At 62.0% G+C, this 115343-nt stretch carries 101 protein-coding genes, 1 tRNA gene and 11 pseudogenes (2 of these 113 running past the window's edge); 59 read left to right on the top strand and 54 right to left on the bottom strand.

What is annotated here, in order from left to right; all coding sequences use genetic code 11:
• On the bottom strand, window positions 1-1015 hold the 5' portion of the coding sequence (locus tag H8F24_RS09780) for an IS66 family transposase (RefSeq protein WP_197169595.1). 500 nt of this gene lie to the left of the window's left edge; the window shows 1015 of its 1515 coding nt (coding positions 1-1015); it begins with the start codon at window positions 1013-1015; its stop codon lies beyond the left edge, outside the window.
• Window positions 1016-1176: 161 nt separating this feature from the next.
• Between H8F24_RS09780 and H8F24_RS09775 the strand changes: the two genes are divergently transcribed.
• The 3 genes from H8F24_RS09775 to H8F24_RS09765 are packed head-to-tail and all read left to right on the top strand — an operon-like array spanning window position 1177 to window position 3221.
• Window positions 1177-1995, top strand: a complete 819-nt coding sequence (locus tag H8F24_RS09775; RefSeq protein ID WP_197169594.1) for a hypothetical protein — start codon at window positions 1177-1179, stop codon at window positions 1993-1995.
• Between the two features lie 3 nt (window positions 1996-1998).
• Window positions 1999-2328 (top strand): transposase, encoded by a 330-nt coding sequence (locus H8F24_RS09770; RefSeq protein WP_197169593.1) that lies wholly within the window; start codon window positions 1999-2001, stop codon window positions 2326-2328.
• Entirely contained in the window at window positions 2325-3221 is an 897-nt protein-coding gene (locus tag H8F24_RS09765) for an IS3 family transposase (protein ID WP_197169592.1), read from the top strand. The genes H8F24_RS09770 and H8F24_RS09765 overlap by 4 nt, the downstream gene beginning before the upstream one ends.
• On the opposite strand, the gene H8F24_RS09760 is transcribed toward H8F24_RS09765, so the two are convergent.
• Window positions 3184-3699 (bottom strand): hypothetical protein, encoded by a 516-nt coding sequence (locus H8F24_RS09760; RefSeq protein ID WP_197169591.1) that lies wholly within the window; start codon window positions 3697-3699, stop codon window positions 3184-3186. The two genes, H8F24_RS09765 and H8F24_RS09760, sit on opposite strands and share 38 nt — an antisense overlap.
• Before the next feature lie 102 nt (window positions 3700-3801).
• Between H8F24_RS09760 and H8F24_RS20190 the strand changes: the two genes are divergently transcribed.
• From H8F24_RS20190 to H8F24_RS09730, 7 genes are all read left to right on the top strand, one after another.
• Window positions 3802-4704 (top strand): DNA-directed RNA polymerase subunit alpha C-terminal domain-containing protein, encoded by a 903-nt coding sequence (locus H8F24_RS20190; RefSeq protein ID WP_197169590.1) that lies wholly within the window; start codon window positions 3802-3804, stop codon window positions 4702-4704.
• 15 nt (window positions 4705-4719) lie between these two features.
• A complete protein-coding gene (locus H8F24_RS19450; RefSeq protein WP_231597691.1) occupies window positions 4720-5007 on the top strand; it encodes a transposase in 288 nt (95 codons plus the stop codon).
• A gap of 10 nt (window positions 5008-5017) precedes the next feature.
• Window positions 5018-5890: an IS3 family transposase gene (locus H8F24_RS09750; RefSeq protein ID WP_231598222.1), complete on the top strand. Its 873-nt coding sequence runs from the start codon at window positions 5018-5020 to the stop codon at window positions 5888-5890.
• Complete coding sequence (locus H8F24_RS09745) at window positions 5839-9030, top strand: DEAD/DEAH box helicase (protein ID WP_197169589.1); 3192 nt, start codon at window positions 5839-5841, stop codon at window positions 9028-9030. The genes H8F24_RS09750 and H8F24_RS09745 overlap by 52 nt, the downstream gene beginning before the upstream one ends.
• A gap of 137 nt (window positions 9031-9167) precedes the next feature.
• Window positions 9168-12788 carry a DISARM system helicase DrmA gene (gene drmA, locus H8F24_RS09740; RefSeq protein WP_231597689.1) on the top strand — a complete coding sequence of 1207 codons (3621 nt, stop codon included), beginning with the start codon at window positions 9168-9170 and terminating at the stop codon, window positions 12786-12788.
• A 5-nt stretch (window positions 12789-12793) separates the two neighbouring features.
• Window positions 12794-14746, top strand: coding sequence for a DUF1998 domain-containing protein (drmB, locus tag H8F24_RS09735; protein ID WP_197153715.1), 1953 nt, complete (start codon window positions 12794-12796; stop codon window positions 14744-14746).
• On the top strand, window positions 14743-15588 hold the full coding sequence (locus tag H8F24_RS09730) for a hypothetical protein (RefSeq protein WP_197153714.1): 846 nt from the start codon (window positions 14743-14745) through the stop codon (window positions 15586-15588). The genes drmB and H8F24_RS09730 overlap by 4 nt, the downstream gene beginning before the upstream one ends.
• A 15-nt stretch (window positions 15589-15603) precedes the next feature.
• Here the strand turns inward: H8F24_RS09730 and H8F24_RS09725 are convergent, their stop codons facing one another.
• The gene (locus H8F24_RS09725; protein WP_197153713.1) at window positions 15604-16944 is read right to left on the bottom strand and encodes a hypothetical protein; all 1341 of its coding nucleotides are present in this window, start codon (window positions 16942-16944) and stop codon (window positions 15604-15606) included.
• 227 nt (window positions 16945-17171) lie between these two features.
• Here H8F24_RS09725 and H8F24_RS09720 point away from each other — a divergent pair, with 227 nt between their 5' ends.
• The 4 genes from H8F24_RS09720 to H8F24_RS09700 all read left to right on the top strand — a co-directional run bounded on the left by H8F24_RS09720 (window position 17172) and on the right by H8F24_RS09700 (window position 19909).
• Window positions 17172-17384, top strand: a complete 213-nt coding sequence (locus H8F24_RS09720) for a hypothetical protein (RefSeq protein ID WP_197153712.1) — start codon at window positions 17172-17174, stop codon at window positions 17382-17384.
• Between the two features lie 199 nt (window positions 17385-17583).
• Complete coding sequence (locus H8F24_RS09715) at window positions 17584-18240, top strand: sigma-70 family RNA polymerase sigma factor (protein WP_197153711.1); 657 nt, start codon at window positions 17584-17586, stop codon at window positions 18238-18240.
• A gap of 414 nt (window positions 18241-18654) precedes the next feature.
• On the top strand, window positions 18655-19428 hold the full coding sequence (locus H8F24_RS09705) for a hypothetical protein (RefSeq protein WP_197153710.1): 774 nt from the start codon (window positions 18655-18657) through the stop codon (window positions 19426-19428).
• 130 nt (window positions 19429-19558) lie between these two features.
• Window positions 19559-19909, top strand: coding sequence for a hypothetical protein (locus H8F24_RS09700; protein ID WP_197153709.1), 351 nt, complete (start codon window positions 19559-19561; stop codon window positions 19907-19909).
• A gap of 450 nt (window positions 19910-20359) precedes the next feature.
• On the opposite strand, the gene H8F24_RS09695 is transcribed toward H8F24_RS09700, so the two are convergent.
• The 4 genes from H8F24_RS09695 to H8F24_RS09680 form a co-directional block, all read right to left on the bottom strand.
• Entirely contained in the window at window positions 20360-20587 is a 228-nt protein-coding gene (locus H8F24_RS09695) for a Nif11-like leader peptide family natural product precursor (RefSeq protein ID WP_197153708.1), read from the bottom strand.
• A gap of 220 nt (window positions 20588-20807) precedes the next feature.
• Complete coding sequence (locus tag H8F24_RS09690; RefSeq protein WP_197153707.1) at window positions 20808-21350, bottom strand: hypothetical protein; 543 nt, start codon at window positions 21348-21350, stop codon at window positions 20808-20810.
• A gap of 5 nt (window positions 21351-21355) precedes the next feature.
• Window positions 21356-21805 carry a hypothetical protein gene (locus tag H8F24_RS09685; protein WP_197153706.1) on the bottom strand — a complete coding sequence of 150 codons (450 nt, stop codon included), beginning with the start codon at window positions 21803-21805 and terminating at the stop codon, window positions 21356-21358.
• Window positions 21806-21895: 90 nt separating this feature from the next.
• The gene (locus H8F24_RS09680) at window positions 21896-22819 is read right to left on the bottom strand and encodes a major capsid protein (protein ID WP_197147777.1); all 924 of its coding nucleotides are present in this window, start codon (window positions 22817-22819) and stop codon (window positions 21896-21898) included.
• A gap of 81 nt (window positions 22820-22900) precedes the next feature.
• Between H8F24_RS09680 and H8F24_RS09675 the strand changes: the two genes are divergently transcribed.
• Window positions 22901-23077: a hypothetical protein gene (locus H8F24_RS09675; RefSeq protein WP_197153704.1), complete on the top strand. Its 177-nt coding sequence runs from the start codon at window positions 22901-22903 to the stop codon at window positions 23075-23077.
• 211 nt (window positions 23078-23288) lie between these two features.
• Here H8F24_RS09675 and ltrA (H8F24_RS09670) read toward each other — a convergent pair whose 3' ends face one another.
• Complete coding sequence (ltrA, locus tag H8F24_RS09670) at window positions 23289-24539, bottom strand: group II intron reverse transcriptase/maturase (protein WP_231597684.1); 1251 nt, start codon at window positions 24537-24539, stop codon at window positions 23289-23291.
• A 562-nt stretch (window positions 24540-25101) separates the two neighbouring features.
• Between ltrA (H8F24_RS09670) and H8F24_RS09665 the strand changes: the two genes are divergently transcribed.
• The 3 genes and pseudogenes from H8F24_RS09665 (at window position 25102) to H8F24_RS09655 (ending at window position 29293) form a co-directional block, all read left to right on the top strand.
• Window positions 25102-26331, top strand: a complete 1230-nt coding sequence (locus tag H8F24_RS09665; protein WP_197172194.1) for an IS256 family transposase — start codon at window positions 25102-25104, stop codon at window positions 26329-26331.
• Window positions 26332-26600: 269 nt separating this feature from the next.
• A pseudogene (bchG, locus tag H8F24_RS09660) lies at window positions 26601-27251 on the top strand ((bacterio)chlorophyll synthase); the annotation flags it as partial.
• Complete coding sequence (locus H8F24_RS09655) at window positions 27248-29293, top strand: transglycosylase domain-containing protein (protein WP_197153703.1); 2046 nt, start codon at window positions 27248-27250, stop codon at window positions 29291-29293. The pseudogene bchG and the gene H8F24_RS09655, both read left to right, overlap by 4 nt.
• On the opposite strand, the gene H8F24_RS09650 is transcribed toward H8F24_RS09655, so the two are convergent.
• Window positions 29271-30659 (bottom strand): 16S rRNA (cytosine(967)-C(5))-methyltransferase, encoded by a 1389-nt coding sequence (locus H8F24_RS09650; RefSeq protein ID WP_197169587.1) that lies wholly within the window; start codon window positions 30657-30659, stop codon window positions 29271-29273. The two genes, H8F24_RS09655 and H8F24_RS09650, sit on opposite strands and share 23 nt — an antisense overlap.
• Window positions 30652-31041, bottom strand: a complete 390-nt coding sequence (locus H8F24_RS09645) for an MGMT family protein (RefSeq protein ID WP_197153701.1) — start codon at window positions 31039-31041, stop codon at window positions 30652-30654. Before H8F24_RS09645 ends, H8F24_RS09650 begins: the two co-directional genes overlap by 8 nt.
• Before the next feature lie 87 nt (window positions 31042-31128).
• Between H8F24_RS09645 and H8F24_RS09640 the strand changes: the two genes are divergently transcribed.
• The 4 genes from H8F24_RS09640 to H8F24_RS09625 all read left to right on the top strand — a co-directional run bounded on the left by H8F24_RS09640 (window position 31129) and on the right by H8F24_RS09625 (window position 35270).
• Window positions 31129-32190, top strand: a complete 1062-nt coding sequence (locus H8F24_RS09640; RefSeq protein ID WP_197153700.1) for a hypothetical protein — start codon at window positions 31129-31131, stop codon at window positions 32188-32190.
• A 99-nt stretch (window positions 32191-32289) separates the two neighbouring features.
• Window positions 32290-33564 carry a TrmH family RNA methyltransferase gene (locus tag H8F24_RS20185; protein ID WP_370594737.1) on the top strand — a complete coding sequence of 425 codons (1275 nt, stop codon included), beginning with the start codon at window positions 32290-32292 and terminating at the stop codon, window positions 33562-33564.
• 93 nt (window positions 33565-33657) lie between these two features.
• Window positions 33658-33927 (top strand): helix-turn-helix domain-containing protein, encoded by a 270-nt coding sequence (locus H8F24_RS09630; RefSeq protein WP_197158857.1) that lies wholly within the window; start codon window positions 33658-33660, stop codon window positions 33925-33927.
• The gene (locus H8F24_RS09625; protein ID WP_231597680.1) at window positions 33927-35270 is read left to right on the top strand and encodes a type II toxin-antitoxin system HipA family toxin; all 1344 of its coding nucleotides are present in this window, start codon (window positions 33927-33929) and stop codon (window positions 35268-35270) included. Before H8F24_RS09630 ends, H8F24_RS09625 begins: the two co-directional genes overlap by 1 nt.
• Window positions 35271-35306: 36 nt before the next feature.
• Here H8F24_RS09625 and H8F24_RS09620 read toward each other — a convergent pair whose 3' ends face one another.
• Window positions 35307-35888 (bottom strand): hypothetical protein, encoded by a 582-nt coding sequence (locus H8F24_RS09620; RefSeq protein ID WP_197169586.1) that lies wholly within the window; start codon window positions 35886-35888, stop codon window positions 35307-35309.
• 387 nt (window positions 35889-36275) lie between these two features.
• Between H8F24_RS09620 and H8F24_RS09615 the strand changes: the two genes are divergently transcribed.
• The gene (locus H8F24_RS09615; RefSeq protein ID WP_197154224.1) at window positions 36276-37790 is read left to right on the top strand and encodes an IS66 family transposase; all 1515 of its coding nucleotides are present in this window, start codon (window positions 36276-36278) and stop codon (window positions 37788-37790) included.
• A gap of 117 nt (window positions 37791-37907) precedes the next feature.
• Here the strand turns inward: H8F24_RS09615 and H8F24_RS09610 are convergent.
• The 5 genes and pseudogenes from H8F24_RS09610 to H8F24_RS09590 form a co-directional block, all read right to left on the bottom strand.
• Window positions 37908-38297: pseudogene (locus H8F24_RS09610) on the bottom strand (transposase); the annotation flags it as partial.
• A 52-nt stretch (window positions 38298-38349) separates the two neighbouring features.
• Entirely contained in the window at window positions 38350-38847 is a 498-nt protein-coding gene (locus H8F24_RS09605) for a transposase (RefSeq protein WP_231598265.1), read from the bottom strand.
• 27 nt (window positions 38848-38874) lie between these two features.
• Window positions 38875-39075, bottom strand: a complete 201-nt coding sequence (locus tag H8F24_RS09600; protein ID WP_197169583.1) for a hypothetical protein — start codon at window positions 39073-39075, stop codon at window positions 38875-38877.
• Between the two features lie 763 nt (window positions 39076-39838).
• Window positions 39839-40231, bottom strand: a complete 393-nt coding sequence (locus H8F24_RS09595; RefSeq protein WP_197169582.1) for a DDE-type integrase/transposase/recombinase — start codon at window positions 40229-40231, stop codon at window positions 39839-39841.
• A 36-nt stretch (window positions 40232-40267) separates the two neighbouring features.
• A complete protein-coding gene (locus H8F24_RS09590) occupies window positions 40268-40450 on the bottom strand; it encodes a helix-turn-helix domain-containing protein (RefSeq protein ID WP_197169581.1) in 183 nt (60 codons plus the stop codon).
• Between the two features lie 715 nt (window positions 40451-41165).
• Here H8F24_RS09590 and H8F24_RS09580 point away from each other — a divergent pair.
• A complete protein-coding gene (locus tag H8F24_RS09580) occupies window positions 41166-42389 on the top strand; it encodes a class I SAM-dependent RNA methyltransferase (protein ID WP_370594822.1) in 1224 nt (407 codons plus the stop codon).
• An 11-nt stretch (window positions 42390-42400) separates the two neighbouring features.
• Here the strand turns inward: H8F24_RS09580 and H8F24_RS09575 are convergent, their stop codons facing one another.
• Together H8F24_RS09575 and H8F24_RS09570 are read right to left on the bottom strand one after the other, a co-directional pair.
• The gene (locus H8F24_RS09575) at window positions 42401-42799 is read right to left on the bottom strand and encodes a phage holin family protein (RefSeq protein WP_197158738.1); all 399 of its coding nucleotides are present in this window, start codon (window positions 42797-42799) and stop codon (window positions 42401-42403) included.
• Window positions 42796-43188, bottom strand: a complete 393-nt coding sequence (locus tag H8F24_RS09570) for a YqjD family protein (protein WP_197159076.1) — start codon at window positions 43186-43188, stop codon at window positions 42796-42798. The genes H8F24_RS09575 and H8F24_RS09570 overlap by 4 nt, the downstream gene beginning before the upstream one ends.
• Window positions 43189-43429: 241 nt before the next feature.
• On the opposite strand from H8F24_RS09570, the gene smc reads away from it, so the two are divergent.
• Both smc and H8F24_RS09560 read left to right on the top strand, forming a co-directional pair.
• The gene (smc, locus tag H8F24_RS09565) at window positions 43430-47053 is read left to right on the top strand and encodes a chromosome segregation protein SMC (RefSeq protein WP_197158737.1); all 3624 of its coding nucleotides are present in this window, start codon (window positions 43430-43432) and stop codon (window positions 47051-47053) included.
• A 77-nt stretch (window positions 47054-47130) separates the two neighbouring features.
• Entirely contained in the window at window positions 47131-48213 is a 1083-nt protein-coding gene (locus H8F24_RS09560; RefSeq protein WP_197169580.1) for a PRC-barrel domain-containing protein, read from the top strand.
• A gap of 9 nt (window positions 48214-48222) precedes the next feature.
• On the opposite strand, the gene msrB is transcribed toward H8F24_RS09560, so the two are convergent.
• The 3 genes from msrB to H8F24_RS09545 all read right to left on the bottom strand — a co-directional run bounded on the left by msrB (window position 48223) and on the right by H8F24_RS09545 (window position 50128).
• Complete coding sequence (msrB, locus tag H8F24_RS09555) at window positions 48223-48672, bottom strand: peptide-methionine (R)-S-oxide reductase MsrB (RefSeq protein WP_197158735.1); 450 nt, start codon at window positions 48670-48672, stop codon at window positions 48223-48225.
• Between the two features lie 28 nt (window positions 48673-48700).
• The gene (locus tag H8F24_RS09550; RefSeq protein ID WP_231597679.1) at window positions 48701-50005 is read right to left on the bottom strand and encodes a glycosyl transferase; all 1305 of its coding nucleotides are present in this window, start codon (window positions 50003-50005) and stop codon (window positions 48701-48703) included.
• A gap of 41 nt (window positions 50006-50046) precedes the next feature.
• Window positions 50047-50128 (bottom strand) — tRNA-Leu (locus H8F24_RS09545).
• Window positions 50129-50339: 211 nt separating this feature from the next.
• Here H8F24_RS09545 and accC point away from each other — a divergent pair.
• A complete protein-coding gene (accC, locus tag H8F24_RS09540; protein WP_197158733.1) occupies window positions 50340-51689 on the top strand; it encodes an acetyl-CoA carboxylase biotin carboxylase subunit in 1350 nt (449 codons plus the stop codon).
• Window positions 51690-51765: 76 nt separating this feature from the next.
• Here the strand turns inward: accC and H8F24_RS09535 are convergent.
• Window positions 51766-52076 (bottom strand): annotated as a pseudogene (locus H8F24_RS09535) (YggT family protein).
• A gap of 125 nt (window positions 52077-52201) precedes the next feature.
• Between H8F24_RS09535 and psbX the strand changes: the two are divergent.
• The 4 genes from psbX to H8F24_RS09515 are packed head-to-tail and all read left to right on the top strand — an operon-like array spanning window position 52202 to window position 54492.
• The gene (psbX, locus tag H8F24_RS09530) at window positions 52202-52324 is read left to right on the top strand and encodes a photosystem II reaction center X protein (protein WP_197158731.1); all 123 of its coding nucleotides are present in this window, start codon (window positions 52202-52204) and stop codon (window positions 52322-52324) included.
• Window positions 52325-52382: 58 nt separating this feature from the next.
• A complete protein-coding gene (locus tag H8F24_RS09525; RefSeq protein WP_197169578.1) occupies window positions 52383-53453 on the top strand; it encodes a Ycf66 family protein in 1071 nt (356 codons plus the stop codon).
• A 38-nt stretch (window positions 53454-53491) separates the two neighbouring features.
• Window positions 53492-53998 carry a Tol biopolymer transporter periplasmic protein gene (locus H8F24_RS09520; protein WP_197158729.1) on the top strand — a complete coding sequence of 169 codons (507 nt, stop codon included), beginning with the start codon at window positions 53492-53494 and terminating at the stop codon, window positions 53996-53998.
• Window positions 53995-54492 (top strand): hypothetical protein, encoded by a 498-nt coding sequence (locus H8F24_RS09515; RefSeq protein ID WP_197158728.1) that lies wholly within the window; start codon window positions 53995-53997, stop codon window positions 54490-54492. Before H8F24_RS09520 ends, H8F24_RS09515 begins: the two co-directional genes overlap by 4 nt.
• A gap of 4 nt (window positions 54493-54496) precedes the next feature.
• Here the strand turns inward: H8F24_RS09515 and H8F24_RS09510 are convergent, their stop codons facing one another.
• From H8F24_RS09510 to H8F24_RS09500, 3 genes are read right to left on the bottom strand one after another with little or no spacing between them, the layout of a single operon-like run.
• Entirely contained in the window at window positions 54497-54694 is a 198-nt protein-coding gene (locus H8F24_RS09510) for a chlorophyll a/b-binding protein (protein ID WP_197169577.1), read from the bottom strand.
• Between the two features lie 4 nt (window positions 54695-54698).
• Entirely contained in the window at window positions 54699-56738 is a 2040-nt protein-coding gene (locus tag H8F24_RS09505; RefSeq protein ID WP_197158726.1) for an ABC transporter ATP-binding protein/permease, read from the bottom strand.
• Window positions 56739-56796: 58 nt separating this feature from the next.
• A complete protein-coding gene (locus tag H8F24_RS09500; protein WP_197158725.1) occupies window positions 56797-57141 on the bottom strand; it encodes a histidine triad nucleotide-binding protein in 345 nt (114 codons plus the stop codon).
• A 57-nt stretch (window positions 57142-57198) separates the two neighbouring features.
• Here H8F24_RS09500 and H8F24_RS09495 point away from each other — a divergent pair, with 57 nt between their 5' ends.
• On the top strand, window positions 57199-58968 hold the full coding sequence (locus tag H8F24_RS09495; RefSeq protein ID WP_197169576.1) for a YifB family Mg chelatase-like AAA ATPase: 1770 nt from the start codon (window positions 57199-57201) through the stop codon (window positions 58966-58968).
• Window positions 58969-59026: 58 nt separating this feature from the next.
• On the opposite strand, the gene H8F24_RS09490 is transcribed toward H8F24_RS09495, so the two are convergent.
• From H8F24_RS09490 to def, 5 genes are all read right to left on the bottom strand, one after another.
• Complete coding sequence (locus tag H8F24_RS09490) at window positions 59027-59224, bottom strand: hypothetical protein (RefSeq protein WP_197159389.1); 198 nt, start codon at window positions 59222-59224, stop codon at window positions 59027-59029.
• Between the two features lie 243 nt (window positions 59225-59467).
• On the bottom strand, window positions 59468-59638 hold the full coding sequence (gene rpsU, locus H8F24_RS09485; protein WP_006172073.1) for a 30S ribosomal protein S21: 171 nt from the start codon (window positions 59636-59638) through the stop codon (window positions 59468-59470).
• A gap of 52 nt (window positions 59639-59690) precedes the next feature.
• Window positions 59691-60305 (bottom strand): DUF3747 domain-containing protein, encoded by a 615-nt coding sequence (locus H8F24_RS09480; RefSeq protein WP_370594681.1) that lies wholly within the window; start codon window positions 60303-60305, stop codon window positions 59691-59693.
• A gap of 116 nt (window positions 60306-60421) precedes the next feature.
• The gene (locus tag H8F24_RS09475) at window positions 60422-60619 is read right to left on the bottom strand and encodes a hypothetical protein (protein ID WP_197158722.1); all 198 of its coding nucleotides are present in this window, start codon (window positions 60617-60619) and stop codon (window positions 60422-60424) included.
• A 72-nt stretch (window positions 60620-60691) separates the two neighbouring features.
• Window positions 60692-61297 carry a peptide deformylase gene (def, locus tag H8F24_RS09470; protein ID WP_197158721.1) on the bottom strand — a complete coding sequence of 202 codons (606 nt, stop codon included), beginning with the start codon at window positions 61295-61297 and terminating at the stop codon, window positions 60692-60694.
• 54 nt (window positions 61298-61351) lie between these two features.
• Here def and H8F24_RS09465 point away from each other — a divergent pair, with 54 nt between their 5' ends.
• Both H8F24_RS09465 and H8F24_RS09460 read left to right on the top strand, forming a co-directional pair.
• Window positions 61352-63499 (top strand): prolyl oligopeptidase family serine peptidase, encoded by a 2148-nt coding sequence (locus H8F24_RS09465; protein WP_197158720.1) that lies wholly within the window; start codon window positions 61352-61354, stop codon window positions 63497-63499.
• Window positions 63500-63618: 119 nt separating this feature from the next.
• Complete coding sequence (locus H8F24_RS09460) at window positions 63619-64995, top strand: sodium/glutamate symporter (protein ID WP_197159075.1); 1377 nt, start codon at window positions 63619-63621, stop codon at window positions 64993-64995.
• 356 nt (window positions 64996-65351) lie between these two features.
• Here the strand turns inward: H8F24_RS09460 and H8F24_RS09455 are convergent, their stop codons facing one another.
• The 4 genes from H8F24_RS09455 to H8F24_RS19440 form a co-directional block, all read right to left on the bottom strand.
• The gene (locus H8F24_RS09455) at window positions 65352-66845 is read right to left on the bottom strand and encodes an IS66 family transposase (RefSeq protein ID WP_197154297.1); all 1494 of its coding nucleotides are present in this window, start codon (window positions 66843-66845) and stop codon (window positions 65352-65354) included.
• Window positions 66846-67184: 339 nt separating this feature from the next.
• Window positions 67185-67331, bottom strand: coding sequence for a Nif11-like leader peptide family RiPP precursor (locus H8F24_RS09450; protein WP_370594736.1), 147 nt, complete (start codon window positions 67329-67331; stop codon window positions 67185-67187).
• A gap of 251 nt (window positions 67332-67582) precedes the next feature.
• Window positions 67583-68296, bottom strand: coding sequence for a reverse transcriptase domain-containing protein (locus H8F24_RS19930; protein WP_255518202.1), 714 nt, complete (start codon window positions 68294-68296; stop codon window positions 67583-67585).
• The gene (locus H8F24_RS19440; protein WP_255518201.1) at window positions 68205-68834 is read right to left on the bottom strand and encodes a reverse transcriptase domain-containing protein; all 630 of its coding nucleotides are present in this window, start codon (window positions 68832-68834) and stop codon (window positions 68205-68207) included. Before H8F24_RS19440 ends, H8F24_RS19930 begins: the two co-directional genes overlap by 92 nt.
• A 568-nt stretch (window positions 68835-69402) precedes the next feature.
• Between H8F24_RS19440 and H8F24_RS09440 the strand changes: the two genes are divergently transcribed.
• A complete protein-coding gene (locus H8F24_RS09440; RefSeq protein WP_197172187.1) occupies window positions 69403-70599 on the top strand; it encodes an IS256 family transposase in 1197 nt (398 codons plus the stop codon).
• A 342-nt stretch (window positions 70600-70941) separates the two neighbouring features.
• Here H8F24_RS09440 and H8F24_RS09435 read toward each other — a convergent pair whose 3' ends face one another.
• Together H8F24_RS09435 and H8F24_RS09430 are read right to left on the bottom strand one after the other, a co-directional pair.
• On the bottom strand, window positions 70942-71592 hold the full coding sequence (locus tag H8F24_RS09435; protein WP_197157247.1) for a hypothetical protein: 651 nt from the start codon (window positions 71590-71592) through the stop codon (window positions 70942-70944).
• Window positions 71586-71792: a hypothetical protein gene (locus H8F24_RS09430; protein ID WP_197169574.1), complete on the bottom strand. Its 207-nt coding sequence runs from the start codon at window positions 71790-71792 to the stop codon at window positions 71586-71588. Before H8F24_RS09430 ends, H8F24_RS09435 begins: the two co-directional genes overlap by 7 nt.
• A 225-nt stretch (window positions 71793-72017) precedes the next feature.
• Between H8F24_RS09430 and H8F24_RS09425 the strand changes: the two genes are divergently transcribed.
• On the top strand, window positions 72018-73343 hold the full coding sequence (locus H8F24_RS09425; protein ID WP_197169573.1) for a hypothetical protein: 1326 nt from the start codon (window positions 72018-72020) through the stop codon (window positions 73341-73343).
• Window positions 73344-73367: 24 nt separating this feature from the next.
• Window positions 73368-73664 carry a 2Fe-2S iron-sulfur cluster-binding protein gene (locus tag H8F24_RS20180; RefSeq protein WP_197169572.1) on the top strand — a complete coding sequence of 99 codons (297 nt, stop codon included), beginning with the start codon at window positions 73368-73370 and terminating at the stop codon, window positions 73662-73664.
• A gap of 140 nt (window positions 73665-73804) precedes the next feature.
• On the opposite strand, the gene H8F24_RS09415 is transcribed toward H8F24_RS20180, so the two are convergent.
• The 3 genes and pseudogenes from H8F24_RS09415 to H8F24_RS09405 form a co-directional block, all read right to left on the bottom strand.
• Complete coding sequence (locus tag H8F24_RS09415; RefSeq protein WP_231597677.1) at window positions 73805-74209, bottom strand: mobile mystery protein B; 405 nt, start codon at window positions 74207-74209, stop codon at window positions 73805-73807.
• 31 nt (window positions 74210-74240) lie between these two features.
• Window positions 74241-75206 (bottom strand): annotated as a pseudogene (ltrA, locus tag H8F24_RS09410) (group II intron reverse transcriptase/maturase); the annotation flags it as partial.
• A gap of 151 nt (window positions 75207-75357) precedes the next feature.
• Window positions 75358-76973 (bottom strand): annotated as a pseudogene (locus tag H8F24_RS09405) (IS3 family transposase).
• Between the two features lie 554 nt (window positions 76974-77527).
• Between H8F24_RS09405 and H8F24_RS09400 the strand changes: the two are divergent.
• Window positions 77528-78739 carry an IS256 family transposase gene (locus H8F24_RS09400; RefSeq protein WP_197158927.1) on the top strand — a complete coding sequence of 404 codons (1212 nt, stop codon included), beginning with the start codon at window positions 77528-77530 and terminating at the stop codon, window positions 78737-78739.
• Between the two features lie 187 nt (window positions 78740-78926).
• Entirely contained in the window at window positions 78927-79943 is a 1017-nt protein-coding gene (locus H8F24_RS09395) for an IS3 family transposase (protein WP_231597676.1), read from the top strand.
• A gap of 323 nt (window positions 79944-80266) precedes the next feature.
• On the opposite strand, the pseudogene H8F24_RS19435 reads toward H8F24_RS09395, so the two are convergent.
• Window positions 80267-81033 (bottom strand): annotated as a pseudogene (locus H8F24_RS19435) (transposase); the annotation flags it as partial.
• Here H8F24_RS19435 and H8F24_RS20175 point away from each other — a divergent pair.
• The 3 genes from H8F24_RS20175 (at window position 81005) to H8F24_RS09375 (ending at window position 82705) form a co-directional block, all read left to right on the top strand.
• Entirely contained in the window at window positions 81005-81316 is a 312-nt protein-coding gene (locus H8F24_RS20175) for an IS3 family transposase (RefSeq protein ID WP_370594696.1), read from the top strand. The pseudogene H8F24_RS19435 and the gene H8F24_RS20175 overlap by 29 nt on opposite strands.
• Entirely contained in the window at window positions 81259-81441 is a 183-nt protein-coding gene (locus H8F24_RS09380; protein ID WP_197172563.1) for a hypothetical protein, read from the top strand. The genes H8F24_RS20175 and H8F24_RS09380 overlap by 58 nt, the downstream gene beginning before the upstream one ends.
• A 199-nt stretch (window positions 81442-81640) precedes the next feature.
• Window positions 81641-82705, top strand: coding sequence for a hypothetical protein (locus H8F24_RS09375; protein WP_197158716.1), 1065 nt, complete (start codon window positions 81641-81643; stop codon window positions 82703-82705).
• Between the two features lie 576 nt (window positions 82706-83281).
• Here H8F24_RS09375 and H8F24_RS09370 read toward each other — a convergent pair.
• The 5 genes from H8F24_RS09370 to H8F24_RS09350 form a co-directional block, all read right to left on the bottom strand.
• On the bottom strand, window positions 83282-84535 hold the full coding sequence (locus H8F24_RS09370; protein ID WP_197169569.1) for an IS256 family transposase: 1254 nt from the start codon (window positions 84533-84535) through the stop codon (window positions 83282-83284).
• A 442-nt stretch (window positions 84536-84977) separates the two neighbouring features.
• Complete coding sequence (locus H8F24_RS09365; protein WP_231597673.1) at window positions 84978-85136, bottom strand: hypothetical protein; 159 nt, start codon at window positions 85134-85136, stop codon at window positions 84978-84980.
• A 98-nt stretch (window positions 85137-85234) separates the two neighbouring features.
• Window positions 85235-86695 carry an IS1182 family transposase gene (locus H8F24_RS09360; RefSeq protein ID WP_370594735.1) on the bottom strand — a complete coding sequence of 487 codons (1461 nt, stop codon included), beginning with the start codon at window positions 86693-86695 and terminating at the stop codon, window positions 85235-85237.
• Between the two features lie 134 nt (window positions 86696-86829).
• Window positions 86830-87159, bottom strand: coding sequence for a hypothetical protein (locus H8F24_RS09355; RefSeq protein WP_197169567.1), 330 nt, complete (start codon window positions 87157-87159; stop codon window positions 86830-86832).
• A gap of 285 nt (window positions 87160-87444) precedes the next feature.
• Entirely contained in the window at window positions 87445-87780 is a 336-nt protein-coding gene (locus tag H8F24_RS09350) for a Nif11-like leader peptide family RiPP precursor (protein WP_197172185.1), read from the bottom strand.
• Between the two features lie 198 nt (window positions 87781-87978).
• On the opposite strand from H8F24_RS09350, the gene H8F24_RS09345 reads away from it, so the two are divergent.
• The 4 genes from H8F24_RS09345 (at window position 87979) to H8F24_RS09330 (ending at window position 90890) form a co-directional block, all read left to right on the top strand.
• Complete coding sequence (locus H8F24_RS09345; RefSeq protein ID WP_197169566.1) at window positions 87979-88845, top strand: DUF6444 domain-containing protein; 867 nt, start codon at window positions 87979-87981, stop codon at window positions 88843-88845.
• A gap of 46 nt (window positions 88846-88891) precedes the next feature.
• Window positions 88892-90028, top strand: a complete 1137-nt coding sequence (locus H8F24_RS09340) for an IS5 family transposase (RefSeq protein ID WP_197153730.1) — start codon at window positions 88892-88894, stop codon at window positions 90026-90028.
• Window positions 90029-90159: 131 nt separating this feature from the next.
• The gene (locus tag H8F24_RS09335; RefSeq protein WP_197169565.1) at window positions 90160-90360 is read left to right on the top strand and encodes a hypothetical protein; all 201 of its coding nucleotides are present in this window, start codon (window positions 90160-90162) and stop codon (window positions 90358-90360) included.
• Window positions 90357-90890, top strand: a complete 534-nt coding sequence (locus tag H8F24_RS09330) for a transposase (RefSeq protein WP_197169564.1) — start codon at window positions 90357-90359, stop codon at window positions 90888-90890. The genes H8F24_RS09335 and H8F24_RS09330 overlap by 4 nt, the downstream gene beginning before the upstream one ends.
• A gap of 809 nt (window positions 90891-91699) precedes the next feature.
• Here the strand turns inward: H8F24_RS09330 and H8F24_RS09325 are convergent.
• Window positions 91700-92935: an IS256 family transposase gene (locus tag H8F24_RS09325; protein WP_197154771.1), complete on the bottom strand. Its 1236-nt coding sequence runs from the start codon at window positions 92933-92935 to the stop codon at window positions 91700-91702.
• Window positions 92936-93229: 294 nt separating this feature from the next.
• Between H8F24_RS09325 and H8F24_RS09320 the strand changes: the two genes are divergently transcribed.
• Window positions 93230-94297, top strand: coding sequence for a hypothetical protein (locus tag H8F24_RS09320; RefSeq protein WP_197158710.1), 1068 nt, complete (start codon window positions 93230-93232; stop codon window positions 94295-94297).
• Window positions 94298-94334: 37 nt separating this feature from the next.
• On the opposite strand, the gene H8F24_RS09315 is transcribed toward H8F24_RS09320, so the two are convergent.
• From H8F24_RS09315 to H8F24_RS09305, 3 genes are all read right to left on the bottom strand, one after another.
• Complete coding sequence (locus tag H8F24_RS09315) at window positions 94335-95039, bottom strand: hypothetical protein (protein ID WP_197158709.1); 705 nt, start codon at window positions 95037-95039, stop codon at window positions 94335-94337.
• A gap of 140 nt (window positions 95040-95179) precedes the next feature.
• Window positions 95180-96109 (bottom strand): hypothetical protein, encoded by a 930-nt coding sequence (locus tag H8F24_RS09310; RefSeq protein WP_197158708.1) that lies wholly within the window; start codon window positions 96107-96109, stop codon window positions 95180-95182.
• Window positions 96110-96135: 26 nt separating this feature from the next.
• Window positions 96136-97305 (bottom strand): YcaO-like family protein, encoded by a 1170-nt coding sequence (locus tag H8F24_RS09305; protein WP_197169563.1) that lies wholly within the window; start codon window positions 97303-97305, stop codon window positions 96136-96138.
• Between the two features lie 571 nt (window positions 97306-97876).
• On the opposite strand from H8F24_RS09305, the pseudogene H8F24_RS20170 reads away from it, so the two are divergent.
• Window positions 97877-98050, top strand: a pseudogene (locus tag H8F24_RS20170) (hypothetical protein); the annotation flags it as partial.
• 186 nt (window positions 98051-98236) lie between these two features.
• Here H8F24_RS20170 and H8F24_RS09295 read toward each other — a convergent pair.
• Window positions 98237-99697, bottom strand: coding sequence for an IS1182 family transposase (locus tag H8F24_RS09295; RefSeq protein ID WP_370594735.1), 1461 nt, complete (start codon window positions 99695-99697; stop codon window positions 98237-98239).
• Window positions 99698-99833: 136 nt separating this feature from the next.
• On the opposite strand from H8F24_RS09295, the gene H8F24_RS09290 reads away from it, so the two are divergent.
• Together H8F24_RS09290 and H8F24_RS09285 are read left to right on the top strand one after the other, a co-directional pair.
• Window positions 99834-100262, top strand: coding sequence for a hypothetical protein (locus H8F24_RS09290; protein ID WP_197171874.1), 429 nt, complete (start codon window positions 99834-99836; stop codon window positions 100260-100262).
• A complete protein-coding gene (locus tag H8F24_RS09285; RefSeq protein ID WP_197158713.1) occupies window positions 100253-100795 on the top strand; it encodes an ISAs1 family transposase in 543 nt (180 codons plus the stop codon). The genes H8F24_RS09290 and H8F24_RS09285 overlap by 10 nt, the downstream gene beginning before the upstream one ends.
• Before the next feature lie 195 nt (window positions 100796-100990).
• On the opposite strand, the gene H8F24_RS09280 is transcribed toward H8F24_RS09285, so the two are convergent.
• From H8F24_RS09280 to H8F24_RS09265, 4 genes are all read right to left on the bottom strand, one after another.
• Window positions 100991-101728, bottom strand: coding sequence for a hypothetical protein (locus H8F24_RS09280; protein ID WP_197158704.1), 738 nt, complete (start codon window positions 101726-101728; stop codon window positions 100991-100993).
• Window positions 101729-101967: 239 nt separating this feature from the next.
• Complete coding sequence (locus tag H8F24_RS09275; RefSeq protein ID WP_197158703.1) at window positions 101968-103209, bottom strand: FAD-dependent oxidoreductase; 1242 nt, start codon at window positions 103207-103209, stop codon at window positions 101968-101970.
• Window positions 103210-103215: 6 nt separating this feature from the next.
• The gene (phnD, locus tag H8F24_RS09270) at window positions 103216-104028 is read right to left on the bottom strand and encodes a phosphate/phosphite/phosphonate ABC transporter substrate-binding protein (RefSeq protein WP_231598262.1); all 813 of its coding nucleotides are present in this window, start codon (window positions 104026-104028) and stop codon (window positions 103216-103218) included.
• Entirely contained in the window at window positions 103937-104554 is a 618-nt protein-coding gene (locus H8F24_RS09265) for a transposase (protein WP_197158702.1), read from the bottom strand. Before H8F24_RS09265 ends, phnD begins: the two co-directional genes overlap by 92 nt.
• Window positions 104555-105157: 603 nt before the next feature.
• Between H8F24_RS09265 and H8F24_RS09260 the strand changes: the two genes are divergently transcribed.
• From H8F24_RS09260 to H8F24_RS09230, 9 genes and pseudogenes are all read left to right on the top strand, one after another.
• Complete coding sequence (locus H8F24_RS09260) at window positions 105158-106432, top strand: hypothetical protein (RefSeq protein WP_197158701.1); 1275 nt, start codon at window positions 105158-105160, stop codon at window positions 106430-106432.
• Window positions 106433-107653 (top strand): annotated as a pseudogene (locus H8F24_RS20165) (cysteine peptidase family C39 domain-containing protein); the annotation flags it as partial.
• 312 nt (window positions 107654-107965) lie between these two features.
• A pseudogene (locus H8F24_RS20160) lies at window positions 107966-108589 on the top strand (ATP-binding cassette domain-containing protein); the annotation flags it as partial.
• A gap of 11 nt (window positions 108590-108600) precedes the next feature.
• Entirely contained in the window at window positions 108601-110790 is a 2190-nt protein-coding gene (locus H8F24_RS09250; protein ID WP_197171872.1) for an ATP-binding cassette domain-containing protein, read from the top strand.
• 234 nt (window positions 110791-111024) lie between these two features.
• Window positions 111025-112575, top strand: a complete 1551-nt coding sequence (locus H8F24_RS09245; protein ID WP_197158698.1) for an IS5 family transposase — start codon at window positions 111025-111027, stop codon at window positions 112573-112575.
• A gap of 185 nt (window positions 112576-112760) precedes the next feature.
• Window positions 112761-113483: pseudogene (locus H8F24_RS09240) on the top strand (IS1595 family transposase); the annotation flags it as partial.
• A 58-nt stretch (window positions 113484-113541) separates the two neighbouring features.
• Complete coding sequence (locus tag H8F24_RS19430; protein ID WP_197170293.1) at window positions 113542-114051, top strand: transposase; 510 nt, start codon at window positions 113542-113544, stop codon at window positions 114049-114051.
• Window positions 114027-115106 carry an IS3 family transposase gene (locus H8F24_RS09235; RefSeq protein WP_231598145.1) on the top strand — a complete coding sequence of 360 codons (1080 nt, stop codon included), beginning with the start codon at window positions 114027-114029 and terminating at the stop codon, window positions 115104-115106. The genes H8F24_RS19430 and H8F24_RS09235 overlap by 25 nt, the downstream gene beginning before the upstream one ends.
• Before the next feature lie 213 nt (window positions 115107-115319).
• Window positions 115320-115343: pseudogene (locus H8F24_RS09230) on the top strand (transposase) (its annotated part continues 225 nt past the right edge of the window); the annotation flags it as partial.

The following is a 115343-nucleotide window of genomic DNA, read 5'->3' as shown; positions in this document are numbered from 1 at the left end:
GACGGTCAGCGATGGCGGTGAGATCGCGGATCACGTGCGCCCAGCACAGCTGGCGCTGCTCCAGCGGGAGATGGTTGTAGGCGGAGAAGCGATCGCTCACCACAATTCCGCCAAAGGCATTCCCGAGCAGGTCGATCGCGGCGGCAGCCGAGCGGCTCAGGCTCTGCAAGAACACTGTCACCCCCATGGCGGTCACCATGACCCACTCCCAGCCGCGCCGGCCATCGGGGTTGCCCCCATCGGCATTACCGGTGGGGGCACCGGTTTCATCGACATAGACCACCGACTGCTGACGGGCAAACGCAAGGGCCTCCTGCATGGGCTGCTCCAGTGCTGCACTCAAGCGCTGGCGGATAGTGGCCATCGCTCCCCGGCTGATCTGTACCCCCAGCAGCTGATCCAGCAGCGCCTGGGTCTTGCTGAAACTCAACGGGAAGGCACTACCCAGCAGACCCACCAGAGCACTGAGCCGGGGACCGTAATGGCTTACTTCCACCTCCGCCGGTAACGAGGCACAGGTGCTGGTGGTACAGCAGGGGCAGACCAGGCGGTGCAGCCGGTGCTCGATCACCAGAGGCGTGATCGGTGGAATCTCGATCACCTGGTGCCTCAAGGGCTCGGGATCCTGACCCTGTAGCAACGTGCCGCAGCGGCGGCAGGCCTGGGGGTGGTGCTCGACCACCTCATCCACCCGCTCGATCGGCAGCAGCTCCGGCCCAGATCCGGGATGGCCCGGCTGGCCGCCGCGCTTGCGGCCACTGCCCTTGCGTCGTTCGGGCGGCTTAAACCCCTGGCCATCACTGGAGGGAGGCTTGGAAGAATTGCGGGAGCTGCGGCCGATCCGCTCGCGCAGATGGGCCAGTTCGGTCGCCAGGGCGGTGAGCTGGATGCGGAGCTGCTCGATCTCCTGTTGCTGCCTCTGGCACTGACTGACCAGCTCAAGAAATCCAGCCTTCACTCCCACCGGGGTGGCGGCCCAATCGGCTTCTGAAATCCCGGCCGGTGGGGTGGTCATGGCAAGGAGTCTCTTACTGAGATGCAACCAGGAATCAAGCCACCGTCAAGGGTTCAGCAAGCCCGATGTTCGTTGCGAGCTGTCCCGACTCCTGAACGGGTACATTTGGTTTGAGCATCAGGATGGAGGTTTTGGGTAGTGAGCCGGAGCAGCGTTAGTCCATGGGCCTGAGATCCTTCCTGAAGAACACAGCTCGTGCCCTTGGGCTGCTCAGGTCCTCGTCGAAGTCAGGGGCTTCACACGAGACGGATTACGCTATTGCCCTGGATCGCATCGAGCAGCAGATTGTTGAGGCAGTCACCTGCCGTGACAGCATCAAGTTGCTGGATATCTGGTATGAGCTGTCACTCTGGAAGGCACCTCCTCCGAAGACTGACGTACTGAAACAGCGCTTGGCTCAACTCTTCGAGGAGTATGAAGGCCAAGCCTTAAATCCCAATGCGTCCTCCAGCACTCTTCTAGTGCTGAAATCGCAGATCAGCACCAAGCAAAGAAGCGAGCGGCAGCAGGCGGATAAGGAGCGCCAGGCCAAGGCAGAAGCTGAACGCCTGGCCCGAGAAGCAGAAGCCCGGCGGGCGGCCGAAGCAGCCGAACGCCTCAGGCAGGAGCAAGAGCGCCAGGCCAGAGCAGAAGCTGAACGCCTGGCTCGAGAAGCAGAAGCCCAGCGGGCGGCCGAGGCAGCCGAACGCCTCAGGCAGGAGCAAGAGCACCAGGCCAGGGCAGAAGCTGAACGCCTGGCTCGAGAAGCAGAAGCCCAGCGGGCGGCCGAGGACGCCGAACGCCTCAGGCAGGAGCAGGAGCGACAGGCCAAGGCAGAAGCTGAACGCCTGGCCCGAGAAGCAGAAGCCCAGCGGGCGGCCGAGGCAGCCGAACGCCTCAGGCAGGAGCAAGAGCACCAGGCCAGGGCAGAAGCTGAATGGGGTTCCCCCGGTTTGGTGGACAGGTCGATAAGAGAAACGCCATCACCACCAGACTGTTGATTAATGACCAACCCCAACCGTGCCCGCCGGCGGTTCACACCGCAGCAAAAGGAGGAAGCTGTTGCCCTTTGCCTGGCTGAGGGTCTGACCTGCACTGCTGTGGCCCAGCGCCTCGGCATTCCAGTGAGCAGCCTGGCCAAGTGGGTCCGTCAGGCCCGTATCGATCGCGGTGAGCTCAGTGATTCCGGCCAGGGCCCATTGACCAGCGAGGAACGCGCTGAACTGGTGCAGCTCCGCCGTGAAAACCGCGAGCTCAGGAGGGAAAAGGATTTTTTCAGGCTGGCGGCAGCGCACTTTGCCAAAGAGCAGCTGCCGCCGAGAGGTTTCGCTTGATCGATCAACTGGCTGATCAGCACCCCATCGCCTGGCTTTGCCGCAGGCTTGGGGTAGCCCGCAGCGGTTACTACGCCTGGAAGCGCAGGCAGCAGGCGCCGCCGGGACAGCGGCAGGCAGAGAATGCCGCGATCACCGCTGAAATCCAGGCGGTGTTCCAGGAACACCGTGGCTTCTACGGCTCGCCGCGGATCCACCAGGAACTGCGTGCGACTGGCCGGCCCATCGGGCGTCATCGTGTTGCCCGCTTGATGCAGCGTGCCGGCCTGCGAGCCAAAACCCGCCGGGCCTTCCGGCCCTGCAGCAAAGCCAGCGGTGCAACGGGTGTGGCTGAGAACCTGCTTGAGCAGGATTTCACCCCACCAGCGCCCAACCGTTGCTGGGCCGGCGACATCACTTACATCCGCACCACCTCAGGCTGGCGCTACCTGGCGGTGTGGATGGATCTGTTCAGTCGTCGCGTCGTCGGCTGGAGCCTGGGCACCTCCATGGAGGCGTCGCTGGTGCTGGAGGCCCTCAACCGGGCCCTGGGTCAGCGCCAGGTGGAACCTGACCAGCTGCTGATCCACACCGATCAAGGCAGCCAGTACAGAGCCACCGCTTACCGGGAGCTTCTGGAGGCCCATGGCATCACCTGCAGCATGTCTGCCAAGGGCTGCTGTTGGGATAACGCGGTGGTGGAGAGCCTGTTCTCCACCCTCAAGCACGAACTGGGGCTCGACGATGACGCCGAGATCCGCATCTCACCCCAGCGGCTACAGCGTGATCTGGCTTTCTGGATCGATGGCTATTACAACCGCGAACGTCGCCACTCAACGCTGAGCTACCTCAGCCCGATTGATTACGAGCAGCAGTTCATTGCTGCTCGTACACTAACCCACGCGGATCCCTGATCGGTGTCCACCAAACCGGGGGAACCCCACAGAAGCTGAACGCCTGGCCCGAGAAGCAGAAGCCCAGCGGGCGGCCGAGGCAGCCGAACGCCTCAGGCAGGAGCAAGAGCACCAGGCCAGAGCAGAAGCTGAACGCCTGGCTCGAGAAGCAGAAGCCCAGCGGGCGGCCGAGGCAGCCGAACGCCTCAGGCAGGAGCAAGAGCACCAGGCCAGGGCAGAGGCTGAACGCCTGGCTCGAGAAGCAGAAGCCCAGCGGGCGGCCGAGGCAGCCGAACGCCTCAGGCAGGAGCAAGAGCACCAGGCCAGGGCAGAGGCTGAACGCCTGGCTCGAGAAGCAGAAGCCCAGCGGGCGGCCGAGGACGCCGAACGCCTCAGGCAGGAGCAGGAGCGACAGGCCAGGGCAGAAGCTGAACGCCTGGCCCGAGAAGCAGAAGCCCAGCGGGCGGCCGAGGACGCCGAACAGATACGGGAGGAGCAAGAACAACAGGCCTCAGCAGTCGACAGCGATCAGGACATCCTTCCGATAGACCCAGATGAACTAGCGACAGAACGGCAGGAACTTCGGCGACGCATCGATGCGGTGCGGCAAACGCTGCAGGAGCGACAGACCCGGAGCGCAGCCGATGATGCGTGGGTTGAGGATTTTCCTCCTCAAGACCTTGCTGTCGGCGGAGTAAACCCACTCTCTGGTCCAGGTCTTGATCTAGAACCTTTGGCCGAGGACGTTGTTCCTCTACAGAGTGAACAAACAGGCCAGGCACCTTCCTCTGATCAGAGCCAGGAGAAACCAAGCTGGCCCAAGATAACCATCGGAGAGCTATCGCTCTCGATACGAGCCACCAATGCCTTGCATTACGGTGGCTTTCGCACGGTTGCCGACCTCGCCGAAAAACAACAAGACGATCTGCTTAACGTAAGAAACTTTGGGCAGAAGAGCCTTGATGAGTTAATCACAGGACTCGAGAAGAAGGGAATTCCATTCCCCGTTCCAGTCATAGCACAGCCTGATTGCCAACAAAAACAAGCAGCCACAAACAACCAGGACAGCACGACTAGCCTGTCATCAGTCACAACGGCGCTCCAAGATCTGGGAATCCCACAACCCGTCCTAGGACCGCTATTGCGTAGCGGGATGAAGACGCTTGAGGATTTAGCCGGCAAGACCGAATCTGATCTTTCTGCAATCCGAAACCTTGGTCCAATCGGGATTCAGAGGCTCCGTCGAGCCCTCGCCACCATTGGCCTCGGGCTTCCATTCCAGTTAACTGACTTGGATCTGCCTACGTCCCAACACAGCGAATCCCATCAAGATTTTCGGCCTGCTGGAGACAGTCGAAAGCAATGCAGGGAAACCGTCATAGCGTTAATCGGCAATACAGCCGCGAAGTGCTTAGCGGGAGACCCTGATAACCCAGAAGTGAGGTGGTCTGGCTTTTCTGGACAGGCCCCATCGTTAACCTCTGAGGCGGGGTACCGCCCCTGAAAGGGGCTCCCACCGATGAGCAAGCGCCGCACCCACAGCCCCGAGTTCAAGGCCAGGGTCGCCATGGAGGCGATCAGTGGCCGCAAGACGATCCAGGAGATCGCCGCCGACCACGCCATCCACCCGATCCAGGTGAGCCAGTGGAAGCGGCAGCTCCTGGACGGTGCCAGCGAGCTCTTCACCCGAGGCAAGAAGACCAAGGACAAGGAGGAGGGGCAGGCCAAGGAGGCGGAGCTGTTCCAGCAGATCGGACGGCTGCAGATGGAGCTGGAGTGGCTCAAAAAAAAGTCTCAACTGCTCTGATGCCCGTGAACTGCGCAAGCTGGTCGATCACGACCACCCCGAGCTCAGCATCAGCAGGCAGTGTGCGCTGCTGGGGCTGCCTCGATCCACGCTGTACTACCGGCCGACACCGGTCCGTGTATCGACGCTGCGGATCATGGCCAGGATCGATGCTCTCTACCTGGAGGATCCCTGCAGCGGCAGCCGCCGGATGGTGGACTATCTGGCCCAAGATGGTATCCCGATCAGCCGAGATCGAGTGCGAAACCTCATGCGGCGCATGGGATTACGGGCGATCTACCAGAAGCCCCGGACGACGGTTCCAGGTGATCCGTCCGTGCGGTTCCCCTGCCTGGTGGACCTCACGCAGGTCACGTCGGTGGATCAGGTCTGGGCGACCGACATCACCTACATCCCTCTGCAGAAAGGGTTCCTCTATCTGGTGGCGATCATGGATCTCCATTCCAGGCATGTGCTCAGCTGGAGGCTCTCCAACAGCCTTGACACGAAGTTCTGTCTGGAGGCCCTGGAGATGGCCTTGGGAGGCGGCCGTAGGCCAGAGATCTTCCACTCCGATCAAGGCTGTCAGTTCACGTCCGCTGACTTTGTGGCCAGACTCAAAGGGGAGCGGATCCAGATCAGCTGGTCCGGCAGAAAGCGGTGCTACGACAACATCCTTGTTGAACGGCTGTGGAGGACTGTCAAGTACGAGGAGGTCTACCTACGGGCATACAGCGATGGCTGGGACGCTGAAATCAGCCTGGCCCGCTTCCTGTGGCGGTATTGCCATGTAAGACCTCACAGTTCCCTTGGAGGCAAAACTCCCCACGCGGTCTACACTGAGGCCGAACCATGTTCCACCCGTCCTGGGTTAACGATGTCAGGGGCCGGAACTGTCCAATAAAAGGCACCCACCTCAAAGAGGCCATTGAGGAATTGCTCCAGAACAGCGATATCATTCATGGCCAGGCCTCACTGGATACAGAGCTGAGAATACTGAGGGAGTGCCTTGGAATTATCGAATCACTAATCGGCCCATCACTCCTCAACGATCATCTTCACAATCTTGCCTGGGAGGAATCAAAACGGCACTTGCTTGCGCGCTACGCGCAAGAACTTGGCGATGGCACGTCGAAGTCCTGGATCAATAGCCTTCAGAGAAGTATCAAGAGAGATGCGGATCGGGGCTGGTCTTCTTACATCAGAAGAGCTTGCGGCGCAACCTATCAAGCCATTGGCGACCAGCTTGCACCCCCAGTCACCCGAGAGCGTGTCAGGCAGCTGCTTAACAGGGTGGCCCTCGTCATTGGTGTTGCGCCAGATACTCTCTCCGCACGAATCCAAGGCAACGTTAGCGAGCATGCAAGAGCCAGGCAGCTTGCGAGTATTCGGTCCTGGCTCGACCGTTTCGGGCGTCTTGCATTCAAAGGCGATCAGCCACAGGGCGACGAGGATCTGGAATGCTGGGACGCGACCCTGGCAATGAACCCGAAACAGCGGCTGGACATCTATCAGAAACATGCCATCCCTGTTCCAGATAACGAGTGGGATCTGCATTACGAATGGATCTGCAACAGCAGCTTTTCCATGGGGAATTGCTACTGGAAAGATTTTGAGTGCTTAAGGCAGTTTCTCTTGCGGCATGCAGCGGCACTGGGGCATCCCACAGCGATGCCCAAACAGACATCGCTACCCCGTCGCGTGGGCCGAATTGTTCAGGACTTTGGTGGCCAGAGCAAAGTTGCGCGCACTCTAGGTCTCCGGTATCAGGGCCAACTCGTGGGTGAAAATGGTGGTCGAACTTATTGGACCGAGGACAAGCTTTCCAAGCTGTTGGATGACGTCAATCAGTTCCACAATCAAGACCTGTCACTGATGCCGTCCTATGCCCAGATCTACGAGTTCTTCAAAGAGCAGATCGACGAACCGTATGCTGGCAAGAATCCTGGCTCACCTATCGCCGGAATGACACGGCAGGGTCAGCTGCACTGGAGCGAAGTGGCCAGCCGTTTTGGCAAACAGTTCGTCGCAGGATCATCGACAGCCAACATTACACTGGCCTACATCAAGGCCTTTGTTCGTGATCTAGGGGAACATCTAGAAGCCCTCACCTCCTCTGAGCTCTATGTACTATTCCAGGCGCAGGGCATCAACCGGGGAGACAAAGAGAAGTTCAGCCGCACATTTGATTTGCTTGTCGATGCGGTCCAATCCGGCATGGTCAAACGCGAAGACCTTCAGGCCTGGGCTGACAATAATGACGTCGACTCCATCAATGGGCTCCTGGAATTCGGGTCCAGCTTGAAGGCCGAAACAAATCAGGCGGACAAAGAGGCTCTACTTCTGCAAAAGCGCTCGAAGCAGCTGCAGCGTGAATTCGCTGAGGAGAAGCACATTGCCCTGATCTCCAGCGATGATCTACCGCACGTCGATCCCGTTAAAACCCTTCTAGCGTTAGACAAAGCCGCGAGTGTGGTAGAAAGCACTGCTACAGATGCCGATCGCATCGAGTTCTTAAAAGCAAAAGCCACCGCAAAGCTCTGGGACGCCTGCTTCGCGGATGCAGACGCTTTGATTGACCGGCTTCAAGCCATGAATGTCGAGGCGGATACTTACAGTAGTGAAGTGCGGTCTTCCTTCCTTGAGGAGTACGAAGGGGCTCGCTCTCTAGAGATCCCACCCAGCTACAGATTCTGCGATCTGAAGGGTCGTCCACGGCAACCAAAGCTCATGCAGCGCCTCGTGGCATTTCGTCTGAAGCGAGATTACAGGCTGCTCAACCTCAGCGGGACAGGGACCGGCAAAACCCTCTCAGCTGTATTTGCGGCTCAAGTCTGTGGTTGTAGGCGGATTCTGATTTCTTGCCCAAATGGAGTGGTCTCTAACTGGCAACGCACATTCAGCTCTGCATACCCCGATGCAGTCATCCATATTAAGCCTGATGATTGGCAGCTGCCAGAGCTTGATGATAGAGCTCATGTGGTCATTGTGAATCATGAGAGATTCCAAAATCACTTCATGCAATCCCTGCTTGAATTCTGCCTTGGCTTTCGGGCTGACCTGATTGTTATCGATGAGATCCATCAGGCCAAGCAGCGAGATAGGGACAAAACCAGCCAGCGACGGCACTTAATGGATCAGTTCATATTTACGTCCGGCAATCTCAACAGTGAGCTGCGTGTCCTTGGTCTGTCGGCCACACCAGTTATCAACAACTTGCTTGAAGGGCGTTCTCTGATTGAGCTGGTGAGCCAAGAGGCTCTTGATGGCGTAGACGAGGAGATGGACCTCAATGCCTGCATGAATCTTTATCAGCATTTTATTGTGCACGGCATTCGCATGAACCCAGGGCAGCTGCCGCGCACGGAGCTTGTTCTTATGGATGTGGATGCCACACAGGTCCTGCCGCAGATCATTGGCGCCACCAGACGCGGGAGCTTCCACGATGTGGAGCAGTTGTTGGTGCAGCCAAAGCTCGCCGCCTTGGATGCTTGTCTTAAGCACGGCGAGAAGACAGTAATCTTCATCACATACATCAAGAACACGCTGGATCCGCTGTGCCAATGGCTGAAGCAACATGGCTTCAGCCATAGTGTCTACACCGGTGGTGATAAAGAAGCCCGTGAGTCGGGGTTTGATGATTCCTTAGATGAGTTCATCCGGGGATCAGCTGACGTCCTGGTGGCTTCCATTCAATGCGCTGGCACCGGTGTCGACGGCCTTCAGTCAGTTTGTAACCAGGCAATTTTTCTGCAGCTCCCGTGGACTTCAACGGATTTCGAACAGGCCATCGGACGATTGGATCGAGATGGCACAGAGTTTGATTCAGTGAAGATTTATCTTCCCATCACGGATATCTATCTTCCCAATGGCGACCGTTGGAGCTGGTGCCGATCGAAGTTGGATCGAATTCGCTCCAAGCGTGATATCGCCAAGGCAGCCGTGGATGGAGAAGTGCCTGATGAAGTCTCAATGATCAGCCCCAGCAAGGCCAGCGAGTATTGGCTTGGCTGGTTGACGCGTCTGGAGAGCGAGTGTCTGTGATGACAGGCTTTCAGCTGACTGGTGAGGCCGTCATTCCTCTGGGGGTCTTCTCGATTACGGCGTGGTCTTTCGCACGACGGCTGTAGTCATTTCGTCCCCGGTGTTGCAAGACTGCCCCCATGACCCGTACCTCTGTATTGCGCCCCCAATCCGAGCCTCCTCAAGGCTCTGCTGAGGTCAGAGATCAGCTCGTGACGGCCCTGGAGCTGGAGCTGATCGGCCCCACCCAGCGGGTGCTGCAGGCCCTCGGGCCGGAAGGTGAGGGATTGGACTCGGAAGCCCTCGATCGGCTGCCCAGCAGCTGGTACCCCACCGGCTTCCTGGTGCCCACCGAAACCGATCTGTCGCTGAAGTGCGACGACACAGCCGATGACGACTTCGCCGGGGTGGACGGGGTCGATCAGCGCAAACCCAAGAAGCCCAACACCGAGTACAAACCGGGATCGGGCGACGACGGCGGCAATAGCGAATCCGGGCCGGCCAGGCCCCAGCTGTTCGCCTCCTCGATCGGCGTGAGTGTGCTGCTGCCTCCCGGCGGGGAGCTGCAACTCATCGCCCGCTGGGGCGACTACGTCCGGCTCGCCGAGGCAGCCAATCCCGATGCCGCCGCCAGCATCGCCCGTGAGGAGCCTGGATCGCGCGAGGCATCTCGCGAGCAGCAGATCTGGCAGCGCACCTCCCACGAGGAGGCGTTGGCCCTCAACCACAGCGAGATCACCGCCACCAGAGGCCTCACCGGCCGGCCCTGGCCCAACAGCAACGGCCTGCACCTGCGCTGGCATTGCCGCCCGGCACCCGCCAGCCAGGGCTATGCCGCCGGCACCGTGGCCGTCACGCTCTTTCTCACCAATGAGCGCAAGAAGGCCATCACCCTCGTGGAGCGCGATCAGCAGTCGGCCTTCCAGGCCGAGCTGGAGCTGCGCTGTCCCCAGGGCTTCGTGGCACGGCTTGATCCACACGCGGGCCGTGCCAGCGGCGACTGGGATGAGGCCGTCAATGCCCTGCAGTTCCGCGATGCCCGCGAGTACGGCGTGGGCCACAACGTGGGCGTGGAGGTGGAGACCGCCCCGGATGGCGGCTGCACACGCCTGCGCACCACCTGGATCCCCCAGGCCACTGTGGAGAAGGTGGTGCCCCGCGCCGATGTGGGCTGCGAGCTGGCCATGGAGGAGCTCGACCGCCTGGCCAGTCAGGGCTTCGAGGCCATACGCGCGGCCCTGATGCCCCTGGTGGATCGCTACCAGGAGTGGATCGAGCAGCAGGCCGCCGTGGCCGGGCTCAATGCCCAGCAGCAGGCCACCGCCGAGCAACTGCTCGCCAATGCCCGCAGCCAATCCCAGCGCATCGCCCGCGGCATCGAGGCCCTCGCCGAGCCCGACATCCGCGACGCCTTCGCCATCGCCAATCGCACCATGGCGGCAGCCGCCCGCCAGCGCTATGGCGTGATGCAGGGCCTCAAGGCCGACGACCCATCACTCCGGCCACCGGCCTGGCGGCCCTTTCAGCTGGCTTTCCTGCTGATGAATCTGGTGGGCATTGCCCGGCCCAATGATCCGCAGGTCGATCCCCAGCGCGAGCGTGAGAACGTCGACCTGCTGTTCTTCCCCACCGGCGGCGGCAAGACGGAGGCCTACCTGGGGCTGGCCGCCTTCACGCTGGTGATGAGGCGCCTGCGCCATGGCGGATCCCTGCAGGCCGGTGGGCTGAGCGTGCTGATGCGCTACACCCTGCGCCTGCTCACCCTCGACCAGCTGGGCCGCGCCTCCACCCTGATCTGCGCCCTCGAACTCGAGCGCCAGAAGCAACCGGAAAAGCTCGGCAGCTGGCCATTTGAGATCGGTCTCTGGGTGGGCCAGGCCGGCACCCCCAACCGCATGGGCGGCAAGGGCAACAACAACGAATCCACCGCCCGCCTGCGGGTGCGCGCCTACAACGACGGCAAGACCCCGATCAAGCCGATCCCGATCGACACCTGCCCCTGGTGCGGCGTGGAGTTCGGCAAGCGCTCCCTGCTCGATCCCAGACCCTGCGGCACCGCCGGGGTGTTCAACCTCTTGCGCCAGGGCCGCCCCGATGGCGACAACCCCGAAGAGCTGCGTGTCGCCTGCCTGAACCGCGACTGCGCCTTCAAGGGCACCACCGGCCGCAACTATCTGCCGCTGGTGGCCGTCGACGACATGATCTATCGCCGCCTGCCGTCGTTTCTGATCGCCACCGTCGACAAATTCGCCTCACTCCCCTGGGAGGGCCGCAGCGGCAAGTTGTTCGGCAAGGCCACCCATGTGCTCGATGGCCAGGGCTTCTACGGCCCCGCCGATGGCGACGACGCCAGCAAGGGCGTGCGCCTCGCCGATCGGCTCGATCCGCCTGATCTGGTGATTCAGGACGAGCTGCACCTGATTTCCGGCCCACTCGGCTCCATGGCAGGGTTGTACGAGGCCGTGATCGATGAGCTCTGTAGCCGCGATGGTCTGCGGCCCAAGATCGTGGCCTCCACCGCCACCGTGCGCCGCGCCAGTGAGCAGATGCGGGCGCTGTTCGGCCGCAACGACTCCTCGATCTTTCCCGCCCCCGGCCCCGATCGCCGCGATTCCTTCTTCGCCGTCACGGTGCCGGCCGATCAGGTGCCTGGGCGGCTCTATGTGGGCCTGAGCGCCCCGGGCCGCAATGTGAAGGCTCTCTTGCTGCGCGCCTCACTGGCCCTGATGAGCGGCGCCCAGCTGGCCTGGAAGGCTGCCGAAAAGCAGCGCACCGCTCAGCGCAAACGCGGTGAGACACCCGGCCCGAACCCGGCCGATCCCTACATGACCCTGCTGGGCTACTTCAACACGATCAAGGAGCTGGGCATCAGTCGCCGCCTGATCGAAGAGGAACTCACCTCCCAGCTCGCCACCCATGGCGAGCGGGTTCGCCTGGGCGACAAGGCAGAGCGGAGTGCCAACCGCAAGATCGCCAACATTCCGCTGGAGCTCACCTCCCGCGTCTCCACCACTGAGGTGAGCACCACCAAGGATCGCCTGGCCCGCAGCTTCGACGACAAGGAGCGCGTGGATGTGGCCCTGGCCACCAACATGATCTCGGTGGGTCTCGACATCACCCGCCTCGGCCTGATGCTGATGCTCGGCCAACCCAAGACCACCGCCGAATACATCCAGGCCAGCAGCCGTGTGGGCCGGGATTCCGAGAAACCTGGTCTGGTGGTGGTGCTGCTCAACCCCAACCGGCCGCGCGATCGCTCCCACTACGAGCACTTCGCTTACAGCCACGACGTCTTCTACCGCGATGTGGAGGCCACCAGCGTCACCCCCTTCTCGGAGCGTGCTCTGGAGCGGGGCTTGCCCGCCATCACCGTGGCTCTGGCGCGGCACCTCAGTGATCAGCTCACCCCGTCCAGCCGTGCCGGTGATGTGGCGGCCCTGGCCGAGGTTCGTGAAGCCGTGGCGGAGGCGCTCAGGCGGCGGGTGGCCATCGGCCTGGTCCATGTCCCTGCGGATGCCGATGCCCAGGCCTCCTCCGTGGCGGAGCAGGTGCGTCACATCGTCGACGACTGGTGTGCGATTGCCCAGAAGCACGGACGGATGGAATACGGCCGGGAAGACGGTGTGTTGCCACCGTTGCTGCGCACCCCGCTCGATCCCCAGTTGCTGGAGCTCGACGACGAGCGAGAAAAGCAGTTCAAGGCCAATCGCAGCCTGCGCGATGTGGAACCGTCTGCGCTGCTGCTTAAGGACCGCCTGCAGACCACCACCCGAGGCTGACCGTCATGCCCGCACCCCAAGGCACCAGCAATCACCCGGTGGGCGAAGTGCGCCATGGCCAGCTGATCACCACCTATGGCCCCGGCGCCATGGTGGACCTGCCCGATCGTTCCGTGGTGATCGGTGGGCTCAATCTCTGGCATTACAGCCGCGACGACGACAGCTGTTACATCGATGAGCCCAGGCTGATCGCCAAGCTGCGCGGCCTATTGGGTGTGGGCACCCTGCTGCTCAAGCGCCCCCCCAGTGAAGACGACGACTTTGCGCAGAAATTCAAGAGCAGCAGCGGCATCCGCTCACCGCAATTTCCGCTCTGGTTCGTGGCGCAACCCAAGAAGGAGCCTTTCCCTCCATTCATTGACGAATCCGGCAAGCGTTACCGCACCCGGCCGCTGATCCACAAGGAGCGCCTGGTGAAAGACAAGCTGCCCTGGCGGGAACCCGGTGGAACGAAGCAAGATCTCGACGTGGTGCCCGTGCGCTTCGTGCAGTGCTGCGCCAACGGTCACCTCAGCGACATCGACTGGGATCGTTTCGCCCATGGCGGCGCCCGGAGCAACTGCCAGGAGGATCTCTGGCTCGATGAGGCGGGCGCCGGCAACGACTTCAATGAGATCTACGTGCGCTGCCCCAAATGCAAAAAACGTCAGGCCCTGGCCAGCACCAAGGGAGACAACGGCGCCTCGCTCCTGGGTCAGTGCCGTGGCCATCGCCCCTGGCTTGGCAACTTCAGCACCGATGCCGTGCCCTGCACCGATGAGAAGGGCAAACCCCGCTACAACCGGCTGCTGGTGCGATCGGCCAGCAATGCCTACTTCCCGGAGATGGTCGGAGCCATCTCAATTCCAGAAGCTGAGGATCCGCTGCGGCAGTTGATCATCAGTCACCTCAGCGATTTCGAGAAGATCACAACCGCCGAGAAACTCAGCCTGGCACTGGAAATGGACCTCATCAAGGAGCGGCTGGCAGCCCCCTTGCGCGAGCGTGATGCGCATGAGGTGATGGCGATCCTGGACGCCGTGCGCGGCAGCAGCACCGACACCCGCACCGAGAAGCAACCGGCGCTGAAGCTGCAGGAAATCAAGGCGCTCTATGCCCCGTCTGCATCGCTCGGATCTTCAGATCCAGCCAGCACCTTCCACGCCGAGATCCTGCCACTCACTGGCAAACCGACCTGGTTCACCGATCGCTTTGATCGGGTGCTCAAGGTGCATCGTCTGCGCGAGGTCATGGCGCTGATCGGTTTCACCCGGCTGGAGCCGATCGTCAAAGGCGTGGATGGCGATCCGATCGATCAGCACGACATCGGCGCCAAGCGCGCTGACATCAATAACAAGGAGCTCGATTGGGTACCCGCGATCGAGAACTTCGGCGAAGGTCTGTTTCTTGGCGTGAGCGAAGCAGCGCTGCAGGCCTGGCGCCAGGGCGATGGCGTGGTGCAGCACAGCTCCAAGCACCGTGAGGCTTGCAAGCTCTGGAACCGCGACCACGGCCTCAAGGCCAATGAATTCGACTGGCCTGGCGAGGCCTACCTGATGCTGCACAGCCTGGCCCACCTGCTGATCACCACAGCGGCGCTGGAATGCGGCTACGGCGCCTCGGCGATCAAGGAGCGGATCTACAGCTTCCCGGGCCAGGGATACGGGATCCTGCTGTACACCAGCGGCAGCGGATCAGAAGGCACCCTCGGCGGGCTGGTGTCGCTGGCTGATCGCTGTGACCAGCTGGTAGCCGCCGCCCTCGAGCGGGGCCGGCTGTGCTCCAACGATCCGTTCTGCTCCATGCACCAGCCCGAGAGCGATCTGGAGAAGCGCTACAGCCACGGCGCCGCTTGCCACGGCTGCCTGCTGATCGCTGAAACCAGCTGCGAGCAGCGCAACCAGTTCCTCGATCGCGCCTTCGTGGTGCCCACGCTCGATGTGGCTGACGCCGCCTTCTTGCCCGAGCAGCTGCCATGAGCCAGCCCCTGCTGGCCCTCTCCAGCGGCGAACTGCAGCGCCTGGCGGCCTGCCTCAGGTCACAGCCCGCCACCCCTGGCGAGGCAGCGCTCAGCCAGCACCAGATCGCCTCCGATCGACCTGAGCTGCGGCATGCCTTGCTCGCCTGGCTGGATCAATGGAGTCAGCGGGGGGGCAACAACTCGAGCCTGGAGCTCACCGTTGCGCTGCTGCTGGAGCAACGCCGGGGCCAGGGCAGTGGCCAGGCGGAGCTGGTGTGGTCAGGGCCTCAGGGGGGAGCGGGCGACATCACCCGCGATCAGGCAGTGCTGATCCGCGAGATGGTGGAGCGCTGCCAGCAGCGGCTGCTGATTACCACCTTCAATCTCTGGCGGGGCGGCTTCATCGCCGAGCTGCTCGATCGGGTGCAACAGCGGCTGGTTTCCAACCCGGAGCTGGAGGCCCGCATGGTGGTCAACATCCCTCGCCCGAGAGGCAGCACCGTGCTGGCCGATCAGCTGCGTCAGGCCTTCGTGCACGACACATGGCGACACCTCTGGGATCCCGACCGCCCCCGGCCGCGCGGCTATTTCGATCCGCGCGCTCTGGATCTGGCCCGCGAGCGTCCCAGCGTGTTTCACGTGAAGTGCTGCGTGGCCGACGACGAGCTGCTGGTCACCAGCGCCAACCTGAGCGACAGCGCCCAGCTCGACAACTGCGAGCTCGGCATCCACTTCCCCCCTGGCCAGAGCCTGCCTGGCAACAGCCGTGCCGACGCCGTGTGGCAGCACTTTGATCGCCTGATCCAGCGGCAGCCGCCTGCGCTCGTGCCGATCGAGCAGCCCCTGCCAGAGATCGGTTGACCAGAACTCAAGCGATCAGTGAGCCGCTGACTCCTCTCTGCCCACAAGATCAGCCACAGACACTGCCTCCATGGGATAGGTGATCCGATCCAGAATCACCTGGATGCGCTCCCCAAAGCGCTGCGCCTGCTCATCCACCAGCTGCGCCGCCAGATCGGTGTCACCGCCGCTGCGCAGGGTTTTCTGCAGGATCGTCTGCCGCGACAGCTCCACCAGCTGCTCCACCCGCACCACCTGCTGCCGCAGGGCCTGCACGATCAGCTCCCGGTAGATGATGCAGTGGTAGAAGCGAAAGTCTGGTTCCAGCTGGCCCATCTCCTGGGCAATGGCGAATCGCAGATCCTGGAGCTCCCGGTAGGCGGCCTGCACACTCGCCAGCGCTGTGGCCTCATCCACCGGAGTGTCCCCGCCGGTTTGACGCACAGCTTTGTTGGCCTGGGCCTGAAGTACCAGCAGCTCCCGCAGCTGGGCGCCGATGCCTTCGATGTCGTCGCCCAGCCGGTTGAGCACCGGCCCGATCGAGCCGCTCAGCTCTGCGAAGCGGTCCTGCAGGATCGCCAGCTCCTCCCGCATCTGCGAGAGCTCCTCAGCCTGCAGGGCAGCACCTGCTTCGGGGGCCGGGGGATGGATTTCAAGCCAACGCTCACCCAGGCCCGTGCGGTCGCCGGCCAGTTGCACGAAGGCCCGCTCCACATGGCCCAGCAGCGGTTGCGTTTCGATGCCACCCAGCACCTTGAGGGCCTGCTCCAGGCCGGCCTGCACTGGAGGTGGGATCGTGGCGGCCGACACCAGGATCATCTGCGCGCTGGCCTGCAGTTCCATCGGCATTTCTCCCAGGCGCAACACCGCCGCATGCCAGGAGAGGGAGTGAAAGGCCGTGTCGGCCTTGGAGTGGGAGGCGTGGTGACGGTCCTGCTGGAGCTTGATGCACAGCCCTCGGGTTTCCTGCAGCAATCCGGTGAAGCGGCGCAGCTCACCGGCACCCTCTGGCTTCAGCCGCACCTGCTCGGGCAGATGACGCCAGAGATCGTGAATCAGGCTGCCCGTGCGCCGCGTGCCGCGGTCGCTGCTCAGCAGCACCTCCCAGCGCTCGTAGAACTTGTAGGGCTCCGGCTGGATCTGGCTCAGCAGTGCCTCCAGCTCCTGGCGGGCCTGGTGCAGATCATCGGGTTCCTCCCGTTGATACGCCCTGATGTTGCGGCCTTCGCTCCTGAGGTCTTGCAACACCTGCACCTTCACCGGCACCGCCAGCTCGAGCAGCGCCAGCAGAAGCCTCCCGGCCAGAAGGGCAAGGCCGCGCTCCTTGTCCAGGGACACAGCTGCTTGAAGACTGCCGTAGTCCGTGGGCTCGGGCACCTGGCGGCCGCTGCCAATCGAGTCATTCTCTCCCAGCCGGATGCATTACAGATCGGATCCTCCAAGGGAGGAACCCAACGAGGAGGCGCCCATGGGCACTGGCGATCACGCCACCCGGCCTGCCCCGGCTTGCGCACCGCGCAAGGGCTGACGCGAGTCGCTACGCGCCCCTTGCGCGGTGCAGGCGGCGCCGGGGCTGAACGGCTGTGTCGTTCGCCAGCCCAGCCATGGCCGCCACTTCCCTCAGCCACTCCTGCCCGATCCGCATCATCTCGGTGCATCTCCTTGATGCCGCTGGCCGGCTACTGCGGGTGCTGTTCCTCGATCGCGAGGGGCACATCTGCGCCCAGCCGCACTACGTGCCCCGGGAAGATGCCCTGATCCTGGCCTCCAATCAGCAGAGGGTGCTCGGCTCTCAGGCCGAGGTGCGGGTGCTCTGAGCATCCCTGGCCGGAGGCGTTTGCCTCCGGCTTTCAGGCGCGGTCGCGGGGGGTCTGGCTGCTCCAGGACTCGACCTCTCCTGCAGCGGCAGGGGAGAGGTGGGATGGCCAGCAATCCGGCGCACACCCACCGGATCCCTCGGCCAGTCCTCCCGCCGCGTCAAGGATCAGGCCATGCGCCCTCCGGTGTCGGGCGTCCTTGTCTCGGCGCTGCGGCCAGCCGGTGGGGGTGGGGTTCTTCGCCGTCCTGCCGATGGCTTCCCCCGCTTCCTCCCTCAGCCGCTCGGCCCTCAAGGCCTGTGATGCCCTGGTGCTGGAGCACCTGCCTCTCGCTGATTCCATTGCCGCTGCCGCCGCCCGGCGCCTGTTCCCGCTGGTGGAGCGGGAGGATCTGATCCAGGTGGCCCGCGAGGCCCTGGTTCGCTCCGCTCCTCGTTGCAGAGCCGATGAGCCCGCTGCGCCCTATCTGCGCCGCTGCATCACCGGGGCCCTGCAGCATCACCTGCGCGATCGCGTGCGGCTGGTGCGTGTGCCGCGCCGCCTGCACGAGCAGGGTGAATGCCCGCTGCGGCACCTCAGCCTTGATGCCAGCGTTGATGGCGAGCCCTGCCTGCTCGATCAGCTGGCCGCTCCACAGCCCGAGCCGGCCATCAGCGAGGCCATCCATGGCCTGGCGCTGGAGCAGCTGGTCGATCAGCTGCCCGCCGCCCAGGCCACAGCCCTGAGGCTCACAGTCCTTGAGGGCCTGTCGCTGCGGGCTGCGGCGGAGCGGCTGGAGATCAGCGCCATGTCGGTGATGCGGGGCCAGAAGAAGGCCATCGCTGCCCTGCGGCAGCAGCTGGTCGGCGGGGGCTGAGGCCCTTCCTCTATTTCTGCCAGAGCCGTTCAGGCAGCGGCCGAGGCCGGCAGCGGATTGGCCGCACCAGCGGCTTGAGCATGAGCGGGATCTGCAGTTGCTGGTCGGCCGAGTGGGCAGCGAGGGCTGCCAGGAGGCTGTCGCGGTCGCCTTGAATACGGAGCATGGCGGTGGCTGAAAGTGCTGCCCAACAGCCTGATCTGGCCGGCCCACTTCGCCAGCGCAGAAGGTGACAGGGCCGGGCAACCAATCGCACAACCGCGGCCATCGATCGCAGCAGCGCTGATGTGCCGCGGACGATCGGCTGCGCTTTGAGGTCGGTGCCGCAGGCCCTTCCATGCTCCGCGCCTTGGCAAGGGTTTCACCAGCCAGCAGGGCTGGACGTCGGGCTCCGCTGCGCTCCGCCATTCGCTGGTGGCTGGCCCTTGCCTATCGGCGCGGCTGCAGGGCGGGTCCTGCGTCACCCCTCCTGTGGCTGCTGCCGAGTCCCACCGTGCCTCCCTGTCCTTCCCATCGGACAACGGCAAAACCGGCCCGATCGCCGTCTCCAGCACCAGCCGTCACACTTGCCCCTCCAGCTGCCCCCTGGCTGGCGATCAGGGCTGCTACGCCGAGGCGGGCTTCCACACCCGGCTGCACTGGGATCGGCTCAGCCGCGGCGAGAGCGGCCTCCCGGCAGCAGCTTTCATCCTCCAGGTGATGGCACTGCCGGCCGGCATTCTCTTCCGCCACTGCGTCGCCGGTGATCAGTGGCCCGATCCGGCCGATCCGCTACGCATCGATCAGGCCCTGCTGCTCCAGCTCGCTCGCGCGACCAGGCATCTGCGGGCCGCCTGGTCGTTCACCCACTTCCCGGTGGGCCCAGCCAATCAGGCCACCATCCGGCTGGCAGCGGCCAAGGGGCTGGTGGTCAATGCCTCCACCGAGTCCCGCTCCAGGGCGGCGGCGTTGGTGCGGCAGGGCATCCCGGCGGTCTGCGTGGTGCCATCCGATGCGCCGGCGGTGTTCCGCCATGAGGGCGTGCGGTTCGTGGCCTGCCCCGCCAGTCGCAGCGGCCGCAAGGTGCAGTGCATCAGCTGCGGCGGTCGCTTTGGCCTGCCCCTCTGCGCCCAGGCCGAGCGGGGGTTCGTGATCACCTTCCCCGCCCATGGCGCCCGCGCTGCGGCGGCGGCGGCCCACTGCAGCTGAGCGGGCTTGCCCACCCCTATGGGCTGGCCCCCATGGGGTCTTGCGCCGGCCCTCTCCAGTCTGGGGCCTTCCTGCGTCAGGCCCCTGCTGGGATCGGTCCCGTCGCTGCGCCGCTCTCGGCGCCGATTCCATGGCCACGCTCACTGCTGCCGCCTCGCCGTTCTGCCGGATCGCACCGGAAGGTGCGTTCTGCAGCCCAGAAGAGGATCTGTTCCTGCTGCTCGAATCCAGCCTCAAGGCGATCGAGCGGATCCTGCAGCTGCGGCGGGGGCTGCCGCTGCGCCGCACCTGGATCGAGCAGCCCTATGGCGAGGAGGAGATCACGATCCTGGAAGAGGAGGTGATCCCCGCGATCCAGCAATGTCTGGCGCGGGTGGATGAGCTCGATGAGCGGCTGCTTGCCCAGCAGGAGCTGCTGCAGCGCTGCCAGCAGGAGGCCGATCGTGAGGCGCTTGGTGAGATGCGGCTGCAGATGGCCTGATGCCCAGGGCCTGCCAGGAGCCCTGATCCCGGCTTCTTCCCCTGCTGTGCCTCTCAGGCAGTGGTAAGGCGGTCCTTGGGTGGCGGTGGTCCACGGCGCAGGAGAGCACGTCCCCGATGGTCCGCCCCGCAGCCAGCAGCCACCAGCGGCGGCGGGCTGGCAGCGCCCCAGCGTCAAGGCCAAGACGAGCACCTGAGCGGTGGCCTTGACTCCGTGGCTTGGGGGCGTGGAGGGGGGCGTTTCTTCTCCAGCTCGCCATGGAAGCCACCACCACTTCCTGCCGGTCCCGCCAGCGCAAGCCACAGTGCCGTCATCCCGTGCAGATCGCCCGGCAGCTGGTGCTGTTCTCCCTGCCGGCTCCACAGCCGATCGGCTGCTGCTGGGATCTGATCTGCCCAGAGGCCGGCTGGGAGGAGCCGCTGCGCTGGAGCGTACGAAGCCAGCCCGCTCTCAGCGCCGTGCGCCAGTGGCGGGCTCGAGCTGGCTGAGCTCCTGGGCCTCAGCGTCCTGCAGGTGCTGCACCCAGGCCTGGCGCAGATCGTTTTGGGTCACCCGATAGCCCAGCCGGCGTGCGGTCTGCAGCAGCTCATTGCGGGAGCTGCAACGGCGCAGGACGCCCTGGAGTTGGGCATTGGCTTCTGCATCAACCACCAACCGCTCCAGATCCGACCAGCTCATCTCTCTGCGCTCTGGGGGCATTGGCACCATCGCTCAGGAGGCGAGGTTGGCCAGGTTCGGCAAGGCACGCTGGGCGAGATCCGTTGCGTTCAGCTGGGACGACCTCCTTGGGGGCTTGAACGCCGCAGGCTCAGATCCCCTTGCCCCACCGCCACCATCAACCTTGTGGGGCCAATGAGCAGCTGCAGGTGGCCCACTGCAGCTGAGGGGATCCAGCAGCTCAGCGCATCAGGTCATCCACCAGCGCATCCGGAAGGGGGGCGGCAGCGGCCAGGGCCTCGGCCTCTGTCACCAGGGCGGCCTTGGTCAGGCTGCTGTCCAGCAGCACCCCGTAGTCACGGGAGCAGTGCTCGATGATCTCGGCCTTGTTCATCGCCCCGAAGTCCGGCACGGCGGCAACGGGATCAGCGATGGCGTCTGGCCCTGGCTCCACCTCAGCGTTGTGCTCGGCGTCCGGCTCGCGGTCGAAGGCGGAATTGGAGTCGGAGTCGGAGTCGGGGTCGGTTTCAGCGGCATCAGCCGGCTGGTCCTCAAGCGGCAGCTCCGGGCTGGGAGCAAGCGGTTGCTCCGGCTCAGGCGCGATCGGCAGCTCCGGCTCCGGTTCAGGCGCCTGCACCGGCGCTGATCCCATGCTCCAGCCCAGCGCCTGCCAGCCGGCGGCATGCACCGCCCACACGTAGATCTCCTCCTCGCCCTTGTGCAGCAGCACCCAGCCCGTGCGCGGATCGATCGGGGTGGCGCTGCTGATGGTCGTGCTGGTCATGGCGATCAGGCAGGGATGGTTGCGGTCAGGCCCACGTGCAGATCCGCCGGCGTCGAGGGCGTCACCACAGCCTTGGCGAAACAGATGCACGGCCACTGCACCCGCGTCTGATCGGCGGCGGCGATGCTGATGTCACGCCCATTCAGATACGCCTCCACCCGGCCGCCTTCTGCCGGCAGCGACACCTTCACGGCGCTCACGAACGTGCCGGTGCCACCGTCGATGAGCAGCGGTGCCAGCTGCAGATCCACCGTCACCGCCGCGGTATGGCTGGAATGGCTGGCCACCAGCGTGAAGCGTGCCGCCGCATCGAGCTTGGTGCTCAACCGCACCACCTCACCGCTCACGAACTTTTTGGGGGCGGGGCGCAGGGCGCCGTGGGCGATCACACCCACCAGGGTGGTTTCAGCATCAATCAACGGGTTGCCGCGATGGGCCTGGGGAATCGAGGGCATGGAGAAGCTCCGGAACGTGCAATCAGGGGGCTGAGGGTCGGGATCGGGTCAGCGCAAAGCGATCAGGGTGTGGCGATCAAGGCGTTGCGATCAGGGCGTTGCGATCAGCGGTGGCGTGATCCCATGCAGCCGCCCCGCCGCGCGCGGATGCAGCACCGCAAAGCCCACGTACCAATCCACCCGCGTGCGGAACACCGGGGCATCCGGCACCTCCCCCAGATCCCGCACCGAGATCCCATAGCGCCCCTGGAACGGTCCCTGCAGGCCGGTCACCCCCTGATCGCCCAGCGCCAGGCAGTAGATCGAGCTGCTGCCGCCCGCCTCGCCATAGCCCAGCACCTCACGGCCCTGGGCGTCGCGATCGACCGTCAGGATCTCGCAGTCCTGGTAGCGATGCACCGTCATCCCCAGGGCGTTGGTTTCCGCCACGTAGGAGCAGCAGTTGCTGCTGCGCGCCAGGGCATTGAGCTGGCGACGCATCGCGCGGCCCATCAGCAGCACCTTGGGCCGGCCCATGCCGTCCACCGCATCGATCAGTTCATCGAGCAGGTCAAAGCCCAGCGGCTGGTTGCCGTTGTCGATCGCCATCCCATCGCCCGCCGGCAGCCGCCGGGCCAGGCCATCAAACGCCCGCGCATCGGCACTGGCATCGCCGTTCACGATCGTCGCCTCCAGGGTGAGGCGCATCGAGCGGATCTTCATTTCGATCTGGCTGGCCCGGGCCTCCGGACCCATCAGATCCACGATCGAGCGGTCCACATCCACATCCCCACCAAAGAGGTGCACCGCCTCAGCCCGCTGGTCGATCACGCCGTAGCTCTGGCTGTAGCCCTCGTTCACCGCCCGGAACCCCACCGAGGGCAGCTCCTGCTCGGCGGCATAAAAAAGACCGCTGCCGTTGATGTTCAGAAAAGGCAGCCGTGCCAGCAGTTCACCCTCCGCAAAGGTCTTGAGCACAGCGAGGTGCTCCAGGCGGGTTTCGTACTTGGCCGCCTCGATCAGGGTGAGGCCCATGACAGGGAGAGGTGGGGCCCGGCCCCATGCAGGTCACCTGCTATTGCCGAGGCGGCAACAGCAGAGGACTGCCCAGCTGCCATGACCGCCACCGCCGCCTCTGCATCCCCGCCATCGCCTGCAGCCCAGGCGCCATTCAGCGCGGAGCGCTGGCGCCAGTTCTGGGACCACTGGCAGGCTCAGCCCCAGCAGCTGGACGGCATCGAGCAGCTGCGCCAGGCCGTCATTGCGGCGCTGGCGTCCCAAGGCTTGGTGTAAATCCCCCGGCACTCCCACCCCGGCGTAGCCGGGGTGGGCCGCGCACCTCAGGTGGCTGGCCCAGCGGCTGGCGTTGCAAGGGGTGGGCAGGCCCGTTTCCCTGGTTCGAGAACCACCTCAACCAGACGAACCATGTCGAGTCACCCCGGGGAACTTCCCCCCGAGGTGCTCACAGAACCGTACGTGACACTCTCGCGTCATACGGCTCCCATCATCCACATGCCACTTCACTGACTCGACGCCAGTGCGCGAACAGATCACGATGTCCAGACCTGATCCTGGCAAGTACTCGCCAGCTTTGGAGCCGACGACCCCGCAGCCTTTTGTACTTCTGCCGTAACCAGGCTGCAATTCTGTCATCCAGGTAGCGATACAACTTCCTGATCAGTTCTGTCCTATAGAAACGACCGTAGTACTGAATCCAGCCACGAATCACTGGATTCAGCACTTTAGCGATCTCCTCAAGCGACAGATACACGAGCGATGGAAGCCCTATCGACCTAATCCTCTCCCGCATACGCTGGAGAGCCTGCGGACTCACTGCCGGCAAAAAGCCTGTGTAGATGACTCCGCGAGAATTGCGAGACACACGTGGCCGAAACGCGAAACCAAGAAACGTGAACGTGACATCAGCAAGCGGTGCCCGGCGGTTGCTATCCCTGCAGTAGACCACCTGGGTCTTCTGGGGATGAAGCTGGAGGCCACAGGACGCAAAGCGATCCTGCAATGCCTCCAGCAACCGCCGAGCTTCCTTCTCGCTGTGGCAATGACAGATCACATCATCTGCATAGCGCTCAAAGGCAATGGCCGGGTGGCTCCGGCGCATCCACACATCAAACGCATAGTGCAGGAACAGATTGGCCAGCAGTGGACTGATGACACCACCTTGCGGTGTGCCCCGGTCCCTGGGATGGAGCGTGCCATCCGGCAACAGAACCGGTGCCTGCAGCCATCGTTGCAGGTAGAGCACCACCCAGCGCTCGGAGGTATGGGCCTTGATCGCGCGCATCAACAGGTCGTGATCGATAGCATCGAAAAACCCCTTGATGTCGAGATCGAGAACCCAGTTGGACCTCCAGCAGCGCTGACGGCAGACCTCTACTGCCTGATGCGCTGACTTGCCCGGTCTGTAGCCGTAGGAATCCTGATCAAAGATCAGCTCCAGCTCTGGCTCCAGCACCTGCTTGACCACCATCTGTGCGATGCGATCAGCAACCGTCGGGATACCCAGCGGCCTGACGCCTCCACCGGATTTGGGAATCTCCACACGCCGAACTGGTGGCGGAAGATAACTTCCTGATGCCATCCGATTCCAGAGTTTGTAGAGATTATTCTCCAGATCCTTGTTGAAGTCGTCCAGGCTTTGGCCATCCACACCGGCCGCCTGTCCGTTCCGTTTCACCTGTTGATAGGCCTTCCAGACCATCACCTTGGTAATCGGTAGCGGCTTGTCTGTTGTCATCCCATTCCTCCTGCCGTAGGCAGTTGATGGGAGACTCCAAACGGGATGATGCAACCCCTTGGCTCCGAGTCCGTTACAGACCCATCATCGCTACTACGGGTTGCTCCGCCCCTGCCACAGACATCGGTATTGACCCTCATGGTGGTGACCACTTGGGATGTTCCCTTGGCATTCCATGGCAGGTTCTCACGTTCCGCATCAGGGCCTGCGATGAGCTCGTGCCGTCTATACGCCGGCTGCCGTGTGGTCCATAGACAGGCTCTGTCCACACTGATCCAGGAGATTTGGGCCGCCTCCCGTTTTGGCAGCGTCTGAAATAGATATCGGCGCGTCATCAACGGTTCGCTTGCGCTCACCTTCTCGTCGCACACCTGACGGATCCAGTCCGCCGTTTCCCCGTCGCTCACCACCACGTCTTTTGAACGCAGCAGCACGGGGTGGTTTGGTACCAGCCCCTGCAGGCCGATCCCGGGAGGCCACACTCCCATCCCCGATGCAGTTTCATCAGCCTTGGCTTTCACCTGCTGACTCGTGACACACGCCCACGTCCAATCGTGCCGCAATTGAGCTGGCGCCGCTACTGGATGGCAGCAGCGCCGGTGAGCTGATCCCCGAGCTGGTGCGCCACGGCCTGCAGCAGCTGATCGAGCTGGAGGTCGCTGCCGTGCTCGGCGCAGAGCGCCATGAGCGCAGCGAGGAGCGGCTCGGCTACCGCAACGGCTACCGGCCGCGCAGTCTGACCACCCAGGTAGGCGACATCGACCTGCTGATCCCCAAACTGCGGGCTGGCAGCTTCCTGCCCTCGATCCTCGAGCCCCGTCGCCGGGTGGAGCAGGCCCTCTACGGCGTGATCATGGAGGCCTACATCTGTGGGGTCTCCACCCGCAAGGTGGATGCCCTGGTCGCCGCCCTGGGATCCCAGAGCGGTATCTCCAAATCCCAGGTCAGTCGCATCTGCCAGGACATCGACGAGCAGGTTCAGGCGTTTCTGAACCGGCCCCTGCAGGAGTCCGGCTACGCCTACGTCTACCTGGATGCCACCTACCTCCACGGCCGGCTGGGCAAGGCCCTGCAGGTCTGCTCAAGGGCCGTCGTCGTCGCCATGGGGGTCAACGCCGATGGTCGCCGTGAGCTGCTGGGCCTCAAGGTGGGCGACAGCGAGAGCGAGGGCTTCTGGAGTGAGTTCCTCGCCTCGCTCAAAGAGCGCGGCCTGACTGGCGTCAAGCTGGTGATCTCCGACGCCCACGTGGGCCTCACCAAGGCCATCAGGCGCCAGCTGCAGGGCTGTGTGTGGCAGCGCTGCCGCGTCCACTTCGCCCGCAACCTTCTCCAGCGCGTCCCCAAAGCCCACCAGGGCATGGTCACCGCCGCCCTGCGCTCGGTGTTCGCTCAGGAGGATGCCGGAGAGATCCTCAGCCGCTGGGATGACCTGGCCGCCTCGCTGGCGGAGCGCTTCCCCAAGGCCACCGAGCTCATGAACGAGGCCAGAGAGGACGTGCTGGCCTTCCGTCACTTCCCGCAGCCTCACTGGAAGAAGGTCTGGAGCACCAACCTGCTGGAGCGGGTCAACGAGGAGATCAAGCGCCGCACCCGCGTCGTCGGCATCTTCCCCAACGACGCGTCGATCACCCGCCTGGTGGGCGCGGTGCTGCTGGAGCAGCACGAGCATTGGCAGCTGGAAGGCCGCCGCATGTTCTCCGCCGAAAGCATGGCTGCCATCCCGGAGCTGGAGGATCTGCCGGCCCTGCTCAGCGCCGCCGCCGCAGAGGTGCAAGACGCAGGCCCCAGGTGATTGAGGTGGCAGCGCCCCCACAGGGCGCAGCGGCCTCGATCGCCGCCCGGGGGCCGGCGCTGTAACCCCTGGGCTGCATAGAAGACTCCTGCCGCTCACAACACAGCCGCGATCAGACGAGAGACTTGACAAGTCAATCGTCTCGTTTCATCGTGGAAAAACGAGGTGCATCTGCACCTCAGGAATGACAGCCCGTCATTCCACCCTGTTCACCCTCTGAGTCAGGGCATTCGGGCCTCGGGTTTTACACCACGCAAAGGGACGCGGCCCTCGACCAGGTGAAGCTGCAGATCTGGGTGCTGCTGCTGGCGGGTCTGGCCGTGGCCTGGGGTCTCGATCTCTGGGCCGGCCACAGCACTCCGGTGGTGCTGCTGCTCGCCCTCGGCGGCTCCTTCGTGAGCTACATCTATTCGGCTCCTCCCTTGAAGCTGAAACAGAATGGCTGGCTCGGCAATTACGCCCTCGGAGCCAGTTACATCGCTTTGCCGTGGTGGGCCGGCCAGGCCCTGTTCGGCCAGCTCACCTGGGCCACCGCCATGCTCACCCTGGCCTACAGCCTGGCGGGGCTGGGCATCGCCGTGGTGAACGATTTCAAGAGTGTGGAGGGTGACAGGGCTCTGGGCCTGCAGTCGCTGCCGGTGGTGTTCGGCACGGAGCGCGCCAGCTGGATCAGCGCCGGGATGATCGATGGGTTCCAGTTGCTGATGGTTGCTGTTCTGATCGCAATCGGACAGCATTTTGCTGCCGTGCTGCTGGTGTTGTTGATCGTGCCTCAGATCACCTTTCAGGACATTTGGCTGCTGCGCGACCCCGTTGCTTTTGACGTGAAATATCAGGCCAGTGCCCAACCCTTTCTCGTGCTCGGCATGCTGGTGACCGCCCTGGCCGTGGGCCACAGCCCCCTGACGCAGGCGATGTGAAACGCCGTCGCCGTCACTGGGTGTTGGTCGGCGCGACTGCCGGCTTCATCGGCATCGGCGTGGCCCTGAGCCAGGCTGTGATCACCCAGGCCCTCGATGCCACCCTGCCCGATGCCCGCGGCATCGCCCGCTTCAATCGCCCCGGAACCCTCACCCTGCTCTCCAGTGATGGCCAGGTGATCCAGAAGCTGGGCCCTGCGACGCGGGAGAAGATCGCTCCGGGGCAGATGCCTGAGCTGGTGAAGCAGGCTTTCGTGGCTGCGGAAGATCGACGTTTCTTCGAGCACAAGGGCGTGGATCTCTGGGGCATCGGCCGGGCCGTGGTGACGAACCTGCGCCAGGGCTCCGTGCGTGAAGGCGCCAGCACGATCACCCAGCAGCTGGCCCGCATGGTGTTCCTGAGCCAGGACCGCACGATCACCCGGAAGCTGAAGGAAGCGACCCTGGCCTACAAACTCGAGCGCCAGCTCAGCAAGGAGCAGATCCTCGAGCAATACCTCAATTTCGTGTATCTGGGCTCGAGTGCCTATGGCGTCGCCGATGCCGCCTGGGTGTATTTCTCCAAGCAACCGGATCAGCTCACCCTGCCGGAGGCGGCCCTGATCGCCGGTTTACCGCCGGCGCCATCGGTGTATTCACCGCTGGTGAACCCCGATCTGGCCCTGGAGCGGCGCTCGATCGTGCTCGATCGCATGCAGCAGGCCGGCTTCATCACGGCCGGTGAAGCGGCGGCGGCGCGCCTGGCGCCACTCGATCTCAAACCGGCGACGCCGAAATACTTCAACAGCGCCGCCCCCTATTTCAGCAGCTGGGTGGCGCAGCAGCTGCCCACGCTCCTCACCCCCGAGCAGCTCGAGGTGGGCGGTCTGCAGATCCGCACCAGCCTCAACCTCGCCTGGCAGAACGAGGGCCGCCAGGTGGTGAAACAGTTCGCTCCCAATGGCACGGAGGGGGCGCTCGTGTCGATCGAACCGGGCACCGGTCTGGTGCGGGTGATGGTGGGAGGCAAGGATTTCAACACCAGCCAGTTCAACCGAGCCACCCAGGCGCTGCGCTCTCCAGGCTCCACCTTCAAGCTCTTCCCCTATGCCGCGGCGATCGAGGCCGGTGTCAAGCCGGAAGACATCTTCAACGATTCCCCCCGCTGCTGGGGTGGCTACTGCCCGAAGAACTTCGGCAGCAAATATTTCGGCCGGATCTCCCTGGCCGATGCCCTGAAGAACTCGCTCAACACCGTGGCGGTGCAGCTGCAGGAGAAGCTGGGCTTCGATCCGATCATCACGATGGCCAACAAGCTCGGGATCGGCACCACCCGGCCCTTAGGCAAGTTTTATCCGATGGCCATCGGCGCCTACGAACAGACGATTCTCGACATGGCGGCGGCCTACGCGGCGGTCGCCAACCGCGGGGTGTATGTGAAACCGGTGGCCTTCGAGGAGATCCGCGGCCCGGGGGGTGAGGTGATCTGGAGCCGCCGTGTGGATGGGGATCGCGGCCGCCGAGCGGTCGACAGCGATGTGGCTGATGCCATGAACTGGATGCTGCAACGGGTGGTGCAAGGCGGCACCGGCGCCGCCGCCAGGCTCGATGATCGCCCCGTGGCCGGCAAGACCGGCACCTCGGAAGGCGCCCGTGATCTGTGGTTCATCGGTTCGATTCCCCAGCTCACCACGGCCGTCTGGTTCGGCCATGACAACAACCGTGACACCAAGAGCAACAGCGGTGAAGCCGCCTGGGCCTGGGGCCGGTTCATGACCAAGATCAAGGGTCAGTTTCCGGTGCAGAACTTCCCACCCAAACCCGTTCTCAAACGCAGCTTCAAAAAGCCGGGTAGCAAGGCGCAACCACCGAAGCAGGCCCAGCAACCCCGGGAGGTGCCGTATCGGGGCTATGAGGTCGACCCGGACCCGAGTATCTGGGACCCGAAACCCGAAACGACCGCCCCCGAACCGGCGCCCCGGCAGGCACCGCCACCGCGCGACGTGGCCCCAGCAGGAGGCCCCCCGGTGGACGAGTACTTCAGGCCCCTGCCGGTGCAGTGATTCCCGGTGCGGTGATCACCGCCGCATAGAAGCCATCGCCACCATCGGGATCGGGCCAGCGCTGCTGCTCCGACACCAACGTCAGCTCGGGATGGGCGGCGAGCAAACCAGCGATCTGGTGCTGGTTCTCCGCCGGGTGGATCGTGCAGGTGGCATACACCAGCCGGCCACCGGGAGCGAGCAACGCCAGCATCGCCTCCAGCAAGCGCGCCTGCAGCGGCAGCAGTGCGGCGATCGAGTCGGGCGTGACACGCCAGCGGGCATCGGCATGGCGGGCCAGGGTGCCGAGACCGGAACAGGGCGCATCGAGCAGGATGCGTTGAAACGCACTGCGCCACTGGGGGCGCTGCCGCAGCAGCTCGCAGGCATCGGCCGCCAGCGCGTTCACAGACGCGCAACCGAGCCGGGCCGCATTCGCGGCCACTCGCTGCAGGCGACCGGCGGAACGATCCACCGCCCACACCTCGCCGCGATCACCGATCAACTCGACCAGATGGGTGGCTTTGCCGCCGGGTGCGGCACAGGCATCGAGCAGCCGCTCGCCGGGCCGGGGCTCCAGCAGGGGCGCCACCCACTGGGCGGCCCGGTCCTGCACACACCAATGCCCCTCGGCATAGCCGGGCCACTGGCGCAGATCACCAGCGGATCCGAGCACCTGCAATCCATCGGGGCACCCCGCAATCGGCCGGATCTCGAGCCCGGCAGCGTCCAGGGCTGCCGACACAAGAGCCGGCGTGCTGCGCAGGCGGTTGACGCGCAGATCCAGGGGCGGCACCTGATTAGAGGCGGCAGCGATGCGCTCCACCGCGGGCATGGCGAGCGCCTGGCTCCACTCGCCGTCGGCCCAGGCCAGCAACTCCTGGCAGAACCACAGCGGCAGCGACTGCTGTAGCGACAGGCGCTCCGCCGCATCGGCGGGCAGCGCCAGGGTGTCGCCCGCCGCCTGGGCCCGCAGGGCAGCCCGCAGCAGACCATTCACCACCGGCGCCAGCCGCGCCAGACGATGCTGCTTGGCCAGCTCCACCGTGGTGTGCACCGCAGCGGCGGCCGGGATCCGCTCCATCCAGAAGAGCTGATAGAGGCCCACGTGCAGGAGCCAGCGCAGCCGGGGCGGCTGCTTGCGGGCGGGCACCTTGCCAAGCCGATCCAGCCAGGCGTCGAGCCAGAGGCGACGCCGGATCGCCCCATAGGCCAGCTCCGTGGCCAGACCACGATCCGTAGCAGAGAGACCGGCACCGCGCAGGGCCCGCTCCAGCGCCACATCGGCATAGGCGCCGGCCGCCACCGCTTCCAGCACCTCCCAGGCGACCCGGCGCGGCCCCAGCCCGGTGGCGGTGTCCACAGTGTCGGCAGCGGCGTCAGCCATGCGATTCAGCCATGCGATCGGGTGGACGGGGGAGCTCCAGAGCTAGCGCTCCGCGGATCGCCTGCGGCTCCGGCGTCCAGAGGAAGCGCTTCAGGGGCAGACGCCCCTCGTCGTCGACGGGAATGCCCTCGGCGATCAGCATCTGACGCTGCATCCAGTCGGATCCCTCACGGCTGAGGCTCATCGCCACCCGGCCCCGGGCATTCACCACCCGGTGCCAGGGGATCGGCGATGGAAGGGTGAGCCGCCGCAAGGCCCAGCCCACCTGGCGGGCGCAGCCATAGGCACCGATCCAGTCGGCCACCTGGCCGTAGGTCGCCAACCGTGCAGAAGGGATTGTGGCCACAACCGCATGAACACGGGAGTCAAACGCTGCCGTCATCACACTCCTCTTGCTTCCGAAGCGGTTTCGGAATCCAAGCATTCACAGATCATTCCTTGAAAAGAATCATAATCAGAGCGTGAGTTCATGAATGGAATGCTGAACACATTATTGGCCGGACTTGGTTCAAGCCTCACCTTACTGCCCCCTGCCATTCCATCTGAGACCAACAAAATCTTTGAACCATCGAAATCATCACCATCCCCAGCATTAATCAGCGGTCTAGGGCAAGGTTTTTGCTGGGCTCATATTCCTGCACCGAATGGACCGGTGACCAAACTCACCAACTTTTGCGGGGGCGGTGGAGAAGGCGCGAGTGATACCAGCTGTTCTCCATTCTTTTATCGACCATTCCAGTTCAATCTCGATCAAAATCCAGTCCTGAAACCAGTGTGCGGAGGCAGTCCCTATGAAGATATCGTGGCTGGAGCCCAATGGAACATGGGTGCTCGAACGTGGGCTAGCTTTCCGAAAAGCAATCGAAAAGACTATTGGGTCTTCCACAACTGCGACGGCGCGGGAATTCAACCCGATTGCTTTGGAGATATCAAATATATTGAGCGATTTGACGGGGGCAATACTCAACCAGGCTGCCTAAAAGGTCCCCATGGACGCAATCACTGCACCTTCACCCACCCCAACTCCAAGACAACCTTTGGACAGATGCGTTACTGGGCTGGCTGGTATGGATTGGGTGACGACGTACGCAGTGGGGCTATTTGCGGCGCTGGCCCAGGCAATGCTCGGCCCTGGTACCAACCTGTCTGCGACAAGATCATGGCCATTCACAAATCCGGCAATCCATATGACAACGTCAAAGGCAAGATCCATACCTTCAGCTTTGCCCTCTACCCATGGGTCTGCGAACAGGACTCCAGCATGCCGAACGCAAATTTCACATCGCCAAGCATGGATTCCTATGGGGTGAAATACGGCTGGAAATGCTATGCTGATAACGAGCCTGGGGTCAGCGGAAAAGGCTGGCCTCCTTTTGTTGAAATCTACTTCGCCGGACTCTTTCTAGAAAGCCCTAACAAATATGTTTTGCGACTCGACAAATGGATGATTGACAACAGCGACACTCCAAAGCTTATTGGAGAGGGCTACAAAATCTATCCCTGCAACTCCGGCGATGAATGCGAATGGTGAAATCACAAATTTAGACACTCAGAAACCTGCCAGCAAGATCCATTTCACGATGTGATCGGTAGGAATCCCCCCCTTCTTGAGGCCGCTGATCAGCCCATCATGCCATTGCTTCCCCGTCGATTCGAGCGCCTGAAGACGGTTTTGAACCAACGCATGTCTGATCTGACCGTGCTGGTGGAGCATGTGGAGAAGCCCCATAACCTGTCGGCCATTCTGCGCAGCTGCGATGCCGTGGGGGTGCTGGAGGCCCATGCGGTGAGCCTGAGTGGCCGGCCGCGCACGTTCAACAGCACCGCCAACAGCACCGCCCAGGGCAGCCAGCGCTGGGTGCCGCTGCATGACCACGCCGACATCGGCACCGCCGTGGAGCACCTGAAGGCGGGGGGCTTCAGGCTGTATGGCACCAACCTGGGTGTGGAGGCGCGCGACTACCGCGACTGCGATTTCACCGGCCCCTGCGCCTTCGTGCTCGGGGCGGAGAAATGGGGTCTGAGCGCTGCCGCCACCGCCCTGATGGATCAGGCGGTGTTCATCCCGATGCGGGGCATGGTGCAGTCGCTGAATGTGTCGGTGGCGACGGCCACGCTGCTGTTTGAGGCGCTGCTGGAGCGGGGTGGCGTCGATCGCTACACCATGGAGCAGCTTGCCCAGGGCCGTGGCGACCTGGATGGCTATCTGGAGCTGTTCGAGCCCTCCCAGCTCACCTGGCCCGACACCGCCGCCGAGGTGGCCGGCCATCTGCTCCGAGGCGGTCGGGCCGAGCAGGCCCTGACGGTGCTGGACCATGCCGCCAAGGCGAGCCAGATCATGGAGGCCGAGTCGTGGCACGCCACCCGCATTGCTGTGCTCGAGGCCTTGGGTCGCTGCGAGGAGGCGCAGCAGCACCGCTGGCAGGTCTTCTCCAAAACCCTCTCGATTCCAGTGCTGCGCGAGTACCTGCAGCGGCTGGATGACTTCGCCGATGTGGAGGCCGAGGAGCAGGCCCTGGCGGCGGCAGAGCAGCATCCCTTGCCGCTGGCGGCGCTGCAGTTCCTTGTCTTCTGGCCCAGCCTGCCCCGCGCGGCTCGCTACGTGATCGAGCACTGCCACGACTGGGATGGCGATGCCTATGAGATCGTCGAACCTGCAGCTGAGCGCCTCAGCGCCGACCATCCTGTGGCCGCCAGCCTGCTGCTGCGCTCCATGGTGGTGTTCGCCCTGTCGATGGGCCGCTCCAAGCGCTACCGCTACGCCGCCGAGAACCTGCGGCAGTGCGAGCGGCTGGAGGCCCGCATCGACGACTGGCAGGGTTTTGAGAGCCACAACAGCTTTGTGGGGCGATTGCGGGAGGCCTTCGCGCAGAAGTGGAGCTTCTGGCAGCTGCTGGAACGCTGAGCCCTCGCAGAAGCACCCTGTTCACTTGTTTTCCGACTGGATTGCGGTTACGCGGATTGCAAGTAGCCTGGGAATACTCAGAATCCAAGTGCTGTGTCCTCTGTCCAGGCCGCTGAGGAGGAGGTGGTCATCCGTGCCCCATCCCAGCTGGCGCAGCTGCTGATCGCCCTGCGCCGTCAGTGCGGTCTCAGTCAGTCGGTCCTGGCGCAGAAGGCCGGTGGCATCAGCCAGGCACGACTTTCGGCCCTGGAGCTCAATCCCGGCCGTTTCACCCTGGAGCGGTTGCTGCTCATCCTCGCCGCCCTGGATCTGGAGCTGGTGGTGCGGCCCCGCCGGCGCCGCACGGAACCGGCGGAGTGGTGATGGGCCGCCCCAGCCACACGCGGCAGCTGGCCGTCTGGATGAACGGCGAGCGGGTGGGGGAATGGCGCGTACCGGGACGGGGCCCGCAGGAGTTCCACTACGACGCCGCCTGGCTGGTCTCACCTCAGTTCCGGCCCCTCTCGCTCTCGCTGCCGGTTGGCCTCGGCACGCCTCCGCTGCGAGGGGAAATGGTGGAGCAATGGTTCGCCAACCTGCTCCCCGACAACGAGACCATCCTTCGGCGGCTGCAGCGGCGGTTCTCGCTGCGGGGCACCAGCGCCTTTGAGCTGCTGGAGGCTGTGGGGCGCGACTGCGCCGGAGCGGTGCAGCTCCTGCCCCCTGAGGAAGAACCCGCCGGCCTGGATCGCATCGAGGCCACCCCGCTCTCGGATGAAGCCATCGGCCGCCTGCTGCGGGGAGTGGTGGCAGAACCGCTGCCGGGAGACACGGCCGGCGCCGAAGGGGAACTGCGCCTCTCGATCGCCGGAGCCCAGGAGAAAACAGCCCTGCTCTGGCATCAAAACCGGTGGTGCCGTCCCCAGGGCAGCACCCCCACCACCCATCTGTTCAAGTTGCCGATGGGCCGGGTGGGCAGCGGCCAGATCGACTTCTCCTCTTCGGTGGAGAACGAGTGGCTCTGTGGCCGGATCCTGGCGGCCTACGGCCTGCCGATGGCTGCCAGCACGCTGGCCAGCTTTGACGGCCAGCGCTGTCTGATCGTGGAGCGCTTTGATCGGCGGCTGCATCCAGGCGGCAACCACTGGCTGCGTCTGCCGGTCGAGGACTTCTGCCAGGCCACCGGCACGCCGCCGGAGCAGAAATACGAAAACCAGGGCGGTCCGGGCATGGTGGCCATCGCCGAGCTGCTCGCCCAGTCCGCCCAGGCAGCAGAGGATCTGCGCTGCTTCTTTCAGGCCCAGGTGCTGTTCTGGATGCTGCGAGCGATCGACGGCCACGCCAAGAACTTCAGCCTCTTCCTGCTGCCGGGCGGCAGCTACCGACTCACCCCGCTGTACGACGTGCTCTCGGCCTGGCCGGTGATCGGCAAGGCAGCCGGCCAATGGCCCGAGCAGGAGCTGCGCCTGGCGATGGCCTGGCATGGGACCAAGAGCCGCACCAGCAAGCCCATGCAGGTGCAACTCCGTCATCTGATCAGCACCGCCAGCCGGATGGGGCTGGGCGCCGAGGCCGAGGCTTTGGTGGCCGACCTGGTGGCCCGAACCCCCGAGGTGGTCGCCACGGTGCAGCAGGAGCTTCCCAGCGGCTTTCCGGAGCCATTGGCCGGCGCGATCCTTGATGGACTGCAGGGCTCTGCCGAGCGTCTGGAGAAGCAGCTCAGTTAACCCTGAGCAGCTCAATCGCGAGCACCGCGAGGCACGTCATCCTGCGCGGAGGTCCTGCTCCATCCGCTGCGATGCCCGCTCGAATGCGGCATCCACCTCGTCATCTCCGATCCAGCGGCTGTAGGCGGCAAGGTGCGTCTCCAGGCTGTGCCCCATGGCCGCCGCGACGAATTTGGTGGGCAGCATCGGGCAGAGGGTATGGGCCCGATGTGCATAGGCATGGCGGCAGGAGTAGAGCACTAACTTCTCGCCCTGTTCTTCGTAGCGACGCCGCAGCTCGCGCCAGAGTGCACGGCGGCGCATGTAGAGGCCCATTGAATCGGCACCCAGGCCCGGTTTCATTGGGGGGAGGCGATCCGAGCGGAAGGTGGCCTCCAGATTCCAGGCAGCAGCCCACGGATCGCAGGGCAACAACCGCAGCGGCCGTGGCTCTGTCTTGCCCCGACTGGACACCTTGGAGTAGTTGCACCAAAGACGCCCGTTGCGGACTTCAAGGTGCTGCAGTTCCTCCGGGCGCAATCCATAGGCGGAGAGCAGCTGAAACGCGTAGCGCCACTTGGGATCAGGAATCGCCTCCACCAACGATTGAATTTCGTCCACCGTCAGTGGCGTTGTCACGGAGGTCGTCTCTCGCCGTCTGCCCACATAGGGAGTCAGATCAAGAGGGGGTGCCCAGGTTGCAGGGAGACGGCCCGTATCAACACCCCAGCGCAGGAGTGCAGCGGTCTGCTGCACCTGAAGCTGCCGTCCCCTGCACCCAGGCTGATTCGCCCAGGGAGCGGTGATGGCCTCGAGGAGCTGCACCGGTGTCTGGCAACGATCGACCGCAGCCAGGATCAATCGCATGCGGCGGACATACGTGTTGGTCCAGGTCGTTGGCTTGATCTCGCCACTGCCGATCTGTACCCGTTCAGGAGTCGGGACAGCTCGCAACGAACATCGGGCTTGCTGAACCCTTGACGGTGGCTTGATTCCTGGTTGCATCTCAGTAAGAGACTCCTTGCGATGACCACCCCACCGGCCGGGATTTCAGAAGCCGATTGGGCCGCCACCCCGGTGGGAGTGAAGGCTGGATTTCTTGAGCTGGTCAGTCAGTGCCAGAGGCAGCAACAGGAGATCGAGCAGCTCCGCATCCAGCTCACCGCCCTGGCGACCGAACTGGCCCATCTGCGCGAGCGGATCGGCCGCAGCTCCCGAAATTCTTCCAAGCCTCCCTCCAGTGATGGCCAGGGGTTTAAGCCGCCCGAACGACGCAAGGGCAGTGGCCGCAAGCGCGGCGGCCAGCCGGGCCATCCCGGATCTGGGCCGGAGCTGCTGCCGATCGAGCGGGTGGATGAGGTGGTCGAGCACCACCCCCAGGCCTGCCGCCGCTGCGGCACGTTGCTACAGGGTCAGGATCCCGAGCCCTTGAGGCACCAGGTGATCGAGATTCCACCGATCACGCCTCTGGTGATCGAGCACCGGCTGCACCGCCTGGTCTGCCCCTGCTGTTCCACCAGCACCTGTGCCTCGTTACCGGCGGAGGTGGAAGTAAGCCATTACGGTCCCCGGCTCAGTGCTCTGGTGGGTCTGCTGGGTAGTGCCTTCCCGTTGAGTTTCAGCAAGACCCAGGCGCTGCTGGATCAGCTGCTGGGGGTACAGATCAGCCGGGGAGCGATGGCCACTATCCGCCAGCGCTTGAGTGCAGCACTGGAGCAGCCCATGCAGGAGGCCCTTGCGTTTGCCCGTCAGCAGTCGGTGGTCTATGTCGATGAAACCGGTGCCCCCACCGGTAATGCCGATGGGGGCAACCCCGATGGCCGGCGCGGCTGGGAGTGGGTCATGGTGACCGCCATGGGGGTGACAGTGTTCTTGCAGAGCCTGAGCCGCTCGGCTGCCGCCGCGATCGACCTGCTCGGGAATGCCTTTGGCGGAATTGTGGTGAGCGATCGCTTCTCCGCCTACAACCATCTCCCGCTGGAGCAGCGCCAGCTGTGCTGGGCGCACGTGATCCGCGATCTCACTGCCATCGCTGACCGTCAGGGCGCCAGCGGTGAGATTGGAGCGGAGCTGCTGGGCCTGCAGCAGCAGCTGTTTGCCCAGTGGCACCGCTACAAAGACGGAACGATCGACTGGTCCACGTTGCAGCAGGGCTGTCGGCCGATCCGCCAGGCGTTTGTGGGCACGCTGCAGCGGGTTGTGGAGCTGGGCTGCCAGCGCGGCGAGCGAACGCCGTGGGCCAAGACGGTGCGTACCTGCCATCAGTTGCTGCAAGTGAGCGATGGCCTCTGGACCTTCCTGGAGATTGAAGGGATCGAGCCCACCAACAACGCAGCCGAGCGTGCCCTGCGCCATTCGGTGATTCAGCGCAAGATCAGCCATGGCGTCCAATCCCGCCAGGGTGCAATCTGCCGCAGCAGGTTGCTCACGGTCACCACCAGCCTGCGGCAACAGGGCCGTGATATCTGGCAGTTCCTGGAGCAGGCCTTGATCGCCCATCATCGCGGCGGTGAGATGCCATCGCTGTTGCCGAATCCCTGAGCCGGCCGTCATCGATCGTGGTGTCTGTGGTCGCTTGGTGATCAGCGATCAAGGGCGGTGAATGCTGCGCGGCTGCGTCACGGCCCCTGAACGGATACGGATCTCTTTGCCGCGCTGCACCACCAGCTCGTTGATACGGCGCAGATCCTCGTCAGAAAAACGCTTGCGAAAGTGCACCATCATCGAGGCATCAAACGGTGCCTTAGCTGTGTAGCCCGCAAAGCCGAGAAAGAACTGAATATAGGCGTTCTCTCTGATCTGATGGACTGTCTCTTCGTCGGTGAGCCCTAACTTCTGTTTGATGTAGAGAGCACCAAAGGCCATTCTCACTGATTTGGCTGGAGCGCCAATTGTGGCGCTGAATTGAGGGGCATAGGTTTCTTCCAGCTCATCCCATGGGATCAGCCCCTCCAGTTGAACCCAGCGATTCTCGGGATCAAGTGTGCCGCCAAATGGCAGGTGGAACTCCTTGATTGAGATCTGACCGTTATTGTGCCTCCGGTACATATGGAACGATCAGGAGTAAAGGCAATCACGGATTGCCTGATTCACGGCCACTTTAGCGGTTTCTCATGCTTGAGACCAGCTGCGGCGCAATGGATCTGGATTGTTCAGGAGTCCCTACGGACCTGGTCGATGGCCTCCCACAGCAGCAGCTCGCTGGAGGTGGTGACGGGTTCCACGGCGTGGCCAGCGCTGGTTCACGGCCATCGTGGCTGAGCTGGTCAGCACTGCCACCTCGATGGCGCTCAGCCGGAGCGTCCGGGGGCTTGACAGTCCATAGGAGTGTCTTGTGTTTGGAGGCACTGGCCTGCACCTTGGTGCCATCGAGGGCTACATGGCCCAGGCTCACCATGCCGGCCTTCTGGCACAGCCGCAGGATCTGAATGAACAGACCTTTGAGGGCATCAAGGTTGCGGCGCCGGAATTCACTGATACGGCTGTGGTCAGGTTGCTGATTACCGGTCAGCACGCGGAACGCCAGATCCTCGTAGCAGGCACGCTCGATCTTGCGGGAGGAGACGGTGCCCACGCAGTAGGCGTAGAGCAAAAGCATCGTCAACCGCTGCGCGGAAGCCTGCGGCTACATCCGCGGATCAAAGCCCTTCTCCCCGCGGGGATCTTTGGCTTGAGCAGGGATGAGGATGGCCGATAGATCCAGCTCATCGACCAGATCCAGCAGGAAGTACACCTGATGGTCATCCGACAGCCACTCCCTGGGCGACGGCGGCAGCAGGGTGCTCTGGTCAGGCTGCCAGGGGCGGAAGGTTTTGGACTTGGCCATGCCCCATTTTATCGAGCAGATCCATTGCAGTCACTGGGATCTGGGCAGATTTAGGGGCGTCTGTGGAGAGCGCGCTGTAGATCTATGCGCGACAGGCTCCTAGCCACCCGGCGTCGGTGGCTGAGGATGTCACACGGCGCCAGGGCTGCGCGAGTCGGCGAGGCCGCTGCGCGGTCGCCGACCCTGGCGCTCGCGTGATCTTGTTGTCCTTGCCGCCGCCGGGAATGCTGGCGGGAGTTCCAGTTGCCCAGTGCTCGTCCCGCGGCTGCGGGGGCGCTGTCACTGGAGGCCTGCTGTGGGGGATGGAAGGTGCAGCTTTGGCGTCGAACCCGAGTTGCTGTGTTGCCATGAGCGAGGCGGAGTCAGCCATTCGTGTTGCCTGCTGGAAGCATCAATTCTGATCCGTGATGATCCCTGAAGCCGGCCCCAGAATCCCTGCCGCCACTGGCTTCAGCACCTTTGTACTGCTAAGATAAGGGCGTGCTCTGGGGGAGCGCAGCGCCGTGGCCCCACCCCCTGGAGCGCTGTTTGCATTCCGGTCTTTCTTTGCCATGGTTCTGCTCTCCCATACCGCCGCTTGGGCGCCGCCTGCTTTACCCCGCATCACTCAGCTGGTGATCATCGCCGCCGGTGGTCGTGCGCTGCGTTGGCCACCGCCGCGGATCGCGGTCCATCTGCTGCGGCTCAGCCAGGGCCGCCTGGTGCGCTGCCTGCTCCATGGCGCCGCACCCGGTGCCGATCAGGCCATTGCCGCCGCCGCCGATCAGCTCGGCTGGCGGGCAAAGGCGGCGAACACCGGGTTGATCACCAGCTCACCCGTCCTGGGGTTGTGGTGCGTGATCAGCGCTTTGGCGTTGTCCACCAGCACCTGCTCAGGCACCCCGTCCCAGAAGCGGAACGCCTCCTCCAGGGCCTGCAGCCAGTGGCGCTGCCGCTGGTGGCGGAACACCCGGATCAGCTGACGCCTGGAGTACCCCAGGGTCAGGACGCAGAGGTGCACCTTGGTGCGCACCCCGCCGATCGGCACCCACAGCCCTCCGAAATCCGCCTGCAGCTGCTTGCCTGGTCGAGTCTCGTAGCGCACCGTCGCCTGGCGGCTCTGCCGCAGCACCTCCCGCCAGGCCTGCACCGCGCGCTCCACCGTCCGCAGGCTCACCCGGATGCCCTTCTGTTTCAGCAGTTCCTGCCGCAGTCACTCCCGGTGCCCATCCAGTTGTCCGGGGCGATTGGCCGTGCTGTATGGCTGCCACTCACCCAACCGCAGGTAACGATCCAGCGTGTTGCGTGAGATGCCCAGCTCCGCGGCGATCCGCCGACGGCTCCAGCCCCGCTCCAGCAGCTGACGCATCACCAGCACCTCCTCCGGCGTCTGCATCGCGCCCTCCAGCCCGGACTGCCCCCGTGGTGCACGGGGCGGCCTGGTCGGCGCCATGCCAAAGCCGACACCGGCTGTTGAGGACATCGCCGTGTCCGTCTCGGTCGGGACCAGTGGCCCCTGGTCTGCGGTCACTGGCGTCGATCGCTCGGCCTCCAGGTGGCTCAGTTTTCGTGTCGCCTCTGGCTCAGTTTTCGATATCGCCTGACAAACGGAGCACCCATGCGCTCCTACACCTTGGCCGCCAAGCCGCTCCAAGCGCTAACCGCCACCCACCCTTGGTCACGCCTTTGGTCACGGATGGAAATCATGGGGGCATCAACCACCCAAAAACCCAGTCCCCACCTACTGAAAAGGCCCCTTCCAGGGCCCATGGGTCATTTGGGTGATAAGGCTGACCTCACCCCATCTCCCTTAGAGATGTCAGGCAGCCACAGGGGCAGCTTGACGGGAGAAACGAACGATGTTGTTCGCTGTTACGGGTTTGCTCTTACCGAGCAGGCTTCAGTCACCCTCCTCATACCCCGTCGAAACCATTGCAGCCCCGGGACGTGCCCGGATCCCGGCAAGCAGCCAGGACGAAAAAGGCGAATGGAGCTGAGCGGAATCGAACCGCTGTCCGAAGCACTGGTGTGGATCACCTAGTCCGGCCGAAACCGGACTCATTCATTGTGGCAGCACAGCGACGTCCGCAGGGGGCACCAACGCCGTGGGCATCACCGAACCCATCCAGGGGACAACCGCCCCTGGCGGAACCCAGCCCGGCGGCAGCTTCGCCGCCACAGCGGTGGTGCCCCCTGGGCTTGAGCAGCCCGCCGCTGCTGAGCTGAGCGCCCTCGGGGCCACGGACGTTCAGCCCCTGCAGCGGGCGGTGGCGCTGCGCTGCGACCTGGCGACCTTGTACCGCCTACACCTGCAGGCCCGGCTGCCCTTCCGGATCCTGCGGGAGCTGGCCCGGTTTCCCTGCCGCAGCCGCGAGGATCTTTACCGCGGGGTGCAGCAAGCCGCCGACTGGGCCCTCTGGTTGCCGCCCGATTGCCGCTTTCGGGTTGATGCCAGTGGCCGCGCCCCGGGGCTGAGCCACAGCCACTACAGCGCTTTGGAGGTGAAGAACGCCCTGGTGGACTGGCAGCGCCAGCACTGGGGCGAGCGCTCAACCGTGGACCTGGAAACGCCCGACCTCAGCTTTCACCTCCATCTCGCTCGGGGCCGCGGCGGGCCCGAGGCGGTGCTGAGCCTGGAGGGCAGCGGCGGCAGCCTGCACCGCCGCGGCTACCGGGCCGCCATGGGCCTGGCCCCGCTCAAGGAAAACCTCGCCGCCGGGCTGATCAGCTTCACCGGCTGGGATGGCCGTGTGCCCCTGGCCGATCCCCTCTGCGGCAGTGGCACCCTGCTGATCGAGGCCGCCTGTCTCGCCCTGGGCCGGGCGCCCGGCCTGAGCGGGCCGGGACGGCCACCGCGCCGCTTCGCCCTGCAGGGCTGGCCCGACTTCCAGCCAGACCTCTGGGAGACGGAGCTGGACCAGGCCAGGGCCCTGCAGCGCGATCACGGGCCCCAGGGGGATCCACTGGCTCCGATCGTGGGGCGGGAGCAGGATCCGAGCGTGCTGGAGCAGGCCCGCACCAACGCCGCTGCCGCCGGTGTGGGCGGCTGGCTGGATCTGCAGGCGGGCGACGTCCGCGATTTCGAGCCCCCGGAAGCCGCGGGAGTGCTGGTCTGCAATCCGCCCTACGGCGAACGGATCGGAGAACGGGACGACCTCGAGCAGCTCTACGCCGATCTGGGCACCATGCTGAAGCAGCGCTGCGGCGGCTGGACCCTGTGGCTGCTCAGCGGCAATCCCGAACTGACCGGTGCCCTGCGCATGAAGGCCAGCCGGCGCATCCCGGTGAGCAACGGCGGCATCGATTGCCGCTGGCTCAACTACGACATCCGCTGAGGCGAGATCCGCTACCGGCCGAACAGGGCTCGGCCGGTGCGGGTCAGGCCGGCCGTGGTCTGGGGCAGATAGGGGCCCTTGAGCAACTGCCCCCCCACCCGCAGAAACAATCCCGCCACCACCAGATCGATGCTGGCGGCACCGAGGGCGGCCTGGATCCAGCTCCAGCGCAGGGCTCCATGCAGCCACAGCACCAGGGCCAGCTCCGCCGCCACCAGGGCCAGCAGCACCAGGGTGAGCCCACCACTGATCAGCAGCGCACCACCGATCAGGCGGCGCCGTTCCTGATCGACCTCCTGCAGCGCGATGCGCACATGCAGGTCCATCACCGAAGTCAGTAGGGCCCCCACCCGGCCGGCCGCCACCCGGGCCGGGCCGGGTTCCCGTCGTTCCTCCTGCCGCTCCTTCATGCCGAGCGCCGCCCCGAACCGAGCAGCAGACCCACAATCAGGCCCACGCCGGCCGCGATGCCCACCGCCAGCAAGGGCCGCTCCCGCACCGGCTTCTCGATGCGGGGGCGCAGGGTGGCATTGAGATCGTCGAGCAGGCTTTCCAGCTGGCGTTCCAGGGGCTCGATGCGGTCGATCAGATGGCGGCTCTGGTCGCCGGCGACATGCAGCAGGTCTTCCAGCTGGTGATGCACGCCCTCAGCGGTACGGCCGGTCTGCTGGGCGATCACCGCGGCGAGGTCGTCAAGGCTGCCGCGGCTGGCCTCCAGGGTGTGACGCGCCACCTCCGGCCACTGCTTCTGAATGATCGGCAGCAGGGCTTCAAAGCGCTCGCGGAAGCGATCCTGCAACGACCCGGTGGAGCCATCTCGCTCAGCAGCGTTCTGCGTGGCGTTGTCCGATGCGTTGTGCGCTGCATTCTCAACGGTGTTCTGAGCAGAGGCATCTGCAGCACTCTCAGCGGCGGCCTGAGCATCGGCGGAGTCCCGGTCCATGGCGGCGACGGTGTTCGGGCGGCTCACCCAAGCTAAGGAGTGGACTTGAGCGTGGAACCACCTCCGCTACATTTCGGCTGCTCGGTGGGCGGGCCTGGTGGTTCACATCAATCAGGTCGAGCTGTCTCAGTTCAAATCGTTCGGCGGATCGGTGGCGATCCCGCTCGAACCCGGTTTCACCGTGGTGACCGGCCCGAACGGCTCCGGCAAGAGCAACATTCTCGATGCCGTGCTCTTTTGCCTCGGCCTGGCCAACAGCCGGGGGATGCGGGCCGAACGGCTGCCCGATCTGATCAACAGCGCCGTGCTGCGCCAGGGACGGGCGGCCGAGGCCTGCGTCACCGTGCGCTTCGACCTGGGCGACTGGCAGCCCGATGAGGCGGAGGCCGGCCTCGATCCCCCCGAGGAGGGTCCCTGGATCCAGGCCGGCCAGAAGGCCTGGAGCGTCACCCGCCGCCTGCGGGTGGCCCCCGGTGGCACCTACAGCAGCAGCTACAGCGCCGATGGGGTGACCTGCAACCTGCAGCAGCTCCAGACCCAGCTGCGGCGCCTGCGGGTCGATCCCGACGGCAGCAACGTGGTGATGCAGGGCGATGTGACCCGCATCGTGTCGATGAGTGCCCGGGAGCGGCGCGGCATCATCGACGAGCTGGCCGGTGTGGCCCTGTTCGACACCCGCATCGCCCAGACGCGCGCCAAGCTCGATGAGGTGCAGGAACGACAGGAGCGTTGCCGCATCGTGGAGCAGGAGCTGCTCCTCTCGCGCCAGAAACTGGAGCGCGACTGCGCCAAGGCCCGCACCTACCAGGAGTTGCGCCAACGGCTGATCACCGGACGGCTTCAGGCCCAGGTGCTGGAAGTGGACGCCGCCCGGCAGCAGCGCGACCAACTGAATCGCCGCCGCGAAGCCCTGGGCCGCCAGCAGATCAGTGATCGCGAAGCCATCGCAACCGCCGAGGCCGAGATCCAGCAGGCAGCCCTGGCCCTGGAGCAGTTGCAGGCGGAGGTGAAAGCCCTCGGGGAAGATCAGCTTCTGTCCGTGCAGGCCGAGCTGGCGGGCCTGGAGGCCAGTGGCCGCGAACTGGCCCGGCAGGCGGAGCGGCACCAGCAGGAGGCCGAAGCCCTGCAGGCGCAACGCCAGAACCTGGCGCAGCGCCAAGGCGAGCTGCGGCGGCAGCGGCAGGAGCTGGATGCCGCCGAAGACAGCGCTGCCCTGGCCACCGCTGAAGGCCGCTGCCGCGACGCGGAGGCGGCCGTGGAACTCTCGCGGCGGCGCCTGGGCGAGGTGGCGGGGCGCTCCGGCACCTGGCTGGAGGAGCAGCGCCAGCGCAGCCAGCAGCGCCAGGCCCTGCAGAACCAGCTGGGACCGCTGCTGGCCGAGCAGCAGCAGCTGGAGGAACGGCTGCGGCAGTGGCAGCAACGGCTGGACGAACTGCAGCTGGAGCGGCAGCAACAGGACGGCAGCCATGCCGAGGCCGCCACCCGCCAGCGGGGCCTGGACGAGGAGCAGACGCAGCTGCAGCAGGCCCTGGGGCAGGCGCAGCGGCAGTTGCAGGATCTGGCGGAGAACCTGGCCCTGCAGCAGCGCACCCGCCAGCGCCTCGAGGTCGAGCAGACCAACCTGGAGCGGGAGATCGCCCGGCTGGACAGCCGGCGGGACACCCTGCAGGAAAGCCGCGGCACCGGAGCGCTGCGGATGCTGCTTGAGGCCGGCCTGGAGGGCATCCACGGACCGGTGGCGCAGCTGGGGGAGGTGGAGGAGCGCCATCGCCTCGCCCTGGAGGTGGCGGCCGGCGCCCGGCTCGGCCAGGTGGTGGTCGACGACGACCGGATCGCCGCCCGCGCCATCGACCTGCTCAAGAACCGGCGGGCCGGACGGCTCACCTTCCTGCCGCTCAACAAGATCCGAGGCGGCGGCGGCGGGGCCAGTGGGGCGGCGGCCCTGCAGCGGGGAGCCGCTCCCGGCACCACCCGAGGTGCCATTGGCGGCGATGGCCTGGTGGGTCGGGCGGTGGAACTGGTGCGCCATGAACCCGTCTACGCCGAGGTGTTCCGCTACGTGTTCGGCGACACGCTGGTGTTCGACACCCTCTCCAGCGCCCGCCGCGAGCTGGGCCGTTGCCGCGCCGTGACCCTCGATGGGGAGCTGCTCGAGAAGAGCGGCGCCATGACCGGCGGCAGCCTGCAGCAGCGCAGCGGCCAGCTCAGCTTCGGCAGCGCCCAGGAGGGCGACGAGGCCGAGCCGTTGCGGCGCCGCCTGCTGGAGCTGGGCGAGAGCCTCCTCGCCAGCCGTCGGCGGGAATCGGGGCTGGCCCAGCAGCTGGAGGCACTGCGGCCGCAACTGCAGGCCCAGCAGCAACGGCTGGCGGCCCTGCAGGCCGAAGCCGGGGCCGCGGAACGGGCTGCGGCACCGGAGCGGGAACGGCAGCAGCGCCTTGATCAGCGACTGGGCGAGCTGGAGACGGCGGCCCTCGCAGACCGGCAGCGGCGGCGGCACCTGCTCACAGCCATTCCGCCCCTGCAACAGGCCCTTGCCGCCCTGGAGCAGGCCGAGACCAGCGCCGGTGGCGGCGGCGACGGGGCCCACTGGCAGGGCCTGCAGAAGGAACTCGAGAACGCCGATCGCAGCCTCTCCGAGGCCCGCCTGCAACGGGACCAGCTGCTGGCGGCGCGCCGTGAACGGGCCCTCAGCAGCGAGCGGGTGGCCAGCCAGCTCGATGCCCTCGCCGGCGACGAACAACGCCTGGCGGAGGCGGTGCGGACCCTGGTGGCTGAGCGGAGTCGCTGGAAGGAACAGCAACAGGCCGAGCAGGAGCGCCGCAGCGAGCTCGAAACCCGGCAGAGTGCCCTCCAGACCCGCTTCGGGGAGCAGCGCCGGGCCCGGGACGCCGCTGAAGGGCGCCTGGCCGGACAGCGCCAGGCCCTGCAGAACCTGCAATGGGAGTTGCAGCGCCTCGGCGAGGAACTGGCCGCCCTGGCCGAGCAGGAACGCAGCGAAGCCCTGCGGCTGGCCCAGCTGGAGCAGGCCCTGCCGGATCCACTGCCGGAGATCCCCGAGGAAGTGCGGCTGGCAGGACTGGAGACGCTGCAGGCCGAACTGGCTCGGATCCAGCAGCGCATGGAGGCTCTGGAGCCTGTGAACATGCTGGCCCTCGAGGAACTCGAACAGCTGGAGCTGCGGCTGGCCGAGCTGGCAGACCGGCTGGAGGTGCTGAGCAGCGAGCGGGAAGAGCTGTTGCTGCGGATCGAAACGGTCGCCACCCTGCGGCAGGAGGCCTTCCTGGAGGCCTTCGTGGCGGTGGATGGACACTTCCGTCGGATCTTCGCCGGGCTCTCCGACGGCGAGGGCTACCTGCAGCTGGAGAACACCGAGCAACCCCTCGAAGGCGGACTCACCCTGGTCGCCCATCCCAAGGGCAAGGCGGTGCGGCGCCTGGCGGCGATGAGCGGCGGCGAGAAGTCCCTCACGGCCCTCAGCTTCCTGTTCGCCCTGCAGCAGTTCCGCCCCTCGCCCTTCTACGCCCTCGACGAGGTGGACAGCTTCCTCGATGGCGTCAACGTGGAGCGCCTGGCGGCCCTGATCGCCAGCCAGGCCGACGACGCCCAGTTCCTGGTGGTGAGCCACCGCCGGCCGATGATCGCCGCGTCCACCCGCACGATCGGCGTCACCCAGGCCCGCGGCGCCCACACCCAGGTGGTCGGTTTGCCGCCTGCGGCCTGAGCCGCGCACGTGGGTCACAATGAGCCGACTGGACGCCAGTCGCCAGCCCCACCGCCGCCCAGCACCGGCCCCCGGACTTGACCTCTTCGATCCCCCCCGCCGCCGATCCGAACGCCTCGGCCCCCAGTGATCGGCTCTGGCTGCGCTCGGAGCTGATGGGCACCCTGGTGATCACCCGCGACACCGGACGCCGCCTTGGGGTGGTGGGAGAAGTGGTGGTGGACATCGATCGCCGCGAGGTGGTGGCCCTGGGTCTGCGCGACAACCCCCTGACCCGCTTCCTGCCCGGCCTGCCCCGCTGGATGCCCCTGGACCGGATCCGCCAGGTGGGCGATGTGATCCTGGTGGATTCGGCCGACTCCCTGGCGGAGGGCTTCAATCCGGACCGCTACAGCAAAGTGATCAACTGCCAGGTGATCACCGAGGCTGGAGAGACGCTGGGCCGGGTGCTGGGCTTCAGCTTTGACATCGAGACCGGCGAACTCACCACCCTGGTGCTGGGTGCCGTGGGCGTACCCCTGCTGGGTGAGGGCGTGCTCAGCACCTGGGAGCTGCCTGTGGAGGAGGTGGTCAGCAGCGGGCCGGATCGGATCATCGTGTACGAAGGCGCTGACGAAAAGCTCAAGCAGCTGGGCTCGGGGCTGCTCGAAAAACTCGGCATCGGCGGACCCAGCTGGGAGCAGGAGGAACGGGAGCGCTACCGCCAGTCGATGGTGCCGGTGGAGAACCAGCTCGCGGCCGGCCAGCCCGCGGCCCAGGAACAACGGCGCATCCAACCCGCCACCAGCCGCTCCTTTGCGCCACGGGAAGAGCTGGAATACGTCGAACTGGAGGAACGCCGCCAGCGCGAGCCCCTGCGTCAGCGTCGCTATCTCGATGAGGACGAGCAGGAGTACCGCTCCTCCCCCTCCAGAGGCCCTGAACGGCTGTCCGATCCCCGTGGTGACCTTGATCGCGGCCCCAGTCCCCGTGAGGATTTTCGCCGCGGTCGCGAGGAGCAAGAGCCCCTGGATCCCCAACCCCTGGACCCGATGCCCTCACGGGCTGAGGTCTATGACCGGGAGCCTGAGATCCGGCGTGGCCCGTTGCCCAGCCGCCGGCCGGCAGCACCGGCCGATCCCCTCGACGTGGACGCCGAAGACCTCACCGATCCCTGGTGAGAGGGGCGGTCAGCCCTCACGAAACGCCAGAGATGCGGAGTTGACGCAGTAGCGCTGGCCCGTGGGACGCGGGCCATCGTTGAACACGTGGCCGAGATGGCTGTCGCAGCGCGCGCAGCGGATTTCGGTCCGGACCATGCCGTGGCTGCTGTCGGTCAGCGTTTTGATGGCGCCGCTGTCGACACCTTCCCAGAAGCTGGGCCAACCGGTACCGGAGTCGAACTTGCTGGCGGAACTGAACAGCTCGGCACCGCAGCAGACGCAGTGGTACATGCCGCTGCCCTTGTGGTTCCAGTAGACGCCGCTGAAGGCCCGCTCGGTACCACCCTGACGGGTCACGGCGTACTGCTCGGGCGTGAGACGCTGACGCCATTCGGCGTCGGACGCCTCAACAAACGACGGAGCTTCGGAACTGAAGCTGCCTGACGTGCAGCTGGCCCCGGGCTGAACATCCGACATCGCGATCAAACAGCGCTGGAGGATCAGCCTAGGCAGCGCTGATCGGGGGCAGCAGGCCTCGCACCAGCTCGGCCAGGGAGGCCACGGCACCGGGTTGGCCGCGCAGGCTGCGCAGGTCGTCGCGCAGGCCCGCCAGCTGGGCCGGATGGTCGAGCCAGTCGGCCGCCTCCGCAGCGATCTCGGCCGGGGTGATCGCCCCCACCCGCTCCGGCACCACGAGGCGGCCCGCGGAGATGTTCGGCCAGGCCAGGAAGCCGCGCTGCCGCATGCGCCAGGCCGTCAGGGCCACCCCCAGCAGCCAGCGCAGGATCGGCAACCGTGCCAGGAGTCCGATCCCGCCATCCCAGGCCTGCATCACCGCGAGATGCTGGGTCGGCACCAGCACCAGCATCGGCACCCCCAGCGCCCCGAGCTCGGCGGTGTTGGCACCCACGGTGGTGAGCGCCAGCCGACACTGACTCAGGGCCCCATGCACCGGATGGGTCTCGAGCAGGTCGATGCGAGTGCCGGCAGGCGTCACCAGGGCACGGCCCCCGGCCAAGGGGGATGGGGCGGTGCCGGAGCCAGGCGCCGGCAGAGCGCGCTCCAACCTCGGTTCGCCGGTGCCGTAGTGCTGCTGGATCGGATTGGCCGGCCCGGCGTAGGCCAGCAGCTCCTGGACCGACGTGGTGGGCGCCACCGGCAGCAGGAAGCGGCAGCCCGGCCGCAGGGCCGCCAGACGATCGGCCGTGTCCAGCAGGAAGGGCATGCCCACCTGCAGCTTGGCCCGCTTGGAGCCCGGCAGCAACGCCACCCACTCCCCCGGCGGCAGCGGAGCTTCATCGCGGGCCTGCGCCGACAGGTCGGCCATCAGATCGCCCACCACGGTGCAGCGCTGGCGCCAGCGGGGCTTGAGCCGGTCGGCCGCGGCTGGCCCCATGGCGGCGATCCGGTCGTTCCAACGGGGCCAGCGCGCCACCCATTCGGCATAGGTGAGGTGGCGATAACCGAGCCGGGCCGAGAGCAGCACGGTCCAGAACTGGTCACCGCCCAGAAACACCACCACTCCCTGACGCGGCCAGGCGGCATGGCGGCGCGGACGCAGCAGCAGGCCCCAGAAGCGGTGGGCCGGCCAGATCCGCTCGAACAGCTGCCAGCCCTCGGCGACGCCATGCTCCGCTCCGGTGGCATTGGGACAGGGCACCAGCACCAGCCGCAGACTGAAGGGTGCATCCGGAACCAGGGGCCTCAGGGGCAGGAGCTCGTGCAGCCGCCGCGCCAGGGGACGAACCCAGGTGGTGAGCTCACCCGGGCCATTGCACACCAGCGTGATGGCGGCAGTGGAATCCGGCACGGAGCGGACCACCTGATGGAGAGCAGGGTGTGAAAAAAGAGTGCGGATGGCGAGACTTGAACTCGCAAGACCGAAGTCACACGCCCCTCAAACGTGCGTGTCTACCAATTCCACCACATCCGCAGGGATCGTCTGGAGTCCAGGCTCCATCCGGGTGGGAGACGGCCGGAGCCGCTCGGCCAGCAATATACCTAGCGCCCGTCCCCACGGATCTGCGCCCTGGGATCGCGTCGGGGATGGCAAGGGGGCCTGTGAGCGCTGATACAGTCCGCTCCGGCCTGCACGCAGCGGCCAGCCCGCAGTTTCCACTGCCCCGTCCCTGCCTCGTTCGCGGATGCCCATCGGCAAACTGCTGATCGCCAACCGTGGCGAGATCGCCCTACGCATCATTCGCAGTTGCCGCGAGCTCGGCATTGCCACGGTGGCCGTCTACAGCACGGTCGATCGCAACGCTCTGCACGTTCAGCTGGCCGATGAAGCGGTCTGCGTGGGCGAAGCCCCCAGCAGCAAGAGTTACCTCAACATCCCCAATATCCTGGCGGCCGCCACCTCCCGCGGTGCCGACGCCATCCATCCCGGCTACGGCTTCCTGGCCGAGAACGACCGCTTCGCCGAGATCTGCGCCGACCACGGCATCACCTTCGTCGGCCCCTCGCCCGAGGCGATCCGGGCCATGGGCGACAAGTCGACTGCCAAGGCCACGATGCAGGCGGTGGGAGTCCCCACCATCCCCGGCAGCGAGGGACTGCTGGCCACGGCAGCCGAAGCGGCCAGCCTCGCCGCCACCATGGGCTACCCGGTGATGATCAAGGCCACCGCCGGCGGGGGTGGTCGGGGCATGCGGCTCGTGCCTAGCGCCGATCAGCTGGAGAAGCTGTTCAAGGCGGCCCAGGGGGAAGCGGAAGCCGCCTTCGGCAACCCGGGCCTCTACATGGAGAAATTCATCGACCGCCCCCGGCACGTGGAGGTGCAGGTGCTGGCGGATCGCCACGGCAACGTGGTGCACCTGGGTGAGCGCGACTGCTCCATCCAGCGCCGCCATCAGAAGCTGCTCGAGGAAGCCCCGAGCGTGGCGATCAACGCCGATCTGCGGCGCCAGATGGGAGAGGCGGCGGTGGCCGCAGCCCGCAGCATCGGCTACGAGGGTGCCGGCACCGTGGAATTCCTGGTGGACCGCGAGGGCAAGTTCTATTTCATGGAGATGAACACCCGCATCCAGGTGGAGCATCCCGTCACCGAGATGGTGACCGGAGTCGACCTGATCGCCGAACAACTGCGCATTGCCGGCGGCGAACCGATCAGCGTCCGGCAGGACGAGATCAAACTCACCGGCCATGCCATCGAGTGCCGCATCAATGCCGAGGACCCTCGCCAGAACTTCCGCCCAGCCCCGGGCCGGATCACGGGCTGGCTGCCGCCTGGTGGTCCTGGCGTGCGGGTGGACAGCCACGTCTACACGGGCTACGAGATCCCACCCTTCTACGACTCGCTGATCGGCAAGCTGATCGTCTGGGGGGTGGACCGGGAGGCCGCCATCAAGCGGATGCACCGTGCCCTGTCCGAGTGTGCGGTGACCGGCATCCCCACCACGATCGACTTCCACCTGGCTCTGCTGGATCGCCCCGAGTTCCGCAGCGGCGATCTCCACACCAAATTCGTTGAAGAGGAGATGCTGCCCTTCTAGGGCGCCATGGCCAGGCCGAAAGCGCCGCCTTTGAATTGCAGAACGGCAACCAGGCCAAGGCCCTGAGCCACAGCCCCTAAGCCACAGTCGAGCTGCGCAGCAGCATCAGGGTGAGCAGACCCTGCTGGCCCACCAGCAGTTCGCGCACCAGGCTGATCAGGCCCACCCACACCACCGGGGTGACATCCACCCCGCCGATCGGTTGGATCAGGCGGCGGGTGGGGGCCAGCAGGGGCTCGGTGGGGACGCTCACCAGCCGCATCACCCCCTTGGCCAGATCGATCTGGGGGTACCAGGTGAGCACGATGCGAAACAGGAACAGCAGCGTCCAGCCCGCCAGCAGCAGCCCAGCAGCAGCCCCAGCAGCAGGTGTGCCAGCGGCAGCAGCTCCAGGCGGGGCAAGGCAGGGGGCGTCACAAAGCTCTAAGCGGCTGGAAAGGAATCGTAGGAACCCGCCAGCGCTGCCTAAGATCGCCCTTCAAACCCTTGGCGTCTGCGACGCCATCGCCGCCATGACTCCTTCCCTCGCCAACTTCCTGAGCAGCCTCGCCTGGGGGGCGGTGATCGTGGTCATCCCGATCACCCTGGCGCTGGTGCTGATCAGCCAGAACGACCAGGTCGACCGTCGCCTCTGATCAGAACATCCACGCCGGGTCCTTACAGTGGAGCTGACGCTCCGTTGGACCGTGCGCTGTGGTTAATGCCAGTCTGAACTGGGCCAGCATCGTTGGCATCGTGCTGGCGGTAGGTGGGGCCTTCCTCTATTTCATGAGGAGCTTTAAGCCTGCACTGGCCCGCGATTACGACGTCTTCTTTGCCGCCGTGGGCCTGCTCTGCGGTGGCATTCTCTTTTTTCAGGGCTGGCGTCTCGATCCGATCCTCCAGTTCGGTCAGTTCCTGCTGGCCGGCACCACGGTGTTCTTCGCCTATGAGAGCGTGCGTCTGCGGGGCGTGACCACCGAACAGGCACGACGCTCGTCCTACTTCGAAGACGAGGACCCGATCGAACCGTCCCGCCCCCGCATGGGTGGCGGCCGCGGCTACGACGACGACTACGACCGGTTCGATGAGCCCCAGCCGGTGCGCCGTGGCATCCGCTCCCGCGATCCCGACGACGGAGACCAGGACGATTTCTACCGACCCAGCCGGGTCAGCCGTGCCGCCATTCCGGAGCGTGCGGCAAGCCGGCGATCCAGTGGCAGTGACCAGTGGGACAACGCTGGTCCTGGTCCAGACGAGCGATCCGGACGCCCGCCCCGCAGACCTGCAGGCGATCTTCGTGGTGAGACCCGGGGCGAAGACGACAGGCCACCACGGGCCTCCCGCTATGCAGCAGGTGCCCCTCAGGGCGACAGCGGCAGCTTCGGAGCCCGCCGGCGCCAACGGGAGACCACCCCGGAACCGCGCCGCGGCAGCCGGCCCGGCGCCACCGATGGGATGCCACGCTCCAGCCGCCGCCCCAGTGGCTCTCCCGACACCTCCAGCTGGGGCAGCTCCACCGGGGTGGGCCCCGCCGGAACCCCTCCGCCGCGCAGCTCAGCCCAGCCGGGCCCAGGATCGCCTGGCCCGGCCCCGGGTGTTCCGCAGGGCACCTCCTACCGCAGCCGCCCAGGCGCTTCCGCATCAGTGAGCGATGCGGAGTTCACGCCGGTGAGGCCCACGGAGCCAGGCCCAGCTCCTGGCCAGACCACAGGTCCCACCCGGACCAACACGCCCAGCGACACCAGCCCGTCCCGGGATAACAGCTCCCGGTTCGACGACTGAGACCTCCAGCCGGCCTCAGCCTGGCCCTGCTGATCGGCTTGTCTGGCTGCGCCCTTCCCTGGGGGCTGCGGCGCCAGGCCGCCGTACCGTTGGGGCTGGGTGCTGAAGGCCGGGAGCAACCGGCCCTCAGCGGCGACGGACGCCTGCTCGCCTCCCTGGTCGAGCGCGGCGGCCGTACCACGGTGCTGCTGCAGGAGCGGCGCAGCGGCAAGGTGCTGCCCCTGCGCCATCTACGCACGCATCAGCCGCACGCCTCACCCTCGCTGAGCTGGAACGGTCGCTACCTGGCCTTGCTGATCCAGCGGGGCCAGCGCCGCGATGCCGTGATCGAAGATCGGCTCAGGGGCTCCCTGTTGCCATTGCGCCTGGGCGGTGATCGGGAACCGCAGCGGCTGAGCCTCGCCCCCGATGGCCAGCGGATCGCCATTGAGATGGTGGTGGCCGGCCGCCGCCAGGTCGAGGTCTACGACCTTGGCGGCTGGCTGGAGCCGGATCTGCCGGGTGCCCAGGCCTTGCAGGGTGGTGGCCCTGGCCCGCAGCCATGAGAAGCCGCGTCCGCCTGGCGAGCCTTCGGTTGATCCCGTTGGCACTGGCCGCCCTGCTGGGCGGATGTCTCGGAGGCGGGCCGCGTCCCCTGTTCGGACTCAACGCCCAACTGGCCCGGGAGGGCAGCAGCCACGACCCGGCCCTGGCAGGGCCCTGGCTGGCCTTGATCCGCGGACGGCAGGGACGGGAGCGGGCAGAGCTGCTGGATCTGCGGCGCACAGCTCCCGTGCCAGTGCCGGGCCTGAACCGGCCCGATGCCCAGCCCCTGAGTCTCTCGGTAGATCAGCGGGGAGAGCGCCTCGCCCTGGTGCGCCAGCTGGAGGGACGCACCGAACTGCTGCTCTATCGCCGCTCGTTGCAGAGCCTGCAGCGGATCCCCATCGAACCGGCCGGAGTGCCGCGCCTGGTGAGCCTCAGCGCCGATGGCAGGGTGCTGGCCGTGCAGGTGAGCCGCGGCGGACTCTGGCAGGTGGATCTGATCGAGCTGCCGTGAGCGCTCAGGGCACCAAGCCGGCCCAGTGCAGGAAGGTGTCGCGGCTGAAGGCCTCAATCAGCAGCACCGCCGCAAATCCGAGCATGGCGAAGCGACCGTTCACCCGCTCGGCATAGCCACTCCAGCCAAACGCGGGCTGGTCGGGCGTGGTGGCACTGGTGGCCGGAACGTTGGCGTCAACTGGGCTGTCAGCGGAGCTCATCGCGTCAGGCATGGCGGCCCACGTCATAGCCGGCCGCCGGCAGCAAGCGCCATCCGCCGCGGCCATCGAGTTCGAGAACCGTGTCGTGGAACGCCGTGAGAGTGGGGCGATGGCCCACGCTCACGAAGGCCATGTCCCGCTGGACCAACAGGTCGTAGAGATGCCGTTCGGTGGCCACATCGAGGGCACTGGTGGCCTCATCGAGCACCACGAAGCGGGGCGCGCTCAGCAGCAGGCGTGCGAAGGCGAGACGCTGCTGCTCCCCCAGCGACAACAGCCGGGGCCAGTCCTGAATGATGTCGAGATCGGGATAGCGATGCACCAGCTCCGGCAGCTTGACCTGTTCGAGCACATGGCGCAGTTGCTCATCACTGAAGCGATCGCTGGGCTGGGGATAGCAGAGCTGCTCCCGCAGGCTGCCCAGGATCATGTAGGGCTTCTGGGGAATGAACAGCAGCTCGCCTTCGGGGGGGCGCTGCACGGCACCCGCCCCAGCCGGCCAGAGGCCACTCACCAGACGGAGGAAGGAGGTCTTGCCGCAACCGGAAGGCCCCACCACCAGCAGGCGCTGGTCGGCACCGATCTCGAGGCTGAGGTCGTGGATCAGCACGCGCTGGGTGCGCGGCGGCACCAGATCCACATGACTCACCAGGATCGAATCGGGCCGCACCGCCAGGCCATCGGAACCGATCGGCGCTACCGCGCCTGCCCCCCCAGGGGAACCGGTCAGTCGCTGCTCACTCGCCTCGAGCTCGGCCATCTCACGACCGATCTCCTCGACCTTGCCCTGGAAACCCTCAAGACGGCTGATCGAAGCGGAGAAAGCGGCCAGCTGGTCGATGTTGTTGACGATATAACTCACCGAGAACAGAACCTGGCTGAAGGCAATACTGGCCTGGCCGAAGACACCGAAATCGACCTCCTTGGCGAAGTAGATCGGCGCGATCACCAGCCAGGGCAGGAAGCGGGAGAAGTAGTCGTAGGAGCGCTGGATCACACTGATCATCGCCGTCCAGACGATCAGGCGGTCATAGTTGCGAATCGCGCCGCTCAGCCGACGCCCGGCCTCCTTGCCCTCCTGACCTTCGCCGCGATAGAAGGCGATCGCCTCGGCGTTGTCACGGATATGGACGAGGCCGTAGCGGAAGTCGGCCTCAAGCTTGAGCTGCTGGTAGTTGAGGATCACCAGCTTGCGACTGGCGAAAACGATCAACGCCGTACCGAACACGGAATAGGCCAGCAACAGCAGCGCCAGTCGACTGTTGATGCTCCACAAGACGATAATGAAACTGAAGAATGTCAGCAGAGCCGAGAGGATCTCAACCGTGACACTCAGACTGGTCGAGGTGAAGCTGGCCGCATCCTGCGAAATCCGCTGATCAGGGTTATCGATCTCCTCGGCAGATTCGTCGTTGGGATTCAGAACATAGTAGGCACGATTGGTGAGATAGCGTGTCAGCAAACGACCGCTCAGCCACTCTCTCCAGAGCAGCCCCAACTTGGGGATGAGATAGCTCTGAATCGCCCGGATCGGCAAGGCCAACACCAGGCAGAAGGCATAGATCGCCACCGTTTTCCAGAATCCATCCTGGTCATAGGCCACCAAGGTGTTATCGACATTGCGGGCAACAAAGCTGATGCCCACGTTGATGCCATTGATCACCAGGATCAGCAGGGTGATCACCCCCAGCAGCAGCCACGGCAGCCAGCGCCCCTGACGCAGCCGGCCCCGCAGAGCTCCGAAGGCAGCCAGGCCCGCCACGAACAGCAGCATCACCACAGCCCCGATCGGCCCCTGCCAGATCGCGTTGATCTGCTGCGGCACCCCCGGCAGGAAGCGGTCGCGCAGGTCGGGAATGAAGGCCCCTGCCCCGGCCACCACGGCGGTGAAAATCAGCAGCGTGACTCCCACCACCACCGCCACCAGGGCCAGCACCAGCAGCAGGAACTGGCCGGCACTGCTCTCCTCCACCGGCAGGAAATAGGGCTGGGCCAGGCGCTGCAGCTTCGCGAGCTGATCGCGGAACGCCTTGAGCGGATTCATGGAGCGCAGCAGATCAGGTCATTGTCGCCGCTGCCGTCCCCTGGCCTGGCCCCCCGCCTCAGCCGGGGGGCCAGGCCAGGGGACGGCCGCCGATCACGTGCACATGCAGATGGAACACGGTCTGCCCCGCCTCGGCCCCGGAGTTGATCACCGTGCGCCAGCTGCTGAGGCCCTCCTGGCGCGCCACCTTCGCCGCCACCAGGAGGAGGTGGCCGAGCAGGGCCCCATGCTCCTCGCCGGCATCCGCCAGCTGGGCCAGGGGCTCACGCGGGATCACCAGCACATGCACCGGGGCCTGGGGGGCCACATCCCGAAAGGCCAGGCAGAGATCGTCGGCATACACCTCGTCGCAGGGGATCTCACCACGCAGGATGCGCCCGAAGATCGTGTCGCCGCTGGCCATGGCACCGGAAGGGGATGAGACGGGGGTGGCACTGACACTGCAGCGACCCCTGGCGTGATGTTGGCACGATCCTGCAGTGCGGCCCTGCAGGGCCTGGAGGCTGTGCCGGTGCAGGTGGAAGTGGACATCGCCCCCGGGCTGCCCGGCCTGCAGATGGTGGGACTGGCGGATACGGCGATTCAGGAGGCGCGGGAGCGGGTGCGGGCGGCAATCCGCAACAGCGGCCTCAAGGTGCCGCTGACCCGGGTGGTGGTGAGCCTGGCGCCGGCGGATCTGCGCAAGGAAGGGCCCTGGTTCGACCTGCCGATCGCCCTTGGGATGCTGGTGGCCAGCGGCCAGCTGCCGCAGGCGCGACTGGAGGGGATCTGGAGTGCGGCGGAACTGGGGTTGGACGGGCGGCTGCGGCCGGTCCGTGGCGTGCTGGCCCAGGCCCTGGCGGCCAGCCGCGGTGGGGCCAGGGCCCTCGTGGTGCCACGGGCCAATGCCGCCGAAGCCGCCTTGGTGGAGACCCTGCCCCTCTGGCCGGCGGACACCCTGCAGGAGGTGCTGGAACTGCTGCGGGATCCCAGCAAGGCCCCGCCACCGGGATCGCTGAGCCCGGCGGCCACTCGGCAACCGGGCCCTGGAGATCAACGGGAACCCGTGGATCCCGATCGCCCCCAGGGAGGTCGCAGCGATCTCGATCTGGCCGACGTGGAAGGGCAGCAGCACGGACGGCGCGCCCTCGAGATCGCTGCGGCGGGCCATCACCATCTGCTGCTGGTGGGTCCGCCAGGCAGCGGCAAGACGATGCTGGCGCGGCGCCTGGCGGGTCTGATGCCGCCCCTGGAGCGGGACGAAGCCCTCGAACTCACCCAGCTGCATTCGGTGGCAGGCCTCCTCCGCGCTGAAACCAGCCTGCTGCTGCAGAGGCCTTTCCGCAGCCCGCATCACAGCTGCACCGCCGCTGCGCTGATCGGCGGCGGGGCCCATCCCAGGCCCGGCGAACTCAGCCTGGCCCACCAGGGCGTTCTGTTCCTCGATGAGCTCACCGAGTTTCGCCGGGAGGTGTTGGAACTGCTGCGCCAGCCCCTGGAGGAGGGGGAGGTGTGGATCAGCCGCAACCGCCTGCGCTGCCGCTTTCCCTGCCGCACCACCCTGGTGGCGGCCACCAACCCCTGCCCCTGCGGCTGGCATGGGGATCCTCAGCGGGCCTGCAGCTGTGGCGTCGTGCAGCGGCGGCGCTACTGGAACCGGCTGTCCGGCCCCCTGCTGGATCGAATTGATCTGCAGGTGGTGATGCAGCGCCCATCCGCCGCCTCCCTGGCCCGCCGCTACGGGTACGGGGCAGCGGCACAGGGAACCACCAGGTCAGGCAGTGCAGCGGCTGCAAACTCCATCTCTGCCGGGACTGGCACCATCCACGAAGGTGCCGAACAGACAGGCCTGCCGGAATCCAGCGCCATCGTGGCCGGCAGGGTGGCAGCGGCTCGCACCAGCATGCGTCGCCACAATCCGCAGGGCTGCGCCAACGCCGCACTGCCGGCGGCGGAGCTGCGCCGGGTCCTCAACCCCAGCCCGGCGGCACTGGAACTGTGGGAGGCCAGCGTGCACCACCGCCAGCTGAGCGCGCGGGCGGCGGAGCGGGTGCTGCGCGTCGCCCGCACAATCGCCGACCTGGAGCAGGCCCGCACTGAGCTTGCACATGTTGGCGTGAGCCAAGCGCTGCTCGACCAGGTGCAGTCAGACGATGCAGATTCCACCGAACGGATGCCGGTGAGCGAGCGGGCCGTGGCCGAGGCCCTCAGTTATCGCTCCTTTGACGGCCTCACGCAGGATCGGAGCTGAGCGGGGGCCAAAAGCCCTGAGCGGAGAACCCCACGGCCATGGCTCTCCACGGAAACTCCTAGCGACGCTTGCGGGGCCGATCGGTGTAGGGCTGCATCCCAACATCGGGGGGCAGGTGTTGGTCCTCCTCGCGAGGGTTGCCGAGCGCATGGCTCACCATTTCACTGAGCCAGTTGAGAAACAACGTGGCAGAGGAGGCCGGCGGAAGGGCTGTGGCGGCGGCAGGACGAGCGATCCATTCCGTACGACGGTCCATGATCCAGTAGCGATCGACACCTCCAGGGTGGTGGGAAATCACCAGACTGAACACAGGTAAAAACACTGGCAAAGCAACGCCTTGCCACGGACACGCTTCCGTCGTCCCCAGCCCGCAGAAGGTTGGACAGGCCCCAGCAGCCAAGCCCCAAAGGTTCGACAGGCCAGCAAAAAGCCCCGACTGGCGGGGCATGCAGAGATCCAGACCTGCAGAGCGTTGACGAATCCCTGAACCCCGCTGGACTCAGCGGCGGCGGCGGCGCTGCTGGGCCTTGCGCTTGTACTTCTCAGTGGGGGTTTCGTGGTGGCGCAGGCGCTTGAGGTCGGCGAAGATTCCGGCCTTGGAGACCTGGCGCTTGAAGCGGCGAAGGGCCGACTCGATTCCCTCGTTTTCGCCGACAGTGACCTGGGTCATGAAGCGCTGCAAATCAGTTCAGAGTGATTCACCCTAGCAAGCAGGCCAGCCCTCATCCCGGCTCCGCAGGAGTCACTGCGGCCTGGTTCTCCGAGGGCCAGCTATCGCGGTAGAGGTAGACGTGCCCCAGGACCCGGTTGCCGAAGTGGCGTCGCATCAGCCGCCAACCAGGCTCCAGTTCCAACTTGAGGAATCCACTGCCGGCGCCCTGGGTACGGGCCACGACCATCTCGGGCCCGACGCCGGCCTTGGTGGGCATCGCCATCAGCAGGATGTCGTCGTTGCCCTGGATCACGCTGAGGCGATAGACAGTACCCAGGTCGCTGCCACCGACGCGAACCGAGTAGCCGTTGGCATCGATGAAGCGGCTGCAGATGCCGGTGAAATCAAAGCTGCCCAGCAGGGGATTGACCGGAGCAGGCTTGCCGGACCCCACAGCGAAGCAGGGGCGAGTGGCCTTGACCTGCTCATAGATGTTGAGCTGGGCTCGGGTTCCATCACCGATCGGAGCCGACACCAGCACAAAGCGTTCCTGCTCCACTTCGCCAACCTGGAACAGGGAGCTGGCCCGCGCGACCGGGGCTTCCAACAGCGGCACCGCGGCGCCTCCGAGCAGGAGCAGGGTGGCCAGCAGGGGGCGCAGGGCTGCAGCGCCTCGCTGGTGCAAGGTGCGAGGCCTGGCAGGGAGGGAGCTCGGGAGGATCACGGTGGGACGGGCAGGGGACAGGTGAGGGAAATCGTATGCAGGGCGACCGAAGCGCACCAGCCGCAGCCGCCCAATCCTCAAGCCGGCTTGTTGAGACGAATCGCCACCACCAGGGCCACAACCGTGCCGGGCAGACATCCCGCCAGGATCAGACGGGTGACGGACACCCCCAGTTCCGGATCCCCGTAGGCCAGTTCGAACACCGAACCGGTGGCAGCGATCCCGAGCAGGCAGGCCAAGGCGAGGAACACCCCCGCCAGCGGTTTCATCGGCATGGATCTGAGAAAGGATTGAGGAAGACAGGCGTAAAACTGTTTGTCTCAGTGCAGTGCGCCACTGCGTCGAGCTCAGCGCACTGAGCGGACGTCGTCACGCTGGAAGCCGTGCTCCTGCAAGCCCTCGTTGAGGCTGATCTCATCGGTGACGCGATCGACGAACAGCACACCGTTGAGGTGATCCAGTTCGTGCTGGATGCAGCGGGCCAGGAGACCATCGGTCTTGAGGCGGCGGGGCCGGCCCATCTCATCGCGGAAGTTCACCTCGACCCGGCTGGGGCGCACCACATCGAGATAGACCCCCGGGATGCTGAGGCAGCCTTCCTCGTAGGTATCGATCGCGGCACTGGCGGCGGTGATCTCGGGATTGATCAACACCATCGGCGGGGTGGCCGGATTCTCAGGATCGAGGTCAATCACCAGCAGCTGCTTGTGGATGCCCACCTGGGGAGCGGCCAGGCCGATGCCCTTGGCGGTGTACATGCTGCGCAGCATGTCGCGGGCCAGATCCCGGATGCTTTCATCCACCTTGCCGATGCGTCGGGCCGGATCGCGCAGCACCTGATCACCGAGGGTGTGGATCGCCAGCGGCGGCTGGTCCAGGGGCTCCTTGGGAACCTGCACGGCGCGGTTCACCTGCTCCGCAGATCGGGCCAACTGGGCGAAGCTGCGAGCCAAGGCGACACCTGAAACGATAGATCGATTCTAAGTGGCGTCCACCGGAGCGATGGCATGGCAAGCCAGGGGAAGACCGAACGGCCGCGGCCGAAACCCCTGCCACTGACGGCGGATCAGGTGGTGGGCCGCACCCCCGTGGTGAAGGAGCCCCGCCTGGATCAGGGGCGGCTCTTCTGGCTGGAGCAGCGTCCCCACGAAGGCGGCCGCACGACCCTGCTGCTGCAGCTTCCGCCCTCCAGCCAGGCCGACCCCGCACCGGGCCGGGTGCTGGAACTCACTCCGGGGGACTGGAACCTGCGCAGCCGCGTTCACGACTACGGCGGTGGTTGCTACGCCGTGCAGGGCGACACGGTGGTGATGGTCGCGGACGCCGACCGTGCCCTCTGGCGGCTGGATCTGGCGGATCTCACGGCAGGGCTCAGCGCGGCTCTCCCAGCAGGGCTCACGGCAGAACTCGGAACGGATCTCGAGCCGGGGCTCAGCGCAGAGTGCCCGGAGGCTGCCTCAGTGGATTCGCCCCTCCCACTCCTGCTGCCGGCCCAGCGGCTCACGGCGGCGGATCCGCAGCGCTGCTTCGCCGATGGGCTGATCGATGCCGCGCGCCAGCGCTGGATCGGCGTGATGGAAGCCGCCGGCCGCGACCATCTGGTCAGCGTGCCGCTGCAAGGCGGCGAGCCCACCGTGCTGCTGGAGCCCGACGACTTCTGCGGCTACGCCGCCCTCAGCCCGGATGGCCGCCAGCTGGCCTGGGTGGAATGGCAACAGCCCTTCATGCCCTGGCAGCGCAGCCAGGTGTGGCTGGGACGCTTCGCGGCCGACGGCTCCCTGCAGCAGCGCCAGCCCGTGGCGGGTGCCGGAGCCGCCGCAACCCATCACTGCTCGGTGTTCCAGCCGCTGTGGATCGGCAACGGCGACCTGGTGGTGGCCAACGACCGCAGCGGCTGGTGGAACCTGGAGCGCCTGAGCGCGGAGAGGATCGCCACCCTCTGGCTGAAAGGAACCACTGCCGGCGCTCTCAACCCGGCCACGGAGCCCTCCTCTCACGAGCGGCCTGACATGGGCTGGGAGCCCCTTCTGCCGCTGCAGGCGGAATTCGCCATGCCCCAGTGGGTCTATGGCATGCGGACCACGGCCTGGGACGGCGAGCAGCTGGTGGCCGCCGCCTGCCGGGACGGCCGCTGGCAGCTGGGCGTGGTGCCGCTGGACCTCACGGACCGCCAGCAGGCGGGGGCGCCGGCCCAGCCTGCGGATCTCTGGCAACCCCTGGATCTGCCCGTGGATGACCTCGCCATGCTCTGCGCCGAGGCCGGGCGGATGGTCTGTGTCGCCAGCGGACCCACCACCGGCGCAGGCCTTCTGGAGCTGGACCTGGCCAGCGGCCGCTGGCAGCATCGCCCCGTGGAACCCTGCGTTCTGCCCCCCGAGGCGCTCAGCCGGCCGGAGCCGCTCTGGTTCCAGGGCCATGGCGACCAGCCCACCCACGCCTGGTACTACCCGCCCAGCGGCGGCTCCAGCCCCCAGGCACCGCTGCTGGTGAAGAGCCACAGCGGACCCACCGGCATGGCCCGAACCGGCCTCAACCTGGCGATCCAGTTCTGGACCTCGCGCGGCTGGGGCGTGGTGGACGTGAACTACGGCGGTTCGACCGGCTTCGGCCGGGCCTACCGGGAGCGGCTCGACGGCCAGTGGGGCGTGGTCGATGTGGCCGACTGCGCCGCCGCGGCCCTGGCGCTGGTGGCTGCCGGGCGGGCAGCGCCGCAGCGGATCGCGATCGAGGGGGGCAGCGCCGGCGGCTTCACCACCCTGGCCGCCCTCTGCTTCACAACGGTGTTCCGGGCCGGCGCCTGCCGCTATGGGGTGGCTGATCTCGCTGCCCTGGCCACCGACACCCATCGCTTCGAGGCCCGCTACCTCGACGGACTGGTGGGCCCCTGGCCCCAGGCCCGGGCGCTGTACGAGGCACGCTCGCCGCTGCGGCACGCCGATCGGATCGGCTGCCCGGTGATCTTCTTCCAGGGCTCGCAGGATCGGGTGGTGCCACCGGAGCAGACCCTGGCCATGGCCAGCGCCCTGCGGGCCAATGGGGTGCCGGTGGAGGTGCGGCTGTTCGAGGGCGAAGGCCACGGCTTCCGCGACGGCGCCGTGCAGCGCGAGGTGCTGGAGGCCACCGAGGCGTTCTTCCGCAACGCCTTTGGGCTGTGACGACTTCGCGGCCAGGGGGCAGCCAGCGATCAGGCTGAGAACCACGACGGCTTTCGCCACGCAGGACGTGACCCGTGATCAATGAGCTGGAGCTGGATTTCTCCCTCCTGACTGGCTGGATGCAGACCAGCCTCGCCACGCTGCTGCTGGCCACGGGGGCGCTGCTGCTGCTGCTGCTGCTCGGCGTGAGTGTGGGTCAGGCGCTGGGCATGCGGCGCTGGGGGCTGCCCGAGGCCCTGCTGGCGGGAGCCTTCGGTCTGCTGATCGCCCCGGCCGGCCTGCTGCCCCTGCTGCCCCAGGCCGTGATCGATCTCTGGTCCGATCTGCCCCTGCCGCTGCTGACGCTGGTGTTCGCCACCCTGCTGCTGGGCAAACCCCTGCCCCGCCTGGCCGGTCTGTGGCGACCGCTCTCGGGCCAGCTGTCGCTGGCGCTCACCCTCGCCTTCGGGCAGTTCCTGGTGGGGGGCCTGGCCGTGATGGCCATGCAGCCCGTTCTGGGGGTCAGCCCGGTGATGGCCTGCCTGATCGAGGTGGCCTTTGAGGGGGGCCACGGCTCGGCGGCCGCCATGGGCCCCACCTACGAGCGGCTCGGCCTGGAGGGCGGCGAAGGCCTGGGGCTGGCCATGGCCACGGTGGGGCTGCTGGCCTCCACGCTGGTGGGCGGCCTGGTGGTGGTGCTGGCCCGCAGCCGCGGCTGGCTGAAGTTCGCCGACGTGATGGTCCACGAAGCCGTGGAGGAGGTGGTGCGGACCGCCGATCCGCTCGACAACCTCGTCCCCCGCCCCCTGGAGGCCCCCACGGTGGCCACGCCAGCCCTGGTGCGGAAAGTGGCCGACTGGGCCGTGAATCTCGGTCTGGCCGGTCTGGCCGTGCTGTTCGGCTGGGTGGCCCTGCAGGGGCTGCGCTGGATCGCCGATGGGGTGGGCGGCGGCTTTGCCCTGGTGATCGACGCCCTGCCCGTCTTCCCGCTGGCCCTGGTGGGATCGCTGCTGGTGCGATTGGTGCTGGAACGCAGCAACCAGGTGCAGTGGGTGTCAGCGCCGATCCAGGGGCTCACGGCCACCCTCTCGGCCGACCTGCTGATCACCGGTGCCACCGCCTGCCTCAACCTCTCGCTGCTGGCCCACGACTGGCTGCCCCTGACGGTGCTGGCCGGCGCGGGCCTGATCTGGAACCTGCTGGTGGTGCTGCTGCTCGCCCCCCGGATCCTGCCGTTCGACTGGTTTGAGCGCGGCATCATCGAATTCGGCCAGGCCACCGGCGTCGCGGCCAGCGGCCTGCTGCTGCTGCGCATGGCCGACCCGGATGATCGCAGCACCGCCCTGCAGGCCTTCTCGATGAAACAGATGCTGCTGCAGCCGGTGCTGGCCGGCGGGGTGGTCACCGTGGTGGCGCCCCTAGCCATCACCGCCCTGGGGCTGCCCGTCTGGACAGGGCTCTGCCTGGTGCTGGTGCTGGTCTGGATCTCGGTGGGGCTGCTGCTGGCGCGGATCTGAGCATCCGCCTCAGCGCACCATCGCCGCCACATTGCAGCCATCGACAGCAAGCTGCGCGCCGTGCTCAAGGAGGAAGCAGGAACAAGAAAGAAAGCGAAGCACTCGGCGGAAGCACCAAGGGAATCAGTGCATCAACAACAGCAGGAAATAGACACGAGTTGCATTACTTTAATTGTTCAAGCCCTTAGGCCGAGGAGCTCGACATTCCCGCCAGTCATAAATTGCGCATATCGCCAATGGCCAGGCACTAAAAGAAACGTATCCGTTCAGGGGCCGTGACGCAGCCGCGCAGCATTCACCGCCCTTGATCGCTGATCACCAAGCGACCACAGACACCACGATCGATGACGGCCGGCTCAGGGATTCGGCAACAGCGATGGCATCTCACCGCCGCGATGATGGGCGATCAAGGCCTGCTCCAGGAACTGCCAGATATCACGGCCCTGTTGCCGCAGGCTGGTGGTGACCGTGAGCAACCTGCTGCGGCAGATTGCACCCTGGCGGGATTGGACGCCATGGCTGATCTTGCGCTGAATCACCGAATGGCGCAGGGCACGCTCGGCTGCGTTGTTGGTGGGCTCGATCCCTTCAATCTCCAGGAAGGTCCAGAGGCCATCGCTCACTTGCAGCAACTGATGGCAGGTACGCACCGTCTTGGCCCACGGCGTTCGCTCGCCGCGCTGGCAGCCCAGCTCCACAACCCGCTGCAGCGTGCCCACAAACGCCTGGCGGATCGGCCGACAGCCCTGCTGCAACGTGGACCAGTCGATCGTTCCGTCTTTGTAGCGGTGCCACTGGGCAAACAGCTGCTGCTGCAGGCCCAGCAGCTCCGCTCCAATCTCACCGCTGGCGCCCTGACGGTCAGCGATGGCAGTGAGATCGCGGATCACGTGCGCCCAGCACAGCTGGCGCTGCTCCAGCGGGAGATGGTTGTAGGCGGAGAAGCGATCGCTCACCACAATTCCGCCAAAGGCATTCCCGAGCAGGTCGATCGCGGCGGCAGCCGAGCGGCTCAGGCTCTGCAAGAACACTGTCACCCCCATGGCGGTCACCATGACCCACTCCCAGCCGCGCCGGCCATCGGGGTTGCCCCCATCGGCATTACCGGTGGGGGCACCGGTTTCATCGACATAGACCACCGACTGCTGACGGGCAAACGCAAGGGCCTCCTGCATGGGCTGCTCCAGTGCTGCACTCAAGCGCTGGCGGATAGTGGCCATCGCTCCCCGGCTGATCTGTACCCCCAGCAGCTGATCCAGCAGCGCCTGGGTCTTGCTGAAACTCAACGGGAAGGCACTACCCAGCAGACCCACCAGAGCACTGAGCCGGGGACCGTAATGGCTTACTTCCACCTCCGCCGGTAACGAGGCACAGGTGCTGGTGGAACAGCAGGGGCAGACCAGGCGGTGCAGCCGGTGCTCGATCACCAGAGGCGTGATCGGTGGAATCTCGATCACCTGGTGCCTCAAGGGCTCGGGATCCTGACCCTGTAGCAACGTGCCGCAGCGGCGGCAGGCCTGGGGGTGGTGCTCGACCACCTCATCCACCCGCTCGATCGGCAGCAGCTCCGGCCCAGATCCGGGATGGCCCGGCTGGCCGCCGCGCTTGCGGCCACTGCCCTTGCGTCGTTCGGGCGGCCTAAACCCCTGGCCATCACTGGAGGGAGGCTTGGAAGAATTGCGGGAGCTGCGGCCGATCCGCTCGCGCAGATGGGCCAGTTCGGTCGCCAGGGCGGTGAGCTGGACGCGGAGCTGCACCATCTCCTCCTGTTGAGCCAGAATGAACTCCCTGGCACCAGCTGGCCACGACAACCAGTCCACCTCGGAAATGCCAGCAGGAGGGGCGCCCATCTCAAGCAGTCTCTGCCTGAGATGCAAACGGGAATCAGGACGCCGTCAAGGGTTCAGCAGAGACGATGTTCGCCGCGTGCTGTCCCGACCCCTGAATGCTTACAAAGAAACTTTGGAGCGGTCCTGGGAGACCCAAAAGGCACAAGGAACCTCTGAATAACCTCAATGCTGGCGGCTCTCCCTGGTGAGACTCATTGCGCCGCAGCGCTCCCACTCTCTGGGCACAGGGCTATCCATAGGCTCCCTAAGAGGCTTAGGACAACAGAGTAGTGGAAGCAGACTACGTTCAGACCAAGCTACTTTAGCACCAAATAAGCACCCAACATCACATCCTGCTCTCTATTCATTTCCCGCCCATGAGCCACCTGCGACGCCTGCCAGTTGCTCATCACTGAGTTCGGTCATGGCCTTGCTGCCCATCTCTTGAGCCTTCAGGATCTCAGACTTGCTAATCGCATATCCAGCCTCTTTGGCAATGGCCACCACGGCATCCAGGTCTGCGCTTGCGTCCCCTGTGTTGGTGTAAATCCCTGGGGACCTCAACCCCGGCGTAGCCGGGGTTGAGCGCGCACCTCAGACGTTCCGCTCAGCGGCCAGCGTTGCAAGGGGTGGGCAGGCCCGTGACCCTGGTTTGAGCACTACCTCAACCAGACGAACCATGTCGAGTCACCCCGGGGAACTTCCCCCCGAGGTGCTCACAGAACCGTACGTGACACTCTCGCGTCATACGGCTCCCATCATCCACATGCCACTTCACTGACTCGACGCCAGTGCGCGAACAGATCACGATGTCCAGACCTGATCCTGGCAAGTACTCGCCAGCTTTGGAGCCGACGACCCCGCAGCCTTTTGTACTTCTGCCGTAACCAGGCTGCAATTCTGTCATCCAGGTAGCGATACAACTTCCTGATCAGTTCTGTCCTATAGAAACGACCGTAGTACTGAATCCAGCCACGAATCACTGGATTCAGCACTTTAGCGATCTCCTCAAGCGACAGATACACGAGCGATGGAAGCCCTATCGACCTAATCCTCTCCCGCATACGCTGGAGAGCCTGCGGACTCACTGCCGGCAAAAAGCCTGTGTAGATGACTCCGCGAGAATTGCGAGACACACGTGGCCGAAACGCGAAACCAAGAAACGTGAACGTGACATCAGCAAACGGTGCCCGGCGGTTGCTATCCCTGCAGTAGACCACCTGGGTCTTCTGGGGATGAAGCTGGAGGCCACAGGACGCAAAGCGATCCTGCAATGCCTCCAGCAACCGCCGAGCTTCCTTCTCGCTGTGGCAATGACAGATCACATCATCTGCATAGCGCTCAAAGGCAATGGCCGGGTGGCTCCGGCGCATCCACACATCAAACGCATAGTGCAGGAACAGATTGGCCAGCAGTGGACTGATGACACCACCTTGCGGTGTGCCCCGGTCCCTGGGATTGGAGCGTGCCATCCGGCAACAGAACCGGTGCCTGCAGCCATCGTTGCAGGTAGAGCACCACCCAGCGCTCGGAGGTATGGGCCTTGATCGCGCGCATCAACAGGTCGTGATCGATAGCATCGAAAAACCCCTTGATGTCGAGATCGAGAACCCAGTTGGACCTCCAGCAGCGCTGACGGCAGACCTCTACTGCCTGATGCGCTGACTTGCCCGGTCTGTAGCCGTAGGAATCCTGATCAAAGATCAGCTCCAGCTCTGGCTCCAGCACCTGCTTGACCACCATCTGTGCGATGCGATCAGCAACCGTCGGGATACCCAGCGGCCTGACGCCTCCACCGGATTTGGGAATCTCCACACGCCGAACTGGTGGCGGAAGATAACTTCCTGATGCCATCCGATTCCAGAGTTTGTAGAGATTATTCTCCAGATCCTTGTTGAAGTCGTCCAGGCTTTGGCCATCCACACCGGCCGCCTGTCCGTTCCGTTTCACCTGTTGATAGGCCTTCCAGACCATCACCTTGGTAATCGGTAGCGGCTTGTCTGTTGTCATCCCATTCCTCCTGCCGTAGGCAGTTGATGGGAGACTCCAAACGGGATGATGCAACCCCTTGGCTCCGAGTCCGTTACAGACCCATCATCGCTACTACGGGTTGCTCCGCCCCTGCCACAGACATCGGTATTGACCCTCATGGTGGTGACCACTTGGGATGTTCCCTTGGCATTCCATGGCAGGTTCTCACGTTCCGCATCAGGGCCTGCGATGAGCTCGTGCCGTCTATACGCCGGCTGCCGTGTGGTCCATAGACAGGCTCTGTCCACACTGATCCAGGAGATTTGGGCCGCCTCCCGTTTTGGCAGCGTCTGAAATAGATATCGGCGCGTCATCAACGGTTCGCTTGCGCTCACCTTCTCGTCGCACACCTGACGGATCCAGTCCGCCGTTTCCCCGTCGCTCACCACCACGTCTTTTGAACGCAGCAGCACGGGGTGGTTTGGTACCAGCCCCTGCAGGCCGATCCCGGGAGGCCACACTCCCATCCCCGATGCAGTTTCATCAGCCTTGGCTTTCACCTGCTGACTCGTGACACACGCCCAACGCCTACTTTGCCGCACCTGAACTGGCCTCGCTACTCGATGGCAGCAGTGCCGGGGAGCTGATCCCCGAGCTGGCCCGCTATGGCCTGCAGCAGCTGATCGAGCTGGAGGCCTCCGCCGTGGTCGGTGCTGACCGCCATGAGCGCACCGAGGAGCGGCTCGCTTACCGCAACGGCTACCGGCCCCGCACCCTGACCACCCAGGTGGGGGATCTGGAGCTGCAGATTCCCAAACTTCGCTCGGGAGGCTTCCTGCCCACGATCCTTGAGCCCCGCCGCCGGGTGGATCAGGCCCTCTATGCGGTGATCATGGAGGCCTACATCGCTGGGGTCTCCACCCGCAAGGTCGATGCCCTGGTGGCTGCCCTTGGCTCCCAGAGCGGCATCTCCAAATCGCAGGTGAGTCGCATCTGTCAGGAGATCGATCAGCAGGTGCAGGCCTTTCTGAGCCGGCCGCTGGAGAGCAGCAGCTACGCCTACGTCTACCTCGATGCCACCTACCTCAAGGGACGCCTCGGCAAGGCCCTGCAGGTCTGCTCACGGGCTGTGGTGGTGGCCATGGGGGTGAATGCCGACGGCCGCCGTGAACTCCTTGGGCTCAAGGTGGGCGACAGCGAGAACGAGGCCTTCTGGGCGGAGTTCATCTCCCACCTCAAGGAGCGGGGCCTGGGTGGCGTCAGGCTGGTGATCTCGGACGCCCACCTGGGCCTCACCAAGGCCATCCGCAGGCAGCTGCAGGGCTGCGTCTGGCAGCGCTGCCGGGTGCACTTTGCCCGCAACCTGCTGCAGCGGGTGCCCAGGGCCCACCAGGGCATGGTCACCGCGGCCCTGCGATCGGTGTTCGCCCAGGAGAGCGCTGAGGAGATCGAGTCCCGCTGGGACGATCTGGCGGCCTCACTGGCGGAACGCTTCCCCAAGGCTGCCGCACTGATGCATGAGGCCAGGGAGGACGTGCTGGCGTTCCGCCACTTCCCCAAGGACCACTGGAAAAAGGTCTGGAGCACCAACCTGCTGGAGCGCGTCAACGAGGAGATCAAACGCCGCACCAGGGTCGTGGGCATCTTCCCCAACGACGACGCCATCACCCGTCTGGTGGGGGCGGTGCTGCTGGAGCAGCACGAGCACTGGCAGCTGGAGGGCCGCCGCATGGTCTCCGCCGAGAGCATGACCGCCATCCCGGAGCTGGATGACATCCCTGCCCTGCAGGCCGCCGGCGCCTGAGAGCTGCAAGGACGCAGGCCCCAGGTGATCGAGGCTGCAGCGCCCCACAGGGCGCAGCGGCCTTGATCACCGCCCGGGGGCCGGCCACGGCCACCTCCGGCAGCACAGACCACTGCAGATCACAACACATCCGCAATCGGGCGAAAGACTTGACAAGTCAATCGCCCTGATTCAACGTGGAACAACGAGGTGCATCTGCGCCTCCGGGATGACAGAGCGTCATTCCACCCTGTTCGCCCTCTGATCAGGGCATTCGGGCCTCGGGTTTTACACCACGCAAAGGGACGCGACCGGCTGAGCTGCAGCGGCTGGGCCTGACAGAGGAGGATCTGGCGGCTGACTTCAAGACTTGGAGGCAGGACCAGCCGTCACAGCTCCAGCCCTGATGGCAGAACGCAAGCGTCTTCTTTGGCCCTGATCTCCCAGCGGGTATCGCGCCCATGGCGCTTCTCCTGATCCGTTGCCGTGAAAGGGACCTTGCGCTTTCCCTCCAACTGACAGACGATCTGACGGTGGAGGGTCTTCTGGTTGGATTTGACGCTCAGGAGCACGTCGGCCCCTGCTCCAGGCACCACTGAAAAACGGTCGGGTGGTGTGCAGGGCATCCGCCAGGATCAGCTTGCCGTCCAGATCCATCGTGCTCAGCAGCTCTTTGAGCGCTGCCCGCTCGCTGGATGCGTGGGTGTCGTAGGTCTTCTGGGCCAAGGCGACGCCCAGCGCCCGGGCGTAGACAGTGAACTGGGCAACAAAGCAGAGATGGCCGTCCTCGGTCTCGATCGCTAGACCCTTCAAGGTCATGCCAACCGCTTCGCGGAAGCCAGAGGCTATACAGACCAGCTGCTCGAGAGCCGTTGCCCCACCAGGGATCTGGCTGATCATCCAGGCCTGGAGCACCTCCCCGAACTGCTGGAAGTGAGCCTTGTTAAAGAGGTAGAGGAAGGTGGCATCGGAGGGCCAGCGCTTGAGGTTCAGACCCAGCGCCTGGTTCAGCACCTCGCAGTGCTGCTCGGAAAGGCCTCCAGGTCGCGAGAGCTGCGGCAGTCACTGAGGATGCCGAGCACCGTCACCAGCAACAGGTACCACTGCGGGTTTCGCACCCCGCGGCGGTGACGGCCATCCGGGATCGCCTTGATGAAGGTGATCAGATCGGTGTCGGCGCTGAAATCAACGGCGGGAACAGCGGTCTGGGACATCGCGAACAGAGAGTACAGGCTGGCCCTGGGAACCAACCGGGCATCAGCGACGGGGCCAAGGGCGGGCGGGACAGACTTTCAGGCTGCCCTGAGGCGGGAGCAGTCTTTTGCCCGTTTCACAGAGGCCGTTCACCTGGCAACGCGTCACGAAATCCAGAATTTCAGGTAGCCGTGGGACCTGAGGGAACTCCCATGCAATTATTGTACTATGTGATCGCTTAGGCTATGACGCGCACTGCTGCCCCCAAAAAAAGTGTTGCCCTGAACAACAAGCTGACAGCGATACAAAACCGATTGTTCGAAAGGGCTCACGCCGAACCCATGGAGTTGAAGTTCCTTGGGATTGCACTGAGCAACCAGGGAATAATTGGCAATGCACTATATGCCAATCCAAATATGATGCCTCTGCCGCTGCAGCGATGCGAGCACCTCAAGTCACTGAGCAGTCGACAGGTCGCAATTTTAACGGCCTGTTTTTTCGCCAGTTTCTACAAGACTGTGGCCAACAGTGAATCACAGACTCTGGTTTCCAATATGGCGGCTGCCGAGAAGTTGTTTGACCCTTACTCAGATGAGTATATGATTCTCCACCAGGAAACAAGTGAGGAGATGGATCACATCTGGACCTTCCGCGCCGCCTATAATATGGTTGCCAGAGAGACAGGGACATCTGAGCCCTTTGACGCACCTGGATTCTTCAGAGGCGTGGTTGGCTCTATCCCCCAGCGTGATTACAATTCTATTGATACTCAGTTCACCCTCACTGAAGAGCACTTACGCATTCTCGAGTTGCTCCAAAAAAATGGAGGCTTGCAAGTACTCCTGAACGAAATGAAACAGGGCGGTCGTGATTTTCGCTATCGTGTTCAACATTTCCTGATTGGCGACGCTATGCGTCTTCTGCCTTCCAACGAAGTCCTGGCTCTTGGCCTGGGAGGCTTATGGCTATTGATCCGATATATTAGAAATGTTGATCTAAAGCAGGCTGAATCATATCTGTTTGCAGACCAAGAAAAATTCAACTACGAGCCCCTGGCTTATAGCATTAACCAAGGTCACCTCCATGACGAAGCGCGCCATTTCACTACGTCCTTCGATATCGGCCTAGCCCTATACCAGGCGGCCAGCCCCGAAGCTCAGGCGTTCATCCGAGAGTTAACAAGGATGACGATAGAAGACTACATTAAAGGCCAGTTTCTAATCTTTCCTGAAATGCTAGATGCGGACAAAAAAGGAATCTTGACCGTTACTCTTCATTCCTGCAAACAAATTTTAACAATGGCCTTGTCCCACCCCGAGCTCTCAGACAAGCAGACGAATATTGATGACCTAATGGCGTCTTGGGGGCAGATGGAATGGCCTATGAAGTTACCTCCTTTCGGCGCCGGACTGCTCACGCAGAAGCGCTGGCGCTACATTGCCCAGCAGTATGAGCGCATTAGGAAAGCAATGAACTTCGACTTTGACGCCTCTAATCTGGGAAATCTGTTGCAGCGGTACCATGACATCCTCGCCCGGGAAAATCTGACTGACGTCTTTACCCTTGCATAAATCTAAAGCTTACATTCGCTTGCCATGGCCAACATATCACCCATCGCCATCACATTCGAAGACACTGGCCTGGTGGTGTCCACCAGTGCTGGCCGTTCCTTCATGGAAATCTGTGATGAATTCAACACTCCAGTTCTCATTGGTTGCCGCTCAGCTTCCTGCGGAACCTGCCTAGTGCGGATTACTGCCGGCGGAGACAATCTCTCACCCACCTCGGAGACTGAAGCGATCCTTCTCAGTGTCCTAGCTGATGGTGATCCCCAGGCTCGCTTGGCCTGTCAATGCACCGTTCACGGACCGATCTCGGTGCGAAGCTTCTGAATCCCTGCAGCCAAGGAACGCACAGCACAGCGAGGGTGACCTGCGTTAGTTGGGCCCTTCAAACGGACGACCTCTGAATACAGACCTCTATGTGTACCATCATTGAACCAGCCAATAGCGATCCGGCAGTCTGGCCAGCACTAGCGACCTTGAGGCGTCCCTGTACCTCCCCAGGATAAGCGTGGAGCCCCCAGCTGCTCGATCAACACGTCGGCAATCAGCCGTGCGTGGCGACCGTTCCCGTTCGGGAAGGGGTGGATGGTGACCAGGCGGTGATGGAAACGCACGGCGATCTCATCCACCGACGCCACCCGATGTTCCACCTGATAAGCGATGTCAGCCAACAGGGCCGGGACCTGCATCCGGATCTGCCGCCAGTCGGCACCAATGCTTTTGTCGCTGGTGCGGTACTGGCCGGCCCACCGCCAGCTCTGGCCGAACATCTCGCGGTGAAGGCGACGCAGCCAGGCCTCCTGAAGTGGGCTTGGACGTCGCTGCCTCGACAACCAGAGCAGGGCGGACTCGATAGTACTGAATCCAGCCACGAATCACTGGATTCAGCACTTTAGCGATCTCCTCAAGCGACAGATACACGAGCGATGGAAGCCCTATCGACCTAATCCTCTCCCGCATACGCTGGAGAGCCTGCGGACTCACTGCCGGCAAAAAGCCTGTGTAGATGACTCCGCGAGAATTGCGAGACACACGTGGCCGAAACGCGAAACCAAGAAACGTGAACGTGACATCAGCAAGCGGTGCCCGGCGGTTGCTATCCCTGCAGTAGACCACCTGGGTCTTCTGGGGATGAAGCTGGAGGCCACAGGACGCAAAGCGATCCTGCAATGCCTCCAGCAACCGCCGAGCTTCCTTCTCGCTGTGGCAATGACAGATCACATCATCTGCATAGCGCTCAAAGGCAATGGCCGGGTGGCTCCGGCGCATCCACACATCAAACGCATAGTGCAGGAACAGATTGGCCAGCAGTGGACTGATGACACCACCTTGCGGTGTGCCCCGGTCCCTGGGATGGAGCGTGCCATCCGGCAACAGAACCGGTGCCTGCAGCCATCGTTGCAGGTAGAGCACCACCCAGCGCTCGGAGGTATGGGCCTTGATCGCGCGCATCAACAGGTCGTGATCGATAGCATCGAAAAACCCCTTGATGTCGAGATCGAGAACCCAGTTGGACCTCCAGCAGCGCTGACGGCAGACCTCTACTGCCTGATGCGCTGACTTGCCCGGTCTGTAGCCGTAGGAATCCTGATCAAAGATCAGCTCCAGCTCTGGCTCCAGCACCTGCTTGACCACCATCTGTGCGATGCGATCAGCAACCGTCGGGATACCCAGCGGCCTGACGCCTCCACCGGATTTGGGAATCTCCACACGCCGAACTGGTGGCGGAAGATAACTTCCTGATGCCATCCGATTCCAGAGTTTGTAGAGATTATTCTCCAGATCCTTGTTGAAGTCGTCCAGGCTTTGGCCATCCACACCGGCCGCCTGTCCGTTCCGTTTCACCTGTTGATAGGCCTTCCAGACCATCACCTTGGTAATCGGTAGCGGCTTGTCTGTTGTCATCCCATTCCTCCTGCCGTAGGCAGTTGATGGGAGACTCCAAACGGGATGATGCAACCCCTTGGCTCCGAGTCCGTTACGGTAACTTTCAGGGAAGGTGTCACTCCTTGGCTGCCATTTAGACGGCCTCGGTTAAGGGTAGCGCGAGGATCGGATCGGGTTCCTCTGGTGGCTTGTTGATCCACACTTCTTCGGGTTGACGCCAGCAGCGGGTGCTTCGGCTCCAGCGTCTTGGATGGGCCTGACGGGCCTTCTCGTAGACATTGGCTCGCTGCTGGCAAATTACCTTCGCGGCACCGCTGTGACGCTGGTGAGGCGTCACGAATTTGATGCCGCTGTGGCGGTGTTGATGGTTGTACCAGTCGACAAACGCCGACACCCACTCACACGCCTCTTCTTTGCTGGTAAACGGCCGACTGGGGTAGTCGGGCCGGTACTTGAACGTGCGGAACAAGGCTTCCGAGAAGGGATTGTCATTCGAAACCCTGGGCCGAGAGAACGACCGCAGGACACCCAACTCCTCCAGCCGCGCCTCGAGTGTGGCGGCGCGCATGGCATTGCCGTTGTCGGCATGGAGGATCAGCGGCAGGGGGGTGGACTGGTTGGCGCCACATCCCCTTGGGCGGCGGTAACGCTCCTTGAGACAGGCTCGCTGCACCAGATCCGCCGCGATCTCAGCCGATTCCACCTCAGCCATATCCCAGGCCACCACCTTGCGGCTCCAGACGTCGACCACTAGGTAGAGGTAAAGCCACACACCCCGGACTGTGGTCGGCAGATAGGTGATGTCCCAGCTCCAAACCCGGTTTGGGCCATCCGCCCTGAGGCGCGGCACGGAGCGCGGTTCCTGCGGCAACCGGGCCCGCCCACGTCGGTGACACTGCCCTGCCTGGTGCAACACCCGGTAGAAACTGCTCTCGGAGGCGATATAGAGGCCCTGATCCGCCAGCGCTGGCACGATCTGCCCGGGCGGAAGCGAGGCGTACTCCGGTTGGTTGCACGTCAGCAGGATCCGCTGGCGCTCCTCCTCCGTCAGCCGGTGAACGACCAGGCGAGGACTTCCTTTACGGCGGTCCTCGCCGTCCCCATCACCCAGAAAGGCCTTCCGCCATCGTTTGAGGGTACGCAGGCAGATGCCGATCTCACCGCATGCGCTCACCAGGCCGGCTCCAGCCGCATGCGCCTCGCCGATCAGCTCGATCACCTTCCGCCGGTGCGCGGCGCTGGTCAACCTTCCGCGTCCTCCGAGCAGAAGGCATCCCACTTTTTTCGCAGCACCAGCAAGGCCGCCGCCTCCGCCAGGGCCTTCTCCTTGCGCTGCAGCTCCTTCTTGAGTGCTTTGATCTCTCGCTGGTCCTGGGCACGGAGCCTTTCGAGCTCCTTTTGCTCGGCCATCGTCAGCACCGGCTTGGCGTTGGCATCCTGAGCGGTCTGACGCCAGCGGCTCACCTGCTCAGGAAAGAGCCCCCGCTCGCGGCAATAGGCACTGAGCTCAGTGGCGTTCAACCCGGCCGTCTCCAGCACCACCGTGAACTTGTCGGCAGCACTCCAGCCATCTGGTTCCTTCTGAGATGCCGGCACCACCTCTCCCTGCAACCGCCACGTCTTCCTCCATTTGTAGAGGGTGATCACGTGGATGCCCAGCTCTTCTGAAATCCGGGCCACGCTCTGCCTGTGCGGCGGGCTCATCCGCCTTCTCACATCAGCCTTGACGGCCTCGCTGTAACGACGCATTGGTCATGTCCTCAAGCCCCCGGATGTACGGATGAGAGGGGTGACATCTTTCCTGAAACCGGGGGTTACAGACCCATCATCGCTACTACGGGTTGCTCCGCCCCTGCCACAGACATCGGTATTGACCCTCATGGTGGTGACCACTTGGGATGTTCCCTTGGCATTCCATGGCAGGTTCTCACGTTCCGCATCAGGGCCTGCGATGAGCTCGTGCCGTCTATACGCCGGCTGCCGTGTGGTCCATAGACAGGCTCTGTCCACACTGATCCAGGAGATTTGGGCCGCCTCCCGTTTTGGCAGCGTCTGAAATAGATATCGGCGCGTCATCAACGGTTCGCTTGCGCTCACCTTCTCGTCGCACACCTGACGGATCCAGTCCGCCGTTTCCCCGTCGCTCACCACCACGTCTTTTGAACGCAGCAGCACGGGGTGGTTTGGTACCAGCCCCTGCAGGCCGATCCCGGGAGGCCACACTCCCATCCCCGATGCAGTTTCATCAGCCTTGGCTTTCACCTGCTGACTCGTGACACACGCCCACGTCCAATCGTGCCGCAATTGAGCTGGCGCCGCTACTGGATGGCAGCAGCGCCGGTGAGCTGATCCCCGAGCTGGTGCGCCACGGCCTGCAGCAGCTGATCGAGCTGGAGGTCGCTGCCGTGCTCGGCGCAGAGCGCCATGAGCGCAGCGAGGAGCGGCTCGGCTACCGCAACGGCTACCGGCCGCGCACCCTGGCCACCCAGGTGGGGGACATCGATCTCCGCATCCCCAAACTGCGCTCCGGCAGCCACCTGCCCTCGATCCTGGAGCCGCGCCGCCGTGTGGACCAGGCCCTCTACGGCGTGGTGATGGAGGCCTATGTCGGCGGCATCTCAACGCGCAAGGTCGACGCCCTGGTGGCCGCCCTGGGAGTCCAGAGCGGCATCTCCAAATCTCAGGTGAGCCGCATCTGCGCTGACATCGACATCCAGGTGCAGGCCTTCCTGAACCGCCCCCTTGAGGCCACCGGCTACGCCTACCTGTACCTCGATGCCACCTATCTCCACGGGCGTCTCGGCAAGGCGATGCAGGTCTGCTCCAGGGCTGTGGTGGTGGCCATGGGCGTCAATGCCGATGGTCGCCGCGAGCTGCTCGGCATCAAGGTGGGCGACAGCGAAACCGAGAGCTTCTGGAGCGAGTTCATTGGCTCGCTCAAGGAGCGCGGCCTCACTGGGGTCAAGCTCGTGATCAGCGACGCGCACGTGGGCCTCACCAAGGCGATCCGGCGGATGCTGCAGGGCAGCTGCTGGCAGCGCTGCAGGGTCCATTTCGCCAGAAACCTGCTCCAACGGGTGCCCAAGGCCCACCAAGGCATGGTCACCGCTGCCTTGCGCTCGGTGTTCGCCCAGGAGAAAACGGACGAAATCGAGGCCCGCTGGGACGATCTGGCCAGCTCACTGGTGGATCGCTTCCCCAAGGCTGCTGAGCTCATGCTGCACGCCCGGGAAGACGTGCTCGCCTTCCGTCACTTCCCGCCTCAACACTGGAAAAAGACTTGGAGCACCAACCTGCTCGAGCGCCTCAATGAGGAGATCAAACGCCGCACTCGGGTGGTTGGCATCTTCCCGAATGACGCCTCGATCACCCGCTTGGTGGGGGCTGTGCTGCTGGAGCAGGACGAGCACTGGCAGCTGGAGGGCCGGCGCATGTTCTCCGCCGAGAGCATGGCCGCCATCCCCTCACTGGCGGAGCTGCCCACGCAGCCTTCCTTGCAAGAAGCAGCGGCCTGAGCCTCAGGCCCCAGGAGATCGCGCCGTAGCGCCCCCACAGGGCGCAGCGGCGGCGATCACCGCCCGGGGGCCGGCACCGCAGACGTCACGACCAAGATTGCAGGTGTAGCCCACAACCGATCGGCAATCCAGACGAAAGACTTGACAAGTCAATCGTCTGGATTCATCGTGAAATAACGAGGTGCACATGCGCCTCGAGAATGACAGCCCGTCATTCACCCCTGTTCTCCCTCAGTCCAGGGCAATCGGGCCTCGGGATTTACACCACGCCAAGGGACGCGGCCGCTGGAATGGCTCAAAAAAAAGTCTCAGCTGCTCTGATGCCCATGAACTGCGCAAGCTGGTCGATCACGACCACCCTGAGCTCAGTGTCAGCCGCCAATGTGCGCTGCTGGGGCTGCCTCGATCCACGCTGTACTACCAGCCCACACCGGCGCGGGAATCGACGCTGCGGATCATGGCCAGGATCGATACTCTCTACCTGGAGGATCCCTGCTGCGGCAGCCGCCGGATGGTGGGCTATCTGGCCAGAGATGGGATCCCGATCAGCCGTGACCGGGTGCGAAACCTCATGCGCCGCATGGGTTTACGGGCGATCTACCAGAAACCGCGCACGACGATTCCGGGTCATCCATCCGAGCGCTTCCCCTGCCTGGTGGATCTCAGCCTGGTCACGGCAGTGGATCAGGTCTGGGCCACTGATATCACCTACATCCCGCTTCAGAAAGGCTTTCTCTACCTGGTGGCGATCGTGGATCTCTTCTCCAGGAATGTTCTCAGCTGGAAACTCTCCAACAGCCTTGACACGGAATTCTGCCTGGAAGCCCTGGACGTGGCGCTGGGGGCTGGCCGCAAGCCACAGATCTTCCACTCCGACCAAGGATGCCAGTTCACCTCCACGGACTTCGTAGCAAGGCTGCAAGCCGAGAAAATCAGGATCAGCTGGTCCGGAAGGAAACGCTGCTATGACAACATCCTGGTGGAAAGGCTGTGGCGCACAGTCAAGTACGAGGAGGTGTACCTACGTGCCTACAGCGATGGCTGGGAGGCAGAAATCAGCCTGGCCCGCTTTCTGTGGAGGTACTGCCATGTAAGGCCCCACAGCTCTCTGGGAGGTCGAACTCCCCATGAGGTCTACACTGAGAACGAATCCTGTCCCTCCCGCCCAGGGTTAACGATGTCAGGGACCAAACCTGTCCAATAAAAGGCACCCACCTCAGTTGATCTTCTGGCATTTGGGTGGTGCGATAATCTATCCTCACTCTGGCACAGTCAACGGCCCTTCGACATCGCCAGCAACACCGGGGATTAAGTGTTACGTACTTGATGCCGCTGCCCCAGTGCTCACTTAAACCGCACGACAAAGCCTTCCGCCCAGGCTTTCACCAAGAGCAGATCCCGGAATCACCTGAGCTAGTAACTCTGGCGGAATGAACCACCCTGCGGGACTGCATCAACATCGGACCTCCTGAAAAAGCTATTCCTCGGCCCCGCGTCTGATCAAGAGACGGCCACGCCGTGATCATCTCAGCACGTGGCCAAACTCAGTCCCGATAAAATCGGCGGTTTGGAGCGCCTCTCAGAGGCGATACATGTCATCAGCAAGCCATGGAAAACAGCAATCAAAATAAAAGAAGCTCAAGGAGCTTCTCGAGGTTCATGACCAACAGATTCATGGCGACGGTGCAACCTGAGGTCTCGGCCAGCTTCTCACGAACAAGCCCAAGCCCGAAACTACGCTTTCCATGGCCGAACTTCCCCGCCACACCATTACGTAGCCGCTGATCATGGAGAGCAATCTTTTCACTGCAGAGACAAGATCGGGGATATCCTTGGGCCTACCAAGACGCGGCCCGCTCAATCGAATACCACGCCGCATGTAAAAGGCGCGATTGGATCGTGTCGGATAGATCTGATCAGCACAGACAATCTTTGGATAACAGCCATAGCGACGGCGGGAGGCTAGGACTTGGGATCTCAGGTCTTCTCCTTGATTGTAGGGATCCCAGCTGAGACGATCCAGGAATTCAAATCCGTCGCAGCCGACCGAGATCGAGATCCTGGCTCCGAATTAAACATGATTCCTGGTCTTGCCACGAACAATTGGCCTGATGTGAGGCTGAGCCAACTGACGATTCGATCCTGAATGCTTCTGGTGACTGAGTGGTACAGGATCTTTTGCTGCCTCGCCAGTTCCGGGTTTCCGAGCGGATCGCCTGTCGGGTGGTGGGCCAGCATCGCAGCACCCAGAGCCATGGCGGCAAGATCGTCGACATCGAGGAGGCCAAGCTCCGGCATCGCCTCCGGCAGATCGAGGCTAAGCACATTCGTTGGGACCGGAGGATGGCCTACCGCCTGCTGAGGCGAGAGGGCTGGCTGGTGAACCACAAGCGCTTGCATCGTCTCAGGCGGGAGGAAGGGCTGCAGCGCCCTACTCCTCGCAAGCAGAAGCGTTCCCGGCCTGCCGATGGCTCTGTGCGACAGCATCAAGCCGAACACCCGCACCAGGTCTGGGGGCCATGGACTTCCAGTTCGACGCCACCGCTGATGGCCGGCGGCTCAAGGTCCATAACGTGATTGACGAACACAGCCGTCTCTGCCTGGCGATCCGGGTCGGACGGCGCTGCAAAGGCCAAGGACGTGGTGGCGATGCTGAAGGACCTCACCAGCCTCTACCCAGCACCGATGTTCATCCGCAGTGACAACGGGCCGGAGTTCATTGCCCACGTCCTCCGGCGGTGGGCAAGAGCAGCGGCACCACCACGGCCTACATCGAGCCAGGATCCCCATAAAGCTTGTAGGGGAATTTGGCTTGCGCTATGGCGAGCACGGCCAGCAGCCCATCCTGGCTCAACCCTTGGGCCATCAGAAACTGACGGCTGCTGCGCAGCGTGATAGGAAATGAATGCCCCTGCGGCAGGTGACGACTTGGACGGGGCATCAGGGTGGCGGGGGGATGGTCAGGCCACGGCGGCCCAGCAGTCGCTCGTTGCTTACTGCCAGGGCTTCCAGGGGGCCAGCGAGCCTTGGCCACAGCATCCCCTGGCCAATGACACCACGATCGACTGGTGGCGCCAGGTGATCGCGGACGCTCCCTCCGGTTTGCTGCTGGGCGATCGGCTTGTGAAGACCCTGCAGTCGGTTCTGCCCCAGCTGCTGTTGCCCCAGGTGGCCGACATCCGCAGCAGTGAGCTCTATCGGCGGCTGGTGCTGCGCGGGGAAGAGGGCACCTCGGCTGCGTTGCAGGCGGTTGGTCCGGAGCCGGTGTGGCAACAGATCGGGTCCCTGAGGCTCTGGGTGGCGGCCCATCCCTGCGGCGCCATGCCGGTGCTTCTCACCCCCGATTGGTCTGACTTTTGCCTACTGGTGAGAGCCCTGGCCCATCGCTGCGAACCCGTTGCATTGGCCCATGGGGTCCACGCCCAAGCCGTGAGTGGACTGATCCATTGGGGGCTGATCCGCCGCTTCGGGCCCAAGAGCCGCGCCCAGCTGATCCTCTTGCATGAGGCACCCTATGGATCTGTGGCAGCACAGCATGTGCCGGGCATGCCTAGCAAGGACACCTGGTTGGAGACTTCCACGGCCCTGAGGCTGGAGCATGAACTCACCCATCTGGCCACCAAGCGCCTGCTGGGTGAGATGCGGCTGAACCTGCTCGATGAGCTGGTCGCCGACTGCATGGGGATGGTGGCGGCCATGGGCCTATTTAATGCCGAGCTGTTTGGCCATTGCCTTGGCCTTGATCCCAACGGCGAACCCCTGCCAGGCGGGCGCTGGGGCACCTACGTGGCTGAACTGGATGCTTGCGATGCTCGCCTGGCACTTCGGCTGGTGATGGAGCGAGCCCAGGAACTGCAGGCCTTGCTCCAGGAATATCCCGATCTGCTCAGGCCCGAGTCCGCCATGCAACGTTTGCACTGGCTTTGCCAGCAACGGCTTGATCAGGTGATCAGCGGCTGGCCGTGAGCGTCTGCTCCCCCAGTGGCACTTGGATACATCCTTAGTCCTAGGACTAATCACGGTGAGCGCAGGCGGGGCAGCCTCACAGCCCTCTAACCCCTCCGGGCCAAGTGACACCGGACCAAGTGTCACACCGAATGACCAGTTCAAATTGTACCGGCGCCGTGAAGGTTTATTGATGCGGCACCTCGTCGGAAAGCTGAGGCTGATCTGAAGCGCACCCACCAGCCGCTTGATCTACCCGCCCAGCGCTGGGTGGTGCTGGTGGCATGGGGGGCGGAACTGGGGGATTTGAACCCCGTTTTGCTCGTTCGGCCGCGTCCCTTTGCGTGGTGTAAAACCCGAGGCCCGAATGCCCTGACTCAGAGGGTGAACAGGGTGGAATGACGGGCTGTCATTCCTGAGGCGCAGATGCACCTCGTTTTTCCACGATGAAATGAGGCGATTGACTTGTCAAGTCTCTCGTCTGATCGCGGCTGTGTTGTGAGCGGCAGGAGTCTTCTATGCAGCCCAGGGGTTACAGCGCCGGCCCCCGGGCGGCGATTGAGGCCGCTGCGCCCTGTGGGGGCGCTGCCACCTCAATCACCTGGGGCCTGCGTCTTGCACCTCTGCGGCGGCGGCGCTGAGCAGGGCCGGCAGATCCTCCAGCTCCGGGATGGCGGCCATGCTCTCGGCTGAGAACATGCGGCGTCCCTCCAGCTGCCAGTGCTCGTGCTGCTCCAGCAATACCGCGCCCACCAGGCGGGTGATCGACGCGTCGTTAGGGAAGATGCCGACCACCCTGGTGCGGCGCTTGATCTCCTCGTTGACCCGCTCCAGCAGGTTGGTGCTCCAGACCTTCTTCCAGTGAGGCTGCGGGAAGTGACGGAAGGCCAGCACGTCCTCTCTGGCCTCGTTCATGAGCTCGGTGGCCTTGGGGAAGCTCTCCGCCAGCGAGGCGGCCAGGTCATCCCAGCGGCTGAGGATCTCTCCGGCATCCTCCTGAGCGAACACCGAGCGCAGGGCGGCGGTGACCATGCCCTGGTGGGCTTTGGGGACGCGCTGGAGAAGGTTGCGGGCGAAGTGGACGCGGCAGCGCTGCCACACACAGCCCTGCAGCTGGCGCCTGATGGCCTTGGTGAGGCCCACGTGGGCGTCGCTGATCACCAGCTTGACGCCAGTGAGGCCGCGCTCTTTGAGCGAGGCGAGGAACTCGCTCAAGGAGCCCTCGGTTTCGCTGTCTGTCACCTTGAGACCCAGCAACTCCCGGCGGCCGTCCGCGTTCACCCCCATGGCGACGACGACAGCCCGTGAGCAGACCTGCAGGGCCTTGCCCAGCCTGCCCTTGAGGTAGGTGGCATCCAGGTAGACGTAGGCGTAGCCGGACTCCTGCAGGGGCCGGCTCAGGAACGCCTGCACCTGCTGGTCGATCTCCTGGCAGATGCGACTGACCTGGGATTTGGAGATGCCGCTCTGCGATCCCAGGGCCCCCACCAGGGCATCGACCTTGCGGGTGGAGACGCCGCCGATGTAGGCCTCCATGATCACGGCATAGAGGGCCTGATCCACCCGGCGGCGGGGCTCAAGGATCGAGGGCAGGAAGCTGCCGGCCCGCAGTTTGGGGATCAGCAGGTCGATGTCGCCCACCTGGGTGGTGAGGCTGCGGGGCCGGTAGCCGTTGCGGTAGCCGAGCCGTTCCTCGCTGCGCTCATGGCGGTCGGCACCCAGAACGGCGGCAACCTCCAGCTCGATCAGCTGCTGCAGGCCGTGGCGGGCCAGCTCCGGGATCAGCTCGCCGGCACTGCTGCCATCCAGTAGCGGCGCCAGGTCATCTGCGGCACGATGGGTCTTGGGCATGGTTCGTCTGGTTGAGGTGGTTCTCGAACCAGGGAAACGGGCCTGCCCACCCCTTGCAACGCCAGGCGTCTGAGGTGTGCTCGCTCAGCCCCGGCTACGCCGGGGCTGAGGCCCAGGGGATTTACACCACTGCTGGGGACGCCAGCGCTCGTTCCGAATCCGAGACCCCCTTTTGGGACCTGAAACCGCTTGCAGCACCGTTGCCAATCAGGCCAGTGCCGCCCGCCTGTTCCGGAGGACTGATGGCCCTGGTTCCGGCCTGGTCGAGAAGCTGCTGGCGCGCTGGCCGGAAAGCTGAGGTGATCGCAACGGTTCCTGATGCCTGCCACTTACAAAGGTCTGCCCAAAGAAGTAGCAGAACTACCGAAGATCTTCAACATGCTGCACGAACATTCGCCCACGAAAGATGGAGCCGGAATGGCGATCATAGCGTCTGCGCTATTCATTGAACGGCGGCGGGTTCTCGATCCGCTGCGTGTGCGATGAGCTGACGCAACTGGGCAGCGGTGATGTCGAACTCATCCACCAGCAGCGCCTGCCCGTCCTTGAGCGCCGCTAGGAGTTTGTCGCCCAAAACCAGCAGCGCCAGCGAGCCAAGCACGTGCTGAACCAATGGTCTTGGTTATCGGCATCTCAATGCCGGTGTTTCCGGCCAATCGTCGGCTGCAGCAGGCAGCGGCAGCCAGAGGGGCTGTCCCCTCAAGCTGCCAGTGCTGCTTTGAACCTGAACAACTTGTTGATGTTGTGGGTCAGGCACCAGAGCGCCCATTCACCGTTCACGTTGTCCAGGCCGCGCAGCAGAAAGCGGCGCAGCCCGCGGCATTCCTTGGTCTGACCAAAGACGGGCTCCACGATCGTCTTGCGCCTGGCGTAGATCTCGCGTCCCTTCTTGCAGCGCAGCTTGCGGTTCATCCGGCCCTTGGCATCCAGGTTTTTGGGGATGGGGCCACGGGTTGGTGCTGGAGGCTGGCCGTGCTTCTCCCTGCCGGTCGCGATGTGGGGATCGACGCCCCGTGCCGTGCAGGCCTCGGCGTTGGCCTCGCTCCAGTAGCCGGCATCCGCGATCAATGTTTTCGGAAGCTGAGCGGTGTTGGCAATGGTGCGCTCAAGCATCGGTTCGAGATGCTCCACATCAGGCGGCTGGTTGCTGACGCCGATGGCCACGATCACCTGGTAGTCCCCATCCACAGCTGCTTGGCAGTTGTAGCCCTGAATCCAGTTCCCATCGCTCTTCATGATGTGGCTGGCTGGATCAGTGAAATTGCGCTGGCTGCCTTTTGTCGGTGTGCCGCAAGCCTTGTGCGCCAGGCCGCGATGGGGCATCTGATCGGCGGCCAGCGGCTCAAGATCAGGTGGTCCCAGGCCCGCCTCGTTGGCCTTGGCGATCGCCAGATCTTTTGCCGCAGCTGCCTTCTCGACTACGCGATCGGCTGTCTTGCTGCATTCTTGCCGTTGCTGCTCGGGCCCCTCTTCCGCGGCCTTCGCTGCCGCTGCCGCCTGCTCCTGCCGTTCCCGTGCAGCGGCAGCCGCGGTTTCAGCCTCCAGTTCCCGGCGAGCTTGGCGGATCCTCTCCAGCCGGTCTTCTCGGCGGCTCAGTGCCTCAGGCAGGTCGCTGCCGCGTTTGCCCTTGCCGTAGCGGCCATCCTCCTGGGCGTCGAGGATCTCGGCCTTGCGCAGCAGCTCCCTGATCTCCTGCTCCAACTGCTCCTCGGATTTGAGCATCCGCTGGTGGCTCATGGCCTTGTGTTTGGAGGCATTGGCCTTCACCTTGGTGCCATCCAGCGCCACCTGTCCCAGGCTCACCATGCCGGCCTTCTGGCACAGGCGCAGGATCTGCACAAACAGCTCCTCCAGGGCTCCAAGATGGCGGCGGCGGAAGTCGCTGATGCGGCTGTGGTCCGGCTGCTGGTTGCCGGTCAGCACCCGGAAAGCCGCATCCTCATGGCAGGCCCGCTCGATCTTGCGAGACGAGGCCATGCCGATGCAGTAGGCATACAGCAACAGCAGCGTCAGCATCCTGGGGTCATACCCCTTCTCACCGCGGGCATCCTTCTGCCGGGCGGGAGACATGATCAGCGCAAAGTCCAGTTCCTCCACCAGCTCCAGCAGGAAGAACACCAGGTGATCGCTCGGCAGCCAGTCGATTGGCGACGGCGGCATCAAGCTGGTCTGTCCCGGAGTCCAGGGCCGGAAGGTCTTGGGCTTGCTCATACCCCATCTTATCGGCCAGATCCATTGCAGTCACTGGGATCTGGGCAGATTCAGGGGCGTCTGTGGAGAATGCGGGCGGTGATCTATGCGCGACAGGCTCCTAGCTCGATCACCATGGCCAGCTCATCCGAGTCGCCCTGCAGCCGTTCCTCGATCGCCTCGACCGCCAGTCGGGCATCGTCGGAGCGGGAGGCGGTTTCAAGTGCTGCCAACGACGACGGCCAGTCGAGCTCCTGCTGGGCTTCGTTCAATTCTTGCGGCGCAATCGAGACCGGCAGCGCCACCATCAACGCAACATCTTGTTCTGTGCAATCAGTCAGCCGCTTGGCCTGCGAAAACAGAAGCATCGCTGAATCTGGCCGTTGGATTCCCTGAACGAAAGACATGCCCGCCGGGCTGAGGTGATCGGTCAAGAGGAGATCTAAGCCACTGCTCAAAGCCTGGCTTGATTGGGTAGCAAGCGCTACGCTTCGCAGCAGCCGCAACCCGGCTTGTCACCATAGCAGCCTACGCCAAGGCATACATCTTCAAGCTGCACTTTCCATGTCGCCAATGGTGTCAGCCATCGCGAGGGGGTACCCTAGGAAGCGAGTAGAGAAATAAAAACCCCCGGCGATGACAGGGGGAGTGGAAGCATAGTCCAGCTAGAGTCAGATGGTGGCTATACTGAGACCCCACCAAAATTGCCAGTGATAGGACTACTGACCAATCCTCTGAATGAAGACTAATCTTGTGAAATCCACGCCGCCGGGCGCGGGCGATGTGATCTGTAGTTCAGACACGTTATCAGGCCCTTGCCACGCGCCGCCTGCAACGCCTGCCAGTGCCTCATCGCTGAGTTCGCTCATGGCACTACTGGCCATCCCTTGAGCCTTCGTGATCTCAGCCTTGCTGATCGCATATCCAGCTTCCTTGGCAATGGCCACCAAGGCATCCAGGTCTGCAGCCGCACTGAGGCGCTCCTGCAGGGCGCTATCGCCTTTGACGGCTTCCAAGAATTCCAGGAAGGACTGGGGGAGTTGTTCTTCCGTCATTGGAGGGGTACAATACTCATTCAACATATTAGCACAACCATTGCGGCTTACACCGGCCTGGGTGCCGATCGGTATGTCCTGCAGCTCAGGTAGATGTATCCGTTCAGGGGTCGGGACAGCACGCGGCGAACTTCGTCTCTGCTGAACCCTTGACGGCGTTCTGATTCCCGCTTGCATCTCAGATAGAGACTGCTTGAGATGGGCGCCCCTCCTGCTGGCATTTCCGAGGCGGACTGGTTGTCTTGGCCAGCTGGTGCCAGGGAGTTCATCCTGGATCAGCAGGGGGAGCTACGAGCTCAACAGGAGGAGATCGAGCAGCTCCGCGTCCAACTCACCGCCCTGGCCACCGAACTGGCCCATCTGCGCGAGCGGATCGGCCGCAGCTCCCGCAACTCCTCCAAGCCTCCCTCCAGTGATGGGCCGGGGTTTAAGCCGCCCGAGCGGCGCAAGGGCAGTGGCCGCAAGCGCGGCGGCCAGCCGGGCCATCCCGGATCTGGGCCGGAGCTGCTGCCGATCGAGCGGGTGGATGAGGTGGTGGAGCGCCACCCCCAAGCTTGCCGCCATTGCGGTCAGCGGTTGGAAGGCGTGGATCCAGAGCCGCTGCGCCATCAGGTGATCGAGATTCCACCGATCACAGCCGTGGTGATCGAACACCGGATGCACCGGTTGGTGTGCCCCTGCTGTTCCACCAGCACCTGTGCCTCGGTACCGGCGGAGGTGGAAGCGAGCCATTACGGCCCCCGGCTCAGTGCTCTGGTGGCTCTGCTGGGTAGTGCCTTCCCGTTGAGTTTCAGCAAGACCCAGGCGCTTTTGGATCAGCTGCTGGGGGTGCAGATCAGCCGCAGCGCCATCGCAACGATCCGCCAGCGCTTGAGTGCAGCACTGGAGCAGCCCATGCAGGAGGCCCTTGCGTTTGCCCGTCAGCAGCCGGTGGTCTACGTCGATGAAACCGGTGCCCCCACCGGTAATGCCGATGGTGGCAGCCCCGATGGCCGGCGCGGCTGGGAGTGGGTCATGGTGACCGCCATGGTGACGGTGTTCATGCAAGGACTAAGAGTTTGCTGAAAAACCCCGCCGCCTCTGCGAAAATAGGGCAACTGCCCCAGGTTTGATGCGAGGTCAGCAGGAGCGCAGCGGCTCCTTGTTCTCCTACGTCTCGATCGAGGAGCGGATCCCGACCAGCCATCCACTCAGGCGGATTCGCAAGCTGGCGGATCAGGCCCTCGATCGACTCAATCCCACCTTCTGCAGGTTGTATGCCTCAGAAGGGAGACCATCGGTGCCGCCAGAGCAGCTGCTGCTGGCCTCGTTGTTGCAGGCGTTCTACGGCATCCGCTCCGAGAGGCTGCTGCTGGAGCAGGTCCACTACAACCTGCTGTTCCGCTGGTTTGTGGGCTTGAGCCCTGACGATGCGATCTGGCATCCGACCACATTCACCAAGAATCGTGATCGGCTCCTCACTGACGACGTCATGGGGCTGTTCCTGGAGAAGCTGATGGGAGCACCCGAGGTCAAACCGCTGCTCAGTGACGAGCACTTTTCGGTGGACGGCACGTTGCTCCAGGCCTGGGCGTCACACGCTTCCTTGGAGCGGATCGATGGCCAGGAGGATCCTCCGCCTCCGCCCACAGGTCCTGGCGAAGGATTCGGTGCTCCCAAAGAGGGAAAGAAGCGCGCCAAAGGGGACTTTCGCGGCATCAAGCTCAGCAACGAGACCCACCGCTCCAGCACCGATCCTGAGGCACGGCTGGCCCGGAAATCGAATGCCCATCCAGCGCAGCTGAGCTATCGGGGCCATGTCCTCATGGACAACCGCCACGACCTGATCGTCGATTGCCGCGTCACCCAGGCCACGGGCACCGGTGAGCGGGATGCCGCCAAAGAGATGGCAGCAGACCTCACCGGTGCCCACCAGAAGACCGTCGGCGCCGACAAGAACTACGACACCAAAGGGTTTGTCGCTGAGATGCGGCGGATCGGTGTCACGCCCCACGTGGCCCAGAACACGGCCCGCAGCGGTGGCTCAGCCATTGATGGCCGCACCACCCGTCACGTGGGCTACTCCAAATCGATCAACGCCCGCCGGGGGATCGAAAAGGTGTTTGGTTGGATCAAGGCGTTCGGAGGGCTGCGCCAGTTCAAACTGCGCGGTACCGAGAAGGTCGGCGCCGTGTTTGGCCTGCATGTGATCGCCTACAACCTGATCCGCCTGGGCAACCTGCTCAAGCCCGCGATGGAGGCGGCATGAACAGCCCGTTGTCCAGAGGTGTGCCCAATAGGCCTCAACCAATGCCTTGCAGAGAGGCCAACGATGCCGAAATCGGGCTGTTTGCGGCTCTGATAGCCGCCGATCCGTCTTTTTGAGCCGGAAATCCACTGATGCCTGTGGAAAACTGGCTCGTGGGTTGGTTTTTCAGCAAACTCCTAAGCCGCTCGAAAGCCGCTGCGATCGCGCTGCTCGGGAATGCCTTTGGCGGCAACCGCTCCGCGGAAGACTGCGTCTACGTGGTGAGCGACCGCTTCTCCGCCTACAACCATCTCCCGCTGGGGAGCAGCGCCAGCTGTGCTGGGCGCACGTGAGCCGCGATCTCACCGCCCTCGCCGAACGCCCGGGCGCCAGCGGTGAGATTGGAGCGGAGCTGCTGGGACTGCAGCAGCAGCTGTTTGCTCAGTGGCACCAGTGGAAGGACGGGACGATCGATTGGCCGATGTTGCAGCAGGGCTGCCGGCCGATCCGCCAGGCGTTTGTGGGCACCTTGCAGCGGGTGGTGGAGCTGGGCTACCAGCGCGGCGAGCGAACGCCGTGGGCCAAAACGGTTGGCACCTGCCGGCAGTTGCTCCAGGTGGCTGATGGGCTGTGGACGTTTCTGGAGATCAAAGGCATCGAACCCACCAACAATGCTGCAGAGCGAGCCCTGCGCCATTCGGTGATTCAGCGCAAGATCAGCCATGGCGTCCAATCCCGCCAGGGTGCGATCTGCCGCAGCAGGCTGCTCACGGTCACCACCAGCCTGCGGCAACAGGGCCGTGATATCTGGCAGTTCGTGGAGCAGGCCTTGATCGCCCATCATCGCGGCGGTGAGATGCCATCGCTGTTGCCGAATCCCTGAATCGGCTGTCATCGATCGTGGTGTCTGTGGTCGCTCGTTGATCAACGATCAGGGGTGGAATGCTGCGCGGCTGCGTCACGCCCCCTGAACGGGTACTCTTCCAGGTACCTCTACAAGTCTTCGAATTTAAAGTGGGTTTAGCGATGTAACCGGTCTTATGTTGCATGTCAGCGCCAAAGCTTGGCAGGCGCTTTGCGAGATGGAGGCGACCAAGGCACTCCTGACCACTGGGTGCCTTGCGTGCTATCCGGTAGTCTAGGGCAAGCTGGAATTAGCGCTCCACGTTTTCGCCTACCGCCAACAATGGGCTGGTCCCAAGGCTCACTAATAAGAAGCTGAAGCAAATCCTCACTTTTAGCGGTACATTTCGGTTGTTCATTCTATACGAATAGCCAGCCGCTGTGTTGGCGCATTGCATGGGTCTTTCACTCGGCACTTCAATTATTCGGCGAAGGGCGTAGTTCGCGGCTTATACTTCCAAAAAGCTGCCCATTCGGATGAATACCGCTGGTTTTCCAAGGATCTGGCCGCGTCCCTTGGCGTGGTGTAAATCCCGAGGCCCGATTGCCCTGGACTGAGGGAGAACAGGGGTGAATGACGGGCTGTCATTCTCGAGGCGCATGTGCACCTCGTTATTTCACGATGAATCCAGACGATTGACTTGTCAAGTCTTTCGTCTGGATTGCCGATCGGTTGTGGGCTACACCTGCAATCTTGGTCGTGACGTCTGCGGTGCCGGCCCCCGGGCGGTGATCGCCGCCGCTGCGCCCTGTGGGGGCGCTACGGCGCGATCTCCTGGGGCCTGAGGCTCAGGCCGCTGCTTCTTGCAAGGAAGGCTGCGTGGGCAGCTCCGCCAGTGAGGGGATGGCGGCCATGCTCTCGGCGGAGAACATGCGCCGGCCCTCCAGCTGCCAGTGCTCGTCCTGCTCCAGCAGCACAGCCCCCACCAAGCGGGTGATCGAGGCGTCATTCGGGAAGATGCCAACCACCCGAGTGCGGCGTTTGATCTCCTCATTGAGGCGCTCGAGCAGGTTGGTGCTCCAAGTCTTTTTCCAGTGTTGAGGCGGGAAGTGACGGAAGGCGAGCACGTCTTCCCGGGCGTGCAGCATGAGCTCAGCAGCCTTGGGGAAGCGATCCACCAGTGAGCTGGCCAGATCGTCCCAGCGGGCCTCGATTTCGTCCGTTTTCTCCTGGGCGAACACCGAGCGCAAGGCAGCGGTGACCATGCCTTGGTGGGCCTTGGGCACCCGTTGGAGCAGGTTTCTGGCGAAATGGACCCTGCAGCGCTGCCAGCAGCTGCCCTGCAGCATCCGCCGGATCGCCTTGGTGAGGCCCACGTGCGCGTCGCTGATCACGAGCTTGACCCCAGTGAGGCCGCGCTCCTTGAGCGAGCCAATGAACTCGCTCCAGAAGCTCTCGGTTTCGCTGTCGCCCACCTTGATGCCGAGCAGCTCGCGGCGACCATCGGCATTGACGCCCATGGCCACCACCACAGCCCTGGAGCAGACCTGCATCGCCTTGCCGAGACGCCCGTGGAGATAGGTGGCATCGAGGTACAGGTAGGCGTAGCCGGTGGCCTCAAGGGGGCGGTTCAGGAAGGCCTGCACCTGGATGTCGATGTCAGCGCAGATGCGGCTCACCTGAGATTTGGAGATGCCGCTCTGGACTCCCAGGGCGGCCACCAGGGCGTCGACCTTGCGCGTTGAGATGCCGCCGACATAGGCCTCCATCACCACGCCGTAGAGGGCCTGGTCCACACGGCGGCGCGGCTCCAGGATCGAGGGCAGGTGGCTGCCGGAGCGCAGTTTGGGGATGCGGAGATCGATGTCCCCCACCTGGGTGGCCAGGGTGCGCGGCCGGTAGCCGTTGCGGTAGCCGAGCCGCTCCTCGCTGCGCTCATGGCGCTCTGCGCCGAGCACGGCAGCGACCTCCAGCTCGATCAGCTGCTGCAGGCCGTGGCGCACCAGCTCGGGGATCAGCTCACCGGCGCTGCTGCCATCCAGTAGCGGCGCCAGCTCAATTGCGGCACGATTGGACGTGGGCATGGTTCGTCTGGTTGAGGTAGTGCTCAAACCAGGGTCACGGGCCTGCCCACCCCTTGCAACGCTGGCCGCTGAGCGGAACGTCTGAGGTGCGCGCTCAACCCCGGCTACGCCGGGGTTGAGGTCCCCAGGGATTTACACCAACACAGGGGACGCAAGCAAGGATCTCTTAGAATATGTGCCAAGTTAATCCTAGCCTACCAACGCTGACCTACTTAATTGGGCATCCAGGCTTGTATTAGATCGATCAAGCCTCGGTTGCAGATATCCTGCAAACGTATCCGTCGAGAACAAAGCATGGCAACCACTCCTAACAACCTGAAATCCAATCCACGAGCATCTCATGCAAGCCTTGTAGAATGGTATGTATCTGAATGCACTGACCAAACGGGGGCAAACAAGTACGCTCAAGCTCTTTTACTTGCTCGAGAGCTTGATCAACTGTATGAGACCAACGAAACCACCTGCGGCTTTGAATATCATCACTACAAGCCCGACTCTCACCCCGACTATCTAGTATATTGCAATGCTAAGCAATTCGCCAATGGTGGGCGCAGGCGAATAGTGCCAGAATGGTGGCCCAAGGTTCAAAGAGATTGCATTGAAGGATGTGACCTCTCCTTCGCAGGGCCAGGGCTGTATCTTCCATGTGAGAACTGGATCGAGTTCGACCAAGGAAGCGACGATCTTATTATGGCAGGGATATGGCAGATGGTTAGATCAAATGGAGAAGTGCAGCCAGGGGATTGGGAAAAAATCGTTTCAACTCTCGAATCTTGGCAATCTGGGGAAGGAAGCATAGCATGCTCAAAAACTGTACGGCATTTCTATCAGTTATTAGGCCATGCGGCCCAGATTGGTCTCATGTGCGGTCGAGGCTCGTACCTAAAACTCATGAAGCAACATCTATGCCCAACACAGATTGACTCGCATATCCAATATTTAGCTAGCATTACCAATGACTCCTGGGACCTTGATCTGGAGTCATACTCTACAATCCTTAAAGAACATGGTAACTATCTGCGCCCAGCAACCAGTGTTGACATCGACCTTGACAGCGATATTTTGTTATCACAAATCGGAATCGAAATCCATCCTCAAGGCCTCTTGGGTCGTGCACTCCCTAAAACAGTTCATCGATTGGTTGGCGACGTTTTTAAGGTCGATTCAGCTCAGATCGAGAGCATCTCAAGCTTGCTGAGCTACTTGCCAAAGGGCATTGAAATGCGCGGCTTTCTTGATGGGGCAGAGAGAATAGCAACCAAGACAAGAGTTGCCAAGCTAAACCACATTAAGATTATCTTCTCGCCTGATTCCAAGGCAAGGCTAAAGTCTTATGTTCGCCTTGTAGAACAACATACTTAGAGGTTTGAGAACAGAAAGATCACTGAGCAGGTTAAGATCAACCCAGCCAGAGCCTTTCAAGAAAGTAATCAGTCTTGCCAGACTTGTGTCGCATCAGAGTGTCAAGTATCCAGCCTTGAGTACCGCTTTGAAACCGTTGACCCCAAAGACTATCCAAGAGTGAAGTAATATAGTCTACCTCAGAGAGCAGATCGGATTCGGAGGCAAGCAGAATCCTTAGCCTAGGCATGGCGCTGGCGACATCAAAGCCAATAACGGGAAAAGAATATTCATAGGATGGGTGGCTACGTAGATACGAGTATGCAAAAGACGTTTGCGCAAAACGAGCCCTGAAACGTTTGCTCATTGGAATGAGCCTGATGCCAAAGCCTAACTGCTCTAGCATCTTGATCGAGCCAAGCCCATAAGTAGAACCGGCAAGTGACTCATCGACTTCAAGCCACTGACCACCCACTGCTGCTAGGTTACCAGCCCATTCCTCACAGCAGATTAGAGGATAAGCAGGAAGACAGTTGAAAGGCAATTGCGTGACAAGTTCACCAAGCTTCTTCTGCCAGCTAGTCAGCAAGATTACAGGCTTGAAGGCGGTGCCATCGGAAAGCAAATACGAGAGATAGCCCGATAGAGACTCTGGAACAGCTACAATGACAATGATATCGGGATCAAAAGGTAGCGAAGATACTTGGTTGTGGGGTATGCATGCCAAAGAGAGATCAAGCTGGGTTATCCTCCGCCCACCCATCTCAAGCTCACAAGTAAGAAGTGGAGGGGATTCACGTGAATGAATTAAATCGCTCCTTATGAGACGTACCTTATGACCGCGCCATGCAAGCCAGTGGCCATAGCTAAGCGCAACAGGACCCGACCCTAATATCTCAACATTCACAACCTAAACTCAATATCATTGGAGCGATCACCAGGAAAGTAGCCTGCATGGGAACGAGGCGCAATCCTAATCAACAAGGCATCGCGAGCGCTACTCATGCCATTGTTGGCATATGTGCGATGATATGTTAGTCCGTTGAAAACGGCATACCCACCAGCATTGAGGCGTGGAATGACCGTAGAAACGGTTTCATCTGGGAAATCCTTGGAAACATCTGCCAGGTTCTCGATACCATCTCCGAAATGCGACGAAAAGTAGCCTGACCTAAGACTAGCAAGTTCAATTCCCGGTATCTTCTGACCGGAATACTCTTGCAATGGGATCCACAGAGTCAACATAGGCCTCCCACCATACACAAGACTACTATCTTGATGCCAGTCCTGATTATTCTTATTCTTTGAGCTCTGACTAATTTCATAGCATGGATAGGTTCGGCGGAGCAAGCAACGATTCATAAGCAGAACCATAGATTCGCCAAGGAGAGACTGATCAATCAATAAAGAACTGTGCGCAAGGTCTGCAACAACACTCTTTGCAATATCAATAAGTGCCTGAGATAGCTGCAGGCTGGGATCAGACACGTAACCAGCCAGACAAAGCGGACCATCTCCTCGAATCAGGATTTGGTCCTCATAAAGAGAAAGCATCTTGGCTATCACTACAGAGGAAACAAGCTTGTCACGACAAAGCGTCTCGCCAGTCGGAATCAGCTGTGGAAACGATTGAGCCTTTCGCTCTGACAGCTGTGCATTCACACAAAGGATGATTAAAGCCTTCCATCCTGGCACTTGATTGGCTAATTTATGTTCCTCGACAGTAAGCGGTTCTAGTGCCCAGCCTTGATCACAAAGCATGTCATGCAACTCACCATAGCTCAGACTGGGGTGCTCCTGAATTAAGGCGGCAAGTTTAGAAGACAGATTCATAAGTTGAAATGAAGATTACAAAGACCTCAAAGGCCAATTGGACAGTTCAAGTCAGAAGAAAAGCAGCGGACTACATGCACAGGAAGCTCCTCCGGACTGAGGCGTACGCAAAAGAGGCCTGCTACATTAATTGCCGCAAGCTTTGCGATTAGATCACTAACTAGGAGACTGGGATCCACCGACAAGTCACTGTCTGCAGTTTGCATACCAACTATACCGCTAGCGGAACGTGAAATGATTTCATTTATGGCTGCAATCATCGGCTTGGGATTTAGATGAGACCTTGGCATGCACAAGTAATCATCGGAACAAATAACGTAGCCACCCTTGCGCCGGCTAGCTGGAAGTGTATTCAGATTTATCGCCTCTTGAATACGCCATACCTGCGCAGCTTCTGCAATGGCGCGGCGAGCTGCAATCAACGGACTATGATTACAGCCCCATCCATTGAAGCCGCGATAGGTTTCATCTGGAGCCTGGATGAAAAGGGTGGCCTCGAAAACTGCTGCAGCCTTGGATCGTAATGACTTTAGTATTAGAAAATGGCCTTGATCAGCCAGTCGAGCGGTAACGCTATCAAGAAGCTGATCATTAAAGGAGGCAGAGCAGATAGGATTTGCAGAATCAGGATTGCTAAGATAGTTATGCATTGCATCTCTTTCTATTAGCTCATAGAGAGAATGCAACATCGCCTCTTCGAGGGTATTGCCAGATGCAAGTCCATTGGTGAACGATTTCAGTGGCATCCCTGCTTCCAATGCTACGGGGTAAAAGACATCACAATCTGGAACGAAGCATGTGGCATTGGAGATAAGGTCTTTACAAGGGATAAAGCTCACTATTAATTCTTCGAGATTCGAAGAAAGGCTGCATTCAGCATCGCGAAAACGGACAGTTCGGCCTTCGAGACTACTTGACCTTGGCATACCCTTAATACGAGGAGACTCAATCAGGCTCATCTCAATCCCTTCCATGATCGCCGAAGCAGTAGCGGCTGGCGCCGTATAACCCTTGCCAAGATTAAGATAACCCGAATGAGCATTATTCCTCAGCGCTTCAAAGACATGAAGCTCAGGTATACGGCTACTAGTATGGTCGATGACGCCAACGATTCCCAAGCCCTCGAGATAGGGACTAACCAAGTCAATGGTTGTGGCGGCAGATTGAGTTCGGAGCGATGTCTTAAGATCTTCCATTACCAAGAGATCAAAACCACTAATGCTTCTGCAGTGACGAGGCTCAAGGAATATGCAAAGCCACGACCGCCCTGAGGACTGACCAAGCATGAGCTATTGCAGCCCAAGCCTTTGGCAACCATCCTGGCTAGAGATTCTCGTGCCCAAAGAACATCAAGCCCAGCATTAAAGCGGGAAAGAGTCTTACAAATAAACTCTTGTGAAGCTAGACCTCTGGGCTGATTGGCGAAAAAGCCAGTGCTTGAGGATCGTCTTGCAGCCAAGACATACATCAACAGGCAAGCTCCCACTTGCCACACTAAATTTGGATTCATCGTTCCATGTCTGTCAAGATCCTTGCTGACGAGCTTACAAGTAAATCTACTACCGGATGGCGCAGACCGCACCGACCCAAGTACTAACACCAGTAGAGCGTCAATTGATTGATGCGACCATAGCCTTGATCTGATCGATGACCATTTCGACATTTTCCTTGCACCGCTGTTTGCGCAGGGTCGCCTAAAAGTCTGTCCTGGTAGCTCTTGGCAGGTCTGCCAGCATTGGGTTTGGTCGGCGGGTCTCAGTGCCCCCAATGCCCGAAACCCGCTCCACCGGAGTCGATCAGCCCGCACCGGATGACCTGATCAGCTTCCTCAAGGCCATCCCGGATGGGCGTTACCGCCGCGGGGTGCGTTACCCGCAGTGGTTCCTGCTGCTGGTGGCTGTGCTCGGGATCCTGAGCGGCTGCAGGAGCTCCCGGGATCTGGAGGCCTTCGCCAGGCGGCACCGGGAAGCGCTGAACCAGGCGCTAGGAGTTTGTCGCCCAAAACCAGCAGCGCCAGCGAGCCAAGCACGTGCTGAACCAATGGTCTTGGTTATCGGCATCTCAATGCCGGTGTTTCCGGCCAATCGTCGGCTGCAGCAGGCAGCGGCAGCCAGAGGGGCTGTCCCCTCAAGCTGCCAGTGCTGCTTTGAACCTGAACAACTTGTTGATGTTGTGGGTCAGGCACCAGAGCGCCCATTCACCGTTCACGTTGTCCAGGCCGCGCAGCAGAAAGCGGCGCAGCCCGCGGCATTCCTTGGTCTGACCAAAGACGGGCTCCACGATCGTCTTGCGCCTGGCGTAGATCTCGCGTCCCTTCTTGCAGCGCAGCTTGCGGTTCATCCGGCCCTTGGCATCCAGGTTTTTGGGGATGGGGCCACGGGTTGGTGCTGGAGGCTGGCCGTGCTTCTCCCTGCCGGTCGCGATGTGGGGATCGACGCCCCGTGCCGTGCAGGCCTCGGCGTTGGCCTCGCTCCAGTAGCCGGCATCCGCGATCAATGTTTTCGGAAGCTGAGCGGTGTTGGCAATGGTGCGCTCAAGCATCGGTTCGAGATGCTCCACATCAGGCGGCTGGTTGCTGACGCCGATGGCCACGATCACCTGGTAGTCCCCATCCACAGCTGCTTGGCAGTTGTAGCCCTGAATCCAGTTCCCATCGCTCTTCATGATGTGGCTGGCTGGATCAGTGAAATTGCGCTGGCTGCCTTTTGTCGGTGTGCCGCAAGCCTTGTGCGCCAGGCCGCGATGGGGCATCTGATCGGCGGCCAGCGGCTCAAGATCAGGTGGTCCCAGGCCCGCCTCGTTGGCCTTGGCGATCGCCAGATCTTTTGCCGCAGCTGCCTTCTCGACTACGCGATCGGCTGTCTTGCTGCATTCTTGCCGTTGCTGCTCGGGCCCCTCTTCCGCGGCCTTCGCTGCCGCTGCCGCCTGCTCCTGCCGTTCCCGTGCAGCGGCAGCCGCGGTTTCAGCCTCCAGTTCCCGGCGAGCTTGGCGGATCCTCTCCAGCCGGTCTTCTCGGCGGCTCAGTGCCTCAGGCAGGTCGCTGCCGCGTTTGCCCTTGCCGTAGCGGCCATCCTCCTGGGCGTCGAGGATCTCGGCCTTGCGCAGCAGCTCCCTGATCTCCTGCTCCAACTGCTCCTCGGATTTGAGCATCCGCTGGTGGCTCATGGCCTTGTGTTTGGAGGCATTGGCCTTCACCTTGGTGCCATCCAGCGCCACCTGTCCCAGGCTCACCATGCCGGCCTTCTGGCACAGGCGCAGGATCTGCACAAACAGCTCCTCCAGGGCTCCAAGATGGCGGCGGCGGAAGTCGCTGATGCGGCTGTGGTCCGGCTGCTGGTTGCCGGTCAGCACCCGGAAAGCCGCATCCTCATGGCAGGCCCGCTCGATCTTGCGAGACGAGGCCATGCCGATGCAGTAGGCATACAGCAACAGCAGCGTCAGCATCCTGGGGTCATACCCCTTCTCACCGCGGGCATCCTTCTGCCGGGCGGGAGACATGATCAGCGCAAAGTCCAGTTCCTCCACCAGCTCCAGCAGGAAGAACACCAGGTGATCGCTCGGCAGCCAGTCGATTGGCGACGGCGGCATCAAGCTGGTCTGTCCCGGAGTCCAGGGCCGGAAGGTCTTGGGCTTGCTCATACCCCATCTTATCGGCCAGATCCATTGCAGTCACTGGGATCTGGGCAGATTCAGGGGCGTCTGTGGAGAATGCGGGCGGTGATCTATGCGCGACAGGCTCCTAGGCCTGGATTTCAAGCGCTGGCCCTCCGATGCCACCTTCCTCTACCTGTTCAACAAGGCCCACCTGCAGGAGTTTGGCCAGGTGCTGCAGGCCTGGATGATCAGCCAGGTCCCAAGCGGGGCAACGGGTCTGGATCAGCTGGTGTGTGATGGCAAGACCCTGCGCGGCTCTGCCGTGGAGACAGAAGACGGCAGTCACCGGTTTGTCGCCCAGGTCACGGTGTACGCCCGGGCCCTTGGCGTCGCACTGGCCCAGACGACCTATGACACCCACGAATCCAGTGAGCGTGCGGCGCTGAAAGAGCTGCTCAGCAGCCTGGATCTCGATGGCGTGTTGATCCAGGCGGATGCCCTGCACACGACGCAGGCGTTTTTCGCTGGTGCCTCTCCCAGGGGGCCGACGTGCTCCTGACCGTCAAATCGAACCAGAAGACCCTCTACCGCCAGATCGGCTGCCAGTTCCAGGGAAAGCGTCACATCCCTTTCACTGCAACAGATCACGAGAAGCGCCACGGGCGCGACACCGTCTGGGAACTGCGAGCCAGAGAGGCACCGGAGCACATCAAAGCCAACTGGCCCGGCAGCGCCTGGATCGTTGAGGTGATCACAGGCACCCTCACCCGCAAGGGCAAGCGCAAGATCAGGCACCACCTGTTCCTCACCAGCGTGCGCACCACGCCACAAGCCCTGCTGCGCCTGATCCGTCAGCGCTGGAGCATTGAGAACGAATGGCACTGGGCCCGTGACGTCCAGCTGGGTGAGGACGCTCATCGCTACGCCAACCGGATCGGGGCCCCGGTGTTCGCCTTCCTGCGAACCATCGTGATGAACTTGCTGCGGCGGGGCGGCTACCGCTCGATCCGCCAAGGCCTGCGGGAGTTGGCCTACGACATCAAGGGAATGCTGGCACTTGGCGGCGTGGCCAGCCGAGGGAGCTTGGGCTGATCACACTTTTAGGCAGCCCTGGCTGTTTGCGTTCAGGGTTCAAGGGCATCTTGATCTAACCGAGCGATACTGCTCAGCCAAGACGCTCCTACGACACCACCTGCAGTGCCTGCTGCGTGGGTGGTCCTAGTGGTGTGCACTGGCAGCCCAGCGCACCTGTGACACACCTTTCATCAGACTTGACTCCCAAATTCCTTAGCGGCTTCCTGATAAACTCAAGGCAATCTCTCTCAAGCTGAACTGCCGAAAAGCACTCCCTATCTCACCTATATCTTCACAGTGATAGAAGATTCTCCTTCCCCCAATCCCGCAAAAAAGGCTCGCAGTCTCATACCAATAATAAAGGATGGGTTCGCCATGCGTGGCGAGACCACCCTCACTTCCAAGCCAGGATTCCGCTTTGAAAATAGCTTTCAGTGGATCAAGTGGCATGGCAACACTGGCTGGCAAGATGTCAACCAAGCAAGCGATAGACAAGGCATTTAAAGAGGTGGAGATGACACTCTTATTCCAGCAACCGCCCGCAGACTGACTTTGCAGCATATGATTGAGAACTGATATCAGATGGGGGAGCTCCCTACCTACAGCAGCAAGGGCGCGTAGCACGTAATAATTCGTAAGGGCCTGCTGCTGAAACCAACGCCCTTTCCACCCAGCCGGAGACAATGGCTGTTCAAGAATATATCTCAATGCACTCTCCTTTACCTCGGAATGAGAGCTGGAAGCAAGTTTCTCAATGAAATACACAGCAAACGCATTAGCCTCAAGGGAAGGCCCAAGCCAGTATTTAGATCGACCTTGAAAAAGAGTATGAAACGCGCCATCATCGGGAGCGTAAAAAGATCTAATCAGTAGATCAACGCAGTTTCTGAGTGCGTCAGCATTCCAGCCGGAGTCTATGAGGCCGTCAATGACGAGCGCGCTATCCTCCATTGTAACCCCAAAGCCCCGGCTATACTCCCACAACCCATTACTATTCAGCTCCCACAAGTTGCGAGCAAGTTGGTTGCATCGGCTAGCCTTTAGTCTAACCCCATGAAAAGCAATGTCGCCCTCGATAAGGGTTCGGATGAAGACTGGCCTGTCATCCCGAAGCTCGTAGACATGAGCCCTAATCAAAGGTGGCAGCAATGGCATTGACGAATGTGCGTCGTGACAGGAAAAAGCAGGGGCTATGCGGATAATATATCAGAAGCAATCATTTTGCCCGCCTTAATCGCGGCGGACATTCCATAGCTAAGGGGCGAAGATGGTGTATACAGAGCCATTTCACCCGCAAACCAAAGATTATGAGCAAGCCGATAATGCTTAGGATAATAGCTCAGCCTGAGCTGTTCAGAAAGTATGGGCCCAAGTTCACGCCATCGCCGAACGGTGGCGCCAAAGAATCTCTCAACAAGACCGATTGAGCGTATTGATTCGCCAAGCTTACGCACAATCTCAACATCTGAAGAGCTCCAGAGAGAAACAGCTTGCGATCCAGTGATATAAAAGTGTAGAATGGTCTTGCCTCTACGGGTTAGAGGTATCATGGAAGACCAGATTTGGTCAGTGCTAACGATATACCGCGGAAAATCAGACGATTCGTCCACAACCATGGCGCATACCATGCCAGAGGCATAGAGCACATCACGGTAGAAACTACAGTTAGACGACTGGAAGTCTTTCAACATGCCGAGCATTTGGCTGGCCGGAGCAGTAATTGCACAGAACCGAGACTGAGTACTAAAGGTATCGGAGCCAGTCCGATACTGAACCACTGGCTGTCCGAATGGACCAGGCGAAACCTGGCTCACAAGACATCCCGTACGCACTGCGACTCGCCCCCCTAAGCTCTCCAATAGACTGTTGACAAAGCTGGTATTGGGCGCATCATTGAATAGACAAGGCCAGTCAACAAGAGAATGACCCACAATCGCTGGAGAATATAGATTAACAGACTCGGGGTGAATAACCCTATGGAATGCATCAATCTGACTTTTCATATGTGCAGAGAACCGGCTCAGATCTCCAAACGACTGATTTTGAATTCGAAGCTTCCCATTTAAAAGGGATATATATGGATTGGTAAAAGATGCCAACAGATCAAAATCAGGCGTTAAGCCTCCGTTGGCACTGCGGAGAACCTCAAGCGGATCGCTACCAAGATAGAGAACGCCATTCTCATACAAACCAAGCGGCTTAGCAAGTGGGATAGAATCAGAATCTGAAAGTCTGGCTGATTTGAAAGGGAAGATGGCTCCGAGTTCAGCGAACACCCCATCTAGCTGATGCGAGCAAACTCGTCCTCCAACATAGTCTTCCGCTTCAAGAATCAGGATTGAATGATTTGGCAAAGAGGAAGCAAGACTTAATCCGGACAAGCCGGCTCCTACAATAATTAAGTCATATTGACCAGCTTCAATTGCAGACATCAAGAGCTACTTCTTGGCAGACCTAGGAGTGGTGCGCAAAAAATCATATTCGTCATCGGAGACATTCCTGAACAGATCAACATTTTCTATTTCTTCAGTAACTTTGGTGTCATCAAGGGAGAAGAATGCATCTTCAATCTTGCTCTTCAGGTCGCTGGGAAGCGTGCTGTCGATGACCCAGGCATCATTTGGAATACGCCTTGAGTTGCCAATAACAACTAGATCAGAAAAAAGCGTAGGACTAGCGGCTAGAATCTTGGGAAGAAAACGCGAAGAGACTGGGCCAATATCGGCCTTATTGGATGCCAAGGCATTAAGAATGGCTTTATGATTATCAAGCCTAACGACCGTATAGTCAACTCCCGCTGAAAGGCCTAGAGAAGCCAATTCTCGGTTGATAAGGACAGACTGAGATGCCGACAGAGGATCCCCAAGTGCAACTCTCTTGCCGCGGGCGTCTGATAGCTCTTTGATATTAGAGTCAGCGCGAGCTATGAAGACGGAGTAATAGTAGGGTAGACCCTTAGAGCTCTCGCCCGCAAATAGCTTGTAGCCCGAATTAACCGGAAGAGTGGCATAAGCATAGGGGCCAAGCTTCGCCATTGCATATTTATGGATTTTAATGCTGTTCATGCCCGCTTGATAGGAGGGCATGACCTCAACCTTTACATTGCGAGATAGACTTTGAGACAGGTAGTCTGCCAGCGGCTTAAATTGGCGCTCTGTTTCAGTCAGTCCACCAGCACCTTGAATTCCCAAAATCAGATCTTTTTGCTGGCTGGACGTAGTGCATGCTGCTAGCGAAAGCCATGCGGTGATAGACAGCGCTGCAGATAAACACCGAGGTATACGTAGGGCTGATCTTTGCATAATGCTTTGACTTTAGCCTTGTGATCCAGTTGAACCACAGAAATTTACAAAATTGTAGCACCTCACTTAGCTGGACCAAAAGCTGACTGTCATGAGCGCCTCGGGAGGCCGTTCCCCGAGGCAACTCAACATTGCCCAGTGCAACCACTGTAGATTCATACAAAGAATTCAAGCCTTGCGCGTGAGTCTCTCGGGCACGAAGGTGTTCAGACTTGATCTCTTTCTCCAGTTCCTTCTCAACCCTGAGCATCCGCTCGTGACTATCGCCTTGTGCTTGGAGGCACTTGGCCTGCACCATCCCAGCCTTCTGGCACAGCCGCAGGATCTGAATGAACTGGCCCTTGAGGGCATCAAGGTTGCAGCGCCGGAATTCACTGATACGGCTGTGATCAGGTTGCTGATGACCGGTCAGCACGCGAAACGCCAGATCCTCGCAGCAGGCACGCTCGATCTTGCGGGAGGAGACGATGCCCACGCAGTAGGCGTAAAGCAAAAGCATCGTCAACCGCTGCGCGGAAGCCTGTGGCTACATCCCGCAGATCAAAGCCCTTCTCTCCGCGGGGATCCTTGGCCTGAGCGGGGATCAGGATCGCCGAGAGATCGAGCTCATCGACCAGATCGAGCAGGAAATACACCTGGTGGTCATCCGAGAGCCAGTCACTCGGTGATGGCGGCAGCAAGGTGGCCTGCTCCGGCTGGCAGGGGCGCAAGGATTTGGGCTTCTTAATGCCCTATTTTCTCACCCAGATCCATTGCAGTCACTGGGATCTGGGCAGATTTAGGAGCGTTTGTGGAGAGTGCAGACGGTGATCTCTGCGCGACGGGCTCCTAGGAGGCGTGCGAGCGGCCACGAGCACGGATTGAGCTCACTTTTAGGTATGTTGACACCAAGCAGACGGGAAGTCAGCGTTGGATCAGGCCTGTGTTGACAAGGGAGGGGCTTCATCCGCATAATGAGAGATAGTCACACCCTCGATCTCAGGACGCATTGGATAGCATATTTTCCAAGGAAGCTCTCGATGCTCGTCGATCGACTCCCATTTCACGACCGGCCTCATTACTGCTGCTTCCTACGCGCTTGGTGATTGGAACACTTTTTACCGCGGCCTTTCTTGCAACAGCCTGGGCAGCCGTTGCACCCATTCCGATTAGAGTTCCCGCAAGCGGGATCATTCTTGATGTCAATCAAAACATCCCAGTCTCCACAAACTCCTCCGGAAGAGTTATTCTCTTTAGCCCTGAAATTATTACATTGCGCCAAACTGTTGACCGAGAAATAATCTCATTCTATTTTCAGCGGATATCTCAATTGCCGAGCACAGAGCAGATGATCCAGCTGGCCAACGCCCTCCTCGAAGACTCGACAGACCAAAGCTTTAGAAAGTACGCGGCATTAACTAGTACAACGTCATTAGCGGAAACGATTGGCACATCCGGCTTCGCAGTCAAAGAACACCAGATTCTGGGACTTATTATTAACGAGACTGAACGCGCCGACCTGCGCACGAGCGTTGGCAGAACCTATTCAGGCCTTAACGAGATTCGAGCAGCCCGCAGAGCCGCACTCACTGATATAGAGATGTATCAAAAAGAGTTGCGCCTCAAGAGTGATTTAGTTTCGTCATACGAGGGATTATTGACGCAAGGTGCCTCAGACAACCAGCAAGTGCTTTCTGCCAAATCTGCAGCCGCGCAGACTGCCACTCAAATAACTAATCTTAAGTCCCGCCTTGCGGAGTTAGAAGCCAAAGAAAAATCGGCACAGGCTGAATTGTTCACAACACTGAAAGGATTTATCAATAAGCACTATATCATTTCCCCGGCCGAAGGGTATGTCGTTAGTCTTGACTTGGGAACTCAGCAACTTGTAGAGGCAGGCACAACTGTAATGTCCATTTCCTCCGTCCCCCCAAGCCAGCTTCCCGATCAAGTCATCGGCTTTGTTGATGATAATTACTCAAGCCTTGTCCGGACAGGCATGAAAGTCGTCGCCACACCACAAGGGGTAGACAAGTCTCAATACGGAGGGATTAAGGGATACATCACGCAGGTCTTGCCTTACTCAAAAGATCGCGAGACCATCGCCAAACTAAGTGGCCTACAGTCTGCAGTGGGTGCGGCATCAAATTCCGATCAAACTCCTACTGTTATACTAATGGCCCTAGAGAAAGTTGGTGCAGACAATCAATACAGATGGACGGGTAATAGCAGCCCCGACGCCGCCCCAAGAGTTGGGGTTCAACTTGACATTAGTATAGCTGTCGACACCCAAACTCCGCTGCAGATTGCAATACCGTATTTCAAGAAGTATACAGGACTTGAAGGCCCCACGACCTTCCCAGGAAATCAATAGATGAAGTACGTCAAGCCGGTTTTACAGTATGACGTGGTTGAGTGTGGCGCTGCCTCGCTCTCTGCAATTCTTGCTTACTATGGAAAGTACAAGAGTATTTCGGAATTGCGAGATGTCTGCGGCGTCTCCAGAGATGGCTCTAATGCACTCAATCTCCTGAAGGCGGCCCGTACACAAGGCATGGAGGCGAGGGGCTTTCGAATTCCCGCTGATCAACTAACCGATGATAAACTGCCTTGCATTATCTTTTGGAACTTTAATCATTTTCTTATCCTCGAAGGCTTCAAGAATGGGCGCGCTTATCTGTCCGATCCGTCACAGGGTCGTTGGTCCTTGCCAGCCTCTGAATTTCTTAAATTCTATACCGGTGTAGCTCTTGTAATCAAACCCGGCCCAGAATTCAAGAAGAGTGGAGCGCCTACTAATCTCTTGAAAGAGATATTCAGGGTACCTTTTTACTATCCCAAGATTACTCTAGTAAATCTAGCGATAGGAGTAATAGGAATTGTCCCAACGCTATTCCTCTCGTCATCTACGTCCGAATTTGTCAACTCTTTCCTAAGCAAGCAGCGTGCATACTATGGAATGCCAATTGTCATTCTTATCTTATTGGCCATTATCTTTATCTTTGCTTCCTCCAATATTAGCTCGGCAATTGCTCGCCGTTTGCAATTTAACCTGAGCAGGCGCTATAGCGCCGCTATTTTTTCAAAGCTTTTCGAGGCCAATTATAAATTCATAGCTCAGCGCTCTGCATCCGAGCTATCAAGTCGAATGACGCTAGGATTGGTTTATTCTCAGAGCGTTATCAGCATTATATACTCTTATGGAACAACATTGCTTCAAGCTGCAATTGTTTTATTTGCAGTCTTTCTTATCTCTTGGCCCTTAACTCTATTGACCTTGTTTGGTACCATGCTGAACATGTACTTTACCAATAGGCAAATTGCAGGAACTGCAGACGACAATAAGAAGCTCGCCATGGATCAAGGACTTCTCTATTCCAAGGGATTGCTTTCTATCGTTGATATAGAAACAGTTAAGTCTACCGGGATGGAGTCGTCTTCTCTTAATTCATGGATGGACTACTTTGTCCCCGTTAATCAGACTTCTCAAGAACTAGGGATCAAGCAAACAAATCTTTCCACCCTGAGCTTTGCTAGCACGTTATTTCTCGATATTGGCTCAATTTTACTGGGTGGATACTTAATACTCGTCGGTGAGTTTACTGTTGGTGGACTATTAGCATTTCAATTCCTTAGCAGTATTTTGCAAGCTCCAATCACAGCCTTGGTACAATTAGGTCCAGCCATGCAAAGCCTTGAGGGTGTGATTGGAAGGGTCCAAGACATTAACGGATCTGACAAGGACCCCAACGTGCGTTCCCTTGTAGCAAATTTAGATTCAACATTTGGGATACTTCCACAGGATTCCTCTTTGGAGATCCGTAATATTAATTTTAAATTTAGCCTCTATGAAGATTATTTTTTTAAAGATTTATCTATGATTATTCCTGAAAAGTCGCATACAACAATTGTTGGCCCGAGTGGATCAGGTAAGTCGACGCTCTTAAAGATAATTTCTGGCTTGATTGAGCCTGAATCAGGCAATATCTATGTTGGCAAGCTGAAGATTCAAGAGATTGATACAGATTACTTTCGCAAGTTTCTTGGCTACATACCTCAAGACGTTATGCTATTTGATACTGACTTTTATGATAATATTGCTCTCTGGGATACGCGCATACCAAAGGAGCAGATTTACTCCTCATGTCAAGATGCTGAGATTGAATCCAAAATATTAGAGTATGCTGAATCTTATTCAAAGCGTCTTGGTTCCTTCGGGTCAATCTTAAGTGGAGGCCAGAAGCAGAGGCTGACAATAGCTAGATCTCTTGCCAGAAATCCCAGCATTTTGATTCTTGATGAGGCTACGAGTGCACTCGACGATGCAACCGAACAAGCTGTCCTTAACAACATAAGATCTCGTCAGATTACAACAATTACAGTGGCTCACAGGCTATACTCAGCCCTTAGTAGTGACTATGTTTATGTTATGGATGGCGGAAAAGTTATTGAATCTGGTCCCCCTTCTAAACTTCTACAAATGAACGGAGCCTTTAACAAAATGGTAGAGCTTGAGAAGGTAAGCCAATGATCAATAACAGCATGAATGACAATAACGACTCCTTTTCTCAATCAAGGATTCAAACATTGCAGGCCATTTTAGACTGCACCGATGATCCATCGTTACTTGATCAGTCCTTGCCAGAGCGAACCAATATTGATGCCTATGATGCCCTTGCTTTTATCCACTCTTTACTTGCAATAGATACTACCCTTCGCCTCGTCAAGGATACCAGTCTTGTAGATTTATATGAGTATAACCAGATCCATTTGCGTCGAACATCCATTGATACGATTGGGGTATCAATAGCCGATCCTCCCACCTTGCCTACTCTCGTCATTCGGGATGATGGCTCCCATGTCGTATTCTTTACACGCAAAGGAAAAAGCTACACCTACAATCCATATGATGGCGCCATAGCAAAAAATCCTGATCCCAATATCCTAAGAAAGCCAAATAAGATCTTTGAGGCATATTCGCACTTTCCGAGTAGTGTTACATCTCCATTTTCATTACTCAAATACGCGTTCCGAACAGATACTATTAAATTGCTCGTTATCGTATTTGCCTCGCTCTTGGTGGCCATACTTGGATTAGCGGTACCATGGATTACCAGCTTTCTAGTGCAGACGGTCATCCCTTCGTCAAGCCTTTCGCTTTTAATTCAAAGCATTATACCAGCGACTCTTATCATTATTAGTTCGGCAATATGTAGACATTTTCAGTCGCTTTCTCTCTTGGCCATTGAGTTTAGCGTCAATACCAAATTGCAGACTGCCGTGTGGACCAAGGTACTTAAGTTACCTTTTAAATTCTTTCAAAAATATACGGCAGCTGACTTAATGATGCGCGTATCATCTATATCGACAATCAGGCAACTTCTTGGGAACCAAGTACTACTGGCCCTGCTTACGCTAGTATTTTCGGCTGTCTACTTTGTATTGATGTTTACATATGATCGAAATCTAGCTTTTGTTGCAGCAGGAGTGACCCTTGTAAGCATTGTAGTTACTGTATTTTTAATTCATAGGCAATCACTTCTACAGCTACCCAAGGCTAAAGCCTATGCAGATATGGCCGACTTTTCGTACCAAACAATATTTGGAATGCCTCAGATCCGCTCCACAGGAAGTGAGCCCTTTGTTTTCAAAGAGTGGACAAGTAAGATTTCATTGGCAACCAATCTTGATCGTCGAATCATGTACTGGAGTGGCTTATTAAGCAGCTTTAACTCGATTTGGAATCCTCTAGGAACACTTGCAATTTATTTTTATTTAGTCTATAATTTTATACTCTCACCAGGCCAAGCCGATCCCAAGCAACTTGTCCAGTCTATCATTATCTTTGTTCCTTTTTACAGTGCTTATGTGGCATTCAATTCTCAGCTGCATTCAGCTGTAAGCAGCCTCTCTAGCGTCGCGTCTCAGGCGGTGGTTGAATGGGATCGCGCTAAGCCAGTCATTTTTGCTCAAGAAGAACAAGGTTATTCTCCTTCTGCAGTGATGGCTAATATCAAGGGGGCAATATCTTTCAACAATGTTTCATTTATCTATGAAAACGATAGTGACTTTCTATTTAAAGAGTTGTCTTTTTCTGTGCAGCCGGGCAGTTTTACGGCCATAACCGGGAAAAGTGGTTGCGGTAAGACAACTATACTCAAATTGCTTCTTGGCCTGTACGAGCCATGGTCGGGCTCCATCGCAATTGATGGGACTCCGTTGTCTAAGCTGAACATTAAATACTATCGTCAGCAAGTTGGAGTCGTCATTCAATCAACAAGACTTCCGCCGGGAAGCATTTTCGAAATTGTTAGTGCTGGTAAATATTATACAGAAGAAGAAGTGTGGCATGCTTTGAAACAGGCAGCTATTGATGAGAGGATTCAAAAACTGCCAATGGGGCTTGATACAATCATAACCGAAGTTGGTTCCAGTATATCTGGTGGCGAGCGTCAAAGGCTAGGGATAGCCCGAGCTCTTATTTCAAAGCCTAAGGTCTTGTTGTTAGATGAAGCCACGAGCGCTTTGGATGCCATGTCTCAGGAAGTCGTTAGCAAGAATATTAGGGATGCAGGTTGTACCCGAATTGTGGTAGCTCATCGGCTTTCAACCATTCAAGAAGCAGATCAGATCCTTTACATCGAAGATCATCGCCTTAAGGCAACTGGATCCTTCCATGAACTAGTCGCGCAGGGGCTCTTGACTGACAGTCTTACAAGCTACACCAGTTAGAGTGCAGTCTTGTCATTAAGCACGAAGACACCAGCGTCCGAGCTCACAATACTCGGGCGCGTCCCCTTCTGCCAGGAAACGTTGCCACCTCTCCATCCCGACCATTCTTTCCACAAGTAGGGACTCCTGAAAAATCCAGATCCATTGCGCCGCAGCTGGTCTCAAGCATGAGAAACCGCTAAAGTGGCCGTGAATCAGGCAATCCGTGATTGCCTTTACTCCTGATCGCTCCATATGTACCGGAGGCACAATAACGGTCAGATCTCAATCAAGGAGTTCCACCTGCCATTTGGCGGCACACTTGATCCCGAGAATCGCTGGGTTCAACTGGAGGGGCTGATCCCATGGGGTGAGCTGGAAGAAACCTATGCCCCTCAATTCAGCGCCACAATTGGCGCTCCAGCCAAATCAGTGAGAATGGCCTTTGGTGCTCTCTACATCAAACAGAAGTTAGGGCTCACCGACGAAGAGACAGTCCATCAGATCAGAGAGAACGCCTATATTCAGTTCTTTCTCGGCTTTGCGGGCTACACAGCCAAGGCACCGTTTGATGCCTCGATGATGGTGCACTTTCGCAAGCGTTTCTCTGACGAGGATCTGCGCCTTATCAACGAGCTGGTGGTGCAGCGCGGCAAAGAGATCCTTCTGGAAGCACTTGCTCAGGCAGCAGACGATGACGACCATGATGATCGTGATTCCAGTGGAGGAGGCGCTCAGCTAGAACTTGATGCGTTGATCAAGCCTGCTGACTGGCCAGAAGGAAAGAATTGGGGCACTCTCACGATTGATGCCAGTTGCACTCCAGCCGACATCACCTATCCCAGAGACCTCAAGCTCCTCAACGAGGCTCGCACAACGACCGAGCGAGTCATTGATGATCTGTGCAGTCAGTCATCGGGATTCAGGAGACATCGACCTCGCTACGACCGTGGCCTTGCTCGTGCTCATTTCCTGAGAGTGGCGAAGCAAAAACGACCACGTCGCCGCAAAGTGAAGGCTGCCATTAAACATCAGCTTGGCTATGTGCGGCAGAATCTCAAGGCCATTGATGCTCTGATCGGCTGCGGGGCAAGGCTTTCCGAGCTTAAGAGGCATTGGTGGCAGAAGTTGTTGGCCTGCAGCGAGTTGGAGCGGCAACAGGGCCTTCTGCTCGCCTCTCAGACCAACAGCATTCCAGACCGCCTAGTGAATCTTGTGCAGACCCATATCCGCCCAATGGTGCGAGGCAAAGCACGTGCTGCGGTGGAGTTTGGAGCCAAAGTCAGTGTTTCGGTTCAAAACGGCTTTCCGTTCCTGCACCGCATAAGCTGGAACCCCTACAACGAAGGAGAAGACCTGATCGCTCAGGCGGAAAAATACAAGCTGGATACAGGATCTTACCCAGAGCGCATCTGCGCCGACCGGATTTATATCACGGCCAAGAATAGGCATTTCTGCACGAGGAACGGTATTCGCCTCTCCGGCAAGCGATTGGGTCGCCCGCCCAAGGATCCTGATGTCACCACTGCACACAAGCACCAGCTCCGATCTGATCAAGCTCGACGCAATGAAGTGGAAGGCGTCTTTGGCTCTGGAAAGCGCAAGTATTCCCTGGATCTGATCATGGCTCGTCTACCAGCTGGTGCCGAATCCTCCATCTCGATGGCCTTTGTCGTGATGTGCGCGGAAAAGGTCTTGAGGCTGCTGCGCCTCCTTTTTGTCCTTCTTTTTGGGTGGATCTACAGCTTTTTTATGGCCTGGTCAGCGATCAGAGCGCCTGAGGGCATCTGCAGGCCAGGCTTTTGAGATCTGGCCGACTTGATGTCACCGCGCTTGCCAGCCTGATTAACGCGAAGCAAACGGACGAATCCGGCGCCGATGGGCCGAGAATCTTTTTCAGGAGTCCCCAAGTAGGCTCTTGATTAGGTAGCAAGCTCCGTCAGAGCCCTTCCAGCGCGTAGACTGATACACATGTACCCGTCGGGATCGCTATGGCCATGAATCGGATCCAGTTCCAGCCGAGTCTTTCTCTGCCTCAGTTCATAGAGCTCTACGGCACAGAGGAGAAGTGTGAGGCCGCACTTGAGCAAGCGCGCTGGCCAGATGGCTTTCGTTGCCCACGTTGTCACACTCAGGAGCATGGGATCATCCATGGCCGGCGCCACAAGCGCTACCAGTGCCGGAACTGCCGCCATCAGGCCACCCTCACGGCCGGTACCATCATGGAGGCGACCAAGTTACCCCTGACGACCTGGTTCCTCGCTTTCTATTTGGTGGGACAGGCCAAGACCGGCATTTCCTCCCTCGCCCTGATGCGCCATCTCGGAGTGAACTACCGCACCGCGTGGCTGGTTCACAACAAGATCATGCAGGCGATGAGCGAGCGGGAGGAGGCCTATGTCCTGCGGGGAAAGGTGCAAGTGGATGATGCCTACCTTGGGGGAGAACGACGTGGTGGCAAGACAGGTCGAGGATCGGAAAACAAGGTCCCCATCGTTGCCGCCGTCTCCCTTGATGACACTGGCTGCCCGGTTCATGTGAAGCTTTCAACAGTCCCGACGTTCTCGTTTGCAGCTATCGCTGACTGGGCCCAGGATTCATTGGCGATAGGGTGTGAAGTGGTATCTGATGGACTGGCTTGCTTCCGAGCCGTGGCAGAAGTCGGTTGCTTCCATCACCCTGTGGTAGTGAACGGACGCCATCCCAACCCCCTGCGTCAGGAAAGAAGTCCGCTCGGTCTGACCCATCCACTAGGGGGCCAAACCGAGGACCATGAAACCGATTTATGACCAGGCCGTGCGGGCTGAGATCCGCAATCGCATGAGCCCGCCCAACCGAGAGAGCGTGGCCGAGATCGCTCGCTCCACCGGCATCACTACCCAGACCCTCTACAACTGGCGCAGTCAGTGGCAGAAAGAGGGCCAGCTGGTGCCGGCCACCAGCAAGCCGCCGGAGCAGTGGGGCGCATCCGACAAACTGGCCGCCGTGATCCAGGCCGCAGGCCTCAGCGGCCCCGATCTCGGCGCTTACTGCCGTGAGCGGGGCCTCTACCCCAAACAGCTTGCCCGCTGGCGCCAGGCCGCTGAGGATGCCAATGGCCCCAGCGCGCCGACCATGACCGACCACAGGGATCTACAGCGCAAAAACCAGGAGCAGGCACGCCAGATCCGGCGCCTTGAACGTGAGTTGCAGAAGAAGGAAAAAGCTCTTTCGGAGGCGGCAACATTGCTGATGCTGTCAAAAAAGCTCGATCAGCTTTGGCTGCAAGAAGAGGAGTCCTGATTCCGTCAGAGCAGAGAAATAAAGCCATGGACTTTCTCCATGAAGGCCTCAATGCAGGAGCTTCCATCAAGGCTGTTGCTGATCTGATCGGCATCTGTTCACGCACTCTGCGGCGCTGGGGGCTTGATATCAGCGGCCAGGGATTCAGTGTGGACCGCCGCAAGGGTGCCCCACGTGAAGTGGCTCACAGATTCACGGCAAAAGAGCGGCAGCGGGTGATTGACTCCGTCAATGATCCGCGCTTTGCCGATCTTGCGCCTGCTCAGATCGTGGCCATTCTTGCTGAGGAGAGAATGTATGTGGGTTCAGAGTCGACGATCTATCGCATCATGCGGCAGGAAGGCCTGCTGAATCATCGTGGCAGGGCCCGCTCTCCCCGCGAGCCAAGACCAGTCCCGGTGCTGGAGGCAACAGGAGTTTACCAAGTGCTGGCCTGGGATATCACCCTGTTGCCCGGCCATGTCAAGGGTCAATTCTACTACCTCTACATGGTGATGGATGTGTGGAGCCGCCGCATCCTTGGAGTGGAAGTGCATGAGCGCGAATGCAGCGTGCTCGCCAGCGCATTCTTTGATCGCGTCTGCCGCGATGAAGGAATCAACAAGGAGACTGCTGCGGTCCTGCACTCGGACAATGGCGCCCCCATGCGCTCATTCGCCTTGGCGGCCAAGATGGCGGAGCTGGGTGTTTCGCTCTCGTTCTCCAGGCCGCGCGTCAGCAACGACAACGCCTACGCTGAATCATGGTTCCGTACCATGAAGTACCACCAGAGTTATCCGCTACGGCGCTTCCGGGAACTGCTCTCGGTAAAAGCCTGGGTGGATGGCTTTGTCGAGTGGTACAACGCTGAGCACCGGCACAGCGGCATCAAGTACGTGACGCCCAATCAGCGGCACTACGGCCAGGCCGATGGGATCTGTGCCATCCGGCAGAAGACCTACGAAGAAGCTCGGCAGAAGAATCCGCAGCGCTGGAGTCGTCACATCCGTGACTGGAGCCAGCCACAGGTTGTGAGCATCAACCATCCCCGTCCGCAGCAACCTATCGCTACTTGACCCTCAACAATCCAGGCCCCCGTGGCTGTCCGATGGCGCCCCTCGGTGGGCGCCATCGGACACAGCCGCGAACAGGGGCCGGACGCCCCAACCCCGACCAAAGACAGCCATCGATGACAACGACACCCCGGCCACGGCGACCCTGAACCTCAACCCGCAGTACACTCAAGTTCGGTGCTCAGCTCAGCACCCCGAGCGGACAACTTCCCTGATAGGTCCCGCAATGAGCTGCCTGAA

Origin of the sequence: Synechococcus sp. CBW1002, from assembly GCF_015840915.1 — a bacterium.
Lineage (GTDB): Bacteria > Cyanobacteriota > Cyanobacteriia > PCC-6307 > Cyanobiaceae > CBW1002.
Note: the sequence above shows the minus strand (reverse complement) of the source record. Positions and strands in the feature narration are given on the sequence as shown.

Excerpts from the sequence above, each read along its gene's own strand:
- H8F24_RS09775 (WP_197169594.1), top strand. The coding sequence starts at position 1,177 with ATGGGCCTGAGATCCTTCCTGAAGAACACAGCTCGTGCCCTTGGGCTG.
- H8F24_RS09770 (WP_197169593.1), top strand. The coding sequence starts at position 1,999 with ATGACCAACCCCAACCGTGCCCGCCGGCGGTTCACACCGCAGCAAAAG.
- H8F24_RS19450 (WP_231597691.1), top strand. The coding sequence starts at position 4,720 with ATGAGCAAGCGCCGCACCCACAGCCCCGAGTTCAAGGCCAGGGTCGCC.
- H8F24_RS09745 (WP_197169589.1), top strand. The coding sequence starts at position 5,839 with ATGTTCCACCCGTCCTGGGTTAACGATGTCAGGGGCCGGAACTGTCCA.
- drmB (WP_197153715.1), top strand. The coding sequence starts at position 12,794 with ATGCCCGCACCCCAAGGCACCAGCAATCACCCGGTGGGCGAAGTGCGC.
- H8F24_RS09730 (WP_197153714.1), top strand. The coding sequence starts at position 14,743 with ATGAGCCAGCCCCTGCTGGCCCTCTCCAGCGGCGAACTGCAGCGCCTG.
- H8F24_RS09720 (WP_197153712.1), top strand. The coding sequence starts at position 17,172 with ATGGCCGCCACTTCCCTCAGCCACTCCTGCCCGATCCGCATCATCTCG.
- H8F24_RS09700 (WP_197153709.1), top strand. The coding sequence starts at position 19,559 with ATGGCCACGCTCACTGCTGCCGCCTCGCCGTTCTGCCGGATCGCACCG.
- H8F24_RS09695 (WP_197153708.1), bottom strand. The coding sequence starts at position 20,587 with ATGAGCTGGTCGGATCTGGAGCGGTTGGTGGTTGATGCAGAAGCCAAT.
- H8F24_RS09690 (WP_197153707.1), bottom strand. The coding sequence starts at position 21,350 with ATGACCAGCACGACCATCAGCAGCGCCACCCCGATCGATCCGCGCACG.
- H8F24_RS09685 (WP_197153706.1), bottom strand. The coding sequence starts at position 21,805 with ATGCCCTCGATTCCCCAGGCCCATCGCGGCAACCCGTTGATTGATGCT.
- H8F24_RS09680 (WP_197147777.1), bottom strand. The coding sequence starts at position 22,819 with ATGGGCCTCACCCTGATCGAGGCGGCCAAGTACGAAACCCGCCTGGAG.
- H8F24_RS09675 (WP_197153704.1), top strand. The coding sequence starts at position 22,901 with ATGACCGCCACCGCCGCCTCTGCATCCCCGCCATCGCCTGCAGCCCAG.
- ltrA (WP_231597684.1), bottom strand. The coding sequence starts at position 24,539 with ATGACAACAGACAAGCCGCTACCGATTACCAAGGTGATGGTCTGGAAG.
- H8F24_RS09650 (WP_197169587.1), bottom strand. The coding sequence starts at position 30,659 with ATGGCTGACGCCGCTGCCGACACTGTGGACACCGCCACCGGGCTGGGG.
- H8F24_RS09645 (WP_197153701.1), bottom strand. The coding sequence starts at position 31,041 with ATGACGGCAGCGTTTGACTCCCGTGTTCATGCGGTTGTGGCCACAATC.
- H8F24_RS09640 (WP_197153700.1), top strand. The coding sequence starts at position 31,129 with ATGAATGGAATGCTGAACACATTATTGGCCGGACTTGGTTCAAGCCTC.
- H8F24_RS20185 (WP_370594737.1), top strand. The coding sequence starts at position 32,290 with ATGCCATTGCTTCCCCGTCGATTCGAGCGCCTGAAGACGGTTTTGAAC.
- H8F24_RS09625 (WP_231597680.1), top strand. The coding sequence starts at position 33,927 with ATGGGCCGCCCCAGCCACACGCGGCAGCTGGCCGTCTGGATGAACGGC.
- H8F24_RS09615 (WP_197154224.1), top strand. The coding sequence starts at position 36,276 with ATGACCACCCCACCGGCCGGGATTTCAGAAGCCGATTGGGCCGCCACC.
- H8F24_RS09605 (WP_231598265.1), bottom strand. The coding sequence starts at position 38,847 with ATGCTTTTGCTCTACGCCTACTGCGTGGGCACCGTCTCCTCCCGCAAG.
- H8F24_RS09600 (WP_197169583.1), bottom strand. The coding sequence starts at position 39,075 with ATGGCCAAGTCCAAAACCTTCCGCCCCTGGCAGCCTGACCAGAGCACC.
- H8F24_RS09590 (WP_197169581.1), bottom strand. The coding sequence starts at position 40,450 with ATGCAGACGCCGGAGGAGGTGCTGGTGATGCGTCAGCTGCTGGAGCGG.
- H8F24_RS09575 (WP_197158738.1), bottom strand. The coding sequence starts at position 42,799 with ATGAAGGAGCGGCAGGAGGAACGACGGGAACCCGGCCCGGCCCGGGTG.
- msrB (WP_197158735.1), bottom strand. The coding sequence starts at position 48,672 with ATGTCGGATGTTCAGCCCGGGGCCAGCTGCACGTCAGGCAGCTTCAGT.
- accC (WP_197158733.1), top strand. The coding sequence starts at position 50,340 with ATGCCCATCGGCAAACTGCTGATCGCCAACCGTGGCGAGATCGCCCTA.
- psbX (WP_197158731.1), top strand. The coding sequence starts at position 52,202 with ATGACTCCTTCCCTCGCCAACTTCCTGAGCAGCCTCGCCTGGGGGGCG.
- H8F24_RS09515 (WP_197158728.1), top strand. The coding sequence starts at position 53,995 with ATGAGAAGCCGCGTCCGCCTGGCGAGCCTTCGGTTGATCCCGTTGGCA.
- H8F24_RS09510 (WP_197169577.1), bottom strand. The coding sequence starts at position 54,694 with ATGAGCTCCGCTGACAGCCCAGTTGACGCCAACGTTCCGGCCACCAGT.
- H8F24_RS09505 (WP_197158726.1), bottom strand. The coding sequence starts at position 56,738 with ATGAATCCGCTCAAGGCGTTCCGCGATCAGCTCGCGAAGCTGCAGCGC.
- H8F24_RS09500 (WP_197158725.1), bottom strand. The coding sequence starts at position 57,141 with ATGGCCAGCGGCGACACGATCTTCGGGCGCATCCTGCGTGGTGAGATC.
- H8F24_RS09495 (WP_197169576.1), top strand. The coding sequence starts at position 57,199 with ATGTTGGCACGATCCTGCAGTGCGGCCCTGCAGGGCCTGGAGGCTGTG.
- H8F24_RS09490 (WP_197159389.1), bottom strand. The coding sequence starts at position 59,224 with ATGGACCGTCGTACGGAATGGATCGCTCGTCCTGCCGCCGCCACAGCC.
- rpsU (WP_006172073.1), bottom strand. The coding sequence starts at position 59,638 with ATGACCCAGGTCACTGTCGGCGAAAACGAGGGAATCGAGTCGGCCCTT.
- H8F24_RS09475 (WP_197158722.1), bottom strand. The coding sequence starts at position 60,619 with ATGCCGATGAAACCGCTGGCGGGGGTGTTCCTCGCCTTGGCCTGCCTG.
- H8F24_RS09465 (WP_197158720.1), top strand. The coding sequence starts at position 61,352 with ATGGCAAGCCAGGGGAAGACCGAACGGCCGCGGCCGAAACCCCTGCCA.
- H8F24_RS09460 (WP_197159075.1), top strand. The coding sequence starts at position 63,619 with ATGCAGACCAGCCTCGCCACGCTGCTGCTGGCCACGGGGGCGCTGCTG.
- H8F24_RS09455 (WP_197154297.1), bottom strand. The coding sequence starts at position 66,845 with ATGGGCGCCCCTCCTGCTGGCATTTCCGAGGTGGACTGGTTGTCGTGG.
- H8F24_RS19930 (WP_255518202.1), bottom strand. The coding sequence starts at position 68,296 with ATGGCACGCTCCAATCCCAGGGACCGGGGCACACCGCAAGGTGGTGTC.
- H8F24_RS19440 (WP_255518201.1), bottom strand. The coding sequence starts at position 68,834 with ATGACAACAGACAAGCCGCTACCGATTACCAAGGTGATGGTCTGGAAG.
- H8F24_RS09430 (WP_197169574.1), bottom strand. The coding sequence starts at position 71,792 with ATGTCCCAGACCGCTGTTCCCGCCGTTGATTTCAGCGCCGACACCGAT.
- H8F24_RS09425 (WP_197169573.1), top strand. The coding sequence starts at position 72,018 with ATGACGCGCACTGCTGCCCCCAAAAAAAGTGTTGCCCTGAACAACAAG.
- H8F24_RS20180 (WP_197169572.1), top strand. The coding sequence starts at position 73,368 with ATGGCCAACATATCACCCATCGCCATCACATTCGAAGACACTGGCCTG.
- H8F24_RS09395 (WP_231597676.1), top strand. The coding sequence starts at position 78,927 with ATGCGCCTCGAGAATGACAGCCCGTCATTCACCCCTGTTCTCCCTCAG.
- H8F24_RS09380 (WP_197172563.1), top strand. The coding sequence starts at position 81,259 with ATGGACTTCCAGTTCGACGCCACCGCTGATGGCCGGCGGCTCAAGGTC.
- H8F24_RS09375 (WP_197158716.1), top strand. The coding sequence starts at position 81,641 with ATGAATGCCCCTGCGGCAGGTGACGACTTGGACGGGGCATCAGGGTGG.
- H8F24_RS09370 (WP_197169569.1), bottom strand. The coding sequence starts at position 84,535 with ATGCCCAAGACCCATCGTGCCGCAGATGACCTGGCGCCGCTACTGGAT.
- H8F24_RS09360 (WP_370594735.1), bottom strand. The coding sequence starts at position 86,695 with ATGCCGCCGTCGCCAATCGACTGGCTGCCGAGCGATCACCTGGTGTTC.
- H8F24_RS09350 (WP_197172185.1), bottom strand. The coding sequence starts at position 87,780 with ATGACGGAAGAACAACTCCCCCAGTCCTTCCTGGAATTCTTGGAAGCC.
- H8F24_RS09345 (WP_197169566.1), top strand. The coding sequence starts at position 87,979 with ATGGGCGCCCCTCCTGCTGGCATTTCCGAGGCGGACTGGTTGTCTTGG.
- H8F24_RS09340 (WP_197153730.1), top strand. The coding sequence starts at position 88,892 with ATGCGAGGTCAGCAGGAGCGCAGCGGCTCCTTGTTCTCCTACGTCTCG.
- H8F24_RS09335 (WP_197169565.1), top strand. The coding sequence starts at position 90,160 with ATGCCTGTGGAAAACTGGCTCGTGGGTTGGTTTTTCAGCAAACTCCTA.
- H8F24_RS09325 (WP_197154771.1), bottom strand. The coding sequence starts at position 92,935 with ATGCCCACGTCCAATCGTGCCGCAATTGAGCTGGCGCCGCTACTGGAT.
- H8F24_RS09320 (WP_197158710.1), top strand. The coding sequence starts at position 93,230 with ATGGCAACCACTCCTAACAACCTGAAATCCAATCCACGAGCATCTCAT.
- H8F24_RS09315 (WP_197158709.1), bottom strand. The coding sequence starts at position 95,039 with ATGGGTGGGCGGAGGATAACCCAGCTTGATCTCTCTTTGGCATGCATA.
- H8F24_RS09310 (WP_197158708.1), bottom strand. The coding sequence starts at position 96,109 with ATGAATCTGTCTTCTAAACTTGCCGCCTTAATTCAGGAGCACCCCAGT.
- H8F24_RS09305 (WP_197169563.1), bottom strand. The coding sequence starts at position 97,305 with ATGGAAGATCTTAAGACATCGCTCCGAACTCAATCTGCCGCCACAACC.
- H8F24_RS09295 (WP_370594735.1), bottom strand. The coding sequence starts at position 99,697 with ATGCCGCCGTCGCCAATCGACTGGCTGCCGAGCGATCACCTGGTGTTC.
- H8F24_RS09290 (WP_197171874.1), top strand. The coding sequence starts at position 99,834 with ATGCGCGACAGGCTCCTAGGCCTGGATTTCAAGCGCTGGCCCTCCGAT.
- H8F24_RS09280 (WP_197158704.1), bottom strand. The coding sequence starts at position 101,728 with ATGGAGGATAGCGCGCTCGTCATTGACGGCCTCATAGACTCCGGCTGG.
- H8F24_RS09275 (WP_197158703.1), bottom strand. The coding sequence starts at position 103,209 with ATGTCTGCAATTGAAGCTGGTCAATATGACTTAATTATTGTAGGAGCC.
- H8F24_RS09250 (WP_197171872.1), top strand. The coding sequence starts at position 108,601 with ATGAATGACAATAACGACTCCTTTTCTCAATCAAGGATTCAAACATTG.
- H8F24_RS09245 (WP_197158698.1), top strand. The coding sequence starts at position 111,025 with ATGTACCGGAGGCACAATAACGGTCAGATCTCAATCAAGGAGTTCCAC.
- H8F24_RS19430 (WP_197170293.1), top strand. The coding sequence starts at position 113,542 with ATGAAACCGATTTATGACCAGGCCGTGCGGGCTGAGATCCGCAATCGC.